Origin of the sequence: Mesorhizobium sp. M0052 (assembly GCF_040323255.1) — a bacterium.
In the GTDB taxonomy this organism is placed as follows: Bacteria; Pseudomonadota; Alphaproteobacteria; order Rhizobiales; family Rhizobiaceae; genus Mesorhizobium.
The window spans coordinates 1-112,709 of sequence record NZ_JAMYUS010000014.1 but is presented as its reverse complement, the minus strand read 5'-3'; the positions used below and the strand labels follow the sequence as shown (position 1 = coordinate 112,709).

Annotated in this window: 107 protein-coding genes (1 of these 107 running past the window's edge); 65 read left to right on the top strand and 42 right to left on the bottom strand. The window is 62.4% G+C overall.

The window, feature by feature from the left end; translation table 11 throughout:
* Positions 1 to 301: the 3' portion of an ABC transporter permease gene (locus NKJ77_RS19865; RefSeq protein ID WP_502882089.1), read on the top strand. 233 nt of this gene lie to the left of the window's left edge; the window shows 301 of its 534 coding nt (coding positions 234–534); the start codon falls outside the window, past its left edge; the stop codon is at positions 299 to 301.
* A gap of 204 nt (positions 302 to 505) precedes the next feature.
* Here the strand turns inward: NKJ77_RS19865 and NKJ77_RS19860 are convergent, their stop codons facing one another.
* From NKJ77_RS19860 to NKJ77_RS19835, 6 genes are all read right to left on the bottom strand, one after another.
* Entirely contained in the window at positions 506 to 1,357 is an 852-nt protein-coding gene (locus tag NKJ77_RS19860) for a sugar phosphate isomerase/epimerase family protein (protein WP_023704358.1), read from the bottom strand.
* A complete protein-coding gene (locus NKJ77_RS19855) occupies positions 1,354 to 2,379 on the bottom strand; it encodes an ABC transporter permease (RefSeq protein WP_023667740.1) in 1,026 nt (341 codons plus the stop codon). Before NKJ77_RS19855 ends, NKJ77_RS19860 begins: the two co-directional genes overlap by 4 nt.
* On the bottom strand, positions 2,376 to 3,383 hold the full coding sequence (locus tag NKJ77_RS19850) for an ABC transporter permease (RefSeq protein WP_023681803.1): 1,008 nt from the start codon (positions 3,381 to 3,383) through the stop codon (positions 2,376 to 2,378). The genes NKJ77_RS19855 and NKJ77_RS19850 overlap by 4 nt, the downstream gene beginning before the upstream one ends.
* A complete protein-coding gene (locus NKJ77_RS19845) occupies positions 3,376 to 4,890 on the bottom strand; it encodes a sugar ABC transporter ATP-binding protein (protein WP_023704356.1) in 1,515 nt (504 codons plus the stop codon). Before NKJ77_RS19845 ends, NKJ77_RS19850 begins: the two co-directional genes overlap by 8 nt.
* Positions 4,891 to 4,970: 80 nt before the next feature.
* A complete protein-coding gene (locus tag NKJ77_RS19840; protein WP_023704355.1) occupies positions 4,971 to 5,963 on the bottom strand; it encodes a substrate-binding domain-containing protein in 993 nt (330 codons plus the stop codon).
* Positions 5,964 to 6,326: 363 nt separating this feature from the next.
* Positions 6,327 to 7,406: a substrate-binding domain-containing protein gene (locus NKJ77_RS19835; RefSeq protein ID WP_023692318.1), complete on the bottom strand. Its 1,080-nt coding sequence runs from the start codon at positions 7,404 to 7,406 to the stop codon at positions 6,327 to 6,329.
* Positions 7,407 to 8,417: 1,011 nt separating this feature from the next.
* On the opposite strand from NKJ77_RS19835, the gene NKJ77_RS19830 reads away from it, so the two are divergent.
* The 8 genes from NKJ77_RS19830 to NKJ77_RS19795 all read left to right on the top strand — a co-directional run bounded on the left by NKJ77_RS19830 (position 8,418) and on the right by NKJ77_RS19795 (position 16,957).
* The gene (locus NKJ77_RS19830) at positions 8,418 to 9,440 is read left to right on the top strand and encodes a LacI family DNA-binding transcriptional regulator (RefSeq protein ID WP_023686868.1); all 1,023 of its coding nucleotides are present in this window, start codon (positions 8,418 to 8,420) and stop codon (positions 9,438 to 9,440) included.
* Positions 9,441 to 9,613: 173 nt separating this feature from the next.
* Entirely contained in the window at positions 9,614 to 10,627 is a 1,014-nt protein-coding gene (locus NKJ77_RS19825) for an SIS domain-containing protein (RefSeq protein ID WP_352535620.1), read from the top strand.
* A 28-nt stretch (positions 10,628 to 10,655) separates the two neighbouring features.
* The gene (locus NKJ77_RS19820) at positions 10,656 to 11,978 is read left to right on the top strand and encodes an ABC transporter substrate-binding protein (RefSeq protein ID WP_352535619.1); all 1,323 of its coding nucleotides are present in this window, start codon (positions 10,656 to 10,658) and stop codon (positions 11,976 to 11,978) included.
* An 11-nt stretch (positions 11,979 to 11,989) separates the two neighbouring features.
* The gene (locus NKJ77_RS19815) at positions 11,990 to 12,949 is read left to right on the top strand and encodes a carbohydrate ABC transporter permease (protein WP_352535618.1); all 960 of its coding nucleotides are present in this window, start codon (positions 11,990 to 11,992) and stop codon (positions 12,947 to 12,949) included.
* On the top strand, positions 12,946 to 13,806 hold the full coding sequence (locus NKJ77_RS19810) for a carbohydrate ABC transporter permease (protein ID WP_352535617.1): 861 nt from the start codon (positions 12,946 to 12,948) through the stop codon (positions 13,804 to 13,806). Before NKJ77_RS19815 ends, NKJ77_RS19810 begins: the two co-directional genes overlap by 4 nt.
* Positions 13,807 to 13,827: 21 nt before the next feature.
* Positions 13,828 to 14,682, top strand: a complete 855-nt coding sequence (locus NKJ77_RS19805) for a sugar phosphate isomerase/epimerase family protein (RefSeq protein ID WP_352535616.1) — start codon at positions 13,828 to 13,830, stop codon at positions 14,680 to 14,682.
* On the top strand, positions 14,679 to 15,542 hold the full coding sequence (locus NKJ77_RS19800; protein ID WP_352535615.1) for a PfkB family carbohydrate kinase: 864 nt from the start codon (positions 14,679 to 14,681) through the stop codon (positions 15,540 to 15,542). The genes NKJ77_RS19805 and NKJ77_RS19800 overlap by 4 nt, the downstream gene beginning before the upstream one ends.
* Entirely contained in the window at positions 15,539 to 16,957 is a 1,419-nt protein-coding gene (locus NKJ77_RS19795; protein ID WP_352535614.1) for an NAD(P)/FAD-dependent oxidoreductase, read from the top strand. The genes NKJ77_RS19800 and NKJ77_RS19795 overlap by 4 nt, the downstream gene beginning before the upstream one ends.
* A 177-nt stretch (positions 16,958 to 17,134) precedes the next feature.
* Here NKJ77_RS19795 and NKJ77_RS19790 read toward each other — a convergent pair whose 3' ends face one another.
* Positions 17,135 to 18,229: a LacI family DNA-binding transcriptional regulator gene (locus NKJ77_RS19790; protein ID WP_023830433.1), complete on the bottom strand. Its 1,095-nt coding sequence runs from the start codon at positions 18,227 to 18,229 to the stop codon at positions 17,135 to 17,137.
* 213 nt (positions 18,230 to 18,442) lie between these two features.
* On the opposite strand from NKJ77_RS19790, the gene NKJ77_RS19785 reads away from it, so the two are divergent.
* The 10 genes from NKJ77_RS19785 to NKJ77_RS19740 all read left to right on the top strand — a co-directional run bounded on the left by NKJ77_RS19785 (position 18,443) and on the right by NKJ77_RS19740 (position 26,244).
* Entirely contained in the window at positions 18,443 to 19,285 is an 843-nt protein-coding gene (locus NKJ77_RS19785) for an ABC transporter substrate-binding protein (protein ID WP_023692311.1), read from the top strand.
* A 94-nt stretch (positions 19,286 to 19,379) separates the two neighbouring features.
* Positions 19,380 to 20,921 (top strand): amino acid ABC transporter permease/ATP-binding protein, encoded by a 1,542-nt coding sequence (locus NKJ77_RS19780; protein WP_023830432.1) that lies wholly within the window; start codon positions 19,380 to 19,382, stop codon positions 20,919 to 20,921.
* A 60-nt stretch (positions 20,922 to 20,981) separates the two neighbouring features.
* Positions 20,982 to 22,109: an NAD(P)/FAD-dependent oxidoreductase gene (locus NKJ77_RS19775; RefSeq protein ID WP_023830431.1), complete on the top strand. Its 1,128-nt coding sequence runs from the start codon at positions 20,982 to 20,984 to the stop codon at positions 22,107 to 22,109.
* A 187-nt stretch (positions 22,110 to 22,296) separates the two neighbouring features.
* On the top strand, positions 22,297 to 22,512 hold the full coding sequence (locus NKJ77_RS19770) for a hypothetical protein (protein ID WP_023830430.1): 216 nt from the start codon (positions 22,297 to 22,299) through the stop codon (positions 22,510 to 22,512).
* Positions 22,513 to 22,525: 13 nt separating this feature from the next.
* Positions 22,526 to 22,771, top strand: coding sequence for a hypothetical protein (locus NKJ77_RS19765; RefSeq protein ID WP_023830429.1), 246 nt, complete (start codon positions 22,526 to 22,528; stop codon positions 22,769 to 22,771).
* A gap of 173 nt (positions 22,772 to 22,944) precedes the next feature.
* Complete coding sequence (locus NKJ77_RS19760) at positions 22,945 to 23,133, top strand: hypothetical protein (protein WP_023707234.1); 189 nt, start codon at positions 22,945 to 22,947, stop codon at positions 23,131 to 23,133.
* 132 nt (positions 23,134 to 23,265) lie between these two features.
* The gene (locus tag NKJ77_RS19755) at positions 23,266 to 23,409 is read left to right on the top strand and encodes a hypothetical protein (protein ID WP_023738314.1); all 144 of its coding nucleotides are present in this window, start codon (positions 23,266 to 23,268) and stop codon (positions 23,407 to 23,409) included.
* 9 nt (positions 23,410 to 23,418) lie between these two features.
* Positions 23,419 to 25,185 (top strand): thiamine pyrophosphate-dependent enzyme, encoded by a 1,767-nt coding sequence (locus tag NKJ77_RS19750; protein ID WP_352535613.1) that lies wholly within the window; start codon positions 23,419 to 23,421, stop codon positions 25,183 to 25,185.
* 23 nt (positions 25,186 to 25,208) lie between these two features.
* Positions 25,209 to 25,373 carry a hypothetical protein gene (locus NKJ77_RS19745; protein ID WP_023815135.1) on the top strand — a complete coding sequence of 55 codons (165 nt, stop codon included), beginning with the start codon at positions 25,209 to 25,211 and terminating at the stop codon, positions 25,371 to 25,373.
* 1 nt (position 25,374) lies between these two features.
* Positions 25,375 to 26,244 (top strand): SDR family oxidoreductase, encoded by an 870-nt coding sequence (locus tag NKJ77_RS19740; protein WP_023815136.1) that lies wholly within the window; start codon positions 25,375 to 25,377, stop codon positions 26,242 to 26,244.
* A gap of 302 nt (positions 26,245 to 26,546) precedes the next feature.
* Here NKJ77_RS19740 and NKJ77_RS19735 read toward each other — a convergent pair whose 3' ends face one another.
* Both NKJ77_RS19735 and NKJ77_RS19730 read right to left on the bottom strand, forming a co-directional pair.
* Entirely contained in the window at positions 26,547 to 27,059 is a 513-nt protein-coding gene (locus NKJ77_RS19735; RefSeq protein ID WP_023686887.1) for an OmpA family protein, read from the bottom strand.
* A gap of 10 nt (positions 27,060 to 27,069) precedes the next feature.
* Positions 27,070 to 27,729 carry a L,D-transpeptidase gene (locus NKJ77_RS19730; protein WP_352535612.1) on the bottom strand — a complete coding sequence of 220 codons (660 nt, stop codon included), beginning with the start codon at positions 27,727 to 27,729 and terminating at the stop codon, positions 27,070 to 27,072.
* Positions 27,730 to 28,738: 1,009 nt separating this feature from the next.
* Here NKJ77_RS19730 and NKJ77_RS19725 point away from each other — a divergent pair.
* Positions 28,739 to 29,017 carry a hypothetical protein gene (locus tag NKJ77_RS19725; RefSeq protein ID WP_348625619.1) on the top strand — a complete coding sequence of 93 codons (279 nt, stop codon included), beginning with the start codon at positions 28,739 to 28,741 and terminating at the stop codon, positions 29,015 to 29,017.
* Positions 29,018 to 29,107: 90 nt separating this feature from the next.
* Here the strand turns inward: NKJ77_RS19725 and NKJ77_RS19720 are convergent, their stop codons facing one another.
* On the bottom strand, positions 29,108 to 29,707 hold the full coding sequence (locus NKJ77_RS19720; RefSeq protein ID WP_031194629.1) for an EF-hand domain-containing protein: 600 nt from the start codon (positions 29,705 to 29,707) through the stop codon (positions 29,108 to 29,110).
* A gap of 464 nt (positions 29,708 to 30,171) precedes the next feature.
* Between NKJ77_RS19720 and NKJ77_RS19715 the strand changes: the two genes are divergently transcribed.
* Complete coding sequence (locus NKJ77_RS19715; protein WP_245266057.1) at positions 30,172 to 30,591, top strand: hypothetical protein; 420 nt, start codon at positions 30,172 to 30,174, stop codon at positions 30,589 to 30,591.
* A 284-nt stretch (positions 30,592 to 30,875) separates the two neighbouring features.
* Here NKJ77_RS19715 and NKJ77_RS19710 read toward each other — a convergent pair whose 3' ends face one another.
* Positions 30,876 to 31,133, bottom strand: a complete 258-nt coding sequence (locus tag NKJ77_RS19710) for a hypothetical protein (RefSeq protein WP_245260390.1) — start codon at positions 31,131 to 31,133, stop codon at positions 30,876 to 30,878.
* Between the two features lie 1,134 nt (positions 31,134 to 32,267).
* On the opposite strand from NKJ77_RS19710, the gene NKJ77_RS19705 reads away from it, so the two are divergent.
* A complete protein-coding gene (locus tag NKJ77_RS19705) occupies positions 32,268 to 32,492 on the top strand; it encodes a hypothetical protein (protein WP_352535611.1) in 225 nt (74 codons plus the stop codon).
* Between the two features lie 255 nt (positions 32,493 to 32,747).
* Here the strand turns inward: NKJ77_RS19705 and NKJ77_RS19700 are convergent, their stop codons facing one another.
* The 3 genes from NKJ77_RS19700 to NKJ77_RS19690 form a co-directional block, all read right to left on the bottom strand.
* On the bottom strand, positions 32,748 to 33,296 hold the full coding sequence (locus NKJ77_RS19700) for a hypothetical protein (protein ID WP_352535610.1): 549 nt from the start codon (positions 33,294 to 33,296) through the stop codon (positions 32,748 to 32,750).
* A 10-nt stretch (positions 33,297 to 33,306) separates the two neighbouring features.
* Positions 33,307 to 34,482, bottom strand: coding sequence for a zinc-dependent alcohol dehydrogenase (locus tag NKJ77_RS19695; RefSeq protein ID WP_352535609.1), 1,176 nt, complete (start codon positions 34,480 to 34,482; stop codon positions 33,307 to 33,309).
* Positions 34,483 to 35,019: 537 nt separating this feature from the next.
* On the bottom strand, positions 35,020 to 35,649 hold the full coding sequence (locus NKJ77_RS19690; protein ID WP_352535608.1) for a TetR/AcrR family transcriptional regulator: 630 nt from the start codon (positions 35,647 to 35,649) through the stop codon (positions 35,020 to 35,022).
* 129 nt (positions 35,650 to 35,778) lie between these two features.
* Here NKJ77_RS19690 and NKJ77_RS19685 point away from each other — a divergent pair, with 129 nt between their 5' ends.
* Entirely contained in the window at positions 35,779 to 36,675 is an 897-nt protein-coding gene (locus NKJ77_RS19685) for an NAD(P)/FAD-dependent oxidoreductase (RefSeq protein WP_023738324.1), read from the top strand.
* A 323-nt stretch (positions 36,676 to 36,998) separates the two neighbouring features.
* Here NKJ77_RS19685 and NKJ77_RS19680 read toward each other — a convergent pair whose 3' ends face one another.
* Genes NKJ77_RS19680 through NKJ77_RS19670 form a run of 3 tightly spaced genes read right to left on the bottom strand, consistent with a single transcriptional unit; the run spans position 36,999 to position 40,556 of the window.
* Positions 36,999 to 37,826 carry an alpha/beta hydrolase gene (locus NKJ77_RS19680; RefSeq protein ID WP_352535607.1) on the bottom strand — a complete coding sequence of 276 codons (828 nt, stop codon included), beginning with the start codon at positions 37,824 to 37,826 and terminating at the stop codon, positions 36,999 to 37,001.
* Complete coding sequence (locus NKJ77_RS19675; RefSeq protein WP_352535639.1) at positions 37,823 to 39,271, bottom strand: NAD-dependent succinate-semialdehyde dehydrogenase; 1,449 nt, start codon at positions 39,269 to 39,271, stop codon at positions 37,823 to 37,825. Before NKJ77_RS19675 ends, NKJ77_RS19680 begins: the two co-directional genes overlap by 4 nt.
* Positions 39,272 to 39,329: 58 nt before the next feature.
* Positions 39,330 to 40,556 carry an iron-containing alcohol dehydrogenase gene (locus tag NKJ77_RS19670; RefSeq protein ID WP_352535606.1) on the bottom strand — a complete coding sequence of 409 codons (1,227 nt, stop codon included), beginning with the start codon at positions 40,554 to 40,556 and terminating at the stop codon, positions 39,330 to 39,332.
* 174 nt (positions 40,557 to 40,730) lie between these two features.
* Between NKJ77_RS19670 and NKJ77_RS19665 the strand changes: the two genes are divergently transcribed.
* Together NKJ77_RS19665 and NKJ77_RS19660 are read left to right on the top strand one after the other, a co-directional pair.
* Positions 40,731 to 41,429 (top strand): GntR family transcriptional regulator, encoded by a 699-nt coding sequence (locus tag NKJ77_RS19665; RefSeq protein ID WP_023710074.1) that lies wholly within the window; start codon positions 40,731 to 40,733, stop codon positions 41,427 to 41,429.
* Between the two features lie 160 nt (positions 41,430 to 41,589).
* Positions 41,590 to 42,183, top strand: coding sequence for a DJ-1/PfpI family protein (locus tag NKJ77_RS19660; RefSeq protein ID WP_023667783.1), 594 nt, complete (start codon positions 41,590 to 41,592; stop codon positions 42,181 to 42,183).
* 269 nt (positions 42,184 to 42,452) lie between these two features.
* On the opposite strand, the gene NKJ77_RS19655 is transcribed toward NKJ77_RS19660, so the two are convergent.
* From NKJ77_RS19655 to NKJ77_RS19640, 4 genes are all read right to left on the bottom strand, one after another.
* The gene (locus NKJ77_RS19655) at positions 42,453 to 43,085 is read right to left on the bottom strand and encodes a class I SAM-dependent methyltransferase (RefSeq protein ID WP_352535605.1); all 633 of its coding nucleotides are present in this window, start codon (positions 43,083 to 43,085) and stop codon (positions 42,453 to 42,455) included.
* A gap of 132 nt (positions 43,086 to 43,217) precedes the next feature.
* Entirely contained in the window at positions 43,218 to 43,817 is a 600-nt protein-coding gene (locus NKJ77_RS19650; protein ID WP_352535604.1) for an NADPH-dependent F420 reductase, read from the bottom strand.
* Positions 43,818 to 43,849: 32 nt separating this feature from the next.
* Positions 43,850 to 44,602, bottom strand: coding sequence for an SDR family NAD(P)-dependent oxidoreductase (locus tag NKJ77_RS19645; RefSeq protein WP_352535603.1), 753 nt, complete (start codon positions 44,600 to 44,602; stop codon positions 43,850 to 43,852).
* 50 nt (positions 44,603 to 44,652) lie between these two features.
* Positions 44,653 to 45,387: an SDR family NAD(P)-dependent oxidoreductase gene (locus NKJ77_RS19640; protein ID WP_352535602.1), complete on the bottom strand. Its 735-nt coding sequence runs from the start codon at positions 45,385 to 45,387 to the stop codon at positions 44,653 to 44,655.
* 228 nt (positions 45,388 to 45,615) lie between these two features.
* On the opposite strand from NKJ77_RS19640, the gene NKJ77_RS19635 reads away from it, so the two are divergent.
* Positions 45,616 to 46,512, top strand: coding sequence for a LysR family transcriptional regulator (locus NKJ77_RS19635; RefSeq protein ID WP_023830419.1), 897 nt, complete (start codon positions 45,616 to 45,618; stop codon positions 46,510 to 46,512).
* Between the two features lie 133 nt (positions 46,513 to 46,645).
* Here the strand turns inward: NKJ77_RS19635 and NKJ77_RS19630 are convergent, their stop codons facing one another.
* From NKJ77_RS19630 to NKJ77_RS19610, 5 genes are read right to left on the bottom strand one after another with little or no spacing between them, the layout of a single operon-like run.
* Positions 46,646 to 48,238 (bottom strand): indolepyruvate oxidoreductase subunit beta family protein, encoded by a 1,593-nt coding sequence (locus tag NKJ77_RS19630; protein ID WP_023830418.1) that lies wholly within the window; start codon positions 48,236 to 48,238, stop codon positions 46,646 to 46,648.
* On the bottom strand, positions 48,231 to 50,384 hold the full coding sequence (locus NKJ77_RS19625) for a thiamine pyrophosphate-dependent enzyme (RefSeq protein WP_352535601.1): 2,154 nt from the start codon (positions 50,382 to 50,384) through the stop codon (positions 48,231 to 48,233). Before NKJ77_RS19625 ends, NKJ77_RS19630 begins: the two co-directional genes overlap by 8 nt.
* Before the next feature lie 44 nt (positions 50,385 to 50,428).
* Positions 50,429 to 50,911, bottom strand: coding sequence for a MarR family winged helix-turn-helix transcriptional regulator (locus NKJ77_RS19620; RefSeq protein WP_023667791.1), 483 nt, complete (start codon positions 50,909 to 50,911; stop codon positions 50,429 to 50,431).
* A complete protein-coding gene (locus NKJ77_RS19615; RefSeq protein WP_023699870.1) occupies positions 50,911 to 52,482 on the bottom strand; it encodes a phytoene desaturase family protein in 1,572 nt (523 codons plus the stop codon). Before NKJ77_RS19615 ends, NKJ77_RS19620 begins: the two co-directional genes overlap by 1 nt.
* Before the next feature lie 16 nt (positions 52,483 to 52,498).
* A complete protein-coding gene (locus tag NKJ77_RS19610) occupies positions 52,499 to 53,290 on the bottom strand; it encodes a cyclase family protein (protein WP_023708108.1) in 792 nt (263 codons plus the stop codon).
* Between the two features lie 119 nt (positions 53,291 to 53,409).
* On the opposite strand from NKJ77_RS19610, the gene NKJ77_RS19605 reads away from it, so the two are divergent.
* The 13 genes from NKJ77_RS19605 to NKJ77_RS19545 all read left to right on the top strand — a co-directional run bounded on the left by NKJ77_RS19605 (position 53,410) and on the right by NKJ77_RS19545 (position 67,110).
* Positions 53,410 to 54,984, top strand: coding sequence for a phytoene desaturase family protein (locus NKJ77_RS19605; protein WP_023748013.1), 1,575 nt, complete (start codon positions 53,410 to 53,412; stop codon positions 54,982 to 54,984).
* A 112-nt stretch (positions 54,985 to 55,096) separates the two neighbouring features.
* Complete coding sequence (locus NKJ77_RS19600) at positions 55,097 to 56,626, top strand: ABC transporter substrate-binding protein (protein WP_023686913.1); 1,530 nt, start codon at positions 55,097 to 55,099, stop codon at positions 56,624 to 56,626.
* 188 nt (positions 56,627 to 56,814) lie between these two features.
* Positions 56,815 to 57,822 (top strand): ABC transporter permease, encoded by a 1,008-nt coding sequence (locus tag NKJ77_RS19595; RefSeq protein WP_023815147.1) that lies wholly within the window; start codon positions 56,815 to 56,817, stop codon positions 57,820 to 57,822.
* Entirely contained in the window at positions 57,815 to 58,663 is an 849-nt protein-coding gene (locus NKJ77_RS19590; RefSeq protein ID WP_023815148.1) for an ABC transporter permease, read from the top strand. The genes NKJ77_RS19595 and NKJ77_RS19590 overlap by 8 nt, the downstream gene beginning before the upstream one ends.
* Complete coding sequence (locus tag NKJ77_RS19585) at positions 58,660 to 59,538, top strand: ABC transporter ATP-binding protein (RefSeq protein ID WP_023695186.1); 879 nt, start codon at positions 58,660 to 58,662, stop codon at positions 59,536 to 59,538. The genes NKJ77_RS19590 and NKJ77_RS19585 overlap by 4 nt, the downstream gene beginning before the upstream one ends.
* On the top strand, positions 59,531 to 60,361 hold the full coding sequence (locus tag NKJ77_RS19580) for an ATP-binding cassette domain-containing protein (RefSeq protein ID WP_352535600.1): 831 nt from the start codon (positions 59,531 to 59,533) through the stop codon (positions 60,359 to 60,361). Before NKJ77_RS19585 ends, NKJ77_RS19580 begins: the two co-directional genes overlap by 8 nt.
* A gap of 77 nt (positions 60,362 to 60,438) precedes the next feature.
* Positions 60,439 to 61,038, top strand: a complete 600-nt coding sequence (locus NKJ77_RS19575) for a VOC family protein (RefSeq protein ID WP_023823586.1) — start codon at positions 60,439 to 60,441, stop codon at positions 61,036 to 61,038.
* 136 nt (positions 61,039 to 61,174) lie between these two features.
* The gene (locus NKJ77_RS19570; protein ID WP_352535599.1) at positions 61,175 to 63,469 is read left to right on the top strand and encodes a bifunctional salicylyl-CoA 5-hydroxylase/oxidoreductase; all 2,295 of its coding nucleotides are present in this window, start codon (positions 61,175 to 61,177) and stop codon (positions 63,467 to 63,469) included.
* Positions 63,466 to 64,239, top strand: coding sequence for an SDR family NAD(P)-dependent oxidoreductase (locus NKJ77_RS19565; RefSeq protein ID WP_352535598.1), 774 nt, complete (start codon positions 63,466 to 63,468; stop codon positions 64,237 to 64,239). Before NKJ77_RS19570 ends, NKJ77_RS19565 begins: the two co-directional genes overlap by 4 nt.
* Complete coding sequence (locus NKJ77_RS19560) at positions 64,233 to 64,703, top strand: MarR family winged helix-turn-helix transcriptional regulator (protein WP_023667803.1); 471 nt, start codon at positions 64,233 to 64,235, stop codon at positions 64,701 to 64,703. The genes NKJ77_RS19565 and NKJ77_RS19560 overlap by 7 nt, the downstream gene beginning before the upstream one ends.
* The gene (locus NKJ77_RS19555; RefSeq protein ID WP_352511446.1) at positions 64,700 to 65,512 is read left to right on the top strand and encodes an enoyl-CoA hydratase family protein; all 813 of its coding nucleotides are present in this window, start codon (positions 64,700 to 64,702) and stop codon (positions 65,510 to 65,512) included. The genes NKJ77_RS19560 and NKJ77_RS19555 overlap by 4 nt, the downstream gene beginning before the upstream one ends.
* A complete protein-coding gene (locus NKJ77_RS19550) occupies positions 65,512 to 66,660 on the top strand; it encodes an acyl-CoA dehydrogenase family protein (RefSeq protein WP_352535597.1) in 1,149 nt (382 codons plus the stop codon). The genes NKJ77_RS19555 and NKJ77_RS19550 overlap by 1 nt, the downstream gene beginning before the upstream one ends.
* A 54-nt stretch (positions 66,661 to 66,714) precedes the next feature.
* Positions 66,715 to 67,110: a RidA family protein gene (locus tag NKJ77_RS19545; RefSeq protein WP_023667806.1), complete on the top strand. Its 396-nt coding sequence runs from the start codon at positions 66,715 to 66,717 to the stop codon at positions 67,108 to 67,110.
* 23 nt (positions 67,111 to 67,133) lie between these two features.
* Here NKJ77_RS19545 and NKJ77_RS19540 read toward each other — a convergent pair whose 3' ends face one another.
* Complete coding sequence (locus NKJ77_RS19540; protein ID WP_352535638.1) at positions 67,134 to 68,225, bottom strand: LLM class flavin-dependent oxidoreductase; 1,092 nt, start codon at positions 68,223 to 68,225, stop codon at positions 67,134 to 67,136.
* Positions 68,226 to 68,345: 120 nt separating this feature from the next.
* Here NKJ77_RS19540 and NKJ77_RS19535 point away from each other — a divergent pair, with 120 nt between their 5' ends.
* The 5 genes from NKJ77_RS19535 to NKJ77_RS19515 all read left to right on the top strand — a co-directional run bounded on the left by NKJ77_RS19535 (position 68,346) and on the right by NKJ77_RS19515 (position 73,478).
* Positions 68,346 to 69,107, top strand: coding sequence for an HpcH/HpaI aldolase family protein (locus tag NKJ77_RS19535; protein ID WP_023830408.1), 762 nt, complete (start codon positions 68,346 to 68,348; stop codon positions 69,105 to 69,107).
* Positions 69,108 to 69,262: 155 nt separating this feature from the next.
* Entirely contained in the window at positions 69,263 to 70,462 is a 1,200-nt protein-coding gene (locus tag NKJ77_RS19530) for a pyridoxal phosphate-dependent aminotransferase (protein WP_023830407.1), read from the top strand.
* A 76-nt stretch (positions 70,463 to 70,538) separates the two neighbouring features.
* Positions 70,539 to 71,336 carry an ABC transporter substrate-binding protein gene (locus NKJ77_RS19525; protein ID WP_023682726.1) on the top strand — a complete coding sequence of 266 codons (798 nt, stop codon included), beginning with the start codon at positions 70,539 to 70,541 and terminating at the stop codon, positions 71,334 to 71,336.
* A gap of 150 nt (positions 71,337 to 71,486) precedes the next feature.
* The gene (locus NKJ77_RS19520) at positions 71,487 to 72,161 is read left to right on the top strand and encodes an amino acid ABC transporter permease (protein ID WP_023667812.1); all 675 of its coding nucleotides are present in this window, start codon (positions 71,487 to 71,489) and stop codon (positions 72,159 to 72,161) included.
* Between the two features lie 45 nt (positions 72,162 to 72,206).
* Positions 72,207 to 73,478, top strand: coding sequence for a cysteine desulfurase-like protein (locus tag NKJ77_RS19515; protein ID WP_023830406.1), 1,272 nt, complete (start codon positions 72,207 to 72,209; stop codon positions 73,476 to 73,478).
* 8 nt (positions 73,479 to 73,486) lie between these two features.
* On the opposite strand, the gene NKJ77_RS19510 is transcribed toward NKJ77_RS19515, so the two are convergent.
* From NKJ77_RS19510 to NKJ77_RS19500, 3 genes are all read right to left on the bottom strand, one after another.
* Positions 73,487 to 75,448, bottom strand: coding sequence for a 3-hydroxyacyl-CoA dehydrogenase NAD-binding domain-containing protein (locus tag NKJ77_RS19510; RefSeq protein ID WP_023830405.1), 1,962 nt, complete (start codon positions 75,446 to 75,448; stop codon positions 73,487 to 73,489).
* A 224-nt stretch (positions 75,449 to 75,672) separates the two neighbouring features.
* The gene (locus tag NKJ77_RS19505; protein WP_023667815.1) at positions 75,673 to 76,650 is read right to left on the bottom strand and encodes a UDP-glucuronic acid decarboxylase family protein; all 978 of its coding nucleotides are present in this window, start codon (positions 76,648 to 76,650) and stop codon (positions 75,673 to 75,675) included.
* 179 nt (positions 76,651 to 76,829) lie between these two features.
* The gene (locus tag NKJ77_RS19500) at positions 76,830 to 77,012 is read right to left on the bottom strand and encodes a hypothetical protein (protein WP_023667816.1); all 183 of its coding nucleotides are present in this window, start codon (positions 77,010 to 77,012) and stop codon (positions 76,830 to 76,832) included.
* A gap of 102 nt (positions 77,013 to 77,114) precedes the next feature.
* Here NKJ77_RS19500 and NKJ77_RS19495 point away from each other — a divergent pair, with 102 nt between their 5' ends.
* Both NKJ77_RS19495 and NKJ77_RS19490 read left to right on the top strand, forming a co-directional pair.
* The gene (locus tag NKJ77_RS19495; RefSeq protein ID WP_023830404.1) at positions 77,115 to 78,395 is read left to right on the top strand and encodes a nucleotide sugar dehydrogenase; all 1,281 of its coding nucleotides are present in this window, start codon (positions 77,115 to 77,117) and stop codon (positions 78,393 to 78,395) included.
* A gap of 31 nt (positions 78,396 to 78,426) precedes the next feature.
* On the top strand, positions 78,427 to 79,446 hold the full coding sequence (locus NKJ77_RS19490; RefSeq protein ID WP_023834918.1) for an NAD-dependent epimerase: 1,020 nt from the start codon (positions 78,427 to 78,429) through the stop codon (positions 79,444 to 79,446).
* A 70-nt stretch (positions 79,447 to 79,516) separates the two neighbouring features.
* Here NKJ77_RS19490 and NKJ77_RS19485 read toward each other — a convergent pair whose 3' ends face one another.
* Positions 79,517 to 80,413 (bottom strand): AraC family transcriptional regulator, encoded by an 897-nt coding sequence (locus NKJ77_RS19485; RefSeq protein ID WP_023686927.1) that lies wholly within the window; start codon positions 80,411 to 80,413, stop codon positions 79,517 to 79,519.
* 147 nt (positions 80,414 to 80,560) lie between these two features.
* Between NKJ77_RS19485 and NKJ77_RS19480 the strand changes: the two genes are divergently transcribed.
* On the top strand, positions 80,561 to 81,286 hold the full coding sequence (locus NKJ77_RS19480) for an SDR family oxidoreductase (protein WP_023682721.1): 726 nt from the start codon (positions 80,561 to 80,563) through the stop codon (positions 81,284 to 81,286).
* A gap of 84 nt (positions 81,287 to 81,370) precedes the next feature.
* On the opposite strand, the gene NKJ77_RS19475 is transcribed toward NKJ77_RS19480, so the two are convergent.
* The 3 genes from NKJ77_RS19475 to NKJ77_RS19465 all read right to left on the bottom strand — a co-directional run bounded on the left by NKJ77_RS19475 (position 81,371) and on the right by NKJ77_RS19465 (position 83,506).
* On the bottom strand, positions 81,371 to 81,601 hold the full coding sequence (locus tag NKJ77_RS19475; RefSeq protein ID WP_081726195.1) for a helix-turn-helix domain-containing protein: 231 nt from the start codon (positions 81,599 to 81,601) through the stop codon (positions 81,371 to 81,373).
* 22 nt (positions 81,602 to 81,623) lie between these two features.
* Entirely contained in the window at positions 81,624 to 82,370 is a 747-nt protein-coding gene (locus NKJ77_RS19470; protein WP_023748001.1) for an IclR family transcriptional regulator, read from the bottom strand.
* Positions 82,371 to 82,636: 266 nt separating this feature from the next.
* Complete coding sequence (locus NKJ77_RS19465) at positions 82,637 to 83,506, bottom strand: helix-turn-helix domain-containing protein (RefSeq protein ID WP_023834916.1); 870 nt, start codon at positions 83,504 to 83,506, stop codon at positions 82,637 to 82,639.
* Positions 83,507 to 83,598: 92 nt separating this feature from the next.
* On the opposite strand from NKJ77_RS19465, the gene NKJ77_RS19460 reads away from it, so the two are divergent.
* Both NKJ77_RS19460 and NKJ77_RS19455 read left to right on the top strand, forming a co-directional pair.
* Positions 83,599 to 85,143 carry a 4-hydroxyphenylacetate 3-hydroxylase N-terminal domain-containing protein gene (locus tag NKJ77_RS19460; RefSeq protein WP_352535596.1) on the top strand — a complete coding sequence of 515 codons (1,545 nt, stop codon included), beginning with the start codon at positions 83,599 to 83,601 and terminating at the stop codon, positions 85,141 to 85,143.
* Between the two features lie 6 nt (positions 85,144 to 85,149).
* Complete coding sequence (locus NKJ77_RS19455; protein WP_023692271.1) at positions 85,150 to 85,659, top strand: flavin reductase; 510 nt, start codon at positions 85,150 to 85,152, stop codon at positions 85,657 to 85,659.
* Between the two features lie 10 nt (positions 85,660 to 85,669).
* Here NKJ77_RS19455 and hpaR read toward each other — a convergent pair whose 3' ends face one another.
* Positions 85,670 to 86,065 (bottom strand): homoprotocatechuate degradation operon regulator HpaR, encoded by a 396-nt coding sequence (gene hpaR, locus NKJ77_RS19450; RefSeq protein WP_245266059.1) that lies wholly within the window; start codon positions 86,063 to 86,065, stop codon positions 85,670 to 85,672.
* A gap of 201 nt (positions 86,066 to 86,266) precedes the next feature.
* On the opposite strand from hpaR, the gene NKJ77_RS19445 reads away from it, so the two are divergent.
* From NKJ77_RS19445 to hpaH, 5 genes are read left to right on the top strand one after another with little or no spacing between them, the layout of a single operon-like run.
* Positions 86,267 to 86,653, top strand: a complete 387-nt coding sequence (locus NKJ77_RS19445) for a 5-carboxymethyl-2-hydroxymuconate Delta-isomerase (protein WP_352535637.1) — start codon at positions 86,267 to 86,269, stop codon at positions 86,651 to 86,653.
* An 11-nt stretch (positions 86,654 to 86,664) separates the two neighbouring features.
* Entirely contained in the window at positions 86,665 to 88,182 is a 1,518-nt protein-coding gene (gene hpaE / locus NKJ77_RS19440; RefSeq protein ID WP_023692269.1) for a 5-carboxymethyl-2-hydroxymuconate semialdehyde dehydrogenase, read from the top strand.
* 14 nt (positions 88,183 to 88,196) lie between these two features.
* Complete coding sequence (hpaD, locus tag NKJ77_RS19435) at positions 88,197 to 89,177, top strand: 3,4-dihydroxyphenylacetate 2,3-dioxygenase (RefSeq protein ID WP_352535595.1); 981 nt, start codon at positions 88,197 to 88,199, stop codon at positions 89,175 to 89,177.
* A gap of 29 nt (positions 89,178 to 89,206) precedes the next feature.
* Positions 89,207 to 90,082: a fumarylacetoacetate hydrolase family protein gene (locus NKJ77_RS19430; RefSeq protein WP_023735687.1), complete on the top strand. Its 876-nt coding sequence runs from the start codon at positions 89,207 to 89,209 to the stop codon at positions 90,080 to 90,082.
* A complete protein-coding gene (gene hpaH, locus NKJ77_RS19425; RefSeq protein WP_023818591.1) occupies positions 90,076 to 90,885 on the top strand; it encodes a 2-oxo-hept-4-ene-1,7-dioate hydratase in 810 nt (269 codons plus the stop codon). Before NKJ77_RS19430 ends, hpaH begins: the two co-directional genes overlap by 7 nt.
* A gap of 17 nt (positions 90,886 to 90,902) precedes the next feature.
* On the opposite strand, the gene NKJ77_RS19420 is transcribed toward hpaH, so the two are convergent.
* From NKJ77_RS19420 to NKJ77_RS19395, 6 genes are read right to left on the bottom strand one after another with little or no spacing between them, the layout of a single operon-like run.
* Positions 90,903 to 91,934: a phosphotransferase enzyme family protein gene (locus NKJ77_RS19420; protein ID WP_352521178.1), complete on the bottom strand. Its 1,032-nt coding sequence runs from the start codon at positions 91,932 to 91,934 to the stop codon at positions 90,903 to 90,905.
* The gene (locus tag NKJ77_RS19415; RefSeq protein ID WP_023686940.1) at positions 91,931 to 93,238 is read right to left on the bottom strand and encodes an aminotransferase class III-fold pyridoxal phosphate-dependent enzyme; all 1,308 of its coding nucleotides are present in this window, start codon (positions 93,236 to 93,238) and stop codon (positions 91,931 to 91,933) included. Before NKJ77_RS19415 ends, NKJ77_RS19420 begins: the two co-directional genes overlap by 4 nt.
* A 33-nt stretch (positions 93,239 to 93,271) precedes the next feature.
* Entirely contained in the window at positions 93,272 to 94,621 is a 1,350-nt protein-coding gene (locus NKJ77_RS19410) for an aminotransferase class III-fold pyridoxal phosphate-dependent enzyme (protein ID WP_023708115.1), read from the bottom strand.
* Positions 94,622 to 94,641: 20 nt separating this feature from the next.
* Positions 94,642 to 95,304: an HAD family hydrolase gene (locus NKJ77_RS19405; protein ID WP_023699840.1), complete on the bottom strand. Its 663-nt coding sequence runs from the start codon at positions 95,302 to 95,304 to the stop codon at positions 94,642 to 94,644.
* Positions 95,301 to 96,584, bottom strand: coding sequence for a Tm-1-like ATP-binding domain-containing protein (locus NKJ77_RS19400; RefSeq protein ID WP_023830397.1), 1,284 nt, complete (start codon positions 96,582 to 96,584; stop codon positions 95,301 to 95,303). Before NKJ77_RS19400 ends, NKJ77_RS19405 begins: the two co-directional genes overlap by 4 nt.
* Entirely contained in the window at positions 96,584 to 97,354 is a 771-nt protein-coding gene (locus NKJ77_RS19395; RefSeq protein ID WP_023699838.1) for an IclR family transcriptional regulator, read from the bottom strand. The genes NKJ77_RS19400 and NKJ77_RS19395 overlap by 1 nt, the downstream gene beginning before the upstream one ends.
* Before the next feature lie 166 nt (positions 97,355 to 97,520).
* On the opposite strand from NKJ77_RS19395, the gene NKJ77_RS19390 reads away from it, so the two are divergent.
* The 3 genes from NKJ77_RS19390 (at position 97,521) to NKJ77_RS19380 (ending at position 101,710) form a co-directional block, all read left to right on the top strand.
* Complete coding sequence (locus tag NKJ77_RS19390) at positions 97,521 to 98,969, top strand: APC family permease (protein ID WP_023699837.1); 1,449 nt, start codon at positions 97,521 to 97,523, stop codon at positions 98,967 to 98,969.
* A 63-nt stretch (positions 98,970 to 99,032) separates the two neighbouring features.
* Entirely contained in the window at positions 99,033 to 100,226 is a 1,194-nt protein-coding gene (locus NKJ77_RS19385; protein WP_023699836.1) for a cytochrome P450, read from the top strand.
* Positions 100,223 to 101,710, top strand: coding sequence for an aldehyde dehydrogenase (locus NKJ77_RS19380; protein WP_023699835.1), 1,488 nt, complete (start codon positions 100,223 to 100,225; stop codon positions 101,708 to 101,710). Before NKJ77_RS19385 ends, NKJ77_RS19380 begins: the two co-directional genes overlap by 4 nt.
* Positions 101,711 to 101,887: 177 nt before the next feature.
* Here NKJ77_RS19380 and NKJ77_RS19375 read toward each other — a convergent pair whose 3' ends face one another.
* Positions 101,888 to 104,176 (bottom strand): mechanosensitive ion channel family protein, encoded by a 2,289-nt coding sequence (locus NKJ77_RS19375; RefSeq protein WP_352535594.1) that lies wholly within the window; start codon positions 104,174 to 104,176, stop codon positions 101,888 to 101,890.
* Between the two features lie 282 nt (positions 104,177 to 104,458).
* Here NKJ77_RS19375 and NKJ77_RS19370 point away from each other — a divergent pair, with 282 nt between their 5' ends.
* From NKJ77_RS19370 to NKJ77_RS19335, 8 genes are all read left to right on the top strand, one after another.
* A complete protein-coding gene (locus NKJ77_RS19370; RefSeq protein ID WP_023667842.1) occupies positions 104,459 to 105,061 on the top strand; it encodes an ANTAR domain-containing response regulator in 603 nt (200 codons plus the stop codon).
* Between the two features lie 2 nt (positions 105,062 to 105,063).
* Positions 105,064 to 106,302, top strand: coding sequence for a CmpA/NrtA family ABC transporter substrate-binding protein (locus tag NKJ77_RS19365; protein ID WP_352535636.1), 1,239 nt, complete (start codon positions 105,064 to 105,066; stop codon positions 106,300 to 106,302).
* A gap of 338 nt (positions 106,303 to 106,640) precedes the next feature.
* Positions 106,641 to 107,969, top strand: a complete 1,329-nt coding sequence (locus tag NKJ77_RS19360) for a CmpA/NrtA family ABC transporter substrate-binding protein (protein WP_023667844.1) — start codon at positions 106,641 to 106,643, stop codon at positions 107,967 to 107,969.
* Positions 107,970 to 108,063: 94 nt separating this feature from the next.
* Positions 108,064 to 108,954, top strand: a complete 891-nt coding sequence (gene ntrB, locus NKJ77_RS19355) for a nitrate ABC transporter permease (RefSeq protein WP_023682697.1) — start codon at positions 108,064 to 108,066, stop codon at positions 108,952 to 108,954.
* 10 nt (positions 108,955 to 108,964) lie between these two features.
* Positions 108,965 to 109,762, top strand: a complete 798-nt coding sequence (locus NKJ77_RS19350; RefSeq protein ID WP_023682696.1) for an ABC transporter ATP-binding protein — start codon at positions 108,965 to 108,967, stop codon at positions 109,760 to 109,762.
* Positions 109,763 to 109,766: 4 nt separating this feature from the next.
* A complete protein-coding gene (gene nirB, locus NKJ77_RS19345) occupies positions 109,767 to 112,217 on the top strand; it encodes a nitrite reductase large subunit NirB (RefSeq protein WP_023708118.1) in 2,451 nt (816 codons plus the stop codon).
* 5 nt (positions 112,218 to 112,222) lie between these two features.
* Entirely contained in the window at positions 112,223 to 112,552 is a 330-nt protein-coding gene (gene nirD, locus NKJ77_RS19340) for a nitrite reductase small subunit NirD (protein WP_023686954.1), read from the top strand.
* 3 nt (positions 112,553 to 112,555) lie between these two features.
* The coding region (locus tag NKJ77_RS19335) for a hypothetical protein (RefSeq protein ID WP_352535635.1) at positions 112,556 to 112,709 on the top strand (154 nt) is incomplete at its 3' end.

The following is a 112,709-nucleotide window of genomic DNA, read 5'->3' as shown; positions in this document are numbered from 1 at the left end:
CTCGATCCTGCCAAGCTCGCACGGCAATTTCTACGAGCTCTACGCCATCGCCGCCGCCGTCCTTGGAGGGTTCTCGTTGCGGGGCGGGGAAGGCTCAATCATTGGTGTGGTGCTTGGAACGATCTTGCTGCAGGTGCTTCAGAACCTTGTCAATCTTCTAGGCATTCCCTCCTCACTCAACTTTGCCGTGAGTGGATCGGTGATCCTGATCGGGGTACTGGCCGACCAGGAATACACAGAGTTTCGAAAGCGCCGCGAATTGATGCGGGGCCGGCTCGCAACCGCCGAAGGCAGGCTGTGATGCCCGAGCCGGTGAAATAGATTGTTCACGGCAGTTGCGATCGCCGACCGGTTGGCTGCTTGCGCCCGGGGGGCAGCCGAAGGCCGGGATCTAAAACGCCGCAATATTGCCTCTCAAGCGGCTCCTGCTTCGAAGGCAGTCGCCGCAATGTCGATGCAGTCGGCTCATGATGTGCCGAGTTTCGATCTCGCATGGCGATGTAACTTATGCGATCAGCCCGTACTGCCGTGCCTTGTTGCGCAAGAACGGCAGACCGTTGCCCATTACAACCGCTTCACTCTCGGCCACCGGACGCCACACGCTGAGGCCAAACGCCAGACGCGGATCCATGTTGATGAAGCTCTCCATCGCGAGCCCGCCCTTGAAGCCGATCGCGGCCAGCGTTGCGAACGTCTCATCCCAATTGCAATTGCCCTCGCCTGGGGTGCCGCGATCAGACTCGGAGAGGTGGATATATTTGAGGTAATCGCGGGCGACGATAATACCGTTGCCCATACCTTTCTCCTCTATGTTCATGTGATAGGTATCAAGGTGCACGAACATATTGTCGGCGCCGACTCTCTCGATTAGTGCCACCGCCTGAGCCGCGGTGTTGATGATGTGGTTCTCGTAGCGGTTCACGGCTTCAACACCGAGTTCGATGCCGCGAGACTTGGCTTGCGCGGCGGCGGACGTCATCACTTTCGCAATGTTATCAAGTTCGTCCTGCGTAGGTGGCACGCCAGTACGCTCGCCGATGCCGCCATAGATTACGCCGCATAGCGCCTGGGCTCCGATGTCGGCCGTCTTGTCGATAGCCACCTTGAGAAAGTCAATCGCCTCCTGTGGGTGGCGCGATGCCCACGCATATTCGGGCAACCCTAGCGAGCACACCGCCTGCATGCCATTTGCCGCCAGCAGCTTGCGGGTGTGATCGGCATCGCAAGAAAATGGATCGGCCAGCGAAATTTCAATGAAATCGAGATCGTATTTTTTCACCGCCGCTACAGTGTGCTCGGCGCCCTCTACGGACCAACCACTCGTCCACATGCTCGTATGAACGCCAAAACCCTTCATCGTGTTATCCTCATGAAATTGAGCTGCCCGGCAGCCCACCGCAAGATCATGACGCCGATCAGCATGATGCCCCAAATGGCTGTGGCCAGGTGCTGGCTGGCGCCCAAGAGATTCAGTCCCGAAGAAAGCAACTGCAAAACGATGAGGGCTAGGAAGACCGAAACGACCTTGCCGAAGCCGCCAAACGGATTCACCCCGCCCAAAAAGCAGGCAAGCACCGTAATCAGCACATAGGACTCGCCATGGCCGACACGGACGGAATTGAATCGTGCCATCATGATAATGCCGGCCAACGCACACATGGCGCCAGACAGCGCGTAGATCAGAATGATCACGCGTCGCGTCGAGATGCCGGAATAGCGCGTCGCCTCGATGTTGGAGCCGACCATATAGTTTGAAAAGCCAAGCCTGGTTCGGGTCATCAAAACATGCCAGACGATGACTGCGCCGAGCAGTATCAGCAGCGGGACAGGAATGCCGACGATGCTGCCGTGGCCCAGGGGCTGGATGAATTCGGGAAAGCCCGAAATATCGGCGCCGCGGGTCAGAAACTCGCCAAGGCCGCGCAGGAAAATCATCACCGAGAGCGAAACGAGGATGGGGTGCGCGCCGGTATAGGCTATCACCGGGCCCATGACCAAGCCGCTTGCCGTGCCAACGCCGACCGCAAGAACGGAACCGAGTAGAAAGGCATAGATGCTTGCGTCCGGTCCTCCGTTGGCCTGAAGAACCCAGGCGAGCGTGAGGCCACAGAGATTGGCCGTGAACGTCACGGCGAGATTGATGCCGCCCGAGATGATCGGCATCAACATCGCGAGCGTAAGCAGTCCAAGTTCAGGCAACTGGAAGGCCACCGATTCAAAGGTAGCTTTGGACAGGAATCGCGGCGAGAGAGATCCGAAGAATGCAATCACCAAAATCAATGCCAGCAAAAGTCCGATATTCTCGGCGCCCAACGTGCCGGCAAGACGGCGCAAGAATCCGTGCCGTAGCGCTCCAGTTTCGAGCACGCGCTGCGTCATGTACCCATCCTCTGCCGCAAGCCCGCGAGGATATGCCCGAGCGGCGCGTTGGACAGCGTGATGGCAATCAAGATGATCGCCCCGACGATCATCTTGAAAGCATAGGGAGAGATGCCGAGGAGGTTCAGCCCGTTTTGCGTCACCGACACAAGAAACACGCCAAGGATGCAACCGAGCACGGTGCCGCGCCCGCCACCCAGCCTGGCACCGCCAAGGACAACAGCTGCCAGCACGTCCAGCTCGCGCCCCACCAATGCGTTGGGCACGATTTCCTGGGAATAGTGCACCTGCACAAGTCCCGCGATCCCGGCCATCAAACCAAGCCAGCCGAAGGCAATGAAGTGCATCGCCGCGATGTTGATACCGAGGCGACGGGCGCCCTCCGGGTTATCGCCAAAAGCGTATAGCTGCCGTCCCGTGGTGGTATACCGGATAAGCCCCCAGGTGGCGGCGACGCAGACCGCCATGATCGCAACCGGCAGTGTTAGCTCGGCCCAATTGCCATTCGCCTGTTGGAACTCGAAAAGCACAGTGCGATGCGTCCACCATGCAGGCAGATTGTAGATCGATACACCGTGCGTGAAGAACATCAGAAGGCCGAAAAAAATATTGAAGGTGGCGATGGTGACAACGATTGAAATGATCTGGAAATAGTAGATGAGGCCGGCGTTCACCGCACCCAGGGCGATCCCGACAATTGCCGCCAAGGTGAGGCCGATGAACCAATCACCACCTCCCATTTGGGCTAGAGCCAGCGCCACAACGTATTGAACCACTGACGCGGCCACAGCGAAGGAGATGTCGATGCCCCCAGCGATCAACACCACCAGCAGCCCAACCGCGAAGATCAGATTTGTCGAGCTTGTGTTGAGCAGATTGAAGAGATTGGCAATGGTGAAGAATTTGTCGCTCGCAACGGAGAGACCTGCGCTCATGATGAGAAGAACCACAACGAGCCATGTCTCGGTGGGATGAGCCCGGAAGAGCTTGCCGCGGTTACGCATAGACGGCAGCTTCCAGGTCGCCGAGCGGGATGGCGTGCGGATCGTATTCGGCGACTATCTTGCCCGCAGCCATATGAAGGATACGATCGGCGTTGAAATAGACCTCCGGCACTTCATCGGATATCAGCAGAATCGCCAGGCCTTCGGCAGCGAGCTTGGCGACAATCTCGAAGATGCCGGCCCGCGCGCCAACGTCCACCCCCACGGTTGGCGAATCAAGAATGATCAGTTTCAGGCCGACCGCCAGCCATTTGGCGATGGCCACCCTTTGCTGGTTGCCGCCCGAGAGCGTGGAAATCGCATCGGTCTGCCGCCCGACTTTTATCGCCAATTCCTCGATCCAATGATTGACGAGCGCGTCCTTCTTCTCCGAGGAGATCAGCCCTCGATCAAGGATCTTGTCGAGCACCGGGATAACGGCGTTGTCGGCGATGGACTGAGCTTGTATGAGACCAAGGGACAAGCGGTCTTCGGAGAGATATCCAATACCCGCGCGGATTGCGTCGCGGTTGGAGTTCAGATGAAGAACCGTCCCGTTGAGTGCGATGCTGCCGCGGTCTGGGCGCAGCATGCCGAAAATAGAAAGCGCGAGTTCTGTGCGACCGGCGCCGAGTAGCCCGGTCAGGCCAAGCGTTTCACCTCGCCGTATTGTCAGCGAAACGTCGTCATAGTCGCCTGCGCGGGTCAATCGATCGATCTTCAACACGACGGGTGATCCACTAAGGTTTCTCGTGCTCACGGTTTGGTCGAACGTCTTGCCGGTCATCAGTTCGGTGAGGCGTGATTGGGTCATTCCGGCGGTCGGGAACACCCCAACGACCTTACCGTCGCGCAGAACGGTGACGCGACTTGAGATCTCCAGAACTTCCGCAAGGCGATGGCTGACGAAGACGATGGCCATGCCTTCATTCGAGAGTGTTCGAACGATCGCGAGCAACCGGTCTGTTTCCGATTGAGTAAGCGACGATGTGGGCTCGTCCATGAAAATAACCTTCGCATCGCCGGCGAGCGCCCGGGCGATGGCGACGATCTGACGTTGGGCGATTGCAAAGCTACGCAGAGGCGCGTCGACATCGAGGTCGGCGCCAAGCCGCGCCAACAGCCCTCGCGCCACCTCGCGAATGCGCGAATGATCGACGAGCCGAGGCATGTTGCCGAGGACAGTTCTGATCCCGATATTTTCCGCGACTGTCATTTCAGGAAACAGTGCGAGGTCCTGCCAGATGACTTCCACCCCGGCGCTGCGCGCCGCAGCCGGCGACATGATGTCGACAGACTTTCCGGCGATCGACATGTTTGCGCCGGCTAGCGGCTGACAAACGCCGGTGATTACCTTGATCAGGGTGCTCTTGCCGCTGCCGTTCTCACCGGCGATGCATTGCACTTCACCCGGGAGAACCTCGAAGGCGACATCCTGGAGGGCTCTAACGCCACCAAATGTGACGCTTATGTTGCTAAACGACAGAACCGATGGGAGGTCCTGCGTCGTAGACGCGACGAGGTTCACGGCGGGCCCTTCTGAAATGACAAGGATGGGGCGTGCCGGGATTGATTTGCCACCCCGGCACGCCAGCCATGGTCCGCCATCTAAAGCCCTAGGGCTGCAAGACCATCGACCGTTTCGACCGTGATAGGCTGCACAGCGTCCACGATGATGGTGCCGGTTTTGAAGTCAGGGTGAACGACACCCAGACCTTCGATCGTCATGCCGTCGGTAATTTCACCGCCGCCCGCCAGAAAATCAGCCATCGTTACGAATACTTTGCCCGCTTCCAGAGGATTCCACATATAGCCGCCGTCAATAATGCCGGATTTGAGCATTGCGCTGCCTTGGCTAGGCGAGAATGAACCGACAAGAACCACCTTGTCACCAAGCTTCTGCTCCTCGATCGCGCGTCCGGCGCCGATCGGTCCCTGACTGCCGAACGTCAGGAAGCCGCCGAGGTCAGGATTGGCGGCAAGCACATCCAGAGCCGTCTTTCGGCTGTCATCGGCGCTCTCGGCGACGCCATATCTGTCGCCAACCATCTGCATGTCGGGAAAGTTCTTCTTCAGGTAGGCGATTGCAGCATCGGCCCAGGCATTGTGTGCGGGCACAGTAAGAGAACCTACGTACACAACGTACTTGCCTTTGCCGCCCATTTTCTCGGCAAATAGCTTGGCATGGGCCTCACCGAAACCAACGGCCGAGACCATTTCGAAGTCCCAATCAGCGTTCACCTGGTCTGGCGATTCATGGGTTATGACCTTGATGCCCGTGTCGCGCGCCTTTTTTAGAACCGGCTCGAGAACGTTTGCATCATTCGGCACGACGCCAATTACGCTGACGCCCTGAGCTATCAGGTCTTCGATCGCGCGGACCTGAAGTGCCGGGTCGGCGCTGGTCGGCCCGACCATGAAGCCGTCGTCGCCAAGCTCTTTCGACTTTTCCTTTATTCCCGTTTCCATGGCATTGAACCAGGGAATGCCGCCGATCTTCACGACAACTCCAACCTTGACGTCCTTTGCCAGCGCAGCATTCATTGTGGCGACCGAAAGGGCTGCGCCGAACGCTGCCGCGAGTATAGTTTTTGCTAACATTTAATTCCTCCCTGATTGACGAGTTTTTCAGTTGCCTATTGCCCATGTCGGCTTTGTTTGGCCCACCCCTTTGTGCCCGACGGCATTGACGCACTCGGCGCCGCATTCCTCCCAGAACGCGCCATAAAAGACTTTGAATGCCGGCCGGTCAAGGTGCTAAATAGATTTAGCAAGGCGGTCACGCCACCAGCGTCTAAAAACATTTCTCGATTGATGTAAACGATCCGCCCTTCGCACTCAGGCTGCACCCGAAGAACGACATGCGATCGCCCGCGAGCCTTGGGTGGAGGCGGTGCTACCCAGATCCGAGGTGCTGATGAACGGAGTTGAACTTCTGCAACGATGTCTCGTGACAAAGAATTGCTAGTGGTCGATGCTCGATTTGGATGCCGAATCCCAATCTTCTTGGGCGCCGTCATGCTCTCCGGTTCGCCCAAAGCTGGTCGGTACGGTCACCAGCGGAAAGTGGTCTATCGAATAATTCTCGAGAAGCGAAAATCCTTCAGCAATCATCACCTCGACATTCTGTCGGACCATGGTCACATCGAAGGGCAAATGCGCCGCGAATGGATCCCAGTCGAAGCTTCCGACAACAACCCGTCCAAGCTCACTTGAGGCTAGTGTCGAAGTGAACCGCAATGTTCCTTCAAGAGCGGTCACGCCGTTGACGAACATACCTGAGGGCAGATGCCCAAGCTGAGCGTATCGTGCAGCGAGAGACCGAGCAGCGTTGGTCGGTGCGTATCCGCAGCAGTCAATCGTGCCCGGGCCCGTAACAATCCCATGCGCTGCCAGCGCATCGTGAAAACCCAGCAAACGGCTACGTGTTGCGTCATCATCGCTGACCCCGCCAAAGAAGAAGAGATCTTCGGTGGAGCCCCCTCGTTCTTTCAATTTCTGAACAATGATCTCTGTGAGCGCCTTGGCGCCCCCGTAGTTGTCAGAAACAACTGAGGGAGCCCGGCGGCCTGGCAGATCGATGTTGATGCACCGGACGCCCGCTGCCCGGCACAGATCATTCAGCGGATCGGGGTCACGAACGCCCGCAAGGAAGAGAAATTCCACCTGCTGAGCCAGCAGGGTTTCCGTCACACTCAACTCGTTATCAGGATTGCGATGGGTGCTGACGACGATCGGGCACAAGCGGTGGACGCGGGATTCCGCTTCAAAGGCTTCGGCCAATCCGGCGAAGAAGCGATTGCGGTAATGTGGCAAGATCATTCCAGCGAGTCCGGATCGGGAAAGCCGCAATCCTCGTGCCTTGAGGTTGACAGCATAGCCAAGCCGCTCAGCCCAATCGAGGATGGTCGCTGCGGTTTCCGCCTTGATCCGGTGCTGTTGCCACGAGCCATTGAGGACGAGACTGACGGCGGTCGGGGACGACTTTGCCGCCACCGCGATATCATAAATCGTTGACTTGCGTCGGACAGACTTTCTCGCCATTGGTGACGCTCCCGCTGGGAGATGCAGTAGACGCTAGTGCGGGGTCAAGGCAACATCTCTAAATTGCGTCAAACGGTTTGGAGGAGCGACCCCACGGAAGGACGCGGCGTCTCGTGCCTCCGGTCCGGTCTCCCTGATTGTCTCGATCGTTGCAATGACAGCGCCAGGGAAATCGGCAGATTTGGGATTTTCCCTGAAGCTTCGTTCAGCGTCACTGGAGACACCAACCCCAGTGTTTCGGCTTTGGTCTCCCCGATGATCAATCACCTTGCAAAGGTCGACGAGAAGTTTCGATCAGTTTGGAGCCCACCGTTGGCGATGGTCGGGCGCACGCGTCACGATCGAGTCCTCCGTTTCAATAGCGGGAAGATGAAAGCTTTGGGTTTCTGAGTCTCTATCTGGCCCCAAAAGGGTGCTGCCGGATGCGCCTCGTCTCCGGGCGTTGTTTGCGTACTTGGCCGAGGTGCCCTTGCTTGGCAAGTTCCTTCCGCGACAAGGGTCTGCTCGACAGCATTTTCGTCGCTATTGCCAATGCGGAGCCCCGAAGGATCAAAACCGGTTAGCAGCATGATGCCGACGGTTCAGAGCAAGCGACTCAGATTCCCGATTTGCTCAGAGTCTCCCAGCCTGTGGCTCTCCGTGCAGCGGGCCTTGAGCGTCTGGCTCGGCCTTTTTGAAAGCTCGCCTCCAATCGCTGGACGAGTTTGGCGGCAAGGCTAGTCGTCTCCATCGGTGTTATGATCGATGCCAGGGAGGCCGCCTGGACCATGGCGTGAACTCATGCCGCATGCTGGCAGTGCAAGGCAATGAACTGACTGCACAACATGTAGGTGCATTCGTGGATCAAATTTCCAGATAGCCAAACAGCGCGCGTATCTCGATTAGGTGGCAAGGAGTTGCGAAAGCTATGTTCGCAGTTTGAGAATCGTCCGATATGCCGCACAACGATGCCGGCAAGACGAGCCGAGAATGATCTGACGCAATGTTCAGATCCAAGAAGGACGGTTACCTGTGGCCCAGAAAGGAATCACACTAAAGGACGTTGCCGCAGCGGCTAAGGTGTCGCGCGCCACGGCCGCCCGGGCGCTCAACAGCTATGGTTACGTTGGCGACGAGACGGCGCTCCGCGTGGTTGAGGCAGCCGAAAGGCTGGGCTATCGGGCCAACCTCGTCGCGCAGGCGCTGCGCAGCGGACAATTGCCGATCATAGGCTTCGTGCCCGGCGATATCCAGAATCCGTTCTTCGCCCGAATCGCGCACGACATAGAGGTGGAACTGCGCAAGCACCGCCACAATCTTCTGATTGCCAGCAGCGAGGAGAATGTAGAACAGGAGAAAGAACTGCTTGAGAGCCTTCGCTCGCTCAGCATTCGCGGCTTCATCCTTGCCCCAACGTCTGCAACCGACAGCCAGCATATTGTGCAACTGGCCCGCGAAGGCGCACCGATCGTGCTCATCGACCGCGTGGTAAAGGACCTGCAATGCGACAGCGTCGTCGTCGACAACGAGGGCGGGGCACGCGAGGCAGTGGACTATCTAGTTGGCAACGGTCACCACCGGATCGGTCTTTTGCGCGACGAGTCACGCATCTTTACGGCACAGGAACGCTTGGCTGGCTACCAAAACTCGCTCCACTCGCATGGGATCGCAATCGATGAAGCGCTCATCGGCGTATCGCGCTCGACCGTCGAGCACGCCATCGAAGCCACGATCCGCCTGTTCAGCCGGCGCAATCGCCCGACCGCACTGTTCACGGTGGACAGCCTCATGACGCAAGGCGCGCTTCTTGGCCTGCGTTCAATGGGGCTCTCGATTCCGCATGATGTGTCGGTGGTTGGCTTCGATGACTTCAACCTCGCCACGTTCACCGATCCGCAGATAACGGTCGTGGCGCAACCCATCTCCGAGATCGGACCGCTCGCCGCCAGATATCTGCTGGAGCGGCTTGCCGGCAAAAAGGTTGCACCGCGCCGTACCCGATTTCAGACCCGCTTGATCGTACGCGGATCGGTTGCCCGGCGCGCTGTGCGCTAAAGAGCAAACCCCTCGATTTCGGAGAATTTCGTCTAAAGGACTTGCCATTGGCGAAATTGCGTGCCCATTATTGCTTGTGAGATCGATCTCACATCGGAAAAACGAGCTAGACGGCCCACCGACGCCTAAGGCGGGCTAGAGGCCTGTCACATGCGAAATACAAGGAAAACGTCATGCTGAACTTCGATAGGGACCGCTTCGTGAAGATCCAAAGCGGGGCCGTCGCCGTCGCAGGTGAGGTTCGCTCACTCATGCGCACACTGCTGGCAGATGGCGTCGAGCGGCTGTTTTTCATGGGCACCGGCGGCGTGCAGCTTCTAACCTTGCCCGCGATCGAGTTGGCGCAGCGCTGTTCTACCTTCCCGGTGAGCGGTGCCTATCCGGCGCAGGTCGTGATCGATCCGCCCGCCGGTCTCGACAGCAAGGCCGTGGTGGTCATCCCGTCCTTGTCGGGCACGACCAAGGAAGGCGTCGAGCTCATGGCCTTTCTGAAAAAACGTGGTGTGCGCACGATTTCGCTCACCGGCCATTCGGATACGCCAATCGCACGGGAGGCTGGCCACAATTTCACGAACTTCGCCGAAGACGACACCTCGTCGGAATCCTTCTACCTGCAGACGCTGCTGATCGTCCTGGCCCTGCTGGAAGAGCGCGGCGAATATGATGATTTTGATGGCACTGTCGCCGAACTCAAACTGCTGCCGGATCTGCTTGCCGACGCCAAGGCTGCCTTTGAGGACAGGGCGGCCGAACTGGCCCAGACAATCAAGGACGATACCTATCACATCTTCACCGGCGCCGGCTCGGTGTGGCCAGAGGCACACTATTACGGCATGTGCATCCTCGAAGAGATGCAGTGGATTCGCACCCGCCCGGTGCACGCCGCCGACTTCTTCCACGGTACGCTCGAGTTGGTCGAGCCGGGCGTCAGCGTTTTCGTGTTCAAGGGCGAAGATGCCCTTCGGCCCCTGGCCGACCGGGTCGAGAACTTCGCCAAGCGCTACACGGACCGCGTTCGCACGCTGGACGCGGCCTCGGTCAAGTTGCCGGGCATCTCCGCAAAGGTCCGCGGCATGATCTCGCCGGTTCTGCTCGCCACCTTGCTCGAGCGGCTGAGCGCCCATCTCGAGGTGCTGCGCAACCACCCGCTGACCACCCGTCGCTACTACAAACGCGTGGAATATTGATCCCCTCTCACCTCTGAAGGAGCTATCCATGAAACGTTCGCTGCAAATCGTGGCGGTCACGGTGGCCGCGGTATCATCATTGGGGTTGTCGATAAGCGGCAGTTCCGCCGCTTCGCCGGCTGTCACGGCCGACCCAAACGCCAAGGTGGAATACACCGGCACGCTTTCGGTCCTGACGAAGTTCGGGCTGCAACAGCTGTCGCCCTATTTCGTCAACCTGGCACAGGCCTATGAGAAGCTCCATCCGGATGTGAAGGTCGAACTTATCCAGGAGAGCGACGACAGCGTGAAGGGCAAGACCAAGACGCTGGTCGCTTCCAACTCGCTGCCCGATATCTATTTCTCCTGGACAGGCAGCTGGGGTGGCAATTTCGTGCGCGGCAATCGCGCCGTTGATCTCACGCCCGTCATTGCTGCCGATACCGAGTGGGGCAAGTCGCTGTCTCCAGCCGCCGTCAAGGCGTTCCAATACAACGGCAAGTTCTATGGCATTCCGCTTTACCAGGATGCCAAGTTCATGGGCTACAACAAGCAGATCTTCGCCAAGCTCAGCCTCAAGGCACCCGGCACTTTCGAGGAATTGCTGACCAGCTGCGACGCCATCCGCAAATCCGGCGTGACACCGATCTCCTTCGGCAACAAGGAGGCCTGGCCGGCAATCCACTTTGCAGGCCAGCTGCTCGCCTACAACGTGCCGCAGGGAACGCTGGAACGCGACTTCGATCCGGCCACCGCCCAATACACCGACCCAGGCTATATCGCAGCACTCAAGCAGTTCAGCCAGCTTGTCGAGCGCTGCACCGATGGCGCCGGCGTCAACGGCACATCCTATGCCTCGGCTCTCCAGGCCTTCACCAACGCGCAGTCGGCCATGTACTACCAGGAGATCATCGAGTTCGATCAGGCCGCCACGCCGGAGTCGGCGTTAAAGCCCGCCGATTTCGGATTCTTCCGGCTGCCGGTGCCCGCCGGCGCCAAGGGTGACGCCAGGTCGATCGAGGGCGCGCCGGAGGGCTACATGATCAATGCGGCATCGAAGAACATCCCGCTGGCGATCGATTTCATGAAGTTCGTGACTTCGAAGGAAAATGCGCAGGTGCTGTCTGCGCCACCCTATGGCCAGCCGAGCGCCACCATCGGCGGCGCCTCGGAATCGAACATGAGCGCGGCTGTGGTCGGTGGCCTCAAGGATATCAACGCCGCCTCATACCTCATGCCCTGGCTGGATACGGCCAACCCACCGCGCGTCGCCGCCGTCTGGCTGTCCAGCCTGCAGGCGCTGGCGGGCGGCTCGATGACGCCCGAGCAAGTGATGGACGAGGTGCGCAAAGCCGCATCCGCGGCCAAATAAAGCAGGTGAGAATGGCAAGGGCCTCGGACACAGTGGACAGCGGCGCCGACATCGGCGTCGCCAGGCCGCAACGGCCAAAGAGCCGGCGGGCCTGCTTCGCCAACCTGTTGTCGTTGCGATGGGCGGCGATCGCGCTCATCCTCATCGGCTGGTTCGTCTATTATCCGATCGTCGACAATTTCATCGTCAGCACCACCGACCAGGACATCTACACCGGCGAGGTCACCAATGTCGGCCTCGCCAATTACGACCGGCTGCTACACGACCCGGTCGTGCTGCTGGCGCTGTGGAACAACTGCCTCTACGCTCTCATCTCCGTCATCTTCCAGGTCTTCGGCGCGTTCCTGCTGGCGGCCATTATCGAGGACCTGAAAAGCGAAAGCTGGCGCCGGCTGTGGCGCGCCGTCTATTTCGTGCCGTCGGCAATCTCGATCACGGTGACCGGCCTGCTGTTTTATTTCATCTACCAGCCGCAGATCGGCTTGCTGGATGCCGCCCTCAGCCGTGTTGGACTGAGCCAGCTCGTCATGCCTTGGCTCGGCAATGAGCACACCGCCATCTATGGCATCATCGCCATGAGCCAATGGCAGGGTTTTGGCTATTCGACGCTGCTGTTCGCCATTGCCATCCAGAAGATCCCGCGCGACCTCTACGATGCCGCAACGATCGACGGCGCGGGTCCGCTTCGCCGCCTGTGGAGCATCACCTTTCCGCTCACCCGAGAAATGACGGGGTTGATGATCATCGTCACCATCACGGGCGCGTTCCAGGTGTTCAACGAGGTTATGGTGATGACCGCAGGCGGGCCCAACAACAGCAGCCAGGTGCTGGGCACGTGGCTCTACCAGAAGGCCTTCATCGAGGACAATTTCGGCTATGGCGCGGCGATCGCCGCCGTCATCTTCATGTTGACCATGCTCACAGGTGCGGCACAGCTCTGGTACACCAAGCGCCGCCGGGTGCAGCTATGAGTGCGATGGTCGCAGCCGGTCGCAGCCGGCACGTCAATGTGTGGTCGGTCATCGCCAGGACGTTGCTCTATTCATTCCTGGTCTGCCTTGGTGTCGTCGTCATCTATCCGCTGATCTGGATGGCGCTGAGCGGCTTCAAGGACAATGCGCAGATCTTCGGCGATCCCTTCGCCCTGCCCACCCATTGGTCGTGGAACAATTACGTGCAGGCATGGAACCAGGGCGTGCGTGGCTACGTGACAGTCTCGGTGCTGGTGACCATCGCTTCGGCCATATGCACCGTGCTGATCAGCGCCTGGACGGCCTTCGGCCTGACCCGCACGAAGATGCCGGCAAAGCCGCTGGTTATCGCCATCGTTCTGGGCGGCTTGATGCTGAGCCCCACGGTGGCGATCATTCCACTGGTGAAGATGTTGCAGGCGCTCGGTCTCTACAACACCTACTGGGCGCTGATCATTCTCTACACGGCGTTCCGGGTGCCGTTCACCACTTTCCTCATCCGCGCCTACATGCTGGATCTGCCTGAAGACATCGACGAGGCGGCGACGATGGATGGCGCCAGCGAGGGTCAGATCTTCTGGCGCATCACCTTGCCGCTGTGCCGGCCGATCATCATTTCCTGCGTCATCCTGCACGTCCTGTTCGCCTGGAACGAATATCTCTTCGCCATGATCTTCACGAGCGGCTCGGATGTGCAGACGCTGCCGGTCGGACTGACGTCGATCATGGCAACCCACGGGACCAACTATGCCGTGGTGTTCGCGGCCATGACGATCTCGGCGCTGCCTATCGTGATCGTGTTCTTTGGCGCGCAACGCTACTTCATCCGTGGCTTGGCCGAAGGCATCGGCAAATAACAATTCCCGAAAGGAGCCTTCATGCCGCAGATCGCTGCTCATCAGCTGATCGGAGCCAATTTCAGCTTCCAGCACTTCCCCTTCGATGAGGTCGCCAGGACGATCCGAGGCTTTGGCCTGCGCGAGATCGAACTGTGGGGGATTGCCCAGCATCTGGACCTGTTCCACGCCACGGACGCGCGTGTCGAATCCGTTCGCCGGGTACTCGCCGACAACGAGCTGTCGGCTTGGTGCTTTACGCCTGAGCAGGTGTTGTATCCAATCAACATCGCCTCCGGCGACGCCGCACTGCGCCAGGACAGCATCGAGCGGTTTTGCCGTGCAGCCGACATCTGCGCGGCGCTTGGCGCCCGCTATCTCTTCCTGACGCCCGGCCGGGGCTACGAGAGCGAACCCCGGCAACCGGCATGGGACCGCGCGGTCGGTTCGATCGGCGAGATCGCCCGGCGCGCCGCCGCAAACGGGGTGCGCTGCCTGCTCGAGCCGTTGCAGCGGTTCGAGAGCAACCTCGTCAATGATGCGGCAGGCCTGCGCCAAATGCTGGATGAGGTGGGCGCCGGCAACGTCGATGTCGTGCTCGACACTGTCGCCATGGCCACGGCCGGCGACACCGTGGCCGGCTATGTCGACCTGTTCGGCTCGCGGCTGGCGCATGTCCATCTGGTCGACGGCACGCCAGGCGGGCATCTGGTGTGGGGGGAGGGCACGCTGCCGCTCGGCCACTATATCAGCGAGCTTGCGCGCCTGGGCTATGCCGGAAAGTTCACCTTCGAGCCGTTCGGCAACGGCTCCTACGCGCTCGATCCGGTAAAAGCCTGGACACGCTGCCTTAGCGCCATCGCGCCATACCTCAATCGCGCAACGGTGCCGGCATGAGGTCGAAGAAGCTTATCGCGGTCGGGGACAATTGCATTGATGCCTATTTGACCAACAACTTGATGACGGTGGGCGGCAATGCCTTGAATGTCGCGGCGCAATGGCGGCGCAACGGCTGGTCCGCGCGCTATTTCGGCGCCGTCGGGAACGATCCCGAAGGCGACGTGGTGCTTGCCGAGCTGGTAGGTGCCGGCCTATCCCCCGACGACGTCGAACGGCGTCCCGGCGATACGGCCGTCACCTTGCTGCGCGATGAATCCGGCGACCGGAAGTTCCTGCACGAATCCTTCGGTGTGGGCGAAAACTTCATGCCGCTGCCCGCGCATTATGCGGTCATCGCCGGGGCCGACTGGGTGCATCTCGGCACCAACGCCAACAAGCACCTTGTCCAACGATTGGTGGCGGACCATGTGCCGTTCAGCATCGATCTATCGACCGCCCACATGGCGCTGCCGCTCGACGGTGTCCCGCTTTTGTTTGCGTCCGGACCGGACGATGTCGATGTTCCCATCGAGCCATCGCTGGGCGGGCTCAGGGCGGCCGGCGCAAGGCAGGTGGTTTTGACCTGTGGTCGACGCGGCTCCTACTTCGACGATGGCACGAATGTCGTGCATGCGCCGGCGACGCTTGTCGATGTCGTGGATACGTGTGGCGCCGGCGACAGTTTCATTGCCACTTTCCTCGCCGGCTTCCATTTCGGCGGCCTCGGCGCCCTGGAGGCATTGCACAGGGCTTCGATCGCGGCGGCGCAGACCTGCACCCATCTCGGCGGGTTTCCCCAGAGACCGCGTCCGATACCCGATTGGCTGCCAGCCAAATATGCCAGCTTCATTGTCGATGCGCAGGGAGCCCAAGCGTGAGTACACTTCGTTTGCGGCAGCCTGCGGTCGCGCTTGCATCTGACCGGTCGTTTTGGCTGCAGGACATTGCCGCCGCCCCTGCGACCGAGCCATTGCGAGGCGACGAGCGCGCCGACGTGGTGATCGTCGGTGGCGGCTATACCGGTCTGTGGACGGCGCTGCGGATCCTTGAACTGGCGCCGCAAACGCGGGTGGTGATCCTTGAAGCCGATCTGTGCGGATCGGGGGCCTCGGGGCGCAACGGCGGTCAGGTCCATTCATGGTTCGCCGAAATCGACCAGATCAGTGCGGTCGTCGGTCTCGAGGAAGCGCGCCTGCTGTGCGCCGACACGGTGGCATCGATCGCGGAGCTGAAGGCGCTGCAGCAAAACGGCACCATAGACATGGACCTGAGGCTGGACGGATGGTTGTGGACCGCAAGCTCCATTGCGCAGGAAGGCGCCTGGGAGACCGCCGTGGCCTTGACGGCGGCTGTTGGAGAAAACCGTTTCAGCCCGCTGACAGCCGAGGACATTCAACGCCGCACCGGTTCATCGGCCTCCTATGTCGGCGTCGTCGAGACCACTGCCGGCACGGTCCATCCCGCCAAACTTGCCATCGGATTGCGCAAGCTGGCACTGGCACGCGGCGTCATCATCCACGAGCGCAGCCCGGTCCTCGCCATCGAACCCGGCATGACATGCACGGTGCGCACGGCGCATGGCGCGGTACAGGCCGACAAAATCGTGCTTGCCGCCAACGCCTGGCTTTCGGCGCTGCCGGAACTGCGGCGACATCTTTATGTCGTCGGCAGCGAGGTGATTGCCACTGCCGCCGTCCCCGAACTGCTCGACAGCATCGGCTGGCGCGACGGTGCCTCGATCTGCGATTCCCAGGCCCAGGTGCTCTACTACCAGCGCACCATCGGGGGCAGGGTGGTCTTCGGTCGTGGCAGCGGCAACGTCGCCTTCAGTGGAAATTTCGGCGCCAGCTTCAACCGCAGCCCGGAGCACGGCCGCGACAATATGCGAGAGCTGCACCGGGTCTACCCCTCGCTGCGCGGTGTGGCGATCGAATATGACTGGTCGGGGCCGATCGACTGTGTGCCTGAACACGTTCCTGTCTTCGACCACCTGCGCGATCAGCCCAATATCTTCTACGGCATGGGATTTAACGGCACCGGCATCGCGCAGACGCCGATAGCCGGACGCATTCTGGCGAGCCTGGTGCTCGAGCGAAAGGATCGCTGGAGCGAAAGTGGTCTGGTCGGCATCGAGCGGCGCATGTCGCTGCCGCCCGAGCCTTTGCGTTATCTCGGCGCCAGGCTTGTCCGCGCCGCGGTGCGCCGCAAGAACGAGGCCGAGATCCGCAACCGCAAGGCCGGCAGGATCAGCAGTCTTCTGGCGGCCCTGAAGCCAGGCAGGCGCAAGAAGTAGCCGGGCATTTGGCTCATCGTCATGCTCTTCAAACCATGAGCCAGCACGTGCCGTCCCAATGACGGTGGACGCGGCATTGCGATCAGGGTGCTTGCTGGGTTGATCGACGTACATTCTTAAAGCGGAGTGCGTCGACCTTGTCCTAACGTATTCATGTGGGCCGTACCGCCGTCACGCCTATGCTTGGCGCACTTGCGGCTTTCCATTTGAGGGCGGGCCAACGGATCCGCGTGCAATGATGGCGGTCGGCAAAACGAGCCTTTCCGCCGGGCGGGAATCTCCCTTCAATCGTCGGATGAGCAATTCCGCGACGCTCTTGCCAAGCGCGTAGACGGGCTGGTCGATAACAGTGATGGGCGGCGTGGTGACGCTCGTCCAGTCCGCATCATGGAAAGTGATGAGCGAAATGTCGTCGGGAACCCGCAGGCCGCGCTCGCGGGTCACCTTGAAGATCTCCAGCGCAATGACGCTGTCGGAGGCGAGGATCGCCGTCGGCCGATCCGGCGCCGACAGCATCTCGCCGGCAACCCTGCGCGTTTCGGTGGGGCTTGTGGCGCCAAGGCGGACATAGCGTTCTGGCCGATCAAGTCCGGCCTCTCGGCACACGGTGAGGAAACCGTCGATGCGCTCACGGACCGACGAGGTGTAGATCTGCCCGAGATCCCGGTACTCGTGCCCTTCGGCGTCGACCGCGGTTACATAGGCGATGTTGCGGTGGCCGGCATCCGCTAGAAAGCGGGTCGCCAGCATGGCGATGCCGCGATCGTCGGTCGTGACCGTATCGACATCCAGATCTGCCAGCGCCCTATCCAGCAGGGCAAGCGGTCGGCCCGAGCGGTGGATATCGCGCAGGTGCGCGATGTCGCGCGATTCCGACGGCGTGACGATCAGCCCGTCGACGCGCTTGCCGATGAGCAGTTTCACGGCCGCCTTTTCCGCCTCGATCTTCTCGCCGGAATTGGCCAGGATGACGTTGAACCCGGCTGCCTTTGCCGCGTCGCTGATGCCGCGTACCGCGAGGCTGAAGAACGGGTTCTCGATGTCGCCGACAACCACGCCGATGATGCCGGAGCGGCCGGTCGTCATGCTGCGGGCCAACTCGTTCGCACGATAGTCCAAGGCCTTGGCCGCAGCCGTGACTTCCGCGCGGATCATGTCGCTGACGACGCCGTATCCGCCGAGCACGCGCGCGGCTGTCGCTTTCGAAACATTGGCCGCGCGGGCGACGTCGCTGACCGTTATCGACGGGGTCTTGGGGGCGGTTCTTTTCATCGGATGACGACTACAAGAGTTGTTGACGGGAGGTCAACGTGGCGATAACGATTAACAAAGAGACCGGTCTCACGCAATATGAGACCGGTCTCTTTAAAAGGAGTGGAGCCGAGAGGCGTGACGGACCGTGATTTCGGCAAGGGCATGTCGGCGCGCCAGATGGCGGCTCGACGCAAATACCAAGAAGAACAGACCTTCAGAGTGGAGAAAGACATGAGCAGGAAAGAAATTCTCAAGTCGTTGATGTGCCCGGTCAGAACCGGCGCAATGGCTCTTATGGCGATGTGCGTCGGCGCTGGGCTGGTTTCAGGAGCGGCCGCCGCGGATGACAATCCCTATGGCCTCATTGATGCGAAGGTCATCAGCGTCGGGACCATGGGCGATGCCAAACCCTACGCTTTCACCCAGGCCGATGGGTCGTTCACCGGCTTCGACATCGAATTGTTCCGCAACGTCGCGAGCCGCCTTGGATTCAAGCCCGACCAGGTGATCTTCACCGGCCAGGAATTCTCGGCGCTGATGCCTTCCGTTGCAAACGAGCGCTTCGATGTCGCGGTCGCGGCAATCGGCACGACGGAAGCACGCAAAAAGACCGTCGACTTTTCCGACGGGTATATCGCAGGCTATCTGTCCGTGCTTACTGCCGACAAGGCGATCACGTCGGCGGACGGGCTCAAGGGCAAACGTCTCGGCGTCGTGCAAGGCACGCTCCAAGAAATCTACGCGGCGAAGAATTTTGTCGGAACCGATCTCGTCAAATTCCCCGACAACAACTCCGCCGTTTCGGCGCTTAACAACGGAACCGTGGATGCCCACTTCCTCGATTACGAGGCTGCCAAGGACTATGGCGTTCGCTATCCGAACCTGAAGATCGCGGTCAATATTCCTTCCTTTGACGCGCCGGCCGGCTTCGTCCTGCGCAAGGGCAACGACAAGCTCCGCAATGCGCTGAACACCGCCCTTCACGCGGCCATGCAGGACGGCACCTGGAAAACGCTTTATGAAAAGTGGTTCCCCGGCTCGCCGATGCCCGACCAGTATCTTCCCAAGAAGTAGACCGTACCCGGCCGCTGGCTCTCATGCCGGCGGCCGGATTACGCCGCCGTCCTTGATGCGGACGATGTGAATAGCGCAACCGAAAGGGGGGCGAATGAACTGGCTCGAAAACCTGCGGCGCAGTTTCCTCGACTGGCAGGCCATGGCGGACGTGCTGCCCAGCATGATCACCATCGGATTGAAGAACACGTTGATCCTCGCCGCCGCGTCGACGGTGCTGGGTGTCATTCTTGGCATGATCCTGGCGGTCATGGGCATCTCGCAATCGCGCTGGCTGCGCATTCCGGCGCGGGTCTACACGGATATATTCCGTGGGCTGCCGGCGATCGTCACCATCCTGCTGATAGGCCAGGGCTTTGCCCGCATCGGCCGTGAAATCTTCGGCCCTTCGCCCTTTCCGCTCGGCATTCTTGCGCTGAGCCTGATCGCCGGCGCCTATATCGGCGAAATCTTCCGCTCGGGCATCCAGAGCGTCGAGCGCGGGCAGATGGAGGCCTGCAGGGCGCTCAGCATGAGCTACGGCCAAGGCATGCGCCTGATCGTGATCCCGCAAGGCATCCGCCGCGTCTTGCCGGCCCTCGTCAACCAGTTCATCGGCAACGTCAAGGATTCAAGCCTTGTCTACTTCCTCGGTCTGCTCGCCTCGGAGCGCGAGATCTTCCGTGTCGGTCAGGACCAGGCAGTGGTCACCGGAAACCTCTCGCCATTGCTTCTGGCCGGCGTGTTCTATCTCGTCATCACCGTGCCGTTGACCCATGTGGTCAACTACATCGACAACTCGCTGCGGGTCGGAAAGCAAAAGGCCGGCCTCGTCATCAGCGGCCTGGCCGAAGTGAGCGAACTGGAGGGCGCCACCGGCAGTGCACCTTCGGAGGCCGGCTCTGATGCCGGCTCAGCGCTGCCCCGCTTCAAGGGCGGCAGTCTCGCCATCACCGGTCTCGACATGGCCTATGGCGACCTCGATGTTCTCAAAGGCGTCAGCCTGGCAGTCAAGCCTGGCACGGTCACATGCGTGATTGGCCCATCAGGTTCGGGCAAGTCGACCCTGCTGCGCTGCCTCAACCGCCTGGTCGAGCCCAAGGGCGGTGAGGTGTTGCTCGATGGTGCGAGCATCCTGGCGATGAAGCCTGAAAAACTGCGCCGGCGTGTCGGCATGGTTTTCCAGCAGTTCAATCTGTTTCCCGACCACACCGCGCTCGAAAACGTCATGCTGTCGCTGACCAAGGTAAAGGGGCTCCCTGTACAGGAAGCTGAGCGCATCGCCGAGGCGCGCCTTGCCGACGTCGGGCTTGCGACCCGCAAACACCATCGTCCAGGGAGCCTTTCCGGTGGCCAGCAGCAGCGTGTGGCAATCGCTCGTGCATTGGCGATGGACCCGGAGGTCATCTTGTTCGATGAGGTAACAAGCGCACTCGATCCCGAACTGGTGAAGGGCGTGCTCAACCTCATGGCGGATCTCGGCCGGCGCGGCATGACAATGGTCGTGGTGACACATGAAATGGGCTTCGCCCGCAAGGTCGCCGATCAGGTCGTCTTCATGGATGAAGGCCGCATCATCGAGGCCGGCACGCCTGCCGCTATTTTCGACTCGCCGAAAAGCCCACGTCTGAAGCACTTCCTTGCCGAAGTGCTTTGATCACGCATGAGCCCTTCAAGACGGCCGCCCAAACCAACCTCCACCAGTGAAAGATATCTCATGGCTGCATCACATCAGGTTTCCAAGGTCGTTGTTGTCGGCGGCGGCATTTTTGGCGTCTCCTCGGCCGTTCATCTTGCAAGGCTCGGCATCGAGACCGTGCTGGTCAATGATGGACCGCTCGCCAAGGGAGCTTCCGGCCGCTCGCTCGCCTGGATCAATTCGGCGCGCAGGCGCTCGGCTGAATATCATCGCCTGCGCATGATCGGTATCGACCGCTACCGCAGTTTGTCGGCGCGATGCCCGGATGCCGCCTGGCTGCGTTTCGACGGTGGCCTGACGTGGGATGCGGACGATGCCTCAAACGAGATCGCCGATGTCTTCGCTCACGAAAAACGTCTCGGCTATGATGCGCAGCATCTGTCCGCGGACGCCACAAGGTTGGTCACGCCGGGTGTCTGCGCAAGCGCTGTCACGCCTCAAGGCGCGATCTTCAACCCGGGCGAGGGCTGGGTCGACCTGCCGTCGCTGATCGAGATATTGATCGCGGAATTCGTGGAGCGGGGCGGCCAGGTGCTCACCGAGGCCGGAAGGGCTACCGTCACCGTCGCCAACGGCCGCGCCACCGGCGTCACCACCACCAGCGGGGTCAGCTTCGCCGCCAACGCGGTGCTTCTGGCGACCGGTGCGGATGTGCCGCGAATGGTTGCCGTGGCCGGTCAGCGTATTGCCGATGGGACACCAATCGCGCTGCTGGTCAGGACCAAGCCAGTCGACTTGCCTCTACGCGCCGTGCTCAACACGCCGCGCGTCGCCATCCGGCCGACGCCTGATGGCGCCCTCGCGCTCGATTCTGCCTGGTCGGAAAAAGAGGTGGTAGTCAATCCGGACGGGACTTATCGCGTAAAAGCATCGACCATCCAGGGGCTTCTCGACGAAGCGTCGAATGTTCTCGACGGTCATCCGAAATTGGAATTGGAGAGCTACGGTGTCGGGCCCAAGCCGATCCCCGGAGACGGCGAGCCGGTCTTCGGCCAGTTGCGGGAGATCGAGGGGTATTACGTCGCCTTCAGCCACAGCGGCGCAACACTTGGCTTGATTGCCGGCGAACTGCTTGCAACCGAGATCGCCACCGGAACAGAGCACCCACTCCTTGCAAGCTTTCGACCGTCTCGATTTTCACTTTAGCCTGCCAATTCGCCTCGGAATGGGATGTAATGTGGCATGCCTGGAGTTTCGCTAGCCGAGACGGCGGCCGCCTGGCCGCTTACGCGCACCTGACAAGCGAATATGTTCCGGAACATTTTCTCCACGTTGAAGTTGGACAGCGCCAGGACCGTCGTTCGTCCAAGCTCAACCAGCGCTGAGAAATTCCATGACCAACCAACACCCCAAGACTAAACAGCCCACGGACAAGGATCTGCGAGACAACCCGGGAATCGGCACCTCGAAGGGCGCGGCCAAGGGCGGCGATATGCTCGACGAGAACGATGCTCTCGATGGGGACAATACGTTCGAAGGCGATGTCGAGAACGATGTCACGCCTCAGGGCGGCATCAATCCTGACCAGACCGGACGCACGAACAAGTAGGAGGCGCCTTGCCATGGCCGGCCGGAAGACCCACGAGCAGCAGCTGCGCATCATCGAAAAGCGCGAGAACACCAGCAATGCCGGCGACGATTTCAATGCCGAGGATGAGCTGAAGAGAACCAAGCAGGAGCGCGAGGCGCGGCAAGACGGCGCCAAGCTACGCGACGAGGGCGTGGAATTGACCGACAAGGATGATCGCCAGATGATCCGCGGCGAAAACCAGGAGAGCGAGCACCACAAGCGCAGGCAGGACGGCTAAGCCTGTCGTCTTTAAGGCTATCGAGGAGCCATGCCAGACTACCGGCACGCCAGGCACCGCACGGTCGAGGCGCACATCGCCCGCCGCGGTGTGCGCGACGAACGAGTCCTTTCGCCACTGAGGCGGAATCCCGCGCGAGAAATCGTCGACGAGGGGGTGCGAGGAGTTCGCCTATGGGGACGGTCCGGGCGGCGTTGCGCTCTGGCTATAGGGACCTGCGAAGACGCGACCTGAACATCGGCCAGCTCTGCCGCGAGAGCTTTTGGCGATCAGACAGCCTCGGCCACTACATGCAATCCTCGGCCTCGCAGCAGTTCGATGCCTTCGTCTGTTCGATCGCACCTCGCCTGTTCAGCCGCTGACTGCCGAACAGCGCCTCATCGGGTGGTACTGAGACCTTTGCCTTCGGCACCTGAATAGGCGGCCTTGCCTTCGGGCACGGAACATCTCACCGACTTTCTGGTTAGGCAGGCCGGATGAAGGGAGCTTTGCGCATGGCCACTAATTTGGAAGACGGCAAGACCGCTCAATCTTCCGACGACTTGCATGGCGGCAATCGCGGCGGCGACAAGGACCAGCGTAAGACTGACAAGACCGCGAACAAGAGCAGCCAGGCGGCGGGATCCGCATCGCGGTAGGACTGAGACATGCCGACCGCCGCGGACATCCTCATCGAGACGCTGATCGACTGGAACGTCGATATCATCTTTGGCCTGCCGGGCGACGGCATCAATGGCATCATGGAGGCGCTGCGCAGGCGGCAGGACCGCATCCGCTTCATTCAGGTGCGACACGAGGAATCCGCGGCGTTCATGGCGTGCGCCTACTCAAAATGGACAGGCAAGCTCGGTGTCTGCCTCGCAACTTCCGGCCCTGGCGGCACACACCTCCTGACGGGCCTCTACGATGCCAAGCTCGACCAAGCGCCGGTGCTCGCCATTACCGGCATGCAGTTCCACGACCTCATCGAGACCTTCACCCAGCAGGATGTCGACTTGACGCGCGTCTTCAGCGATGTCGCCGTCTTCAACGCGCAGGTCTCCGACGCGGCGCATATGGAAAGCCTGGCCGGTCTCGCCTGCAGGTCGGCGCTGGCAAGTCGCGGCGTTGCGCATCTGTCGATCGCCAGCGATGTGCAGGAGCACACGCTCGACCAAGCCAAGCGCTCGAAGCGCAACAAACCGTCGCATACGCCGGATCGTTGGTTCGAAGGAAGCAGGCTTCCCGACGAAGAACAACTTGCGAAAGCCGCCGAGATCCTGAACGGGGCGACAAAGGTCGCGATCCTCGCCGGTCGGGGCGCGCTTGGTGCCAGGCACGAGTTGGAAGAGACGGCGGAGCTGCTTGGTGCCCCCGTCGCAAAGGCCTTGCTCGGTAAGGCTGCCTTGCCCGACGATCACCCGCTGACGACTGGCGGCATCGGGATTCTCGGCACGCTGCCGTCGCAGGAAATCATGGAGGAATGTGACGCGCTGCTCGTCGTCGGCTCGACCTTTCCCTACATCGAATACTACCCGAAGCCGGGACAGGCGCGCGGGGTGCAGATCGAGCGCGAGCCGCAGCGCATCGGCCTGCGCTATCCCATTGAGGCCGGCCTTGCCGGCGATGCCGCCGTGACGCTGCGATTGCTGAACAAGCGCCTGAAGCGCAAGGATGATCGCAGCTTCCTCGAGAAGGCGCAGGCGGGCATGCGACGCTGGCGCGAGATGATGGCGCAGTCGGAGCAAAAGGCCGCCACTTCGCTCAAGCCCCAGGTGGTCACACGCGCATTTGGGAAACGATTGCCCGATGAGGCGATCCTGGTTGCCGATTCCGGCCAGAACACCGAGATGGCGGCCCGCCATATCGAACTGCGTGACGGGCAGGCCTTCGGCGTCTCGGGCGCGCTGGCCTCGATGGCATGCGGACTGCCCTACGCGATCGCCGCGGGCCTGGCCTTTCCCGGCCGGCCGGTCTTCGCGGTCGTCGGCGACGGCGGTCTCGCGATGCAGCTCGGAGAGTTCTCGACGGCAGTTCGGCACCGGATCCCACTCAAGGTGCTCGTGCTCAAGAACGGCATGCTCAATCAGATCGCCTGGGAGCAGATGATGTTTCTCGGCAACCCGCAATTCGCCTGCGAACTCCAGCCCATCGACTTCGCCATGGCCGCCGAAGCCATGGGCGGCATCGGCTACAGCGTCTCTCTCGCCGAGGAGGTGGAAGGTGTTCTCGACGCTGCCCTAGCTGCTGAGGGTCCGGTGGTCATCGAGGCCGTGGTCGATCCGTTCGAACCGATGATGCCACCGAAGATGCCACCGGATTATGCCAGAAATTTCCGCAAGGCGCTACCGGATACCCCCGGACGAGTGGAAATCGAGGCGAATGTGGCGCAAGAGCCGCTGAGGTCGATGATTACCGCCGGCGAGAAAGACTGACGACACGCAAGAAGGAGCACGAGTTGAACAAGACCGACAGCGGCACCGCAAATCGCGGTTCGCCGGACCTCATGGGCGGCGACCAAGCGTGCAAGGCCGAGGAATGGGGCGGTGGCTCGAAAGCCGCCAAGGGACCGATCACGGAACCGGATCGACACAACCGCAACTCCAGCCAAAAAAGGAGCTGACATGCAGGATGCCCAGCAGAAATATCCTCAGCCGCCGCTTCCCGAACAGCAGCAGGACATGCCCGGCTATACCGACGAGATGGATCCACGGCCCGACCACGGAGAGGAGAGCTATCGCGGCAGCGGTAAGCTGACGGACCGCGTCGCGCTGATCACCGGCGCGGACTCGGGCATCGGCCGGGCGGTGGCTATCGCGTTTGCACGCGAAGGCGCCGACGTCATGATCTCCTATCTTGAAGAGGACGAAGATGCGCAGGAGACGGCGCGCTTGGTCGAGGAAGCGGGGCGCAAGGCGGTGCTCGCACCCGGCGACATCTCGGACGAAATCTTCGCGCGGTCGCTTGTGCAGCGAGCTATCGATGAATGCGGGCGCCTGGACATCCTCGTCAACAATGCAGCCCACCAGGCGTCGTTCGAGAAGCTGGAGGACATCAGCGCGGAGGAATGGGATCTCACCTTTCGCACCAATGTCTATGCGATGTTCTATCTGTCCCAGGAAGCAGTGAAGCACATGGAACCCGGCTCGACCATCATCAACACATCCTCAATCAACGCGACCAGTCCCTCGCCGGCACTGCTTGCCTACGCCACTACCAAAGGAGCGATCGCCAACTTCACCGCCGGACTTGCAGGACTGGTAGCTGAACGCGGCATTCGGGTAAACGCGGTCGCTCCCGGGCCGATTTGGACGCCGCTGATCCCGTCGACAATGCCCTCTGAGAAGGTCAAGGAGTTCGGGAAGAACACACCGCTCAAGCGTCCCGGGCAACCGGCAGAGCTTGCAGCGACCTATGTGCTGCTTGCCTCGGAAGGATCGAGCTACACCACCGGCGCACTCTACGAGGTCACCGGTGGACGGCCGATGCTTTGAGCGAGCGTACCTGCCAGCTCCACGGCGCCCACTCCCCGTAGCACACCGACATGTGGCGAGGTTCATGCCGATCAGGATCGCGGACAACCGCCACGTCCGCAAACTGGTCGAGGCGCATGCCGAAGCCTCCCACCAGGCCCTGAGCCGGAGGTTGGTAGACGGGAAGCTGACTTCATTCCGGGTTCACCGGAGCGTCAGGTTTCGGGGGGGCAAACGCTGGGTGAATGTCCCTGATAGGCGCATTGCAGCCATGCCGCCGTCGCGTTGTGAGACTGATTTGGCGGCCAGCAAAACAGCAGCCTCTACGACTCGTCCCTCTCATCGCGCAAATTAGACACAACGCGGCGGTTCTGCGACCTGCAGGCGGAGTCGGGGCAGTCGCGGACGAGCCTGTCCTTGCCGTAGCCCTTGGCCCACATGCGGTTCCGGTCTATGCCGCCGGCGGCGAGGTAGTCCATCACCGCATCGGCGCGCTGCTGCGACAGCGCCGTTTCACTTGCGCCGGGATCGTCGGCGAAACCCTGCAGCTTGAGCAGCCAGCGCGGATGCTTTGTCAACCAGGCGATCTGGGTGTCGAGGGTGGCCTTGGCGACAGAATCGAGCGCGGCCGAACCTTTCGTGAAATAGGTGCGGCGGCCGACATTGAGGATAAAATCCTCCTCGCTTCCCGGCTGCACGTTCTGGAAGCCGGCAATCTCGGCGTTGGTGACGTCAGGCGTGGACGGGGCCAGCGTGTTGCTGGTCGAGCAGGATGCGGCCACAACCAGCAGGCCGGCTGCGAGCAGCCGGCACGTGTTTTCAATCATGCGGTTCATGATGCGCCAATCATTCGACAGTGGTGGAAGCGGGCGCCTGGTCGGCGATGTGCGGCAGGACCTCCACCGCGGTGCCGATCGGGCACCGCTGGTAGAGGTCGATGATGTCTTCGGGGAACATGCGGATGCAGCCGCTGGAAGCGTCGGTGCCGATGCTCCATGGCTCCAGCGTGCCATGCAGGCGGTAGCCGATGTCGGCGCCGTCGCGGTACAGATAGAGCGCGCGCGGCCCGAGCGGATTGTTGGACGCGCCGCCTGCGATCATGGGCGGTAAGTCCGGTTTGCGCTCACGCATTTCGGGGGGCGGGACCCATTGCGGCCACAGCGCGCGGCGATCGATCGTCGCGCGGCCGTACCATTTGAAGCCTTCCTTGCCTACGCCGACGCCGTAGCGGATGGCAGTCTTGTTTTCCATGATGAGGTAGAGGAAGTGGTGGTGGGTATCGACCACGACGGTGCCGACCGGCTCGCTGCTGAAATACTTGACGATCTGGCGATGCCATCTCTTGTCGATCTTGGCGAAGTTGGTCTTGCGATAGACGAAATCGTTATCGCTTGCGGTACCGGCGAAAAAGGATTTTGCCGCCGCGGCTTGAACAATATTGCCGGTTCCACCGACCGCGACCAGCGCCAGACCGCCGAGCACGACACCCCTGCGTGATAAAACCATCGGCAATCCCCCATGCCTTAAGCCTGGCGAACCATAGTTGAGAATGATTTCGGCTCAAAGTGGAAAAATGCTGCAGTGGGTGGGCCGCAAGCGGTCTGTCCTCTTGACGGCAAAATAGCGGCTGCCCGCCGGCTCACGCCGGCGGGTTTTTTTGCGCGGACGGGAACATCCTCGCTCCAAGGGTGTTCTGTGACACCCGGCTCGTTCTTCATCGGTCGTGCCGGTGACCAAGATGTCCCCTCATTCATCATGGTCGGCCCGCGCAGCCTTGACCGCACGCGCGGGCCATCCCATCACAAGGCCCGCTGGCTCAAGCTGGCGGGTTTTTCCGCGTCCATGCGCCGACACTCATCTTCGCATGCCTGTCACAACGAGCCAGGCGGATTCCAGTATCCGCACGCGGCGAGGAGGACTTGCGACATGCCTCGCTGCGGGATTTTCGCGATGAGTCTACCTGGCTCCCGCTGAACGCCATGGCCTGACCACCGGGCGCGTTGGACGACCTTCAAGTCGAAAAAGCCCGCGGCAATCGCACCTTAGGCGAAGAGGCTTTGCTTTGTTGATGCAGTTGTCATCGCATCAATCGTGGGTAGCAACGCGGTTGTTGCGTGTTGTTGGAGAGATGGGGTTTCCCGAAAAGAATGAACATGCGCAGACAAAAGAAGCGAGCAGGATGGCCGTGAGTACATCTGCCAAATATCTATTACCTCATATGCGTCGCTCCTCGGAAGGCGATCCCGCCACCCTCTCGACAGTGAAGATGGCGGGATCTCAACCGGCGACAAGGGACTTCGATCGACGGTGGGTTTCCAATTCGGCGTCCGGCTGCGTGTTCCGCCGTTCGGGCTTCTTCCAACCGCAATCAGACGCAAGTCCTATCCCATAAGACTGATGGCCAAATTCGGAACATCCGCTGAAGCATTGCGTTCGGCAGCGTGAAACCCCAAGGCAAAGGATGACTAATATGTCGAATTGCGAGACTGCAAAATCACATTCGTTAGGAAATCGCGTGGCTGATCTCACAGCCAAGATGCGTGAAGCGCAGATTGACGCGGGTGAAATGATGGCCTTCCACAAGGTTGCAACTATGTTGGAGGACAGCCAAGGACGTATCAATGGCGACGACTTGATCGCCGCATCCTTCGTTCTGCTGGGAGGACCGGGCGCCCGAGTGACCCTGCGTGGTCGGCTTCGATCGTTCCTCGATCAGCAATGCGAAGCCTTTTTTGTCATGGCTGGCGTCTCACGGGACTGCGGGAATAGCTCAAGCCTAGAGGGTGCTGACTAGGGCCGCCGGGCGCCTAACAGCCAAGAGTCACCGCTTCGGGATCGGCCGCCACGCGCCCGCTTTGTCCGAGGGAGGGCCCTTTGAAGACAGCTACGGCGTGTCCTCGCTATCAGTGCCATGCATGCTGGAGCCATGCATGAAGGACTGGATCTCGTTCACATCGATCTTGCCATCACCATTCTCGTCAATGCTACTGAACATCCTGCCCACCGCGCGTTTAACCTCGTCCTCGGACACCGATCCGTCGCCATCGGTGTCCAACAGACCGAACATCAGTCGCATGCCGGCACCGCGCATCATCTGATGATGCCAGCGTCCAGCCATTCTGTGTCCACGATCGCGGCCACCGTGGTTCTGCCAACGGTCGCCATCTTCATCGTGGCGGTCAGCATCCTCGTTGCGATCGCCTTGATAGTTGCGACTATCTTCCTCGCGGAAACCCTCTTCGGAACCGCGATCCTGCTGCAGTCGCTCACGGACAGCTTGCTCAACCATCTGGCGGATCATTTCGCGTGTTGGTCCATCCGCTTGTCCGGTCGCATCCGGCAACTGTCCGGCGGCCGGCGGTTCGGTTGCCGGAGCGGGTGCAGGTGTCGAGGGTGATGGTGTTCCGCTTGTCTGGGCGAGCGCGGGGGAGGTCAGGGCAATGAAAACGGCGGCCGCGGCCGTCGTGCTGTGTGGAAATCTCATGGCATGCTCCATCAGTGCCTTCGCTTGGAAGGCCAAACTGGAGCTCGATCTGATTGTTCCCCGAAGGGGATCAGGTCACGGCGAAGTTACAGGGCATGCCCCCCGTCTGAGGTAGATCAGGGTCTTCGTCAGGGAATAATTTCGGCTCTTCTTCCCTAGGCACAAGAGGAAGCCGGCGCCCATTTTTGCGGGCAATGAACGTTGGACATTCGGCCTCGCCAATTTTCTGCCAGTCGATCATACCGACGCACCAATTCCCTCTGCGTCCTCTCCTTTCGTGGGACGGAAGCCGTTTCGACCGCAAGCCGTCAATAGCGAATCCCGCGTCCATATGCTGCGCGGCCATAATGCATATTTTTTATGTCACGGACCTCTGTCCGTCTGGACACCATGTTAGCCAGCGCTAAATCAGAGCAATGCGACGCCTACTGCTGGGACTTACAGTTTTTCTCTTTTGGACCACGTTGCTTCAGGCCGAGGCGTGGCAGCCCTTCGGCGTCCGACAGCTTGGCTTTAGTTTCGATATTCCTCCGAATTTCGTCCTGACCCAGAATTCGGAGCAGGGCGCGGCTTTTCAGGGCCCAAGAGACGCGTTTCTGGTCGTTTGGGGCGCGCGACTGGGCAAAGCAAGTTTTCGCGCCGAGATTGAACATCGCATGATCGAGGACGAAAAGGCCGGTTGGCGACTGACCTATCGGCGCATAGCCCCGAAATGGGCCAGCTACTCCGGGGTCAAGAATGGTGAGATTCGCTATGTCCGTGCAATTATGGTCTGCAACGAGCGTGCCGCGCTTTTCACAATGAATTATCGGAAATCCGAAAAGAAACCGTATGATTCTGTTGTTGTGCGCATGGTCCGGTCCCTGAGAGCGGAAGGATGTTAGCCAGCAAAGAGCGAGGTTGCCGTACTTTGCTTCCCTCGGCTAAGGGCCCAGTGGTCAACCCGGCTCCCCGATAGCCCCGCCCAGTCACATGAAAGCAGGCACCGGCAGATATGCGGCCGAACGTTCTCACGCTGGCTCAGCCGCTCAAAGCCCATCACCGAAAAGCTGCTTAGTGCGGTCGCCAAGCTAGAGCTACCACTGAGCCATTCCCGCTGCGGCTGGGTAGCGCCTCAGTTCCGTACGCGTTCATACCAAGAATGGGCGGGGCGAACGTCCTGATAGAGCTACGGCTGTAGAAGCGCGCCGCCAAACTGCGCCCACAAGCGCTCGCACTCTCTCGCCCTTAGGCTCGGGGTACCGGGCGCGCCATAGAAGACCATGGCGCCGCGAATGTCGTATCCAAGCACCGAGGCGTTGGCCACGAACTGGATGGCTCTTCCCAAGCTGGTGATGCCGATGTCGACCTCAGCTTTGTTGGTGAGGTCGACCACGCCTACTATTTCCGCATTGGCGCTCCTGCCCGCCAAAACGGCCGTCGACATCGCATCATGCACGGCAAGAAGCATTTCGGTGAGTTGCCCGGTGGAAGGGCTCTACAAACGCTTAAACGTCAGGTTTGTTCCCAACTGGCCTTGGCGGCTTTCCGACGACCAAGAATGCGACTGCGATTACGCTCAATAGAATCACTGCGAACAGGATTGCCATGATTTCCGCGCACTGTATCGGATCACTCCGCGGCGAAGAAAACCCCGCAACATATCTCAGATAGCGGCGGGTGTTCGGCTGTAAGAACCAAACTGGGTCCCGCGGCCTCTCATGTGCGCGTAGTTGACATCGTCTGCTGGACCGAACGGTCAAGCCGAAGAGCCCAGTTCCTCTCGGCATCGAGCAGTTCATTCTGCCCAATCAAGCCGTTCATAAACAGCTTGAGTATGTGCGCGGCTATGCGCTCTCCGTTCTGCGAAGCAAGAGGTAGGGCGCGCTCTTTGCAGACCGTGTGACAAACCTGGGCGAGCATCTCAATGTCGCTTGGCCCCAAAAACCGACCCGGATACAACATACCGTTTTCCTGTTGGAGAGTTGGAATGGCTATCCATTACGCAGGGTCACCGGCAGCCACAATCAACTATGATAGTGAGATGTCGAGCCCGGTGGAAAAAACAGTGAGGTCCCAAAAGCGGTCGCGCTTTTCTCCGATTGACGGATGCGTCGACGCTACACCGACCAGCGCTACCGCACCCGCTTCATCGACGCGGCTTGCAAAGGCCTATGACCAGTTCGCTACCAGCTGCCGGACCGCCCAGACGAGCATGCCGCCGGCCATTACCGAAAGCGCGATGTCGTGGATGAGGCAGCCTTTTCCGTATACATCCAGCTGTTAGGCTGCGCATCTGCTTCGGTTCGAAAACTCGCCGCGAGCCTGGCGTGCTCGCGTGTCCGGCCGAAAACGCCTTCACAGCCCACATGTGGTAACGACATCGATGAGGCTGCCGCCGACCTCGTTGGCATAGGATGCTTCCCGGCAAGGGCATCGACCAATGCCCCGGGGCCGACCAGCACGAACCTGCGGGGGCTTTCCCGGAACAAAGCGTCGACGATCCGGTTCGGCAGGAAGCGGCCAAAATTCATGCCATCGGAGATGCCGAGGCAGATGACAGATGAAAGGGAAGCTGAAGATGACGAAGTCTCGCTACCGCACCGTTCCCGGCGACGGCAAGATCGAAACCGGCCCGAACACATCTCCGCAACAGGATCCGGCAGAGGGGTCGCGCGAGACAATCGATCGCGAACTCGAGCGGACAGACGACGATAATAATTCCGACGAAGCGGAACGCTTGCGCCGAGACCTGCGGAAAGGGGTGGCGGAAGAGACCGAGCTTCCCGAACGCGGCTCGGCCTGAGGATCGCCGGAACCTGGCCAAGGTACGAGACATGGAAGGCTAGACGCCTGGTCGCATCGCTGCTTGCTTCCTGCCTTTAACGCACCGGCCACACAACCATCCGCGGCCGTGATCCAGGGGACGGCGAGAACGGCCACTCGACGGTCCACTCTGTTCCAGCAAACTCGGCTCGCCGAGAGCAACCACCTCTGGCGTTAGGGCCTGACGAGATGCCACCTGTCCAGGTCGCATGCCGCCAGGGTTCGGAAATCTCTATCAGGCTGCGCCGGCTTCCTGGCTGCGCTGCGAGCGGGCGCGGTCGCGGGCTGCGGCAGTGCCTCCGGGAAAGCCGCTTCGATCGCTGTAATCGCGTGGCTTGGTCCCGCTCCGAGAGTGGCGCGCGGTCACGCTTTTCGCACCGATGATGTCGAGCAATGTGATGCCGGCGACCATCGCAAGCGCAAGGCCTACATTATCGCGCTTTGGGTTGCCAGGCCGATACGCTGTCAGCAATGTCGCGATATCCAGGCCGTCGCCGGCCACCCGGCTCCACAGCCCCGCTTGCTTGTCCACTGAAAGCGAGAGTATGCCGCTGCTTATTTCCCGCGCCCCATAAGCGCGGATCAGATCTTCCTTGCCGCGCATGCCGAGCGCGCCGGCAATCCGCTCGGCGCCAACCAGCTCGGCGACGCCAAGCGCGATGCTGAACCAGCCGAGCTTGCGGGCAAGGCCATCGGAGGCCGCGACCGCACTCTGCCCAGTCTTCAGCACTTTGGGATCGCCAGGCGATCGGGTGATGTTGGTAAGTTTGGCAATCACGTTCATGACGATTTCCCTACGGTTTCAGCACAACCTTGATGCAGCTGTCCTGCTTGTCGCGAAACACCTTGTACATCTCGGGTCCCTGCTCGAGCCCCACGGTATGTGTGATGACGAAGGATGGGTCGATCTGGCCATCTTCGATGCGGCGCAACAGATCCTCGGTCCAACGGTTGACATGGGTCTGCCCCATTCGGAAGGTGAGCCCCTTGTTCATTGCCTGTCCCATCGGAATCTTGTCGACCAGCCCGCTGTAGACGCCGGGGATCGAGATCACGCCGGCCGGCCGGCAGACATAGATCATCTCACGCAAAACGTGCGGTCGATCATTTTCCATCAGCATCAACTGCTTTGCGCGATCGTAGACGGTATCGGGCTGGCCCAGCGAGACGTGGCTTTCCATTCCGACGCAATCGATGCACTTCTCCGGGCCCTTTCCGCCGGTGAGTTCCCGCAGTCGTTCGACGACACTTTCCTCGGCGAAATTGATGGCGATGGCGCCGCCGGCCGCGGCCATGGAAAGCCGCTCCGGCAGGCAATCGATCGCCACCACCTGTTTCGCGCCGAGCAGCAGGGCGCTGCGTATGGCCATCTGCCCGACTGGGCCACAGCCCCACACCGCAACCGTATCGGTGGGCTCAATGTCGCACTGTGCCGCCGCCTGCCATCCGGTAGGAAAAATATCGCCGAGGAAGAGAACCTGCTCGTCGGTAAGGCTGTCAGGCACCTTTACGTGCGTGGCATCGGCGAACGGCACACGCATGTATTCCGCCTGTCCCCCAGGATAGCCGCCGGTCAAATGAGTGTAGCCGAACAGACCCGCGGTGGTGTGCCCGAACACCTTGTCACCGAGATTCTTCTTGCGGTTTGTGCGTTCGCAAACCGAAAAGTTCTGTCGCTTGCACTGGTCGCACTCACCGCAGATTATGGTGAACGGCACGACGATGCGGTCTCCCTTCTTCAGAGCGCCGTTGACGCCCTTGCCGACCTCAACGACCTCTCCCATCATCTCGTGGCCCATGATGTCGCCGGGCAGCATGGCTGGCACATAGTTGTGGTAGAGGTGAAGGTCGGAGCCGCATATGGCACAACTCGTCACCTTGATGATCGCGTCACGTTCATCCTCAATTTCCGGGTCCGAAACCTGATCGCAGCGTATGTCTTCCTTGCCGTGCCAGACCAACGCTCGCATAGCTTGCTCCTATTTTCGCAAGATCTGTGGGTAGGGACCTCGCGCCTGTCCTAAGCGGGCCGATGCCTGGTTGGATCGACTGTGCCGCTGCTTGTCGAACCACAGGGGCGGACCGATGTTCCGGGAGCTCGAGAGAATTTTTGGGCCATTCCAGACCCGCACCTTGGAAGGATCTGTCGCGGGCACCAGCGGCCTTCGCGGGCGCGTCGGGGCACGAACCGCTGGAGCCCGAGCCACGAATGGACGTACTCAAGTGTACCAAAGAAGGTCCGTCCGCAGGTGTCCCTTCGCGGCGATCGACACCTCATCTGCTCGATTCTCGCGGCCATAACCGGCATTCTCTTCCTCGCCCTCACAGGTCGGCCGAGGCGCTCAAGGGTCAGCGCTGTGTGACCGGAGCAGGTAGGAGATGCCGCTCACCGGCGGGCGCGCAGCCCGACCCGACGCGATCGACACGAGGTGGATGGGCGCCATCGCGACAGCGGCTCTAGCGGAGTATTTCGCAGAAATACAATGATTAGCGGGCAGGGCGGAGTGCTAGCCGTGCGCAGCGATGAACATGGCGACGGCCGACCGGCAATAGGATTCGATTTCGTTGTCGTCCGCTGCTCTCGCCTGATCGAAGCGTGCGATAATCAGGAGATCGGATCCTTTGAAAAGCGCGGCAAACAAGCGGGCGGACCGGAGAGGATCGGGCACGTTCAGAACCGCCTTCGCGTGCAACTGACGCAACAGGGCCTCGATTTGGGCGATGACATGGGCGGGGCCGGCTTCGTAATGGAGCTTGCTTAAGGACCTTGGATTCGTCTGGTCGGCCATTACCATGGCTTCGACACTGCGGACATCTGATCTCAACAGCGTGCGAAGCAGGGATGATCCCACCGCCATGAGATGATCCTCGACCGAACCGTCGATGCCTTCAAGAAGGGCCTGTGGTGCAAACAATTGATGGCAGCCGGACGCGATGGCCGCGCTGAACAGCGCCTCCTTGTTCTCGAAGTGCCGATAGATGCTGAGCTTGGATATCTTCGCCCGCTGGGCGACCTTGTCCAATGTCGTCGCTTGAAACCCCAATTCGACAAAGAGTTCGGACGCAGCGTCGAGTATCGTTTGGCCAAGCGCCTCGTTGGCGGGCCGGCCGCGCCGGCCCTGGCTATTTTCGGTCACGACAATTCCAGTCCTTGACAGTATCCTAATTCTTGGATTACGATACCATGTAGTTTCTGAAATGCGCAAGCCGATGGGTAGGTTTCAACCAGGTCCAACCGGCCCCTCATCCACAACACGGAGCCCATCATGGATGACGTCATTATCATCGGCGGCAGCTTTGCCGGTCTCGCCGGCGCCCTGCAACTCGGCCGTGCCCGCCGCAAGGTCACCGTTCTTGATACCGGCCTGCCGCGCAACCGCTTCGCCGGCCACTCGCATGGCCTGCTCGGCCACGATCACAAGCCGCCGCTGGACATCCTGGCCGAGGCGCGGCGGCAGCTGGCGCGCTATCCCACGATCAAGCTGGTCAATGCCCGGGCCGACAGCCTGTCCGGGGCCATCGACGATTTCTCCGTGCTCACTGGCGATGGCGGAAGCCTGGGCGCGCGCCGGCTGATCCTGAGCTATGGCGTCGTCGACCAGATGCCTGATGTTCCGGGCTTTGCCGAAAGCTGGGGCACGTCCATCGTGCCCTGCCCCTATTGCGACGGCTTTGAAGTCGCCGGCCAGCATTGGGGCCTCGTCTGGTCCGGCCCACAGTCGATGAATCAGGTCAGGCTGTTCCACGATTGGACCGACAGGTTGACGGTCTTTGCCGATGGTCACGACATTCCGCCCGATATCCGGGCCGGTCTGGCGCGCCGCAACATACCTGTCGTCGACGGCCGGATCATCGAGATCGCCCATCACGGGGGGCATAACGCCACCGTCAAGCTCGATACCGGCCCCAATGTCGCGGTCGACATCCTGTTCGCGCATCCGCGCAACAAGCCATCCGCAGGCCTGCATGAATCACTGGGCCTCGCCACGGTCGATACGCCCCTCGGCGTAATCCTCAAGGTCGACGAGCGCCGCGAAACCAGCATGCCCGGCATCTACGCCGCGGGCGACCTCGCCAACCCCCTCACGCCGCCATCGGTCACCCTGGCAATATCGCACGGCGCGACGGCGGGCATCTTCGCCCAGCAGTCGATGCTGGTTTGAGAGCGCAGATTCCCTTCTCCGGGTGCCGCGGGCTATCATATTCTGAAGGCGAGGTTACGGAACGCCGGCCCGCTCTCCCCTGAGGGGCATCTTTGGCCGGTTGGCTTTGGGAACTCAACTGCGCTGCCGGCATGACGGCGATCGCCGACATCGGTTATCAAGCTCAATCACGCTGGAAAGCATGAACCACGTCGACGTCGACATCGACGGCGGGCTTACGGTATGGGGAGCGGTGGCGGGAGATTCGCCACCGCTGTCGGTACCCGATGCTGCGACGCTACTTTGCAGAACGGTCGCGTCCAGCAGCGCTTCTGGCGGAAGTCTCAGGCGGCCACGACGCGGGCCAGCAGTGACGCGGCCTCGGTACCAGCCAAGCCAAGGTCACGGACGCTGCTCATGTGATTGGCCCCACCAAGGGTGGTGCGCGAAACAGTCAGTCCCTGCTTGTCAAGGTGGTCCGTGAAGAGTGCGGCCTGGCTGTGGAACGGCGGCGTTTCATCGGCGCCGACCAAGATATCTACGTCCACGGATGGATCGAAACTGTGATTGATGGGCGAGAATCGGCGGGCCTCCTCGTCGGTGATCGCGATCTCCGCGGCAAGGAACGACATCTGCAGTGGCTTCAGGTCGTAAAGGCCGCCAAGCAGCAGCGCAGCTTTGATGCCGGAAGGCCGCTTGTCCCCGTCGAAAAGCATTGTTGCCAGATGCGCGCCGGCGGAATGACCGCTAACGGTCAACAGGTCGGGATCGCCGCCATGGTGTACGACATTGTCAAATACCCATCGCTTGGCGCGGCGCACCTGGTCGACGATCCTGGCCATCCTGACGGTCGGCATCAGCGCGTAGTCGACAATGACCGCGATCGCACCTGCGTTCGTAACGGTCTGGGCGACGTAGGAATAGTCGCGCTTGGAGAACATGCGCCAATAGCCCCCGTGGATGAACATGTGCACCGGCAGGCGGTCCTGTTTGCCCTCGGGAAAGAACAGATCCACGGTTTCGGTGGCGTCAGCCCCGTAGGCGACATCGGCGACCATGGGAACGTTCGCCCTGGTCTCCTCGCTTCTGCGAACGATCTCGGCGACGATGTCATCGAACTCGACCACATGATCGCGAATGCGAAACGGATCTTTGGCGTGATGTCCGCTCACAGGGTCACGGCGATGTACTTGGCCTCCATGAACTCGGCAACGCCGTGCTTCTGACCGCCTTCGCGGCCTAGCCCGCTCTGCTTGACACCTCCGAAAGGCGCCGCCGGATCCGACATCAGGCCGCGGTTGAGCGCGATCATGCCGGACTCGATCTTCGATGCCACGCGCATCCCCCGGCCCAGGTCGCGCGTATAGATGTAGGCAGCGAGACCGTATTCGGTGTCATTGGCTTTGGAGATGACATCCGCCTCGCTTTCGAAGCGACTGATCGGCGCCACGGGACCGAAGATCTCCTCGTGAGCCATGGCAACGTCGGCCGGCACGTCCTTGAGCACCGTTGGCGGATAGAAAAAGCCTCTGCCTTCAGATACGCCGCCACCACACAGGATTTTGGCGCCGCGGGCAACGGCGTCCTGCACAAGCCGGTCGATCTTGTGCACAGCCTTCCTGGTGATCATCGGCCCGCATTCTGTGTCTGAGTCTGTGCCCGGGCCCACGTTGAGTGCCGCCATGCGTTTGCTCAAGCCTTCCGCGAAAGCATCATGGATGCCGGCCTGGACGTAAAGCCGGTTGGCGGCCGTGCAGGCTTCGCCGGCGTTGCGCATCTTGGCAACCATCGCACCGTCGAGGGCGGCTTCCAGGTCGGCGTCGTCGAAGACGATGAAGGGTGCGTTGCCGCCAAGCTCCATGGAACAGGAGATGACGTGTTTCGCGGCTTCGGCCAGCAGCACGCGCCCGACGCCGGTCGAGCCGGTGAAGGACAGCTTTCGCACGCGCGGATCGGCCAGCATGGCCGCCGTCACCGGTCCGGGGGTCGAGGTCGTCAGGACGTTGACGACGCCGGGCGGCACGCCGGCCTCCTCGTAGAGCGCCGCAAGCGCATAGGCCGTCAGCGGCGTCTCGCTGGCGGGCTTCAGGATCACCGTACAGCCGGCCGCCAGCGCCGGAGCGATTTTACGTGTCGCCATGGCGGCTGGGAAATTCCATGGCGTGATGAGCACGCAAATGCCGATGGGCTGGTAGTCGACAATGATCCGGTTCGCGCCCGAGGGTGCAAGGCCGAACTCGCCGCTGATGCGGACCGCCTCCTCGGCGTTCCAGCGGAAAAACTCAGCGGCGTAGGCGACTTCACCGCGCGCATCGCGCAGCGCCTTGCCGTTCTCCAGCGAGATCAGCGCAGCCAACGTCTCCATCCGTTCGGTCATCAGTTCGAAGCAGCGCCGCAGGATTTCCGATCGCCTGCGTGGCGGGGTCTCGCGCCAGCCGGCCGCCGCCTTCGCGGCAGCGTCGACGGCGGCGGCGGCATCAGTGAGCGTTGCATCGGGAACCGCAGCGATTACGGCTTCGGTCGAGGGATCGACCACTTCGATCACGCGGCCCTCCGATGAGGGGCGCCAGCGTCCGCCAATGTAGAGACCGTGCGAGACCGTGGCGTAGTCGAACATATCTTGATCCTCGTCGGATATGCCTGCGGCAATGTTCATTGGATGAACTCCTGGTCGATCACATCATGGTGGCGGACATGTCGCCGTCATAGGCAGCCCTGACCAGCCGTCGCATCGCGGCGCGGTCGAACGGACGCGGATTGTTCTTGATCAATCGGTCGATGCCGAGCGCCTGCTCGGCCGTCCAGTCGATCTTGTCTTCGGGAAGACCCAGTTCGGCCAATGTCGGCGTGATGCCGATGGCGCCAAACAGCCGGCTCACCTCCCGGATGGTGGCGTGCGCCAAGGCATCGGCGCCGCCGCCCTGAAGGGAAAGGCCAAGAGCAGTGCCGACTTCCGCAATCTCCGCGGCTGCTGCGGCCAGGTTGTAGGCCATCACATAGGGCAGCATGGTGGCGACCCCCAGACCATGCGGGGTGTGGGTAAGCGCACCGACGGGATACTGCACCGCATGGGCGGCGGCCGTTCCCGCCGTGCCGAAAGCGCAACCGGCGGCCAGCGCTCCCATCATCACGTCGGCGCGCGCATCCTCGTCCGATCCGTCGCGATATGCCTTTTCCAGACTGCGGCCGAGCAGCCTGATGGCCAAAAGCGCGAAATGATCGGTCAGAGCGCTCTTGCCGATGAACACGTGCTGTTGCGGCAAATGAGGGTCGGCGCCGCGTTTGGCCGCTGTGAAGGCCTCGATTGCGTGCGTCAGCGCGTCGGCGCCGGCGATCGCCGTCAAGGAAGGTGGACAGGTCACCGTCAGATCCGGATCGCAAAGCGCCACTGCTGCGATGAGATGCGGACTGGCGATACCCACTTTCAGCGTCCGATCCGGGTCGGAGATCACGGCAACGGGGGTCACCTCGGAGCCTGTTCCAGCCGTCGTCGGCACTGCGATCACCGGAAGGGTAGGGCCGGGTACCTTGAACTCGCCATAGTAGTCCTCGAGCTTGCCGCCGTGGCTGAGCAGAAGTGCAGCGCATTTGGCCATGTCGAGGCAACTGCCGCCCCCGATGCCGATCACCATGTCCGGCTTGAAATCTTTCGCTTGCGCAATGCAGGCGGCGACGCTGTCGCGCGGCACATCCGGCAGCGTTCGGTCGAAGACCAACGTCTCGATCGCCGCGTTGTGCAAGCCAGCGAGAATCTCGGCGAACTGCGACGTCGCCGCGAAGCGCTCATCGGTACAGACGAACGCGCGGCGCCCATATTTGGCGGCGATGGCAGGCAGGACATGGCGCTGGCCTTTGCCGAACAGAATCTCGCTCGGCAGGCGCGCCGCTGCAAACAAGCTCATGCACAAGATCCTGCGAAGACCGGTTGGAAGCCGACAGGCTTGGCTTCGTGCCAGAGGCCGACCTCGGCGCTGCAGGTCATGATCATGCGATGCCCTCTAATAAAATCGTATAGGATATAGGATTGAGTTTCGCGGAGCATCGTGTTAGTGGGTGGTTCTGTCAAGAGGCAAACGATGCAGAACACGGACCTGACGGTTGACAATGAAGCCCGTGCGACCCGTCGTATTCAGCGCGCCAACAGCCTGGCTGGCGACGTTTACGAAGCAATATTCGCGCAGCTCATGTCTTTGAGGATTGCTCCGGGATCGCGCATCACCGTCGACAATCTCGTCAAGGAATTCAACGTCTCGCATACCCCCATTCGTGAAGCGCTTGGCAGGCTGGAGGGGGAAGGGCTGGTTCTGAAAACCCACCTGATCGGCTATCGCGCCGCCCCACAAATCACCCGCCGGCGCTTCGACGAGCTTTACGAGCTGCGTCTATTGCTTGAACCTGCCGCCGCGGCCAAAGCCACCGCAACAATGGACGGCGAGCGCCTTGCCGCGCTGCAGGAGGCGGCCGGCGTCATGGCTCGGCGGGTGGGGAAAGACGAACGCCTGCGCTATTCGAACTTCGCCCGTCAGGATGCCATCTTCCACGACAAGATCGTCGAGTTCGCCCAAAACGAACTCATTCGCGAGACACTGAATCACCAGCATACCCACTTCCATATCTTCCGGCTGATGTATCACTCCAGGGTGACCGAAGAGGCGCTCGACGAGCACGAGGCTATTCTCGCTGCCTTTGCCGCGGGCGATCCGGACGCCGCCGAAAAAGCCATGCGTGCGCACATCGAAAATTCGCGGGACAGGCTCCTGCCTGCGTTCGAGTAGCCTGGCGATGTTGCTTGCCCGAGGCACCCTCAAGCGCGGCGCGCCGCTGTTCGCCCAGCCTGCCGCCTACGAATTCTACTCCCCGTTCTGAGCCGATTTCGATACCGGGAAGGAGGCGCGCAGTGCACCTCGCCCCTGAAACAAGCCGAGAGGAAAAGACATGCCAGCCAAAAAAATCCTGATGCTGACCGGTGATTTCACCGAGGAGTATGAAATCTTCGTCTATCAGCAGGCGATGGAAGCGGTGGGACACACCGTTCATGTCGTGTGCCCCGACAAAAGCGCCGGAGACATGATCAAGACGTCGCTGCACGATTTCGAGGGCGATCAGACGTACACCGAAAAGCCCGGCCACAATGCGCTGATCAACAAGACCTTTGCCGACGCCGAGAAGCAGCTGAGCCAGTACGACGCTGTCTATTGCGCCGGCGGTCGTGGCCCCGAATACATCCGCACCGACAAGCGGATACAGGCAATGGTGCGCCATTTCCACGAGGCGAAAAAGCCGATCTTCACGATCTGCCATGGCGTCCAGATTCTGATCGCGGTCGACGGCGTCGTGCGCGGCAAGAAGGTGGCGGCGCTCGCCGCTTGCGAGCCGGAGGTGACGCTTGCCGGCGGCACTTATATCGATCTGTCTCCCACCGACGCCTATGTCGATGGGACCATGGTTTCAGCCAAAGGCTGGACCGCGCTTGCGGCGTTCATCCGTGAATGCCTGAAGGTGTTGGGAACGGAAATCCACCATTCTTGAACGGTTTGTCCCGGCGCATCCCTGAGGGGATGCGCCGGCTCCCTCAACGGCGCGGCGACTTCCGTCATTCATCAAGTTCAAATCAGGAACCTGCGGCAGGTGTGCTCCAGAACCTTGTGCCATCATCACCTCGGACGCCTTCAAGCGCTGCCGCATCGCGTGCGTGCACCAGCCCGCCATCCTCGTTGACCTTTCCCAGCTTGACGGGTCCGAACCCGAGTTGATGGACTCAATGGGGCGGTCGACATGAAGTCGGCGCCCAGGACCTGTCAGGGCTTCACGAACCGGAACGCGAAGCGATCGGTCTCGCCCTTGATCGCGGGATCGAACACCTTGATCGAGTGCGGGTCATCCTTGTTCGCGAGCACGGTGCTTTCCGCGTCCAGTACGAAGCCGGCCGCCTCCACCTCCTCGCGGACGAATGCAGGGTCGATCCGATGCAGCGACCGGGTGTCGCTCGTGCCCGACCCCGCGGCAGCGGCGTGGTCAACGATGACGTAGGACCCACCGGGTTTCAGCCGCTTGTAGACAGCTCGATTGAAGTCGGCGGCCGTCGCACCCTTCTTCTGGACCAGGGCGGTGTGAAGATCGTGGTAAAACAGGTGCAGCCATAGGACATCGGCTGCCTGCGTGACCTCCGGCATCGCGACGAGGTCCGCCGAGGCGGCTTCGACGTTCTCTCGGCCCGGCTCCTTCGCGAGCGTCCGCATGAGGCCGACCGGATCGTTCTTGAAGTGGGCGACCTCCGCCGGCACGAAGCTGTAGACCCGCCCCTCTGATCCGACGATGTCGGAGAAGAGGCGCGTCCAGTCTCCGTCGCCAGGGTAGACGTCGATCACGGTGGAGCCCGCCTCGATTCGTGCGAACCGGATCAATTCGGATACCTTGGATTGGTCGTACATCGAAGTCTCCTAGTGGATATTCTTCTCGGTGCTCATAGTGATTTCTCCATTTGCTCGGATCGGATCGGGCTTGATCCGATCCGAGTTCCGATCGCGTGCGTCGTCTCTTTTCGGGTGGGGACGTCGTGCTCGTCAGTCGAACTTGACCAGGTCCTCAAAGATCAGATGACCCCAGCTGTTTCCGCGCGCCTGGACCAGCAGGCCACCTTCCGACACCCCGCCAAGCTTGATCGGCGCGAAACCGAGATTTTCCGCAAGCTCCCCAATCTGTGTTGCGGCACCGTCATCGTCGCTTGCCAGGAACACGACCCTCCGGCCACCATGTACGGCCGGATCCTGATCAAGCACCGGGCCGACCAAATGGTTGAAGCCCTTGACCAGTTTTGCGCCAGAGAAGGCCTGCGCGATGAACTTGGAAGAAGGTTGTCCTCCCAGTTCCTCCGGGGGCACGCCATAGGCATTGGTCACATCGATGATCGTCTTCCCCTGCCAGGTAGGGAGCGCGTTCGCGACATTCGGGTGCGCCTCGAAGCGGACAGCCAAAAAGATGATGTCCGCCTTGATGGCTTCCGCCGGTTTTTTGGGGATGATCGTGGGTCCGATCGCGGCCGCATCGGCGGCAAAGCTTTCCGGGTCGCGTGTGGTTGCAACGGAAACTTCGATGCCGTTTCGGGCAAACGCCTTGGCAAGGGCCTGTCCGATATTGCCGAATCCTACGATTGCATAGTTCATAGTACTTCTCCGATCTGGTGCTAATGCCGGGGTCAGACTTGCGCCATGCCTCCGTCGACGGCGAGATCCACGCCGGTGACGAAAGAACTTTCATCGGAGGCGAGGAACGTTACGGCAGCCGCGATTTCCTCTGGTTTGCCCCTGCGACCCATTGGGATCTGTGACGCAAACTGGGCGGCCGCTTGCTCGGCTTGCTCAGGGGTAAGGCCAGTCGTTGTCTCCAAGACCGGCGTCTCGATTGGTCCCGGACTCATTGCATTGACGCGGATTTTGCGGTCTTTGAATTCCAGAGTCCAAGCGCGCGCGAAGTTGCGTACAGCCGCCTTGCTCGCGGCGTAGGTACTAAACCCTGGAAGCCCCAACACGTTCGACACTGAAGAATTCAGGATGATCGAACCGCCGTCTTTGAACAGGGGAAGGGCCTTCTGCACCGTAAAGAACAGACCCTTCACGTTCACATCGAAGGTCTGATCAAAATGTGCCTCGGTAGCGACGGCGAGCGGTGCGATCGTCCCCGCGCCGGCGTTGGCGAAGAGAATGTCGATATGACCATATTTCTCCTTCACGACGGCATAGAGGCGATCCAGATCCTCCAGGAGCGACACGTCACCCACGACCGTCGTAACGTTTTTCATGATGAAGGCTGCGGCCTCCTTCAACTCCTTCTCTCTTCGCCCGGTAATCACGACGTGTGCTCCTTCTTCTACGAAGCGCTTGGCTGTGGCCAATCCGATCCCGCTGCTTCCGCCCGTGATGACTGCGATCTTGCCTTCGAGTTTTTTCATAATTCTTTGTCTTTCGTTGCGCGCGGCCCAGGTACGGACCGCGCTGGGGGTCAGAGTTGAGCCAGGCCGCCGTCGACGGCGACTTCGCTGGCGGTCATGAAGCTGCTGTCCGGCGACGCGAGAAAGGCGGCCACGGCCCCGATCTCCGCCGGATTGGCTATGCGCTGGAGCGGAGTCATCGCGCCGTAGGCCTTCTGGCCTTCCTCGCCCAACGCCTCCTTCGCGAGTTCGGTCGCCGTCGCCCCGGGCGACAACACGTTTACCCGGATGCCGGTGCCCTTCAGGTCCTCCGCCCAGGTCCGCGCCAGGTTGCGCACTGCCGCCTTGCTCGCGCTATAGGCAGTGAACCCCGGAGCGCCCGTGGTGCCGGCGCTCGAGCCGGTCAGGATGATCGAACCGCCCTGGCTCATCAGCGGCAGCGCCTTCTGGACCGTGAAGATCGTACCCTTCACATTGGTGTCGAAGGTTTCGTCAATGTGCCTGGCGGTGATCTGCCCGAGCGGAAGCGGACTTCCCGCCCCGGCATTGGCGAAGACGATATCGAGGCTTCCGCGCTCGGCCTTCACCGCAGCGTAGAGTCGGTCGAGGTCGGCCTCATCCGAGACCGAGCCCTTAACCGCGCGGGCACTAGGCCCAAGGTCAGCCACGGCAGCGTCGAGCGCTTCCTGCCGGCGGCCGAAGATGAAGACGAAGGCGCCCTCCTCGATAAAGCGCTTGGCTGCGGCGCGGCCGATGCCCGTAGCGCCGCCGGTTATCACAGCGGTCTTTCCATTCAGTCTGTTCATGTCATGCATCCTTCGTTTCGCCGTCTCGTATCTTTGGCTGCACGGGAAAGTCCCGCGAGAGCCTCAAGATGGGTTCGCCGAAGTCGGGCGGTGAGTGCGCAATCGCGCACATCGCTGGTGCGAAAACGATCCAGCTAGATGATTGAACGCCGCGGCGACCGCACGAACTACGGCTGATCGTGTTAGTATGGGCTTTGCAAGCCGCACTTCGCTGCGCAGGAATGCACCATGATCGACTGGGATGACGTCCGCTACTTTCTTGCCGCCGCGCGCGGCGGCTCGGTGCGTGCTGCCGCCGCGCACCTCGGTGTGAACCACTCGACCGTGCTGCGACGCATCGCTCAGCTCGAGGAACGCCTCGGGGCGCAGATGTTCGGAAAGCTGCCTTCCGGCTACCGCCTGACGGCTGCGGGCGAAGAGGTCCTCGATCTCGCGACCCAGATGGAAGCGTCGTCGCACCAGTTGGAGACGCGAGTCTTCGGTCGTGACCAGAGCGCGCGCGGGCTTTTGCGGGTGACGCTTCCACCGTTCCTCGCCACACACCTGCTCATGCCGGATCTCGCCGACTTCGCGCGTCTACATCGCGACATCGAGATGGAAATCCTGTCGTCCGGCGAGCTGGCCAATCTGACCAACCGAGAGGCCGACGTCGCGATCCGCATTGTCGCCGACCGCAAGACCCTGCCGCTCAATCTTCACGGCCTGAAGGGACCGGAGCTGTTCAGCGGCGTCTACATGTCTCGCGATCGGCTAGCCGCGTGGCGTGCGGGCACGCCTGATCCCATCCGGTGGATAGGCATAGACAATCATGGAATTCCGGACTGGGCGCGCGAGGGAGAAGTTCACGTAACGGGAGTACCGTTCAGGACACCTGACGCCGAGACGCAGATCATCGCGGCGCACCAAGGGATTGGGATAACGAAACTGCCGTGCTTCGTCGGAGATGCCGACCCCCTGCTGGTAAGGGTGCCGGGGATCGACGTGCCCATGCATGGGACACTCTGGCTTCTCACGCTAGGCGAGACACGCAAGACGAAGCGGGTGCGGCTCTTCACCGAGTTCGTATCCCGCAGGCTCGCCGCGTACGCTCCGCTTCTCTCGGGGCTGTCCATATCGCGCGACTGACGCCCGGCAGGTCCGCCGGCAACGCTTCCCGCAATCCGGGTGGAAGCCGAGCTGCGATCGCCTGAAGCGGCGTGTTCAATCCGCGAATCCCGTGGGAGTAGGGAAACGGCGGCAGTAGCGTAGAGGTACCAGCCTAAGCTCGACCTCTTCCCACACCATGATCAGACAACGATGCCACCGTCTTCAGCGCGCCATCGAGCATGTCGCCTTTCTCGTCTTTCAGCGCAGCTTCGCGCAACCGCCTGATCCAGTCGGCAGCGTCATCGCGGCCCTTGACCAGATCGAGCGCCGACAGCACGCGATCGAATTTGGACTGGGCGCGGAGGTGGGTGTCGCTGTAGCCCTTGATCAGCCGGCGGCAGTTCAAGATTTCGACGGCGAGCGCGTAGTCCTGAGGCGCGTGGCTGAGCGCCAGCCCATACCAGCGCTCCAGATGCGCCGTCTCGACCTTGTGGCGCAACAGGCGCCGCCGCCAGCGGCGCAGGCCGCCGATGAACCAGAGGACCGCAAAGCCGGCAAAGCTGTCGGTGCGGATGCGCCGGCCGTGATTGATGCGCCGGTCGAGAAAGCCTGCAAGTTTCGATCGGTTCTCGATGTAGCTGCCCAATCCCGCCGGCAAAGTGCCGCAGAACTCCTCGATGCGCGGATGGAAATACTCGGTCACCTGCAGGATGGAGCCGTTCTTGACGCCCACCTCCTTGCGCACCCGCCGGTCACGCGTCGAACGTGTCTTGAGATCGGCGACGCGGATCATGTCGTCGTAGCACAGCGCGTTGGCCAGGTGCTTGGCGGCAGCGATGGACAATGCATGGGCATGGCCGGGATCATCAAGCGCAACGGCCTTGTCCAACCGGTCGAGATAGTCGCGGCCATAGGCGATGTCCTGGTAGTCGACGACCTTTCTCAGGCCTCGAAGCGCCATGGCGCGCACCGCCGCGGGCATCAGGTCGATGCGGGCGGCCAGCGCCTGCCAACCCTGCAGCAGGTTCTGCGGACCGCTCACGCGCCCTGCACCCGGAGCGGGTTCGACCGTGGCCGGTTCTGCCGGCTCTGGCGCGGGGACCGTCGTACCGCGCGCGCGGTCGTAGGCGACGGCGAAGGCAGCGAGGCTGGCTTTCGCGCCTCGGCCGCCGGCGCCGATCGCTTGCTCATAGCTTTCACGCGTGAACGGCAATGCGTCGGAGCCGGCCAGCGCGCCAAGCAGACTGGCCGAGATCATTGAGCCATTGTCCGCGGCGATCTTTTCCATGTCGAAGGCGATGAAGCGTTTCGATGCAGCTTCCGCCGTCGCGCGTACCTTGGAAGACGAGGCCCGGCCGTCACCCGGCTCGATCTTTTCCGACACCGCGGCGATACGGTGCGAGGAGGTGATCAGCGTGGTGCGATCGGGCGTGACGAAGCCCCTGATGATGGCGCGGCCGGCTTCCATCAGCTCGGCGGCGATCAATATGTCGACATCGCCTTGCGAAGGCGACAAGGCAAAGACCGGCAGCCGGCCGGTGTCGCGGGCCATCTCGACGTAATAGATCGTAGCGCCGGTGCGCTGGGCGACGCCGGCGACCGAGGTCGATTGCGCGACATAGGAATTGCGCTCGGCGACATCGGTGATCCAGTCGGCGAGCACGCCTCCGCCCTGGCCGCCGACCGCGAGCAAAGCGAGCTTGATCACCGGCTCGGTATCGGCGGCACCGGATTTCGGACGCAAGGGCGAAGCCTGGTCAAGCATCGGCGAACGTCAACCTGCGGCTCTCGCGGCGGCGCTGCATCAGGCCGATGGTGGCGCGACGTGCAGATTCGAGGAAGCGGTCCCAGCGGCTCGGATTGTGCACGACATCGGCGCGGTAGAAAGAAGGGCACAGAACGGCAGCGTCCGCCACCTCGCCGCAATTGCCGCAGCCGACGCAGCGCTGGTCGATCGATGCCACCGGATCGTCACGCAAGGGATCGTCGAGCGATTTCACCGACAGCGACGGGCAGCCGGACAGCCGCATGCAGGCGTGGTCGCCGGTGCAGATGTCCTCGTCGACGCCGAATTTCGGCTTGACGACACGGGTCCCTCCCTTGATCGCCTTGTCGACCAGCGGCTTTTCGCGACGCTGGCGGTTGAGCATGCATTCGGAAGAGGCGACGATGACCTTTGGTCCCTTTTCCTCCGTCGTCAGCGCCTCGCGCAGCGTGTCCTGCATCTTGCCGACATCGTAGGTGCGGTCGATGTGGCGCAGCCATTTGACGCCCATGCCCTTCACCGCTTCGGTGATCGGATGCTTGGTCGACTTGGTCTTGTTGCCCGCGCGCGACGACAGGATGTCCTGCCCACCGGTGGCGGCGGAGTAAAAATTGTCGACGATGACGATGACGCCGTCATTCTTGTTGAACACCGCGTTGCCGATCGAGGAGGTCAGGCCGTTGTGCCAGAAGCCGCCATCGCCGACGAAGGAGATCGACCTCCGTTTGGCGTCGGGCGAATTGAAGGCCGAAGCCGAGGCCGGCCCCAGCCCATAGCCCATGGTGGTGGCGCCAAGCTCGAAGGGCGGCATGATTGAGAACAGATGGCAGCCGATGTCGGAGGCGATGTGGTGCTTGCCGAGTTCCTGCTCGACCAGCTTGGTCGCGGCAAAGATCGGCCGCTCCGGGCAACCGATGCAGAAACCCGGCGGACGTCCCGGCACGATGTTGATCAGGTCGGCGGTGTTGACGCCGTCGCCGACCTTGTTCGGTGCTCGCACCTCGCTCGGCAAGAGATGCGCGGCCTCGGCGCGCAGGAAGGCGCCGATGCCGTCCAGCATGACCTGGCCGGTATATTCTCCGGCCATCGGCAGATATTCCTTGCCAACCAGCCTGGTGCCGCGCCCGGCCTTGTGCAGCATGGCGGCAAAGGCTTGCTCGATGTAGTTGGGCTGGCCCTCCTCGACCACGAGCACCGCCTGCTTGCCTTCGCAGAAAGACAGGAACTCATCGTCTATCAGGGGATAGACGGCGTTGAGAACGTAGAGCGGCACATCCGTCTCGCCATAGGTGTCGGCAAGGCCGAGCCGCTGTAAGGCGCGGATGACCGAATTGTACATGCCGCCCTGCATGACGATGCCGACCGAGCCATGGTCCGAACCGAAGAACTCGTTGATCTTGTTCCTGGCGATGAAATCGACCGCCGCCGGCCAGCGTTTTTGCACCTTCTCCTTCTCGTGCAGGAAGGAGGCGGGTGGCAGCACGATGCGGCCGGTGTCGCGGCGCGGCGCGTCGAGCGCATCGGCCACCGTCATCGGCGGGCGCTTGTTGTCCTTGGCTATGAAGTGGCCGTGGACGTGGCAGCAGCGGATGCGCACCTGCAGCATCACCGGAGTATTGGACGCTTCGGACAGCTCGAAACCATCCTCCACCGCCTTGACGATCGAAGGCAGGTTCGGGCGCGGGTCGAGCAGCCAGACCTGGCTTTTCATGGCGAAGGCATGGCTACGCTCCTGCATGATCGAGGAGCCCTCGCCATAATCCTCGCCGACGATGATCAGCGCGCCGCCGGTGACGCCGCCGGAGGCGAGATTGGCGAGCGCGTCGGAAGCGACATTGGTGCCGACAGTCGACTTGAAGGTCGCCGCGCCACGGATGGGGTAATGCACCGAGGCCGCCAGCATGGCGGTGGCGGTGGCTTCCGAGGCGCTCGCCTCGAAATGCACGCCGAGTTCGCCCAGAATGTCCTGCGCGTCGGCCAGCACGTCCATCAGATGGCTGATCGGCGCGCCCTGGTATCCGCCGACATAGCCGACGCCGCATTGCAGCAGCGCCTTGGTGATGGCGAGAATGCCTTCGCCCGCAAATTCCTCGCCGGCGCCGAGCCTGAGTTTTTCGACTTCCTTGGCAAAAGAGCGTTCGGCCATTTTTCCAACCTTCCGTTGCCGGCGGTGCGGCCGGCGCCTAACGTCTAGATGTCGTGCTTGCGAATGTTCTTCAGCATCTTCTGCAATGTGGCGATCAGCGCCGCGTATTCGGCGTCGTCGACATCGTCGAACATCGCCTCGAACGCGTCATGCATTGCCGGCCAGGCGCGCGCGAACTCGGCGCGGCCGTCATCGGTCAGGAAGACATGGCGGATGCGGCTGTCTGTGACGCCTTGCTCGCGCCGCACGAAGCCTTGCCCTTCCAGCGTGTCGAGCGTGCGGCTCAAGGTCGACTGCTCGATGACGGTGTAGACCGAGAGGTCGTTGACGGTGACACCGTCGGTGACCGACAGCACGGCGAGCGTGCGGACCTGCGGAATGGTCAGGCCCTGCTTGCGGAAATCGTCGCGCAAGGTGGCGTTGTAGCGCCCCATGATGCGGTTCATCAGATAGGGCGCGAATTGCTGCAGGCCGATCTGGCCAAGCGTCGAAATGCGCTGGCGTTTTTCTGCGACCTTCTGCTCCATCACAGCCTGCCCGCCAGAAGAAAGCCGGAGCCGCCGCCGAGCCCTGCACCCGGATGGGTGGAGGCGCCGATGTGATAGAGGTTTTTGATGCCGGTCTGATGGTTGCGGCTGGTCTTGAACGGCCGCCACAGGAACGACTGGTCGATGGTGGACGACCCGCCATACGGGTCGCCGCCGACCAGATTGATGTTCATCGCTTCGAGATCGGCCGGTGAATAGGCGCGGCGCGCAATCACGCTGCCCTTGAAGCCATCGATGTGGCTGGCGAGAATGGTTTCGACGCGGTCGGCGTAGGCTTCACGCAGCGCCTCGGTCCATTGTCCGTCAGCCGGTGCATGCAGCGTGCCTGCGGCGTCGCCCTTGATGTGCCTGGGCGCCTCGGGCAGTTGCAGCCACAGGATCGCCTTGCCCTCCGGGCAGCGCGACGGATCGAGCGCATGCGGCTGGCCGACGCAGATGGTCGGCACTTCGGGCAGCATGCCGCGCGCCGCCTCGTTGCAGGCTTTCGAGACGCCATCGAGCCCCGGCGTCAGGTGCAACAATGCCACCTGGTCCAGGCCAGCACCGCGCCATGCCGGCGGCTTGTTCAGCGCATAGTGAATCTGGAAATTGCCTTTGCCGTAGCGATATTTCTGTGTCGCTTCGACATCGGCCTTGGGAGCCTCGCTGCCGAGCAACCGGTGGTAAAGCTGCGTCGGCGTGACCGAACAGATGACGCTCTTGTTTGCTGTAATCGTTTCGCCCGAGGCGAGCCGTACGCCGGTCGCGCGGCCACCGCTCTGGACGATCGAGGCGACATCGGCGACGGTACGGATGTCGCCACCACGTTCCCTTATCAGAGCTTCGAAGGCGGTGAGCAGGGTCTTCGCTCCACCCTTGACGATCGGCGCCCCGGCCGCTTCCAGCGCGAAGGCAATGACCTTGGCGATCTGCCCTGAGAAGGCGTCTTCCGGTCCGAGCCCGGCGTGCAGCACCCAGGGCGCCCACAGCGCGCGGATTGTCTCGGACCGATAGGTGCTTTCCAGCCAGCTGCGCGCCGGCACCAGTGCTTCGCCGAGAAAGGCGGCAAGGCCGCGTGGGCTGCGCCGCCAGGCATCGCCGGCCAGCAGTTTCGCCGTCGGATAGGACCACAGGCTGCCGCCGAGCAGGCCGAACAACAGGCCGGCATTGCGCTCGATGCCGCTGACATCGTCCGCATGCCGGTCGCCATCGTCGGCGGCAATCGCATTGATTGCCGCGACATTGGCGGCGCGGTTGGTGGTGAGCACTGCATGACTGCCGTCCGGCCGCAGCACGCCAGTTGGCGTGCCGGTGTGGCAGAATTCCAGCCCGTGCCTGGCGAGATCGCCGCCCAACGCCGCAAAAGCCGGCGAGGTGATGAACAGCACGAAGGTGGTTGCCATCACGTCATGGATAAAGCCGGGAGCGGTGATCTCCTCGGTACGCACGCAGCCGCCGATGCGGTCATTGCGCTCGAGGACGAGCACACGCGCCCCTTTGCCGCCGAGCATCGCCGCGCAGACCAGCGCGTTGATGCCGCTGCCAACGATGATGTGATCCGGCTGGCTCACCTTGGCGTGCTTTCACCTAGCCGTTGGATACAAGCGCCAGCGCGCGGATAGGGCTGCCGGTGCCATGCTCGATCTTGAGCGGTGCGGCGATCAGGATGGCGCCCTTTGGAGGCAACTGGTCGAGGTTGCAGAGGCTGGCGAGGCCATAACGGTTCGCCTTGTGCATCAGCGTGTGGGCTGGAAATGGCGGCTCCATCCCGCCTGCCTTGCCGGCATCGGTGCCGATCGTCTCTGAGCCCCAGCCCTTGATATCCTTGCTGATCAGGAACTGGATGGCTTCGGCTGTCGGACCTGGCGTATGTGGGCCGGTTTCGTTGGCGTTGAGGAATTCGGCTTCCGAGCCATTGCGCTTATACCAGTCGGTGCGCATCACCACCCACTCCCCGGCGTTGATGGCGCCATGCTTGGCTTCCCACGCCTTGATGTGGTCGACGGTGAGCAGGAAGTCGTGGTCAGCGGCGGCTTCCTTCGAGCAGTCGATGACATTGACCGGACCAATGAAATTCTGCGCCGGAATGGTGTCGGTGGCGCCGTCCGGATAGTCCTTGCCGCTGATCCAATGCTGCGGCGCATCGAAATGCGTGCCCGAATGCTCCCCAAGCTTCAGCCAGTTCCATGCCCACCACGGGCCGTTCTTGTCATAACGGGAGATGTTATGGATCTCGACCTTTGGCGTGTCGACGGCAAGCTCCGGCGGCAGCTTGATAAGAGGCGTGTCGGGTCCGAGTTGCGCAGAGAGGTCGACCACCCTGATGGCGCCTGAAAGCAGCTGGCCGGCGACTTCGCCGAGGAGTTTTTGCGTGTCCATGGTCTGAAGTTCCCTCTTTCTGGTGAAGATCAAGGCTCGTCTCGGCCCTTAATATCCTACTAGACGAAAACATATGCATCTGCAATTATCTTTAAGCATAAAGGAAATGGGAACGGGGCGTGAGCGAGTTCGACGCCATCTTTGTCGGGGCGGGCCACAACAGTCTGGCATGCGCCGCGCATCTGGCGCTGAAAGGCTGGAAAACCGGGATTTTCGAGCGCAGCGCAGCAATCGGCGGTGCCGTCCAGACCCACGAATACACCCTCCCAGGGTTCCGGCACGATTTCGGTGCAATGAATCTGAGCCTGTTTGCCGGCTCCGCCTTCCACCGGAAATATGCAAATGAATTGAAAGCGCAGGGTCTTGAGTTCGCGCCGGTCGCCGACTGTTTCGCCAGCGCCTTTCCGGACGGACGCTGGTTCGGCGTCAGCAATGACTTGGAAAGGACTGCCACGCGGCTGGCCGCGTTCTCCGCCGCCGATGCCGCGACGTGGCGCAAGCTCGTTGCCGCCTTTCCTGCTGAGGCCGAGCATCTGTTCCGGCTGCTGGGATCGCCGATGAGTGCCCGCGCGCTTGCCGGCACCGCCTGGAACCTGTGGCGCAAGAAGGGCATGTCAGGCGCGCTCGATACCGGCCGGCTTTTGCTGTCGTCACCTCGCGCCTGGCTGGAGGAGACCTTCGAGTCGCCTTATGTGCGGGCAACGCTTGCCACCTGGGGCATGCATCTCGATTTCGCACCCGACATCGCCGGCGGCGCCGTGTTCCCCTATCTGGAATCGATCGCCAACCAGAGCTTTGGCATGGTGCTAGGCAAGGGCGGCGCCGACACGATCATCCGGGCGCTGGCAGGTATGGTCACCTCGGCGGGCGGCACGATCGTCACCGGGGCGGAAGTTGCCGAGATCACCGTTGCCGGCGGCAAGGCATCGGGCGTGCGACTCGCTTCAGGTGAGACACATACGGCCACCAAGGCAGTGATTGCCGGCGTCGCGCCCAGGGCGCTGACCGGCAAGTTGCTGCCCAACGGTTCCGGCGACGCCGGCTTCGACACGGCGATGCAGAAATTCCGGCACGCGCCGGGCACGATGATGATCCATCTGGCGCTCGACGACCTGCCCGATTGGCGCGCCGGCGCGGAGCTTCGGCAGTTCGCTTATGTGCATCTGTCGCCGTCGCTCGACGCGATGTCGCGCACCTATCAGCAGGCGATGGCGGGCATGCTGCCGGACGAACCGGTGCTGGTCGTCGGCCAGCCGACCGCGATCGATCCGTCGCGCGCGCCTCAGGGCAAGCATGTGCTGTGGGTGCAGGTGCGCATGCTGCCTGCCGAAATCCTGGGCGATGCGGCAGGCAGGATCGCGCCCGCGCATTGGGATCAGGTCAAGGATGCCTACGCCGAGCGCGTGCTCGACATCATCGAGATATACGCACCCGGACTGCGCCCGAAAATCCTCGGCCGTGCAGTGTTCTCGCCAATCGACCTCGAGCGTGAGAACCCCAATCTCGGCGGTGGCGACCAGGTCTGCGGCAGCCACCATCTGGCACAGAATTTCCTGTTCCGCCCGGCGCGCGGTTATGCCGGCTGGAACACGCCGGTCGGCAATCTGCATCTCATAGGCGCCGCGACATGGCCCGGCGCCGGCACCGGCGCGGCCTCCGGCTTCATGCTCGCGCAACAGCTTGGCGGGAGGTAGCTCGCAAGATTTCATGAAGGCGACGAGAGGCAAGGCGCTGCTGCCCACGAAGCCCGGATCGATAAACTGATAGTGCCGCGCAAAGACAACAAAACCAACAAGGGGAACGACCATGACAATCAACAGACGAGAATTGCTGGGATACAGTGCCGCGGCACTTGGGGTGGCGGCGATCGGCCTGCCTGAGATCGCCAAGGCGGCAGCGGGCGAGCTGACCATCGCCTATAACGTCAACCTGCCGTCCTGGGATCCGACCACCGGACCCTCGGCCGTCAACCCGACGATCCAGGGCCTCTACCAGTCAGTGTTCGACCAGTTCATTCCGCAAAAGCCGGACCTGTCCTTTGCGCCTGGCCTGCTCACCGAATGGGGCTGGAACGAGGATCGCACCAAGGTGACGATGACGGTGCGCGAAGGCGTGACCTGGCATGACGGCTCGCCCTTCACGCCCGAGGACGTGGTCTGGTCGCTGCAGCGGGCGGGCGACGAAAAGACCGGCAATCCGATCCAGTTCGTCTGGAAGAACGTCAACAATTTCAAGATCGACGGCAACAAGATCACCGGCGACGTCGTGCAGTTCGATCCGGTCTATTTCAAATGGATGTCGTTCCTGACCGGCTACATCCTGCCGAAGGCCTACTACGAGAAGGTTGGCGCGGAAGGTTTCGAGAAGGCGCCGATCGGCACCGGCCCGTACATGGTGGAAAAATTCGAGCGAAATGCTTTCCTCCGACTGAAGGCCAACCCGCACTATTGGGGCGACAAGCCGGCCTTCGAGAATGTGACGATCAAGTTCGTCACCGACGCGGCGAGCCGCGTTGCCGAGATCGAATCTGGTTCCTCGCAGGTGACGCTGGAGGTCCCCTATGAAGAGTATGACCGGCTGATCGCCAAGGACGGGCTTGCCGGCTCGTGCAAGCCTGTTTCCGACATCGGCATGATCTTCTTCAATGACATTGAAGCGATGCTGGACAAGAACGTCCGCCAGGCCGCTGTCATGGCTGTGGACAAGGAGCTTCTGGTCAAACGGCTGCTGCGCGGCTATGGCCAGCCGATCGCTACGCTGGAGACCCCGGAGTACACGGCCTTCGACGCCTCGATCAAGGTCGAGCACAATCCGGAAAAGGCCAAGGAGCTGCTCGCGGCTTCCGGCTATTCGCCGGAAAAACCGGTCAAGTTCACCATCCAAACGACCAAGGGCTTCAAGCCCAAGGATTATGAGATGATCCAGGCGATCGTCGGCATGTGGCGCAAGGTCGGCATCGAGGCGACGATCGAGGTCTACGAGATCGCCAAGCACTATGAACTGCGCGCCGCCGACAAGCTGGCGCCGGCCGCCTTCTACAATTGGGGCAACGCCATCGGCGACCCTACGACGTCGACGGGTTTTGCCATGTATGGGCCGAGCCCGCACTCGGTGTGGGACAGCCAGGACCTGATCGACATGATCAATCCGCTCTGGGGCGAGAAGGACGAGGCCAAGCGCATCGCCGGCTGGAAGGCTGTCGACAAGTATATCGCCGAGCAGGCCTATGTGCTGCCGCTGATTCAGTATGCGCAACCTATCGTGCATGCCAAGGGCGTCAACGTGGTGCAGCATGTGTCCGGCGCGCTGCTGCCGGCGCTGATGACCCCGGCCTGATATCGGCTTGTGGGCGCCACTCTTCGCTGAGCGGCCCCCTCATCCGGCCCCTTCGGGCCACCTTCTCCCCCTGGGGAGAAGAGACCAGCTCAGCCGTCCGTGACCTCTTCTCCCCTCGGGGAGAAGGTGGCCGCGAAGCGGACGGATGAGGGGGCTCTTCGTTAGAAACGCACTGGGCCTACACCAGAATGCTCCTGCAACGATTCCTGATCCGTCTGCTGACGATGCTGATTACGCTGTTCGGCGTGGCCGTCGTCGTCTTCGTCGTGATCCGCGTTGCGCCCGGTGACCCGATCGCCATGATGCTGCCGCCCGGTGCGACGAATGCCGACATCGACCGGCTGCGTGCACTTTACGGGCTCGACAAGACCATCGTGCAGCAATTCTTCATCTGGCTGTCCGGTGTTGTCAGGGGCGATTTCGGTACCTCGATTTCGCTCCGGCAAGATGTGCTCAGCCTTGTCTTCAATCGTTTGCCGGCAACGCTGGAACTCGCCATCATCGCGCTCGTCATGGCGGTTGGGCTCGGCGGCACGACGGCGGTCCTCGGCGCGCGCGAACGCGGCACCGCGGTCGAAGCCGGCATCGATATCGCCAGCGGCGCCGTCCTTTCCATTCCCGATTTCCTGTGGGGCCTCGTGCTGATCCTTTTGTTCGGCGTGCTGGTGCCGATCTTCGACATTTCCGGCCGGGTGTCGCCGCAGCTCGATCTGCCCTTCCTCACCCAGTTCTATTTCTTCGAGAGCTTGCTTCGGCTGCGCTTCGACCTGACCTGGGATCTGCTGAAACACATGCTGATGCCGGCAGTAGCCTTGGCATTGCCGCTGGCCGCAATCATCGCGCAGTTACTGAAACAGTCGCTGAAGGAAGTGCTTGACCTCGACTATGTCGTGCTGGCGCGGGTGAAGGGGTTTTCGGAAACGCAGGTTATCCTGCGCGAGGCGATGAAGAACGCAGCGCTGCCGACGCTGACCCTGGTCGGCGTCCAGTTCACCTTCCTTGTCGGCGGCACGGTCATCGTCGAGCGGCTGTTTTCCTACGAAGGGCTCGGCAACATGGCGATCGATGCCGTCATCAACCGCGACCTGCCGCTGATCCAAGGCATCGTGCTGGTGTTCGCGCTGCTGTTCGTGCTGATCAATCTTGGCGTCGACATGATGTACGCGCTGCTCAATCCGAGGCTGCGCCATGGATGAGGCACGCATCGCCCGGCGCGGACTGGGCCCGAGGCTGTGGCTGGCCGGCGGCTGGCTGCTGCTGGCGCTGCTGGCCGCGATCTTTGCGCCGCTGGTCGCACCGCAGGACCCGCTGGCGCAAGACCTGATGCTGGAACGGCTGCCGCCATTCTGGATGAGTGGTGCGGAATCCGGCTATTGGCTGGGCACCGACAGCCTCGGCCGCGATCTCCTCTCCCGGCTGATCTTCGGTGGCCGTATCGCCTTCGTCGTCGCTTTCGCGGCGGCGATCGCCGCCTGCCTTGTCGGCTCGACGCTCGGACTGGTCGCCGGCTATTTCGGCGGCTGGGCCGACCGCATCATTTCACGCATCGTCGACGTCTGGATGGCATTCCCGCCGGTGCTGTTCGCCATCCTGCTGGTCGCGGTGCTCGGCACCGGCCTCAGTTCCGTCATCCTCGCCATCGTCATAATCGACTGGACGCGCTTTTTCCGGGTGATCCGCGCCGAAGCGATGGGCCAGTCGCGCATGGACTATGTCGAGAACGCCCGCATCGCCGGCTATGGCCGCATCGGCATCATGCTGCGCGAGGTGCTGCCCAATGTGGTGCCGTCGATCGTGGCACTGCTGTCGCTGGAGATGGGCATCGCCGTCATCGTCGAGGCCATCCTGTCCTTCGTCAATCTGTCGATCTCGACCGACGATCCGACCTGGGGCGGCATCATCGCCGAGGGCCGGCTGTCGATCCATCAGGCCTGGTGGGTGCTGGTGTTTCCGCTTGTCACGCTGATCCTCACCGTGCTGTCGTTCAGCCAGTTCGGTGAGGCGCTGAAGACACGCTTCGATCCGGTGCTGCGATGAGCGCTTGCCTGGATATTGCCAATCTGAGCGCCGTGCTGCCGAACGGCCAGCGCGTGCTGCGGTCGGTGTCGCTCTCCGTGCAGCCGGGTGAGGTGCGTGCTCTTGTCGGCGAGAGCGGCGCCGGCAAGACGATGATCGGCAAGGCGGTGCTCGGTGTGCTGCCGTCAAGCGTGCGCATCGTCGAAGGCGCCATGCAGCTCGAAGGCGAAGACCTCGGCAGGCTGCAGCCCAAGGCAAGGCGCACGCTGATCGGCGCTCGCACGGCGCTGATCCCGCAAGATCCGTTGACTGCGCTCAACCCGTCGCGCCGCATCGGTCCGCAGATGACTGACCGGCTGGTGCGCATTCTCGGCTGGAACGGTGACAAGGCGGACAAGCGTATCCGGCAATTGTTGGATGAGGTGCAGATCCGCGATCCCGACCGGGTGCTGAAATGCTATCCGCACGAGCTGTCCGGCGGCATGCGCCAGCGTGTGCTGATCGCCGCCGCCTTCGCCGCCGAGCCACGGCTGATCGTTGCCGACGAGCCAACAACCGCGCTCGACGTGACCGTGCAAAAGCAGATCCTGCGCCTGATCGCCGAGCTGCAGCGCGAGCATGGCACCGCGATCCTGTTCGTCACCCACGATCTCGGCGTCGTTGCAAAGATCAGCCAGCAAGTGTCTGTGCTCTACGCCGGCAAGGTGGTGGAAGAGGCTGATACAGCCGCTCTCTTCGCCGCGCCTGAGCATCCCTATACGCGGGCATTGATAGCCGCCACGCCACGCTACACCCATCCCTTGGCCTCGCTGAAGCCGGTGGACGAGACCGTGCTGGCCGGGCTTGCCGCCGAGATCGGCGCGGCAGACCAGGCGTGGAGGCGGCCGCATGGTTGAGCCGCTGTTTTCCGTGCGCGGGCTGAAGGTGGCGCTGCCCGACATGACCCGCAAGCCGCTGATCGGCCGCGCGCCGCTGGCCGAGATTTTGAAAGGCCTAGACTTCGATCTGCCGAGAGGTTCGGTGACCGGCATCGTCGGTGAATCCGGGTCCGGAAAATCGACGCTCGGCCGCACGCTTGTCAGACTTCTGGAGCCGAGCGTCGGCAGCATCCATTTCGAGGGCCGCGATATCGCCCATCTGCCGGATGCGGAGCTGCGACCTCTGCGCCGCGACCTGCAGATGATCTTCCAGGACCCGATGTCGTCGCTCAACCCGCGTCGCACCATCGCCGGCATCATTGCTGCGCCGCTCAAGCAGAATGGGCTTGGCGACAGGCTTAGGGAACGCGTCGCCGAGGCATTGCATCGCGTCGGCCTGCCGCAAAGCTTCGCTAGTCGCTATCGTCATGAACTGTCGGGCGGGCAGCGCCAGCGCGTCGGAATTGCGCGCGCGTTGGCGCTTTCGCCGAAATTCGTGCTGGCCGACGAGATCGTCTCCGGCCTCGACGTATCGACGCAGGCGCAGATCCTCACCCTTTTGGAGAGACTGGCCGCGGAGATGGGGCTGACGGTCGCCTTCATCAGCCACGACCTGTCGGTCATCCGGCGGCTGTGCCAACAAGTGATCGTCATGCGCGAGGGCAGGATCGTCGAGGCGAGCGCCACCGATGCGCTGTTCGACAATCCCAGGGAGACCTACACGCGCGACCTGCTTGCCGCCATCCCACTGCCTGAGATCGACGCGGACTGGTTGCGGCCAGCAACGAAAGCGCGGGCATAGGACTGTTCACCCACCACGCCGAACAGCGGGCTTCGGACGTGCATGAGGGCAAAATCAGCCCGCGAACGGAGGGTAATATGAATTACGCAGCCCGCGGCACGATGCTTGCCGCGATCCTGTTCTGCTCGATGGGAACGGCTTCGGCCGATGCGATCCCCGGCATGCGCGGCCACGACCACACCGGCATCACGGTGCCCGACATGAAGCAGGCAGTCGACTTCTTCACCGAAGTCGTCGGCTGCAAGAAGGCGATGTCGTTCGGTCCGTTCGCCGATGACAAGGGCACCTTCATGCAGGATCTTCTGGGCGTCGATCCGAAGGCTGTCATCGAGCAGGTCACCATGGTGCGTTGCGGTTATGGATCGAACATCGAGCTGTTCAAGTACACCGCGCCTGACCAGAAGGATTTGACTCCGAAGAACAGCGATATCGGCGGCTTCCACATTGCCATGTATGTCGATGATGTCGCCGCGGCGAAAGCCTATCTCGATGGCAAGGGGGTGAAGACGCGGATGGGGCCGCTGCCGGTCAAGGAAGGTCCGGCGGCCGGCCAGACCATCCTCTATTTCCAGGCGCCATGGGGATTGCAACTGGAGGCGATCAGCTATCCCGATGGGATGGCCTATGAGAAGGGTGCCGAGACTGTGCTGTGGAGCCCGAAGAACCCAGAGAAGTGATTTCCAGAGCGCGCTTGTGGGGCCAACCTGCAGGCGCGCCAGTCCTGCAATCGTTCCAACATGAAACTTTAAGCTTGAAATATTTTATCTCCGGCGCGATACTTGAGATGCAGCAAGCGAAGAGGAGATCGCACGGATGAAGGTTGCGGTTCTCGGTGGCGGACCAGCCGGCCTCTACTTTGCCATTTCAATGAAGCTGCGGGACGCCGCCCACGAGGTCACGGTGTTCGAGCGCAATCGCGCCGACGATACGTTCGGCTGGGGCGTCGTGCTGTCGGCCGAAACACTCGACAACCTTGCCAAAAACGACCCGGTCAGCGCTGTCTGGATCAAGAAGCATTTCGCCTATTGGGACGACATCGCCGTCATCCATGACGGCGTGCGCACGGTCTCGTCGGGCCACGGTTTCTGTGGCATCGGCCGCAAGCGGCTTCTGGTCCTGCTGCAGCGACGCGCGCGCGAACTTGGCGTGAGGCTGATGTTCGAGAGCGATATCGCCGACCCTCAGCCCTATATGGAGACGCATGATCTGGTCGTCGCCGCCGATGGGCTGAACTCAAGGGCGCGCAACACCTTCGTCGAAGTCTTCAAGCCCGACATCGACACCCGCAAATGCAAATTCGTCTGGCTCGGCACCAACCAGAAATTCGACGACGCCTTCACCTTCATCTTCGAGAAGACCGAGCATGGCTGGGTGTGGGCGCACGCCTATCAATTCGACAGCGAGACAGCGACCTTCATTGTCGAGTGCAGCGAACAGACCTGGGCTGCCTTCGGCTTCGGCGCCATGTCGCAGCAGGAATCCATCGCCGTCTGCGAGCGCATTTTTGACAAACATCTCGGCGGCCACGCGCTGATGACCAATGCCAATCACATCAGAGGTTCGGCCTGGATCAATTTCCCGCGCGTGCTGTGCGAACGCTGGTCCTACAAGAACCTGGCTCTGATGGGCGACGCGGCGGCCTCGGCACATTTCTCGATCGGCTCCGGGACCAAGCTCGCATTGGAAAGCGCGGTGGCGCTGGCCGAATATGTCAAAACCGAACCGGACCTCGACGCCGCCTTCCGCAAGTATGAGGATGCGCGCCGCACCGAGGTGCTGAAGCTGCAGTCGGCGGCGCGCAATTCGCTGGAGTGGTTCGAGGAGGTCGAGCGCTATCTCGGCCTCGATCCGGTACAGTTCAATTATTCGCTGCTGACCCGCTCGCAGCGCATCAGCCACGAGAATTTGCGGCTGCGCGATGCCAAATGGCTTGAAAGCGCCGAGCAATGGTTCCAGCGCCAGGCGGGGGCAGGCGGCAACAGGCAACGCCGGGCACCGATGTTCGCGCCGTTCAAACTGCGCGACATGCAGCTCAACAACCGCATCGTCGTTTCGCCGATGGCGCAGTACAAGGCAGTCGATGGCTGCCCGACCGACTGGCATTTCGCCCACTATGCCGAGCGTGCCAAGGGCGGCGCCGGGCTTGTCTATATCGAGATGACCTGCGTCAGCCCGGAAGGACGCATCACGCCCGGTTGTCCCGGCTTCTATGCGTCCGAACATGAGGTGGCGTGGAAGCGGCTGGTCGATTTCGTCCACACCGAGACCGAGGCTAAAATCTGCGCCCAGATCGGGCATTCCGGGGCCAAGGGCTCGACCCGTGTCGGCTGGGAGGGCACCAACGTGCCGCTCTCCTCGGGCAATTGGCCGGTCATGGCGGCCTCGGCGATTGCATGGTCGCCGCAAAACCAGGTGCCGAAAGCCATGGACCGCGCCGATATGGATTTGGTGCGCGACCAGTTCGTGTCCTCCGCAGAGATGGCGGATCGCTGCGGCTTCGACATGCTGGAGATCCATGCCGCGCATGGCTATTTGCTGTCGTCCTTCATCACGCCGGTCACCAACCAGCGCACGGATGAGTATGGCGGTTCGCGGGAAAATCGCATGCGCTATCCCCTGGAAATCTTCCATGCGGTGCGCGCCGCCTGGCCGACGCGAAAGCCGATCTCGGTGCGCATTTCGGCCAATGACTGGGTCGGCATCGAGGGTGTGACGCCGGCCGATGCGGTGGAGATCGCGCGGATGCTGCACGAAGCCGGCGTCGACATATGCGACGTCTCGGCAGGCCAGACCTCGATTGCCGCCAAGCCTGTCTATGGCCGAATGTTCCAGACGCCGTTCTCGGACCGCATCCGCAACGAGGTCGGCATGGCGACGATGGCGGTCGGCAACATTTACGAGCCGGACCATGTCAATTCGATCCTGATGGCCGGCCGCGCCGACCTGGTGGCCTTGGCACGGCCGCATCTCGCCGATCCCTACTGGACGCTGCATGCGGCCGTGACGCTCGGCGACCGTGGTGTCAAATGGCCGGATCCCTATCTGCCCGGACGCGACCAGATCTACCGGCTGGCCGAGCGCGATGCGGCGGCGGGGCTGAAAGTATGACGACGGCCTTGGCGATTTCAGGCAAACATGCGCTGGTCACTGGCGGCGGCTCCGGCGTCGGCCGGGTCATCGCACTCGTGCTGGCCGAAGCCGGTATCGAGGTGACCATATGCGGGCGGCGCGAGGCCGAGCTTGCCAAGGTGGCTGGAGAGAACGACCGCATCCACGCCATGTCAGCCGATGTTACAAATGAGGCGGCGATAATTTCGCTCTACTCGCAGGCGGAAGCCATGCGAGGCCCGTTCGACATCGTCGTCGCCAATGCCGGCATGGCCAGCAGCACGCCGGCGTACAAGACCTCGCTTGCCGACTGGCAGCGGACGCTCGACGTCAATTTGACCGGCGCCTTCCTGACGGTGAAGCCGGCGCTGGTCGGCATGGCCGCGCGCAAGGCGGGCCGGATCGTCTTCGTCGCGTCGACGGCAGGACTGAAAGGCTACGCCTATGTCGCACCCTATGTGGCGGCCAAGCATGGGGTGGTCGGGCTGATGCGGGCACTGGCGGCCGAGACGGCGAAATCCGGCGTGACCGTCAACGCCGTTTGCCCGGGCTTCGTAGAGACCGACATGCTGGCGGACTCCATTCAGCGCGTCGTCGAAAAGACCGGCCGCTCAGTCGAGCAGGCGCGGGCGAGCCTTGCCTCGACCAACCCGCAAGGCCGTTTCATCCAGCCGCAGGAAGTTGCCGCGGCGGTGCTCTGGCTGTGCGGCGATGCGGCTGCGTCGATTACCGGACAAGCGATTTCGATCTCAGGAGGCGAAACATGGTAGCCGGCCCATTGCCCGCGCCGTCGGGACCCGGCAAGGACCGGCTGCGTCTCTGGATCAGGCTGCTGCGCGCCTCGCGCACGATCGAGGCCGAGCTGCGCGAGCGCCTGAAGAAGGAATTCGATACGACACTGCCGCGTTTCGACGTCATGGCCGCCCTCTACCGCGCGCCGGAAGGCATGCTGATGAGCGATCTGTCGCGCTTCCTGCTGGTATCCAACGGCAATGTCACCGGCATTGTCGACCGGCTGGTTTCGGAAGGGGTGGTCGCGCGCGCGCGCCGCAATGGCGATCGCCGCACATCCATGGTGCGACTGACCGACGAGGGTTCCAAATCTTTTGCCGCAATGGCCGCGGCGCATGAGGGTTGGATCGGAGAATTGCTGGCCAAGGTCAGCGAGGAGGATGCGCGCCGGCTGACCGGCATGCTGACCTCGTTCCGCAGCAACTGGGAGGGACGCGAATGAGTTCGATGGCCGGCCTCAAGCCGAAGCACTTCCTTTGGGAAGTCGAAGGCAGGATCGCCAGGGTGCGGCTCGACCGGCCGGAGCGCAAGAATCCGCTGACCTTCGACAGCTATGCGGAACTGCGCGACACGTTCCGCGATCTCGTCTATGCCGACGACGTCGACGCCGTGGTGTTCCTGCCCAATGGCGGCAATTTCTGCTCGGGCGGCGATGTCCACGACATTATCGGCCCATTGGTCAAGATGGACATGAAGGAATTGCTCGCCTTCACCCGCATGACCGGCGATTTCGTCAAGGCGATGCTCAACTGCGGCAAGCCGATCATCGCGGCGGTCGACGGTGTCGCGGTCGGCGCCGGCGCCATCATCGCCATGAGCGCCGACATCCGCATCGCCACGCCGGAGGCCAAGACCGCTTTCCTGTTCACCCGCGTCGGGCTTGCCGGCTGCGACATGGGCGCGTGCGCGATCCTGCCGCGCATCATCGGCCAGGGCCGTGCCGCCGAATTGCTCTACACCGGCCGCACGATGACGGCGGCGGAAGGCGAGCGCTGGGGCTTCTACAACAGGCTGGTCGATGCCGCAGTGCTCGAGGCCGACGCGCTCGAGATGGCGGCGCGCATCGTCTCCGGCCCGACCTTCGCGCACGGCATCACCAAGACGCAGCTCAACCAGGAATGGTCGATGGGCCTCGACCAGGCAATCGAAGCGGAAGCGCAGGCGCAGGCGATCTGCATGCAGACGGGTGACTTCGAGCGCGCCTACAAGGCCTTCGTGGCCAAGGAAAAACCGGTGTTCGAGGGGAATTGATGGCAGACAGGAGCTTCCTCAGCTGGCCGTTCTTTGAAGATCGCCACCGCGAACTGGCCGAAAGGCTGGAAGCATGGTGCGCGATAAACCTTCCCGTCGATCACCGCGACGTCGATGCCGCCTGCCGCGAACTGGTGGCGAAACTTGGCCGCGACGGCTGGCTGAAGCCGACGGCGCTCGATACCAACAATCCGGGACCGCTCGATGTCCGCACCTTGTGCATCACGCGCGAGACGCTGGCGCGCCATGACGGGCTGGCCGACTTCGCCTTCGCCATGCAGGGGCTCGGCACCGGCGCGCTCAGCCTGTTCGGCACGCCCGACCAGCAGCAATGGCTGGCAAAGACCAGGGCCGGCAAGACGATCTCGGCTTTCGCGCTGTCGGAGCCACGCTCGGGGTCGGATGTCGCCAACACCGAAATGACGGCGAGCCGCGATGGCGACTTCTATATCCTCAGCGGCGAGAAGACCTGGATTTCCAATGGCGGCATTGCCGATCTCTACGTCGTCTTTGCCCGCACCGCCGAGGCACCGGGTGCCAAGGGACTTTCCGCCTTTCTCGTACCCGCTGATACCAAGGGGCTTGGCATCGCCGAGCGCCTTGAAGTGATCGCGCCGCATCCGCTGGCGCGGCTTTCCTTCGATCAGGTCCGGGTGTCGGCCTCGGCGCTGATCGGCAAACCGGGAGACGGCTTCCGCATCGCCATGTCGGTGCTTGACGTGTTCCGCTCGACGGTCGGCGCGGCGGCACTCGGCTTTGCCCGCCGGGCGCTGGACGAAAGCATCAGCAGGGTGGCCGAGCGCAAACTCTTCGGCGCTCCGATGGCAGAGCTGCAGATGGTGCAAGGCCATATCGCCGACATGGCGCTGGACGTCGATGCCGCGGCGCTGCTGGTCTACCGCGCTGCCTGGACCAAGGACATGGGCGCGGCGCGTGTCACCCGCGAGGCGGCGATGGCTAAGCTGTTCGCCACCGACAAGGCGCAAGAGGTGATCGACAAGGCTGTGCAGCTGCATGGGGGGGACGGCGTCCGCAAGGGCCATATCGTCGAGAGCCTCTATCGCGAGATCCGCGCGCTACGCATCTACGAGGGCGCATCCGATGTGCAGAAGGTGGTGATCGCACGGCAGGTGATGGGCGCGGCCTGACGGCGATGTATTTGATTTGAGATTGATCTTTAAGAATACCGGGGAGGCTTGAAAATGCACGAGATCCTGCAGCCGGAGGGCTGGGCGAAACCGGTCGGCTACGCCAACGGCATTGCTGCGCGCGGCAGGCTCGTCTTCGTGGGCGGACAGGTCGGCTGGAACGGGCAGTGCCAGTTCGAGACCGACGATTTCGCCGGCCAGGTGCGGCAGACGCTGCAAAACATCGTCGCCGTGCTGGCGGAAGCCGGCGCGGAGCCACGGCACATCACCGCGATGACCTGGTATTTCACCGACAAGGCCGAATATCTCGGCAATCTCAAGGGTATAGGCGAGGCCTATCGCGAGGTGATCGGCCGGCATTTCCCAGCGATGGCCGCCATGCAGGTGGTGGCGCTGGTGGAAGATCGCGCCAAGATCGAGATTCAGGCAACCGCCGTCATTCCGGATTAACGAATTCGCTATTCCCGGATTGATCAGCAGCGCAGCCCCGCCCGCTTCAGCAGCGGCAATACGTGGTCGCAGAAATAGGGCAGTTCCTGGGTGTAGTTGACGAACGACAGCGCGATGCCCTGGTAGCCATGCCCGGCTATTGCCGCCATCTCGGCGGCAATCGTTTCCGGCGTTCCAACCAGCGGGTAGGTGCCGGCGCCGCCGGCGAAACGCTGCCGGTAGCGGTCATAGGCATGCGGGTCATGCGACTGCGAGAACTCCTTCTTGCCTGCCATATGAGCATCGACCGCATTGTGGTCGACCAGATCGACGGCATAGCGCGTGTAGTAGGCCTGCGCCTCTTCCATGGTTGGACGGCAGACGACATGCGCCACCGTGTAGACGCCGACGTTGCGGCCAACCTTGTCGGCCCGCTCGCTGATGTCGGCGACATGCTTGCCGGCATCGCTCATTTCCGAAAAGGTCGTGAACAGATAATCGCATCGGGCGGCGGCGAAATCCCGGCCCGGGCCACCGAAAGCAGCGTTCATGGTCACCGGGCGTGGAACCTGCAGGCTCGCCGGCCGGCTCACTGCCTCCTTGAGGCGATAGTAGGTGCCTTCATAGTCCAGAGGCTGGTCCGAGGCGTAGAGCTTTTCCAGGATTTCGATCCATTCGGCGGCCTGGTCGTAGCCCTTCTCGACCAAAGGCGTGCCGAACATGCCGAATTCCTTCGGGTTCCAGCCGCAGACGATGTTCAAGCCGGCGCGGCCCTGGCTGATATGGTCGACAGTTGCCAGCGCCTTGGCGGCATAGAGCGGATGCACCAGCGGCACATGCACGGTCATGAACAGGCCGATCTGCTCGGTGGCCACCGCCAGAGCTGCTGCCCAGGTGAAGGTCTCGAACGACCATTCGCGCACCTTGTTGCGGCCGCCAAAGCCACGCCAGCGCGCGATCGGAAGCATAAATTCCAGCCCGGCGCGGTCGGCGATCTGCGCCGCCGTCAGATTGTCCTGCCAGCTTGCCGTCCAGCGTTCCGGCACATCGGTGATGGCCAGACCGCCATCGGCATTGGTCGAAAAGACGCCGAGCTTCAGTTTGTTCAAGCCGTGCAGGGGATGCGTTTTGATCATCATGGGAACTCGTGGCGGGAGACCGACACGCTAGGCCCGCGCAAAAATATTTCAAGCCTGAAATAGCTTCGCCGCGCCGCCGATTGCGGATATGAATTTGGAGGGGAAAAGGGGATGGATATGAGCGCGTTCCGTCAGAAGTGCATCGGCAAGACCAATCTCGTCGGCTCCTTCGCCGCTATTCCCCATCCCGTCGCCGTCGAAGTGATGGCGCTCACCGGCCTCGACTTCGTCTGCATCGACTGGGAACATGCCCAGATCGCGCGCGACACGATCGAAACCATGGTGCGGGCGGCCGACGTGCATCGCGTGCCGGCCATGGTGCGTGTTCCCGGTCATGCGCCGGAAGCTATCCAGGCGGCGCTCGACAGCGGCGCACAAGGCGTGCTCGTGCCGCGCGTCTCGACCGCTGCTCAGGCCGAGGCGGCGGTGAAAGCCTCGCGCTATCCGCCGCTGGGCGAGCGCGGCGTCGGGCCTGGCCGCGCGGCCGGCTATGGCTATCGCATTCCCGAATATCTGGCCGCGGCCAATGACAGGGTGGTCGTCGCGGTCCAGGTCGAGACATCGGAGGGGCTGGCCAACATCGAGGCGATCGCGGCCATGGACGGCATCGATGTGGTCTTCGTCGGCCCCGGCGATCTCTCCGTGTCGATCGATGCGATCGGGCCGAAAGGCGTGGACAAGCTCGATGAGGCGATCACAAGGATCATCCGCGCGACCGTCGCGCATGGCAGGACATCGGGCATATTTTGCGCCAGCCCACAGACGATCAGCCAGTGGGCCGCTATCGGCGCGAGCTTCTTCGTGCTGGCCAGCGATACGATGTTTCTTGGCGCCGGCGCTGCGGCCAACTGCACCGCTGCGCGCGCCGAGCTGCGGTAGACGGGCGGGATCGGGCAAAAACTTTTTAAGCTTAAAACTTTTTCCTTGAAAAGCGCAGCACATTGGATAGCATCCAAACTCGATGGCGACTGTCGTGCCGGTGGGGCTTGCCGGGCAGTCCGTCGCGGTGCTCCGGGTGGGAGGGGTTTCAGTCCTTGTCGTTCATACTGCCCCAGTCATCGTCCAGCGCGCGTTATGCTTTCGACGGCGTACGTGCCCAGATCCGTGACCTGCACACCGAAAACATTGCCAACCTTGCCGTGCGCGCCCGAGAACTGGGCGACGTGATCGCGCTCTGGTACGGCGAAGGCGACATGGTGACGCCGGCCTTCATCCGCGATGCCGCGAAGGCCGCCTTCGATGAAGGCCAGACGTTCTACGTCCCTAACATGCGTGGCCATGGGCCACTGAACGAAGCCCTGGCCGAATATCAGACGCGCATTCACGGCCGGTCGATCCCGATTGCGCGCACCACCGTCACGCCCGGCGGCATGCAGGCGCTGTACCTGGCGCTGGAACTGCTGGTCGATACCGGCAGCAACGTCGTCTATGTCGCGCCGCAATGGCCCAACATCCACAACGCCATCCATCTGATCGGCGGCGAGCCAAGGCCGTTTTCGCTCGACTTCAAGGGCGACTGGCATCTCGATCTCGACCGGCTGTTCGCCACTTGCGATGCGCGCACACGCGCGATCTTCCTGTCGACGCCTTCCAATCCGACCGGCTGGACCGCTTCGCGCGATGAGATGCAGGCGCTGCTCGACTTCAGCCGGCGCACCGGCATCTGGATCATTTCCGACGAGGTCTATGGCCGGCTCTATTTCGACGGCAATGTTGCGCCTTCCATCCTGCAGATCGCCGAGGATGGCGACCGGGTGCTGTCGGTCAACAGTTTTTCGAAAGCGTGGGCGATGACCGGCTGGCGCATCGGCTGGCTGACGCATCCGTCGGGGGTAGCCGACCAGCTTGGCGCCATGACGCAGTATATCAACAGCGGCACCGCCGCGCCGATCCAGGCCGGCGCTGTCGCCGCCATTCGCCAAGGCGAGCCGCTGGTCGAGGAGATCAGACAGCGGATCAAAACCGGCCTCGACCTTGCCTATGACAGGCTGGCCCAGATTCCCGGCATCATCCTGCCGACGAAACCGCGCGGAGGCATGTATGCCTTCTTTGCCATGGACGGCGAAAGCGACGCCCGGCAGGCCTGCGCCAGGATACTGGAGACGGCGCGCGTCGGGCTGGCTCCCGGCCACCTCTTTGGAAATTCGGCAGCGGCCTTCCTGCGGATGTGCGTGTGCCGTGAACGCGACCAGATAGCGACCGCGCTCGAGCGCATGGTCGCCGCCATGAATTGACGCCCCGCTGGGAGGTGGGACGGCAACAAACCGTGCGGGAGCTAACCCGCCCGATCACAACCAGAGGGAACACAAAATGAGCTTCACTCGTCGCAACCTGCTTCTTCTCGCCGCCACGATCGGCATCGCTGCCGGCCCGGCCACCGCCTTTGCCGCCGATGTGCTCAATGTCGGCGCCTACCCGACCAATCCGCCCTTCGAATACAAGAACGAGAGCGGCACGTTCGAGGGCTTTGAAGTCGACATCGTCAACGAAGCGGCCAAGCGTGCCGGCATGACCACCGACATTGCCGACCTCGGCTTCCAGGCGCTGTTCGCGGCTGTCAGTTCCAACCGCATCGATGTCGCGATCTCCTCCATCACCATCACGCCGGAGCGACTGAAAACGCTGTCCTTCACCCAGCCCTATTATGACTCCGACATGGGCATTGCGACGAAGACCGATAGCGCTGTTAACACCGAGGCCGACCTCAAGGGCAAGATCGTCGGTGTGCTTTCAGGCTCGACCGGCGAGACCTGGGTCAAGGCGCATCAGGAGGCTGACGGCTACAGCGACGTGAAGGGCTATGACACGCAGCAGAATCTTCTGCTCGACCTCAGCGCGGGCCGCGTGGACGCCGCCGTCAGCGACATTCCGGGCATGGAATACTCCTTCACCAAGATGAAGGACCTGAAGGTCAAGCAGCGCATCAAGACCGGCGAACAGTACGGCCTGATGATGAGCAAGGACCATCCGCTGCTCGGTAAGCTGAACGACGCGCTGACCGCGATGAAGAAGGACGGAACGCTGGCCGCGATCCACAAGAAGTGGTTCGGCAGCGACGCGCCAGCCGATTCCTCGACGGTCAAGGAAATGCCGCTGCCCAAGGCCTGACCGGCAATGCACTTAAATCGTGCCGGCTCCCAGGCCGGCACGATTCATTTCACGCTCCGGCGCCTGCTGCCACACGGATAGCCTCATCGGAGGCAAGGTCGATTGGTTTTAACTTGAGCATCCTTTGCTCTGGGGTTCGGGAACGCTCCCATGTCGCTGATCGACACCTTCTTCAATCCTGACGTGATCATGTCCAGCCTGCCGGCGCTGTTGCGTGGCTTCCTGAACACGCTGCTGCTCGGCATTTTGAGTATCGGCATCGGCATTCCCATTGGCCTGGGGATCAGCCTGTTGCGGCTCTATGCGCCGAAGCCGCTGCGCTGGCTGGCGGTCGGCTACACCGACATCTTCCGCGCCCTGCCGGTGCTGGTGGTGCTGATCCTGATCTACTATGCGCTGCCCTTCCTCGGCATCCGTCTGTCGTCCTGGGCCTCCGCCGTGACGGCGTTCGCCATCATCATGTCGGCCTATTCAGCAGAAGTGTTCCGCTCCGGCATTGAGAGCATTCCGAAAGGCCAATTCGAGGCAGCACAGGCGCTCGGCCTGCCTTTCCTTTTGACCTTGCGCAAGGTGGTGCTGCCGCAGGCGATCCGCGTCGTCATCCCGCCGATGACCAGCAATTGCGTCTCGATGTTCAAGGACACGTCGCTCGCTTCCACCGTTGCGCTGCCGGAACTGTTGAAGGAAGCGACCAACGCGCAATCGCTCTATGCCAATCCCTCGCCGCTGATCGGCGCCGCTTTGGTCTATCTCATCTTCCTCTGGCCCATGGTCCGCCTCGTCAGCCTGCTCGAAGACCGCTTCAAGACCGAGAAGACGCGCTGACCTCATCAACCGTCCCGCTTCCCAAGCCATTCGCAGGAGATACAGTTGAGCAATTCCCAAGCCGCCGGCGGCTTTCCGGTCGACACCATCCGCGCCATGTTTCCGGCCTTGCAGCGCGCCGGTGATTTCATCTTCATGGACAACGCCGCCGGCGCGCAGATCCCGCAGAGCGTGCTCGACGCGGTGACCAATCACCTGGTCTCGCACAATGTGCAGCGTGGTGGTCGCTATGGGCGCTCGGTCACGGTCGACCAATCGGTTGCGGATGCTCGGACGAGCGTGGCCTTGCTGATCAACGCCTACAGTCCGTCGGAAATCTGCTTCGGCATGAACGCCACCTCGTTCATTCGCCTGGTCAGCCTCGGCATCGGCCAAATGCTGACCAAGGACACAGAGCGCGACGAGATCGTCATCACCGATATGGACCACGACGCCAACATCGCCACGTGGCTGGCGCTGGAGCCCGCCGGAGCCAAGTTCAAATGGTGGCGCATGCGCGAGGACGGCAACCTGCATGTCGACGACCTCAAGCCGCTGGTTTCCGATCGCACCCGTCTCGTCGCCTGCACGGTGACCGCGCATTCGATCGGCTCGATCGTCGACGTCGCTTCGGTGGCCGCGATCGCGCATGCGGCCGGCGCCGAAGTGTTCCTTGACTGCGTGCACTACGGACCGCACGGGCTGATCGACGTGCAGGCCTGGGACTGTGATTATCTCGTCTGCTCCGGCTACAAGAATTTCTCGCCCCATATGGGCTTTCTGTGGGGCCGCTTCGAAACGCTGAAGCGGCTGCCGACCTTCCGCGAGGATTTCATCCCCGACGAGCCGCCTTACAAGGTCGAGGCAGGCACCTTCATCTACGAGAACGTCTCAGGCATGGATGCCGCAGTGCAGTACCTGGAACTGATCGGCCGCAATCTGGCGCCCTCCAACAACCGCTCGCGGCGCGACAACATCGTTGCCGGCATGGGCGCCATCCGCGATTACGAAGTGCTCCTGGCGCGTGAGATGCTCGCCGTGCTCAAGGGATGCAATGCCACGATCTACGGCGTCGCCGAGGAAGCCCGCATCAACGAACGCGTGCCGACATTCTGCTTCAACATCGGCAAGCTGTCGCCGCAGCGGATCGTCGAGGAAATGGCTGACATGCAGATCGGCATCCGCGACGGCCATATGTATGCGCCCCGGCTGATGAAGCGTCTCAACCTGTCGATGGACAGCGGCGCCATCCGCGCCTCGCTGGTTCATTACAACACGGTCGACGAGGTCAGGCGTTTCGGCGAAGCCCTGCGCGCCGTCATCGCCAAGCTGTCTTAGCTCGATCGTCAGATGTCTCCGGCGCGGAACATCGGCCCGCCCTTGTGGGCCGGGAAGCCATAGCCGTTGATCATCACCAGATCGATGTCGGAGGCACGCGCCGCGATGCCTTCGGCGAGTAATGCCTTGCCCTCGTCGGCCATTGCCGCCAGCAAGCGCGTGACGATCTCATCGGGCGAAAAGCGGCGCGGCACGATGCCCTTGGCCGCTCGCACGGCCTCGATCAGCGCCGTTACTTGCGGGTCGCTCCGGCGTTCGCCGTCCGAATAATCGTACCAGCCGCGCCCGGTCTTGCGGCCGAAGTGGCCGGCCTCGCACAGCCGGTCGGCGATTTCGACATAACGTGCTTGCGGATCGCGCATCGCCGCCTGTCGCTTGCGCCGCGCCCAGGCTATCTCCAGCCCAGCCATATCGTTGACCGCGAAGATCCCCATCGGGAAGCCCCAGGCCTCCAGCGCGGCATCCACCTCATCGGGTGCTGCGCCATCCTCCACCATGAACTCCGCCTCGCGGCGGTAGGCCGAATAGATGCGGTTGCCGATAAAACCCTCGGTAACGCCGCACACGACAGGCAGCTTGCCAAGCTTCCTGACGAAGGCGATCGCCGAGGCGAGCACATCGGGCGCCGTCGCCGCGCAATCCACCACTTCGGTTAGCCGCATGACGTTGGCCGGGGAGAAAAAATGCAGGCCGACGATCCGTTCGGGCCGGGCGGTTGCAGAGGCGATCTCGTCGGGGTTGAGGTAGCTGGTGTTGGTCGCAAGGATGGCGTCCGGGCGGACGATACGTTCGAGCTTCCGGAAGAGTTCGGTTTTTACCGCGAGATCGTCGAACACTGCCTCGATGACCAGATCGGCCTGCACCAGCCTGCCGGCGTCGCTGGCCGCTTCAAACCGGCTCAGCGCCTCCCTGCGCGCATGATCGGTGAGACGGCCGGATTGGACCGACTTGTCGAGAAGCCCGGCGATACGCTCGTATCCTTTTGCCGCGGCGTCGTCGTTCTGCTCGATGCCGATTACGCGATAGCCGGCATTCAAGGCCGAGACCGCGATGCCTGCACCCATCAGGCCGGTTCCGACGATACCGACGGTCTCGACCTTGCGAGGCGTGACACCCTCCAGCCTGTCGACTTTGCTGGCTTGCCTCTCGGCAAAGAAGACGTGGCGCAACGCTGCCGCTTCGCGAGTATCCCGGAGGCGCAGGAAGGTCGCGCGTTCGTCCGCAAGACCGTCCTCAAGTTTGGCCGTGGACGCGGCCTGGACCAATCTCACGGCTTCTGCAGGCGCGATCTGTCCACGGCTGCGGGAAAGCACCTTTCTTGCGGCTGCCGCTTCGGCTTCGGGTTGCGAGCGTGGGACGGAAAGCGCGCCCGTGCGCCGCAACGGTTGGCCAACGAGACGGCGGGCGACATCGAGCGCGCCTTCGGGAAGATCGTCTGCAATGGCATCGATCAGACCGAGAGTGAGCGCTTCGTCGGCTTTCGCGGGCCGACCCGTGCCGATCAGGTCGATTGCGGCGACCGTGCCGATGAGGCGGGGCAGGCGTTGGGTTCCGCCGGCCCCAGGCACTAACCCGAGCTTGACCTCGGGCAGGCCGAAGCTGGCCGCCTTGCTGGCCACCCGGTAGTGGCAGGCCAGCGCAATCTCGCAGCCGCCGCCGAGCGCCGCGCCGCCAACTGTCGCGACGAACGGTTTCGCGAAGCTCTCGATCGCTTCGATCACTTCAGGCAGTGTGGGCTCGATAGCGGGCTTGCCGAATTCCTTGATATCGGCGCCACCGATGAAGGTGCGCCCAATGGCGGTCAGCACCACGGCAGACACTTCATCCGACGCCGCACGCCCAAGCGCAGCCATCAGTCCGGCCCTGACATGGAAGGACAGCGCGTTGGCCGGCGGATTTTCGATCGTGACGACGAGAACGCCATCGACGATCTTGCCTGTGACACTCTCGGAAAATCGTGCTGTGTTCATGGAGTTTTATTCCGGAACAACGGCAAATCTTCCTCCTCCTTCTGCTCTCCGCCAAATGCCGGTGTCCCGGCTCGGACGGATGAAGCGCCATGGATCTTCAAAATAATTTCAAGCTTAAAATAATTAGAATTCGAAAAACTTCAAGCCTACCGGAGTCGACTGCAAAAGGCGTCGCTACCACGACGGTGATCGGTCAGACTTGACGGTTGCACTGCGGTGCCGGGTCAAGGCGAGTTTGTGGAAACCTTCGGCAGCAGGGCTTTGAAATAGTCGATCGTCTGTTGCAGCCCGGCTTCTAAAGTCACCGTCGGCTCCCAGCCGACAAGCCTTTTGGCAAGGGTGATATCGGGCTGGCGGTGCCGCGGATCGTCTTGCGGAAGATCGCGGTAAATTATATCCGAACCTGATCCGGTCATCTGCGTCGTCAGTTCGGCCAAGCGCCTGATCGTTACTTCCCTTGGATTGCCGATGTTTACTGGACCGGTCACCTCCGGCCCCGTATCCATGAGGCGCAGCATGCCGCTCACCAGGTCGTCGACGTAGCAAAACGACCTTGTCTGTGAGCCGTCGCCGAAAATGGTTATCGGTTCACCACGAAGCGCCTGCACGATGAAATTTGAGACAACCCTGCCGTCTGCCGGGTGCATGCGCGGCCCGAACGTATTGAAAATCCGCGCGACCTTGACCCACAAGCCATGTTGTCGGTGATAGTCGAAGAACAGCGTTTCGGCGCAGCGTTTGCCTTCATCGTAGCATGAGCGCGGCCCGATCGGGTTTACATTGCCCCAGTAACTCTCGGGCTGCGGATGCACAGACGCGTCACCATAGACCTCACTGGTGGAGGCCTGAAAGACTTTGCATTTCAGCCGCTTTGCCAATCCAAGAACATTGATGGCGCCGTGCACGGCGGTCTTGATCGTCTGAACCGGGTCGTACTGGTAGTGAACAGGCGAGGCCGGACACGCCAGGTTGTAAATCTCATCGACTTCGACGTAGAGCGGAAAGGTCACGTCATGGCGCATGAATTCGAAGCGGGGATGCTTGGCCAAATGGTCGATATTGCGCTTTGATCCGGTGAAAAGGTTGTCGACACACAAGATTTCGTCGCCTCGTTCCAACAGGCGGTCAATAAGATGCGAGCCGATAAACCCTGCGCCCCCGGTAACGAGAATGCGTCTGCGGCTGTCATAGAGTCTGGCCAATTTCTGCTCCCAGGCAAATGCTGATCGACCAGATATCGGTCGCCACACGCAGGATACGACGTGTCCGCAGCCAATGCACAAGGACCAAACTGAAATTTCGCAGATCCGCTCGGTGCCGATGCGAATTCCGATCCGGGCATTTGGTTTGATCAGAAGGCACGATTGAGGCCGATAGTGGCCTATGGATTGGCAGCAGAGAATATCAGCCCTGTCGTCAGGGCCGCCGCTGCGTAGATGGCCGGCAGAACCTGACGGTTCACCCCAATCCGCAGCAGAGAGTGGCTCGAAACCCGGTCCTGCTGGATTTTATCCACAACATCGATGGCATCGGCGGATGGCAACATGAAAATGGCAACGACCATTTTTCGTGAGACATTCCTCTTCGCGATAGAGCATCGTTGAATTGGCCAACAGCCTGCCATACAAGCACGTCGGCTCAACAGGTGGCTCGAGGAACCCCACGGATGTCCGAACGCATTGCAGTTATCGGCCTGGGTTATGTCGGCCTGCCGGTAGCCATTGCCTTTGGGAAGGTTTTCCCCGGCACCATAGCTTTTGACATCAGCGAGCGTCGGATCGGGGAATTGCGTGGCGGCGTCGATCGTACGGGGGAAGTTGACGCAACGGCGCTCAAGGAGACCTCGATAGGGCTGACCACCGACCGGGAGATGTTGAAAGGCGCTACTTTCTTCATCGTCGCCGTGCCAACCCCTATCGACGCAAATCGCGCTCCCGATCTAGCTTCTTTGAAACTGGCGTCCGAACTCGCCGGCGAGGCGGTGAGCAAAGGCGCCGTCGTCGTTTTTGAGTCGACAGTCTATCCAGGTGTGACCGAAGATTTCTGTGGGCCGATCATCGAGCAGGTTTCCGGCCTGCGACATCCCCGCGACTTTGCCCTCGGCTATTCGCCCGAACGCGCCAACCCCGGCGATCGAGAACACTCGCTGCAAAAGATCGTCAAAGTCGTCTCCGGCGAGAATAACGAGACGCTGGAGCGCGTCGCGAACGTTTATGGCCGTATCATCGATGCCGGCGTCTACCGCGCCCCGTCGATCAAGGTGGCCGAGGCAGCGAAGGTTATCGAGAACACCCAGCGCGATCTGAACATCGCGCTGATGAACGAACTGGCAATGATCTTCGAGCGGCTCGATATCCGGACGCAGGATGTTCTTGATGCTGCGTCGACGAAATGGAACTTCCTTCCCTTCAAACCGGGGTTCGTCGGCGGCCACTGCATCAGCGTCGATCCATATTATTTGACCGCCAAGGCCGAGGCCGAAGGTTACCATCCGCAGATCATCCTCGCCGGACGTCGCATCAATGACGGCATGGGGGCCTTCGTCGCCCAGCAGGTTGTCAAACGGCTGATTGGTTCTGACACGCCCGTCAAAGGGGCTTCTGTCGGCATTCTCGGGCTGACATTCAAGGAGGACGTGCCGGATTTGCGCAACAGCCGCGTTTTCGACATGGTCAAGGAACTAAGGCAGTTCGGAATTGTCCCCAAAGTCCATGATCCCCTTGCCGATGTCGAAACCGCTCGGCGTGATCACGGCGAAACAATCCTGCCGCTCGATGAGATAAACGATTTGCAGGCGCTTGTTCTGGCGGTGCCTCACAGGCAATATCTCACCAACGAAAGAGCGCGTCTTTTTCAAATGATCAGGCCGGGGGGGACACTGTTCGATGTCAAGTCGGCCATCAAGCCCAATGAAGTTCCCGACAACATAAAATACTGGAGCTTGTAAAGCTCGCCTGAAATTAACGCTAGGATATGCAGTGACATCAAGCAGGCCGATACTGATCACCGGCGCAGCCGGGTTCATAGGGTTTCATCTTTGCCTGAGGCTGCTTGCCGAAGGACGCCAGGTTATCGGCCTCGACTCCATGAACGAGTATTATGACGTCAGCCTGAAGCAGGCTCGTCTCGAGCGGCTGAAAGCGTTTTCGAATTTTTGTTTCGAGCATGCCGATCTCACGGAGCGGGACCGTATTTCGGAGCTCTTCCTCTCGGCCGCGCCGGAGGTTGTCGTCAATCTCGCGGCGCAAGCCGGCGTACGCTATTCGATCAGCAATCCGCACGCCTATGTGGAAAGCAACCTCAGCGGCTTTGTCAACATCCTGGAAGGATGCCGGCAGGCCTCCGTCGGCCATCTGGTCTATGCATCGTCGAGTTCGATTTATGGCGGCAGCACCCGCATGCCGTTTTCCGTGCACGATCCGGCGGACCATCCGCTCAGCCTTTACGCCGCAAGCAAGAAGGCGAACGAGCTGATGGCGCACACATACAGCCATCTGTTTCGACTGCCGACCACCGGGCTGCGTTTTTTCACCGTCTATGGTCCGTGGGGGCGGCCGGACATGGCGCTGTTCATCTTCGCCAAGGCTATCCTCGCCGGCGAGCCGATCGAGGTCTTCAACTATGGCAACATGCAGCGGGATTTCACCTATATCGACGACATTGTCGAAGGTATTATCCGCGTCATGCAGCAACCCGCGACACCCAATCCTGAGTGGAAAAGTGTCGCGCCAGACCCAGCGACCAGCAACGCCCCGTTCAGGATTCACAACATCGGCGGCAATTCGCCCGTTCAACTGAACCGATTGATCGAGGTGCTCGAAGACGCGCTGGGACGCAAGGCAAACCGCAACCTCAGGCCACTTCAGCCAGGCGACGTTCCAGCAACTTTCGCCAATGTCAGCTCGCTCGAGGAGGCGACCGGCTTCAAGCCCAAAATCCCGATCGAAATAGGGGTTCCGCGCTTTGTCGAATGGTACCGGGAGTTCTACCGAGCATGATCGGACGCTTCGCCACCTGGAGGCGGCTGGCTCCTGACCAGCCATGGCTGGCGCATGCCGCTCGGAAAACTCAATAAGCCGCAGCCGAACTGGGTGTCGCCTGAAGGCGGTCAATATCTTTCCGGGGCGGCGCACCGAACAGGCGACGATATTCTCGGCTGAACTGCGAAGGGCTGTCATAGCCCACCGCGAACCCGGCCGTGCCTGCGTTTGCGCCGCCGGCAAGCATAATCCTTCGCGCCTCCTGCAGGCGCAGCTGCTTCTGGTATTCGAGCGGGGTCATGCGCGTAATCGCCTTGAAATGGGCATGAAGGGACGACGCGCTCATGCCTGATGCCGCCGCAATCTCTTCGATGCGCAGTTGTGCCTGGAAATGATTGCGGATCGTGGCGATGGCGCGGCTGACCTGGTTCAGGTGGCTGTCCACCGACGCCATCTGGCGAAGCGTGTCACCGTGCGGTCCGGTGAGGAGCCGGTAAAGGATTTCGCGTTCGATCAGCGGCGCCAGCACGGTGATGCTCTCGGGGCGATCGAGCAGCCTGACAAGCCGACAGGCGGCATCAATCAGGTCGGGGTCACTTGGATAGGCAGCTAACACCGGCAGATCCCTGCTGGGGGATGCACGTCCTTCTTTCACAAGCAGTTCGGCCAGCGCGGTGGAATCAAAATCTATCTTGCAACAGAGGTAGGGCGCCGCCGGGCTCGCCTCCAACACATGCCCGACCAGCGGCAGGTCGACCGAGACGAGCAGGTAGCTCGATGCGTCATAGACCACGCTCTGGTCGGCCAGCGAGACGCGCTTCGATCCTTGGGCGATTATGCAAAGCGACGCCTCGTAGACCGCAGGCACGGGTGCACTGGGCTGGTTGGCGCGAATGAGCGACAGCCGCGGCACCGCAGTGCCGGCCATGCCAGATTTCGGCGCAAAGCGGGTGATCAGCTCGGCGAGTTCATTGATTTTCTCCATGCCGCATAAATCTTCATGGCGCGAAATGTTGCAAGGCATTTCGAGTTCATTTGGAGGATCGTGCAAACTCTCTGGACGATCACGCTACCGGCCTTTGCCGGTTCGCGCCATCTATCTCCCCGTCACCGCAGCGAAAAAGGAACGATCATGACGGGACTTAAAGACAAGGTTGTACTCATCACCGGCGCCTCCAGCGGCATCGGCGAAGCGACGGTTCGGGAACTTGCCGGTGCCGGCGCCAGACTGTTCATCGGGGCCCGCCGCACCGAGCGGCTCAAGGCGCTGGCCGCAGAAATAGGCAAAGGCGTCGCGTGGCGCGAACTCGACGTGACTGACGCGGCGAATTTCGACGCCTTTGCCGATGCCGCCCATGCCGAATTCGGGCAGATCGATGTGCTGGTCAACAATGCCGGCGTCATGCCGCTGTCGCCGCTTGCCGCGCTGAAGCGCGATGAGTGGTCTCGCATGATCAATGTCAACATCGGCGGCGTGCTGAACGGGATCGCCGCGGTGCTGCCGCGCTTCGTCGCCCAGAAGAATGGGCATATCGTCAATGTCGCCTCGGTCGGTGCGCATATCGTGCTGCCCACCGCGGCGGTCTATTGCGGCACGAAATATGCCGTCTGGGCAATCACCGAGGGGCTGCGGCAGGAGCATGACGACATCCGCGCCACGATCATCTCCCCCGGAGTGACCGCAACCGAACTGGGCGACGATATCAGCGATCCTCAGGTCGCCACGGCTCTGAAAGAATGGCGGCAGAAGTCGCTCACACCGGACGCCATTGCACGGGCGATCCGTTTTGCGCTTGATCAACCCGATGGCGTCGACGTCAACGAAGTGATCGTGCGGCCAACCGCTGCCAATATGTAGAACTTGCTGCCGGATGCCGGCTTTCGGCGAGCTAGGGCGCTCTCCGAGATCCGGCAAACGGCCCACCCCTTAATGCACCCGCCCTCAGCCTCTGGCGCAACTCCCGCGGGCCACATCGTACCGGCTCTCGAACGCGCGCGAAAAATGCGCACTCGAATTGAACCCGCAAGCAAAGGCGATTTCCGAGATCGTGGGCGACACTCGGGCGGGCGACAACAATTCTTCCTTGCTGCGCTCCAGCCGCCTGTCCCAGACGAAGCGTTTCGGTCTCGCGGCAAGGCCGGTGCGCCGCTGGGAACTTAACCCGCTAATCATCTCCCCTGCGACGGTAGAGATGTCAGGCTTCGCCGGCCAGGCGCGCTGAAATCAGCCGCGCCGCCTTGATCACCGCTTCGCCCTGGCTGGCCGCCATGCTGTCATCGGCGCGTGACACAGGCGAGGCCACCGCCAGAGTGCCTAAAGGACGGCCATCGGAGCCGAGGATTGCCGCGGCTATGCTGTGGACGCCTTCTTCATAGCCTTGGGAGCTCGAGGAATAGCCGCGCTTGGCGGCAAGCCGGATCGCCTTCATCAGCCTGTCGGGCTGCGTCACCGTGTGTGGCGTGAAGGTCGGCAACGGCTTGTCGACATAGGCCTCGGCCGCTTCCTGAGGCGAAGCGGCGAGAAAGGCGATGCCGGAGGCGGTGCCGTGCAAGGGCAGCACCTGGCCGACATCGACATTGACCCGGTTGGCCTTTGCCGAGAGTTCGACGTGGACGGTCAGCAGTGCGCCGGCGCTGAATTCCGACAGATGCACCGTTTCGCCTGTTTCCAGCGCCAGCTCGCGAACCACAGGTGCTGCCACGCGCACGAAGGGAAAATGCGCGTCGCGAAAGCGGGCCAGCCGCGACAGGCCGGCGCCGAGCCGGTAGCGGCGGCTTGCCGGCTCTTGTTCGATCAGGCGGTGGTCGGCCAGCGCCATCAGCAGGCGCCGCGCCGTCGCCTTGTCGAGGCCGGTTTTGCGGGCGAGCTCGGACAGGCCGATCTCCGGTTCGCCGAGCGTGAACTGCTCCAGCAGCGATATCGCTTTGCCGACTGTGCTCATCGTGCATCCTCAAGATACTTCGCATGGGACGAAAGCCAATCCACCTTGCAGTCCGCTCATAGCACATCAAACGGTGGTTCAAATAACGAACCGTTTGGAAGCGACAAAAAACACCAGCAAGTTTCGCGGCGACATCAATCTCGATGCGCCGCGCCGTGCGCGGGGTAATGCTGCGCGGCAACACCTATCAAGGTGGATCAACTCGGCGGCGCCGTGCCTGGCCGGCGTGTCGGCCCAAACGCCTGATCCTGGCCGGCGCGGAAGCTTCAACTCTGCCCCAGCTGCGCGCGGCGCCAGGCGGCGGGCGCCTGGCCAACCCGCTCCCGGAAGAAGCGTGAGAAATAGGCCGGATCTTCGAAGCCGATTTCGTAGGCGATGTCCTCGACGGTGCGCACGGTGAACAGCAGCAAGCGCTTGGCCTCCAGCAACCGTCGCTCCCCCATGAGTCGCTTGACGCCGCTGCCAAGCACCGTATGGGCGGCCTTGTCGAGAAGATGCGGTGTCGTGGCCAGCGCCCCGACGTAGCGGTCGACGGGCCAGTTGTCGCGGAAATGCGCATCGACCAGGCGGCGCAAGCCGCGCGCCAATGCAGCATCGGAAGAGCCAGTGGGATCCATTACCTCGGGACCAAGACGCGCGATGTGCGAGAGCGCGACGGCAATCAGCGCCGGCAGGGTCTTGTCACTCCCGGCCTGCGCCTCGGCATATTCGGTGGCGATCATCTCCAGCACCGCCGCAAGCCTTTTCCACGCGACGTGCTGAGGAAGGCTATCGGCAAAGACCGGCCGGTCCAATGGCAGCAGGCTGTGAGCGGCTATTGCCGCAAGCGCATCATCGGCGACCGAAACGACGATGGCGTCGGTGCCGGGCCCGATCGAGAAGCCATGCACGATGGTGCTCGGCACGAAGCTGACGGCCGGTGCCGAAAAGTCCCAGGATTGGTCTTCGATGCGGTAGGTGCCGGAGCCGCTGGTCCAGTAGGTGATCTGGCCCATTTGCGGATGCTTGTGCGCGGCAACCTGGCCGAGATGAATATTGCTGCGCGCAAGCACCGTCTCGACATGCAGGAAGCCGACATCGAGCGGCCGCACCGGCTCGCCATAGACAAAGAAATCAGGAATGGAATTGAGGCTCATAGCGCCGGAAAAAGTCCAATCGGTTTTGCCGTTACGTCCTAACCGATCCTTGCCAGGAGCGCTAGAGTTGATGCCATAAGTGGAGGAACATCATGCGATCGGAAGACTTTCGTGCCGACAATGGGCGCCCGTTCACCGGGGCCGAGTATCTGGAGAGCCTGAGCGACGGCCGCGAGGTCTACATCAACGGCGAGCGCATTGCCGATGTCACCACCCATCCGGCGATGCGCAATTCGGCGCGGTCGCTGGCGCGCCTCTATGATGCGCTGCACGATCCCAAGCGGCAGGGCACGCTGACCTCGCCGACTGATACCGGTTCGGGCGGCTACACCCACAAATATTTCCGCGTCGCCAAATCCTCCGGCGAACTCGCGGCCCAGCAGACCGCGATCGCCGAGTGGTCACGCATGTCCTATGGCTGGATGGGCCGCACGCCCGATTACAAGGCGGCACTGATGAACACGCTCGGCGCCAATGCCGACTGGTACGGCCCGTTCAAGGACAATGCGCTCGCCTGGCACAAGCGTGCGCAGGAAGCCGTGCTGTTCATGAACCACGCCATCGTCAACCCGCCGATCGACCGCCACAAGCCGGCCGAACAGGTGAAGGATGTCTTCGTCCACATCACCAAGGAGACCGACGCCGGCATCTATGTCTCCGGCGCCAAGGTGGTGGCGACGTCCTCGGCGCTGACCCACTACAATTTCCTGGCGCAGAGTTCGGCGACGGTCACCGAAGATCCGTCGCTGTCGGTCATGTTCATCGTGCCGATGAATGCGCCGGGGGTAAAGATGTTCTGCCGCGTCTCCTATGAGCAGACGGCCAACACGGCGGCGGCTCCGTTCGACTATCCGTTGTCGTCGCGCTTCGACGAGAACGATGCCATCCTGGTGCTCGACAATGTCTTCATCCCCTGGGAGGACGTGCTGGTGCTGCGCGACGCGCAGAAAATCCTGTCCTTCCATCCGGCTTCGGGCTTCATGCATGGCTATTGCTTCCAGGGCTGCACACGCTTTGCCGTCAAGCTCGACTTCCTCGCCGGCCTGCTGGCCAAGGCGCTGCGCGCCACTGGCGGCGATGCCTTCCGCGGCAACCAGGCGGCGCTGGGCGAGGTGATCGCGCTCAGGCACATGTTCTGGAGCTTTTCCAACGCCATGGCCTACAATCCGATCCCCTGGGCGAATGGCGCTGTCCTGCCCAACCTGGAAGCAGCCCTTGCCTACCGGACTTTCATGTCGGAAGCCTATCCGCGCGTCATCGACACGGTGCGCCGGGTGATCGCCTCCGGCTTGATCTACCTGCCGTCATCGGTGCGCGACTTCAACAATCCCGAGATCGACAAATACCTCGCGCAATATGTGCGCGGTTCCAACGACATGGGCCATGTCGAGCGCATCAAGATCATGAAACTGTTGTGGGACGCGACCGGCACCGAGTTCGGCGGCCGCCACGCGCTCTACGAACTCAACTATGCCGGTGCGCCGGAAGAGGTGCGGCTGCAGGTGCTGAAGGGCGCCGAACGCGGCGGCCGGCTGAAGGCCATGGAAGAACTGGTCGATACCTGCATGGCCGACTATGACGAGAATGGCTGGACGGGAGATACCTGGCTCAATCCGCTCGCTTCATCGGCCGGGTGATGTCAGATGGCCACGCAGATTTCGAAGGCCGATTTCCGCGACGCCATGGCAAGGGTCTGCGCGCCGGTCAACATCGTCACGACAGATGGCCCGGCCGGGCGCGGCGGCTTCACCGCCACCGCCATGTGCAGTGTGTCGGACGAACCGCCGACACTGCTGGTGTGCATGAACGGCCGCTCGACGCAGGCGGCCATGTTTCTCGCCAACCGGCGCTTCTGCGTCAACGTGCTGACGCATGACCATATGCACCTGGCCGGCAAGTTCGCCGGCGCGACCAGGGACATGGAGGCACGCTATTCGGCGGCGCGCTGGCAAACGCTGGCCTCAGGCACGCCGGCGCTGTCCGATGCGATCGTCAATTTCGATTGCGAGATCGAGGATGTGCACATAGTCGGCACGCATAATGTCATGATCGGCCGCGTTATCGACGTCAGGCACGGCAGCGGCGGCTCGGCGCTGCTTTATGTCGACCGCAATTACACGCAGCCGACGCGGCTTGGCAGTTTTGGCGGCTGAGCGGGAGCAGTCAGTTCTCGCCGGCGATCAGGCTCTCCAGCAGATCGAGCAATTGCTCGAGCCTCTCATGTCCGAAGCGCTGTTCGATGTCGCGGTAGATGACGAGGCGTTCCGGCGACAAGGCATCGATAAGGGTGGAGCCCGCCGGGGCGATCGTCAGCACGACACGGCGGCCATCGCCTTCCGCCTTGTTGCGGGTGATGAATTTTCGGCCCTCGAGCGTCTTGATGATGCGTGTCAGGCTGGGCGGCAGCACCGAAGCGCGATCGGCAAGTTCCGTCGCCTCGACAGGGCCGGCCTCGCTCAGAACGCGCAGCACACGCCATTGCTGTTCGGTCACGTCATGCGCCGCCAGCATAGGGCGAAACCGCGCCATCACCACTTCGCGGGCATGGAGCAGCGCCATCGGCAGAGAACGACGGGTGTTTTCAGGCAGCAAGAAGCAGCGTCCCCAATGATGCGGGCGGTCGGCGGGACCGCACGCCAAAACCTGACCTTTCCATCCCGTATCGTCGCCTCAACTTGGATGCAAGGCTTGACTTCAGTGATGCTGCATGTAATTAACGCGTTAACTACAACAGTGGAACAATCCGGGGAACGAGACGCGGTGCCTCACTTTTCCATCGAGTATTCGGCCAACCTCGATGCCAAGGTCGACATGAGCGAATTGTGCGCGCTGGTGTTGCGCACCGTGCTCGGCACCGGGCTGTTCGAAACCGGCGCGGTGCGGGTGCGGGCCTTCCGCGCGGAAGCCTATGCCGTCGCCGACAGCCTGCCGGAAAACGCTTTCCTCGACATGTCGTTTCGCATTGGAACCGGGCGCGGCGCCCAGGACAAGAAACGAACCGGGGAGGCGGTCTTCGCCGCGGTGAGCGAATACCTTGGCCCCCTGTTCGAGACCCCGCATTTCGCTCTTTCCCTGGAGATCAGGGAGATCGACCCGGTACTGAGCTGGAAGAAAAACGCAATCCATCCGCGACTGCGCGGCAAGTGACGGAAGCTGATATGTCCGACCTCGAAGGCAATCTGAAAAAGGCCGAGGCCTATCTGGCCCGTTTCAAGCGCGACGGCGTGCTGAACCAGATCGGCGGCGAAGCGGTGCCGGCGGTGGATGGCTCGACCTTCGAGAGCATGTCGCCGGTCGATCTCAAGCCGCTGGCCAAGGTCGCGCGTGGCAGTGCCGCCGATATCGACCGCGCCGCCAAGGCGGCAAAGGCGGCGTTCCCGGCCTGGGCCGCCATGCCGGGCGACGGGCGCAAGAAGCTGCTGCACAAGATAGCCGATGCGATCGAAGCGCGCGCCGAGGAGATCGCCTTCGTCGAGTGCATGGACACCGGCCAGGCGCTGAAATTCATGGCCAAGGCCGCGCTGCGCGGCGCCGAGAATTTCCGCTTCTTCGCCGACCGCGCGCCGGAAGCGCGCGACGGCGAGACGCTGCGCACGACAGGCCAGGTCAACATCACCACGCGCGTGCCGATCGGCCCGGTCGGCATCATCACGCCGTGGAACACGCCGTTCATGCTGTCGACATGGAAGATCGCGCCGGCGCTGGCGGCAGGCTGCACCGTCGTCCACAAGCCGGCCGAATTTTCGCCGCTGACCGCTCGCCTGCTGGTCGAGATCGCGGAGGAGGCCGGCCTGCCGAAAGGCGTGTGGAACCTGGTCAACGGCCTCGGCGAGCACGCCGGCAAGGCGCTGACCGAGCACCCTGACATCAAGGCGATCGGTTTTGTCGGTGAGAGCCGCACCGGCTCGATGATCATGAAACAAGGCGCCGATACGCTGAAGCGCGTGCATTTCGAACTGGGCGGGAAGAACCCGGTGATCGTCTTCGCCGACGCCGATCTCGAACGTGCGGCGGATGCGGCCGTGTTCATGATCTACTCGCTCAACGGCGAACGCTGCACCTCATCGTCGCGGCTTCTGGTCGAAGCCTCGGTCTACGACACATTCACGGATCTGGTTGCGGAGAAGGCAAAGCGCATCAAGGTTGGCCATCCGCTCGATCCCAAAACGGTGGTTGGTCCGCTGATCCATCCGGTGCACGAGGAAAAGGTGCTTTCCTATATCGAGATCGGCAAATCGGAAGGCGCGGTGGTAGCCGCCGGCGGCGGCAAGTTCGCCGGTCCGGGCGGTGGCTGCTATGTCAGCCCGACGCTGTTTACCGGCGCCACCAACAGGATGCGCATTGCCCAGGAAGAGATTTTCGGGCCGGTGCTGACCGCCATTTCCTTCAAGGACGAGGCCGAAGCGCTGGCGCTGGCCAACGACACCCAATACGGCCTGACCGGCTATCTCTGGACGTCGGATGTTACCCGCGCCTTCCGCTTCACCGATGCGCTGGACGCCGGCATGATCTGGGTCAATTCGGAGAATGTGCGGCATTTGCCGACGCCGTTCGGCGGCGTCAAGAATTCCGGCATCGGCCGCGACGGCGGCGACCATTCCTTCGATTTCTACATGGAGACGAAGAACATCGCCTTCGCCACTTCAGCGCACACGATCCAGAAGCTCGGCGGCTGACCGGAGGACATCGCATGCCACTGCCCAAACCAAACCTCTATCCCGCCTTCAACATCGTGCGCCTCAGCCATGTCGAACTGGCGGTCACCGACTTTGCGAAATCCCGCGCCTTCTATGTCGACACGCTTGGCCTGCAGGTTACCGACGAGACATCGGACGCCATCTATCTAAGGGCCCTGGAAGAGCGCGGACACCACTGCATCGTGCTGAAGAAGGCCGGCAGCGCTGAAGCCCGCGATCTCGGCTTCAAGGTTTTTTCGGATGAGGATCTCGACAAGGCCGAGCATTTCTTCAAGGCAAAAGGCCTGCCGGTCGAGTGGGTCGAGCGACCGTACCAGTCGCGCACCTTCCGCACCCGCGACCCGCACGGCATTCCGCTCGAGTTCTTTGCCCAAATGGAAAGGCTGCCGCCGATTCATCAGAAATATGCGCTCTACAAGGGCGTGAAGCCGCTGCGCATCGACCACTTCAACTGCTTCTCGCCCAATGTCGACGAGTCCGTCGCCTTCTACAACGAGCTTGGCTTCCGCGTCACCGAATACACCGAGGATGCCAGTAGCGGAAAGCTGTGGGCGGCCTGGACGCACCGCAAGGGCGGCGTCCACGACATCGCCTTCACCAACGGTGTGGGTCCGCGCCTGCATCACGTCGCCTTCTGGGTGCCGACACCGCTCAACATCATCGACCTGCTCGACCTGATGGCGACGACCGGTTACCTCGCAAACATCGAGCGCGGCCCAGGCCGGCACGGCATTTCCAACGCCTTCTTCCTCTATGTTCGCGATCCTGACAATCACCGCATCGAGATCTACTGCTCGGACTACCAGACGGTCGATCCGGATCTGGAGCCGATCAAGTGGGACCTCAAGGACCCGCAGCGCCAGACGCTATGGGGCGCGCCGGCGCCGAAAAGCTGGTTCGAGGAGGGCAGCACCTTTGCCGGCGCGGCCGCACGCCAACCGGATTTGGCGGCGTCGCCGATCATCGCACCGTGACCACAGACGCGAACCTGACGGAGACCGGGATGACTGCACATGGGCGGCTCGCCACCTTCACCGTCGGCGGCAAGACGCGCTATGGCGTGGTCACAGATAAGGGCGTCGTCGACCTGTCGGCGCGGCACAGCCAGTGGCCGACGCTGCGCGAAGTGATCGAGGCCGGCGTGCTACGGCGGCTGGCGGAAGAGGCCGAAGCCTACGCCGTCGATTTTCCAGTCGGCGCCATCGCTTATGAAATCCCTGTGCCGTCGCCGGAAAAGATCATCTGCGTCGGCGTCAACTACCCGGACCGCAACGAAGAGTACAAGGACGGCCAGGCCGCGCCTTCCAACCCGTCGCTGTTCATCCGCTTCCCCCGCTCCTTCGTCGGCCACGACGCGCCGCTGGTGCGGCCGCCGGAATCGCCGCAGCTGGACTATGAGGGCGAGATCGTCATCGTCATCGGCAAGGGTGGACGACGCATCGCCGAGAGGGATGCGCTTGACCATATCGCGGCACTATCCCTGTGCAACGAAGGCACCATTCGCGATTGGGTACGGCACGCCAAGTTCAACGTCACGCAGGGCAAGAATTTCGACCGCACCGGCTCGCTCGGTCCGTGGCTGGTGCCGTTCACCGACGAGGCGCAGATTGCCGACATCGCGCTGACCACCCGCGTCAATGGCGAATTGCGCCAGCAGGACCGCACCAGCCGGATGATCTTCTCGTTCCGCAAGATCATCGCCTATGTCTCCACCTTCACCACGCTGGTGCCAGGCGATATCATCGTCACCGGTACGCCGACCGGCGCCGGCGCCCGCTTCGACCCGCCGATCTGGCTGAAGCCGGGCGACGTGATCGAAGTCGAAGCCGACGGCATCGGCGTGCTCCGCAACGGCGTCGTCGACGAGGCAGCATCGTGACCCCCGAGCAAGTTGAAGATGCCGCGGCAAGGCTGTTCGAAGCCGAGCGTTCGCGCCGCCAGATCCGTCTGTTCAGCCTCGACTTTCCCGACGCGACGATGGAGGATGCCTATCGCGTCCAGGCAGCGCTGGTGAAACGCAAGACCGATGCCGGGCTGACCCCGAAGGGCTGGAAGATCGGCCTGACATCGAAGGCGATGCAATATGCGCTCGCCATCGACACGCCGGATTCGGGCGTGCTGTTCGACGACATGTTCTTCAACGACGGCGCGACGATACCCGTCGGCCGCTTCATCCAGCCGCGCGTCGAGGCCGAGATAGCCTTCGTCATGAAGGCGCCGCTGAGGGGCCCAGGCGTGACCATCTTCGACGTGCTCAACGCCACCGATTATATCACGCCGGCGCTCGAAATCCTCGACACGCGCATCGAACGCGTCAATGCCGAGACAAAGAAGGCGCGCACTTTCTTCGATACGATTTCCGACAACGCCGCCAATGCCGGCATTGTCATCGGCGGCCGGCCGCAACGACCCGATGAAGCCGATATGCGCTGGATCGGCGCCATCGTCTCGCGCAATGCGGAGGTCGAGGAGACCGGGCTTGGCGCCGGCGTGCTCAACCATCCCGCGATGGGCATTGCCTGGCTGGCGGACAGGCTCGCCCGCTACGGCATGTCCATCGCGGCCGGCGAGGTGGTGCTGTCCGGATCGTTCGTGCGCCCGGTCGAGGCGCGGCCCGGCGATACGATCGTCGCCGACTTCGGCAGCTCGGGAACGGTCAGCATCCATTTCGCCAAGAGCTGACGGCTCTCATCGGCTCGTCAGTTGGGCTGTTCGCCGCGCAAGTAGTCAATCACCACATCGGCTGCGATGGTCGACATGCGCAAGCCGACATCCCTGGTGATGTCGCCTTCGACGCGGCTTTGCACCCAGCCAAGAAACGCGAAGGCACGCAAGGCGGCGAATAGAGGCAATGCGGCGATGTCCTGCGGGGTCAGCGCACGCTCTTGCTGGTAGCCGTCAAGCAAAGCGGTCTCGATCAGCGGGTAGATCGCCTCCTCGCGGTTCTGGTAGAGGGCGACGGCAAGGTCGTACATGTGCCAGCCATGGCCGCAATCGTCGAAATCGATGATGCGCACCGCGCTGTCATGGATGAGCACATTTTCGCGCACCAGATCGGCGTGGATGATGCCGAAATTGCGCGCGCTGCGCTCATGTTGCGACAGCGCCTTCACTGCCTTGTCGCGCGCCTGCAAGACCAGCGCGCGGCGAGGACCATCGAGAAAGGGCGAGGTCTCGAACCGGCCCCAGACCGGGTTCGCACCGAAGAAGCCGTCGAAGTCCCAGGCATGGCGGGCGAAGCCCGCGGGCGGCGTCCACGAGGCAGTGACATTGTGCATATGGGCGATGGTCCGCCCGATCGCCGTGAAGATCTGGATCGACTGGTCGGCCGTGTAGACCAGTGGCACGCCGCGTGCGCCCACGGCGCGGCCCTCCAGCCAGCTCAGGCAATCGGCCTGCCGGGGCTGCGCCGAGGTGGCCGTGCTGACAAGCACGAACGGATCGCCGGCCTGTGTTGCGACGCAAGACGGCGTGGCGACGCCGGCGGATTGCAGGAAGCCCATCCATTGCAGTTCCGAACGCAGCGCGGCGTCCGTGTGGTAGCCGAGCCGGTGGATGCGCATGGCTGCCGGCTGGCCATCCGGCAGCCGCACGCGGAAGACGGCGTTCTCGCGGTGCTTCAGAAGTTCCGGCTCAGAGTTGCGGACGCCCCAATGTTCGAGCGCACGCCTGGCGAGCTCCGTGACATCGGCTGCCGTTTCGGGCTCGCATTGGGTGGAAACAGAATTCACGCCGGCACTCCCCCGACTTCGCCCAGCACCTCGTCCAGCAGGCCGATCAGGAAGTCGGCATTGTCGCGCGAGAACGGCATGGGCGGGCGGATCTTGAGCACATTGCCGTGGATGCCGGTCTTGCCCATCAGCACGCCGCGATGGCGCATGCGATTGGCGACCTGCTCGGCAATGTCGGGCGCCGGTTCGCGCGTGTCGCGGTCGTGGACCAGCTCGGCGCCGAAGAACAGTCCGGCGCCCCTGACCTCGCCGATGCACTCATGCCGATCGGCCAGCGGGCGCAGCAGGCCAAGCGCATAAGCGCCGACGTCTTGCGCGTTGGCGACAAGGTTTTCCTGTTCGATGACGTCGAGGACGGCATTGGCGACCGCGCAGGAGACCGGGTTGCCGCCGAAGGTGTTGAAGTAGCGGAAAGCGTCGCGGAAGGTCGCCAGTATCTCCTTGGTGGTGACCACGGCCGCGATCGGATGGCCATTGCCCATCGGCTTGCCCATGGTGACGATGTCGGGGACGAAGCCGGCGCGCTGATGGCCCCAGAAATGGCTGCCGGTGCGGCCGAAGCCGGGCTGCACTTCGTCGGCGATGACCAGACCACCGGCTTCGCGCACGGCCCCCAAGGCGTCGTCGAAAAATCCGGTGGGCAGAGCCGGGAAACCTTCATTGGCGAGCAGCGGACACAAGATGATGCCAGACAGGCCAATGCCGTCCTGTGCCAGCGAAGCGATCGCTTGACGCACGGCGTCGCCGAAGGCCTTGCCATTGGCCATCGCATCGGGATGGCGATAGCTGTCGGGGGCCGGCACCAGCCTGACATGGGGGGCGCGGCCGCGGATCGGAGGCATGCGCGTGCTGAGCTGCGAAACCGCCGCCGTGTTGCCATGATAGGTGGCGTCGGTGGCGATGATGCCCATATTGCCGGAGGCGGCCTGCGCCATGCGCAGCGCTATGTCGTTGGCCTCGCTGCCGGTACAGGTCAGGATTGCGGTGGCGAGGCTTGCATCGAAGGTCGCCGTCAGCCGCTCGACATAGTCGAGAATTGCGGTGTGCAGATAGCGTGTGTGGGTGTTGAGCAGGCTTGCCTGACGGCACAAGGCCTCGACCACATGCGGGTGGCAATGGCCGACATGGGCGACGTTGTTGTAGGCATCGAGATACTTGCGGCCGTCGGCATCGTAGAGCCAGACGCCTTCGCCGCGCACCAGGTGCACGGGCTCGTCGTAGAACAATTGCGATTTCGCGCCGAGCAGGCGGGCACGCCGCTTGACGAGCGCTTCCTCGCTCGGGTTCTTCTCAGATTGGGTCATTGCGTACCAAACTCCATTGCGTCAGCGGGTCTATCAGGCCCTCGACAGACCTGCATCGATGGCCTCGCCGATCTTTGCCACGTCGGCGGCGCCGATGATCAGCGGCGGCGACAGGATGATGTTGTTGCCGGACACGCGCAGCATGACGCCGGCGTCATAAGTGGCTTCCGAAACCACGGCCATGGTCTTCTTGTCCACCGGCTTTTTCGTCGTGCGATCGGAGACCAGCTCTAGCGCAGCCATCAGGCCCTTGTACCTGATGTCGCCGACGATCGCGTGCTTGGCTTTTAGCCCCTCCAGCGTCGCCGCGAGCTCGATGCCGCGCGCGGCTGCGTTCTCGTCCAGGCGAAGCCGCTTGGTCTCGGCAAGTGCAGCCAGCCCTGCCGCGCAGCCGACAGGATGGCCGGAATAGGTATAGCCATGACCGATCGCCCCGAAGCTGGTCTTGTCGGCCTCGAAGACGTCGGCGACCTTGGCGCCGATCAAGGTGGCGCCGAGCGGGAAATAGCCCGAGGTGATCGCCTTGGCGATGGTCATGAAATCCGGCTTCACGCCGGATAGCCGCGAACCCGACCAGGCGCCGGTGCGACCGAAGCCCGTGACCACCTCGTCGGCGATCAGCAGGATTTCGTGGCGGTCGCATATCTCGCGGACCAGCGGCATGAAGCTGTCATGCGGAACGATGACGCCGCCGGCGCCGAGAACCGGCTCCATGATGAAGGCGGCAATGGTGTCGCCGCCCTGGAAGGCGATCTCGTCCTCCAGCGCTTTGGCGCACAGTTTGGCCAGCCGCGCCGGATCGGTCTCATCGAACGGATTGCGGAAGGTCCAGGGTGCGGGAATGTGGAAGACGCCGGGCATAAGCGGCTCATAGTTGCGGCGGAAATTGGCGTTGCCGTTGACTGACGCGCCACCGAAATGGGTGCCGTGATAGCCCTTCTTCAGCGCGAGGAATTTTGTCCGGTCGCCCTGGCCGCGGATCTTCCAGTATTGGCGGGCGAGCCGCAGTGCGGTTTCGACCGAATCCGAGCCGCCCGAGGTGAAGAAGGTCCGCACCATGCCTTCCGGTTCGAACCATTCGCTGAGTTCGTAAGCGAGCTCGATCGACGGGCCGGTCGACGTGCCGCGAAACCCGGAATAGTAGGGCAGGGCGCTGAGCTGGTCGGCGATGGCCTTCTTGATCGGGTCGCAGGAGTAGCCGAGATTGACGTTCCACAGTCCGCCAACCGCATCGAGCACGGTGTTGCCGTCGATGTCGGTGACCATCACGCCTTCGCCTTTCATGATCACCTTTGGCGGGTTGGCCCGCATCTCGGCCGGGTGTGCCATCGGATGCCAGATCGGCTTGGCGTTTTTCTCGGTGAGGAAATTGATGTCGCGCATCGCAAGGCTCCGCAAATGTCTCAGGGGATGAGGTCGAAATGGCCGAGGGCCTCGGCATAGGAAAGTGCCGGCCGCGCGACGTCGAAATGAACGGTGCGCATGCCGGCGGCACGGCCGCCATCGACATTGCGCTGCTGGTCGTCAACGAACACACAGGCGCCGGCAGGCAGGCCGAGCGCCTCGGTCACCAAGGCATAGGCGCGCGGATCGGGCTTGAGGATGCGGGTATAGGTGGCGTCGACGATGGTGTCGAACAGCTCGAGCAGCGGCAGCCGCTGACGGAAGCCGGCGCCATAGAACAGATCTAGCTCGTTGGACAGGATCGCCAGGCGAAATCCCGCCGCATGCACGGTCCGGATGGCGCGGACGGCTTCGGGCCGCACGATCTTTTCCGGCTCGGCTCCGCGTGCGCGCTGGACGAATGTCTCCATCGCCTGCCAGTCCTCGCCGACGAGCCGGCCGACTTCGCTGGTGCGGGTGCGCCAATAATCGCGCTCGCTGATCTCGTCGGCCTGCATGGAGCGCCACAGCGGATCTGAATCCGGGTCGAACGGCCCGTGCCATTGCAGCGTTCCCGGCGCGAGGCCGAGCGCCTGTTCGGTCAAGGCATGGGTCTCGAAAAGGGTCCGGGTGACGACGCCGCCGAAATCGAGGACGAGCGCCTGGGCAGGAACAGCGCTCACGCAGCCACTCCCTTGGCCGGCATGCCGCGCGGGATGATGCCTTCCTCGACCCAGCGGTCGAAGATTTCGAGCGCCTTGCCGACGAACTCGTCGCTGTTGATGTGGGCGTCGATCTCGTGGAACTCGACGCCGGCGGGAATGGCCTTGCGCATCTCATCGGTGAACGCCGCGAGGGCTTCGGGTTCGTACAGCGGCTCGCCCTGCGCATCCCATTCCTGGATGCCGCCGGAGGGCAGGATGAAAGCGGAGCGCCCCTTCGACGCACCGAGTTTGGCGGCGATGGTCCTGGCGACTTCACGGCGGTCGTCGGCATCGACGGTGATCGAGGCGATCAACCTGTTATGAGCATGGAATGGCCGCTGCGCGAACTTTGTCGGCAGCGCCTGCCAGGTCGGCAAATCGACCATGTCTACGGCGCCAGGGGCTGCGATCTGCGGAATGCCGCGGGCGCCGGCATTCTCGAGCCGGTCGGCGCCGGAGCTGACGACCGAGCCGGCAAGATGATTGGTGATCTCCTGCAGGCTGAAGTCGAACACCGCGCAGAAATGGTCCTGGCTGGCGATCGATTCGAAGGCCCGGCCGCCCATCCCGGTGGTGTGAAAGACCGCGACATCATAGCCGCGCTGCTCCAACGCCGGCTTCAGCGTCTTCATATAGCGCAGGCAACTGCTGCCCAGAGAAGTCATGCCGATGGTCGGCCCGACCGCCGTGGCGGAAGCACGGGATGCAAGCACGATCCTCGCCGCACCGACGACCGCGCCGCAGGCCTGGGAAAGGACCAGCTTGCAGATGGTGTTGAGGCCGTAGAGCCCGCCTGCCCACAGGATCATCATCAGGTCGGGCGCGACACGCTCGGGCGGAATGAGGTGCGAGTAGGCGATGGTCGAGACGACGAATTTCGGCACGCCGAGCGGCAGGCACAGCGCGACATCGAGCGCCAAATCGGTTCCCATCGAACCACCGATGGCGATGAAGGCGTCGATCTCGCCGCGCTGATGAAGCTGGCGCACGAGCTGAACGGCGCCGACTGCCATCAATGTCATGGCGGTGTTTTCATCGCCGCTCGAGACGATTTCGGCCATCGTCACGCCAGCGGCCCGCGCAACGGCATGCTTGTCGTGATCGGGACTATAGGCGGGGTCGCCCAGCACGCTGACATCCATCATCACGGCGCGGCCACCCGATGCCTCGATGCACGCTTTCATGAACAGCAGTTCGTCGGTCTTGGTGTCGCCCGTGCCGATGACCAGGATGCGGGGCGTTGCCATACTTACAGACATCAGGCCTGCCTCCTCAGGGTTTGCAGGTTTTCGCCATTGAGGCGCATCGAAATCTCCCGTGCCGCGGTCACAACCGCAAGCCCTCGTTCCACGATCGCAGCCGGTGTCGTCCTGGCCTTCGGGGCTGCCACCGCAATTGTCCCCAGCGCAAGTCCGTTGGCGGCGCGGATTGCAGCCGCGACGCCGATCACGCCGTCCTCATGGCCCTGGTCGCAGATCGAATAGCCGCGGTCGCGCGCCTCGCCGATCGACTTTGAAATGGCGGCCGGCTCGACGAGGGTATGATCGGTAAAGGCCTCAAGCGAACCTGTCAGGCATGCTTTCACGGTCGCGTTGTCGGCGAAGGCGAGATAGGCGATGCCGGAGGCGGTGGAATGCAGCGGCAGAAGCTGGCCGACATCGATGTTCACCCGGTTTGCCCAGCTTGAATGCTCGACATGGACGGTGATCAGCCTGTCGACGCCGAATTCCGACAGATGCACCGTCTCGGTTGTCGAACCCGCCAGATCCTGCGCCACGGGAATTGCCGTTTGCAGGAACGGGAAGCAGGCTTCGCGGATACGCGCCAGCCGCGACAGGCCGGCGCCGAGGCGATAGTGCCGCGTGCCGGCATCCTGCTCGACGAAGCCATGGCCGCCCAGCGCCATCAGCAGCCGCCGCGTCGTCGCCTTGTCGAAGGCGCACCGCCGCGCGAGATCGGAAAGTCCGAGCTCGGGCTCGTCCGCCGTGAACAGCTCCAGAAGTGAAATCGCCTTGCCGACCGTACCCATCCTGCCTCCCGCTCGGATAGAAACTTAATGTGTGAATTAACTTGACAGGCATCCGCATTCTTTGCAAGTCTATATTCAAAATAAGGGTTCAAATAATGAACCGATGGCATTCAGGCAACAGGCCGAGCGGCCGCGAACCCAGGGGTTCGTAAGACTGGAGGGACAAATGTCAGCAGTTTCGGAACAGGTGCCCGCCAACAGGCTGCGCAAGAACAGTCTTGGCGTCGGCGCTATCACCTTCATGGTGATTTCGGCGGCGGCGCCGCTCACCGCGGTCGCCGGCGGCACGCCGCTCGGCATGCTTATGGGCAATGGGGCGGGCTTTGCCGGCACCTATCTTATCGTGACCGTGTTGCTGCTGCTGTTTGCGGTCGGCTACGTCGCCATGTCGCGCCATGTCGGCAATGCCGGCGCCTTCTATGCCTATGCCGCGCGCGGGCTGGGCGGTTTTGCCGGCGGCGCAACCGCAATCATCGCGATCCTGTCCTACAACGCCATGCAGATCGGGGTCATGGGCCTGCTGGGGGCCGCGACCGCCGGCCTGTTCGCCGGCTGGGGCATCGACCTGCCCTGGTGGGTGTGGAGCTTCATCGCCGTTGCCATCGTCGCGGTGTTGGGCTACCGCCAGGTCGACCTGTCGGCCAAGATCCTGACGGTGCTGGTGCTGTGCGAATACATCGTTGTGCTGGTGCTAGACCTCGCCATCCTCAAGACCGGTGGCGACAGTGGTCTCTCTGCGGCGCCGTTCAGCTGGAGCCAGATCGTCAGCGGCTCGCCCGCCATCGCCATCCTGTTCTGTTTCGCCGCCTTCATCGGTTTCGAGGCGACGACGATCTACGCCGAGGAAGCCCGCGACCCCAAGGTGACCATTCCGCGCGCCACCTATTTCTCCGTGCTGCTGATCGGCGTCTTCTACATGGTCACGGCCTGGCTGATGGCGGTCGGCGCCGGCGTCGACAAATTGTTGCCGGCACTGCAGGCGCTTCAGGATCCGACGACTTTCCTGTTCGGCCTGTCCGACCGCTACGCCGGAACCATGCTGTCGCACGCCATGGGCATCCTGTTCGTGTCGAGCCTGTTTGCCGGCGTGCTGGCGTTCCACAACGCGGTTGCCCGCTACATCTACGTCTCGGGCCGCGAGAAGCTGTTGCCTGAAGCGATCGGCGTGACGCATTCAGTGCACCAGAGCCCGCATGTCGCTTCCGTCATCCAGAGCGTGTTGGCAGCGATCGTCATCGGACTGTTCGCGATACTCGGCCTCGATCCGGTTCTGGCGCTGTTTTCCTGGCTGACCAATGTCGCGACGCTGGGAGTCATCGTCATGATGGCGGTGGCCTCGCTCGCCGTGGTGATGTACTTCCGCGCCAACCCGTCGACGCAGGAGAATGCGCTGAAGACCACCATCCTGCCTGGGCTGGCCTTCATCGCTTTCGTCGTCATCATCTACCTGATCGTCATTAATTTCGGTGGCCTGTCGGGCGCCAGCGGCTTCCTCGGCGCGTTGCTGCCGGGGTTGGTGCTGATTGCCGCGGTGGTCGGCCTGCTGCTTGCCGGTGCGTTGAAGAGCCGGGATCCGGTTGCCTTCGAAAATCTCGGCGTGCCGCTGAAGGACTAGGACAAAGGACAAGGGGGTAGCGCGTTCGGCGCCGCCCCTTTCCATCGCAAGGGAGTAACGGCGTTGAGCTTTGCCGAGAGCATCACCGTTGAGGCGCTGGAAGCCGATCCGTATCCGATCTATGCGAAACTGCGGCGCAGCGCGCCTGTCGCTTTCGTGCCGGCGGTCAATCTCTGGTTCGTCACCCGCTGGAAGGACGTCGAGACCGTCGCAAAGTCACCCGACATCTTCTCCGCCGTCGTCGGTACGTCTCCGGTCGAACGCTCGTTCGGCAAGCCGACCATCCTGACCACCGACGGCGAAACGCATAGACAGCTGCGCCAAGGCGTCGATCCGAAATACCGGCCGCGCACCGTCGCCGCCTATGCCGGCGATCTCGTACGGTCGATTGCCGAACCTTTTCTCGACCGGATCGCCGAACAAGGCTCCGCCGAGCTGATGGCGGATTATTTCGAGCCGGTGTCGACGCTCAGCCTGGCGCGCTCGCTTGGCCTTGCCGACATCGACATGCCGACGCTGCGCCGCTGGTTCTATGGCCTTGCGCAGGGCGCCATCAATTTCGAGAACGACCCGAAGCGGCAAGAGATCGCCGACGCGATCAGCGCCGAGGTCGGCGCAGCCATCCGGCCGACTCTGGATAGATTTGCGCGCGCACCCGACGACTCGGCGCTATCGCATATGCTGCATGACGGCATGCCGGAAGGCACGACGCGGCCGATCGATTTCTTGATGCCAAGCATCAAGGTCATTCTGCTTGGCGGCATGCAGGAGCCCGGACATGGTGCCGGTTCGATCCTCGCCGGCCTGCTTGCGCATCCCGAACAATTGCGGCAGGTGCTCGCCGATCCCGAGACCTTTGTGCCCAGGGCTGTCGATGAAGGCTTGCGCTGGGTGGCGCCGATCGGCACCCAGACGCGGCAGACGACGCGGGCGGTCGAGCTTGGCGGCGTAACCATCCCTGCCGGCGCCGCGGTCGCTGCACTTGTCTCCTCGGCAAGCCGCGACGAGAGCCGCTTTGCCGATCCAGACCGCTTCGACATCAACCGCAGGGAAGGCAATCATGCCGCCTTCGGCTTTGGTCATCATTTCTGTTCGGGCCGGTTTTTCGCGCGCGAGCAGATGTGCCTTGCATTAAGGCTGCTGCTCCTGCGCTTCCCCGATCTCAGCCTGGTGCCGGGCAAGGTGCCGGTGTTTCGCGGCTGGGAATTCCGCGCGCCAACCACGTTGTATGTTTCCCTGGGAGTCCGCCACCAATGATCAGCCAGAATGCCATCGACGCGCTGCGCAAGACGGAGATCGGCGAGCGGGGCTTGTTTATCGACGGCGTACAGGCCGCAGCGACGAGCGGCGCGACGCTGGCGGTGATTTCGCCGATCGACGGCCGCCCTTTTGCCAGCATCGCCGACGGCAATGCCGCCGACATCGATCGCGCGGTCCGATCGGCGCGAAAAGCATTCGAGAAGGGTTCATGGTCGCGCGCCGCCCCTGCCTTTCGCAAGAAGGTGCTGACGAAATTTGCCGAACTGATCGAAAAACATGTCGATGAGCTGGCGGTGCTTGGCGTGCGCGACAACGGCACCGAGATCGGCATGGCCTACAAGGCCGAGCCGCTGTCGGCGGCCGGCACCATCCGCTACTACGCCGAGGCGATCGACAAGGTCTATGGCGAGATCGCGCCGACGGCCGACAATGTGCTCGGGCTGATCCACAGGGAGCCACTCGGTGTCGTCGGCGTCATCGTGCCGTGGAACTTCCCGCTGATGATCGGCGCCTGGAAGATTGCGCCCGCACTGGCCACCGGCAACAGCGTCGTCGTCAAGCCGCCGGAGATCGCCTCGCTGACCTTGCTGCGGCTGGCCGAACTCGCAAGCGAGGCTGGACTTCCCGAAGGCGTGTTCAACGTCGTTACCGGGCATGGTGCTGTCGCCGGCGAAGCGCTTGGCCTCCACATGGATGTCGACGCCATCGCCTTTACCGGATCGGGGCCGGTCGGCCGGCGGCTGCTCGAATACTCCGCCCGTTCCAATTTGAAGCGGGTCTTCCTCGAGCTTGGCGGCAAGTCGCCCAACATCGTCTTTGCCGACGCTCCGGACCTGAAGCAGGCGGCGGTCGTCTCGGCCAACGGAATCTTTCGCAATTCAGGCCAGGTCTGCGTTGCCGGCTCGCGTCTGCTCGTCCAGTCGTCGGTCTATGATCGTTTCATGGACGAACTTGTCTCGGCAACCACGCTGCTGAAGGTCGGCGACCCGCTCGATCTCGCCAGCGATGTCGGTGCGGTATCGAGCGCCGAACAGCTGGACAAGAATCTCGGCTTCGTCGCCATGGCGCAAGCCGAAGGCGCCCGTCTCGTCGCCGGCGGCAAACGGATACTGACCGAGACCGGCGGCAGCTACATGGCGCCGACGATCTTCGAGAACGTGACGCAAGAGATGCAGCTGGCGCGCGAGGAGGTGTTCGGACCTGTGCTCGGCGTGATGCGTTTCGAGACCGAGGAGGAGGCGGTGCATCTCGCCAACTCCACCGTCTACGGACTTGCCTCGGCGGTGTGGACCGCCAATCTTTCCACGGCCCATCGCATGGTGCGCGCCATCAACGCCGGTGTCGTCCACGTCAACACCTATGGCGGAGCCGATATCACCGTGCCGCTTGGCGGCGTCAAGCAGTCCGGCTTCGGTCGCGACAAGTCGCTGCATGCGCTGGAAAAATATATCGACCTCAAGACCGCCTGGATTGCGCTTTGAGCCTCGCGGAAAGGCCAACGTATCTGCCCTTTTCGTTAAGCCTGGCCTCAGGAACGCCACGCTGGTGCTGGTTGGCGGCGATCGCGTCACCGCTATCGGCAGTTCCGACTAGCGTGGTGTCGTGGGTCCACGCCTCGCGCGGAAAGCCGTGTTGCGACCGGCCGGTATCACAGCGTCCTACTCCGTTGTGCTCGCTTTTTTTCTGCGCCGATTGGTGTGCGACTGGGCGACGGCCATTCGTAATTCAGGTGTGATCTCCAAAGGCGCATTCTCTGTCCCATGCGGGTCTTGCAGCCCCTGGACGTGGACGGTCGGGAATGGGAGTTCGATGCCCTGCTCCTTGAAGGCCTGGCGGAGGCGCAAAAAGAACCTGCCTTTCATGCTGAAGGCGCCTCCAGGTCTGGTCGTGACCTTGACCCTCAAGACGATGCCGTACTCGCCGAACTCCTGCACCCCCTGCATCTTGATCGGTTCGATCACCCAGTGTTTGAACTCCGGATCATCCGCCAGTTCCAGGCCAATTCGCTTGATCAGTTTGCGGGCGAAGTCGATATCGGTGTCATAGCCAACGGTGATGTTGAATTTGTCGGTGACCCAGTCACGGCTCTGGTTCTGCACGGCGCCGAGTTCACCGAAAGGTATCGTGAACAGCGGACCACGATGGTGGCGCAGCTTCACCGAGCGCAGCGAAAAGCTCTCCACCGTACCCCTGTAGCTGCCCGATGAAATGTATTCGCCGACACGGAAAGCATCGTCGAGCAGATAAAACACGCCAGAGATCACGTCCTTGACGATGGTTTGCGCGCCAAAACCCACGGCGACGCCGACGACGCCGGCGCCGGCGATCAGCGGGCCGATCTGGATTCCGATCGAAGCGAGCATCATCAGCACCGCCATCACGATGATCACTGCTAGCAGAATGTTCTGGATGATCGGCAACAGCGTGTGCAGCCGCGCCTGATGCGGATCGAGGGTGAGGATGTCCTCCTCGCCCATCACCGCTTGCGGTATCGCGACGCCCAGCTTTCGTTCGATCAAGGCTTTGATGATCGACCAGCCGAAATCGGCAGCAAGGGCAATGACCACGACGTTGATCAAGCCGCGCAATATGAGCATGGTGGTCGTATCGCTGCCGCGCATGGATTGCATGTCCAGGCCCAGTACGCGTGCGAGAAGGTAAGCCGCCGCGAGGATGAAAATCATCCGGATACCGCGATCGATGACAGCGATCGTCACCGCCGGGATCGTCGGCCGGCCCGCATCTTCCGAACCGGGCCGCAGGACGAAATTAACCCCGCGCTCTGTCAGCACAATTGCCAAAGGCAGGAAGAATGCGGTGAAGGTAAACCAGAAGAATGTGTAGAGGCCGGCAATGCGTTCGAGGAACAGAACGACGAAATAAGCCGTCAACAACCATGTCACTGCCGTGTGACCGCTGTGGCGCGCGCCGTCTCGCTGCGTTCTTGGCCGACGCCAAATGGCCAGCAGGAAGAGCAACAGCAATATGAAATCGGCGCCGACGGACAGGACCATCATTCCGTCCTGGTCTATGCCGAGACCCGGCAAGAGGACAAACGCGGCGGCGAAGAAGGCGAAAACGCCGACGATCCGGGGCAGCCAATAAGCCCAATGGTCAGCAGCTCCGTTGGTGATCGGCAGGGCACGAACCTCGATGGCGTGCTCGACCTCCATGAAAGAAGGGACGAGTGTGGCCATCACGTATAGGCGCACAGCCCACGTAAAGACCGCAGCCATCAGAAATGTCAGCACAATCTCGCGGATGAGCGCTGGCCAGTCGAACAGCATGAACGCACCGGCGCTGCCCAGCGCGAACGAGCCGATCATCATGCTGGAATAAAGCGTGCGGCCGCCGATCTTCTTGGCCCGCCCGATGGGCGTATCTCTGGGTTGCGCGATGATCCAAAGACGAAATGGACGGGTGAGCTTGTATATTGCCCAGGTGAGCGCCAGGCCGGCAGCGATAAAGATCGCAATCAGCACCAATATGCTGACGGGGCCCTTGCTGGACATATCGTCCATGGTATTGGCCCGGACGCGCGCGAACTGGTCCGGCAGCGAAGGCAAGGTTCGCACGATCTTTTCGATGTGATGCTTGATCCGATCGAGCGTCGAGGACGCCATAGTATTCATCTGGCCCGGTGCGGCCACGGCGTCGGCCGGCGGAGCGCTAGTCTCGGCAGGCGCTTCCGTCGATCCTGCGCCCTGATTTCGTTGCTCGGCCACCCAGGCCTTCACCGACGGATCGTCGAGAAGCTCGAACAGCTGTTTGACCTTGTCGGGCGTGACGGCGGCCGGTGCCTGGGCCTGTGCCGGACCAGCCAACAGGAGGGCGATGCCAAGGACGAGTGGCCCGGCTATCAGGACCAACATCGCCGTCAGGTTCCCGGGACGCCGTGCTGGGCGCGCCGGCTCCCTGGCCCCCAATCGTCGTTTCATGAGCAGCATCGTGCGGTAACCTTCCGGTCAGATCGGCGAGCAAGGACAGCTATGTCCGTCGTTGCCCCCACCTTTAACAAGCCGATGTTGCGGTGCAAGTCTCATCGCACCTAGACCGTTGGGTAGGGCACCAGGCGACCGGCAAGGCTGTCATCACCAGTGCCAGCGTTGCGCTGCATTCCTTGTCCCGACCACCTAGACCGGGTCGTTGTCGGTCGTCGGTTGCTCCGCGGCGGGAGCCTGTGACCATGCCGCATTGCACAATTTTGCGACCTTGCCCACAATGCACGCATGGTCCGCAGCTCACTCGCCGTCCTGGTCATCGACGAAAACCGTATCCGCGCCGCGATCATCGAGGCAGGTTTGCGCGAGGCCGGCCACGAGCGGGTCACCGTCATCCACGACGTGACCGGCATTGCGCGGCGCATCGCCGAGATCGAGCCGGACGTCATCGTCATCGACCTGGAAAACCCGAACCGCGACATGCTGGAAAACATGTTCCAGCTGTCGCGTGCGGTGAAGCGGCCGATCGCCATGTTCGTCGACCGATCGGACCAGGCATCGATCGAAGCGGCGGTCGATGCCGGCGTTTCGGCCTATGTCGTCGACGGCCTCAGGCAAGAGCGCGTCAAGCCGATCCTGGACATGGCGGTCAGCCGCTTCAACGCTTTCTCGCGCATGGCGCGCGAGCTGGAAGAGGTTCGAGGGGAGCTTGAGAGCCGCAAGGTGATCGACCGTGCCAAGGGCATCCTGATGAAGTCGCGCGGCCTGACCGAAGAGGCCGCCTACACGCTGCTGCGCAAGACGGCGATGAACCAGAACCGCAAGATCGGCGACATTGCCCAGAGCCTGGTGACTGCCGCCGGGCTGCTCGGGCCGTCGGAGGACGAATGAGCATGAGCGCCGAGCACCAGATCACCGCCGGCTTCATGCCGCTCTTCGACAGTGCCGTGCTGGTTGCGGCGGGTGAGCTTGGATTTGCCGCGCGCGAGGGCATCGATCTCACACTGCACCGCGAGACCTCCTGGGCCAACATCCGCGACCGCATCGCCATCGGCCATTTCCACCTGGCGCACATGCTGGGGCCGATGCCGCTCGCCTGCAATCTCGGGCTGACGCCGCTTGCTTCCGAGACCATCGTGCCGTTTTCGCTCGGGCTTGGCGGCAATTGCGTCACCATCTCCAACGCCGTCTGGGAAGGCATGGCGGCACACGGCGCCATACCCGATCTCGAGCCCGCGCGCGCGGGCGCAGCCCTTCGTGCCTTCATTCGCGAGCGCGCCGGGGCTGGCGGCGATCCGCTGCGCTTTGCCGTGGTGCACCCGCATTCGGGGCATAATTACGAACTGCGCTACTGGCTTGCCGGATGCGGCATCGATCCGGAGCGCGAGATCGAGATCGTCATCGTGCCGCCGCCCTTCATGGCCGATGCGCTGGCCGCTGGGCGGATCGACGGCTACTGCGTCGGCGAGCCCTGGAACAGCGCCTCGGTCGCTGCCGGCACCGGCCATATCGTCACCGTCAAGGCGCTGCTGTGGCGCAACAGTCCGGAGAAGGTGATCGGCGTGCGCAAGGCCTGGTCGCAGGAGAACCCGGTCGCGCTGGCAGCATTGCTGCGCGCGCTGCATCATTCGGCGCGCTGGTGCCAGGATCGGGGCAACCACGCCGAACTGGCTGGTGTGATGGCTCAAGCTGGCTTCCTCGGCCTGCCACCAGCTGTCCAGATGCCGATCCTGACCGGCCATCTTGAACTGGGCGGCGGCGCCGAACTGGATGTCGACGACTTCTTCCTGCCCTTCGACAAGGCGGCGAACTTTCCGTGGAAGAGCCATGCGCTGTGGTTCTATACGCAGATGGTGCGCTGGGGGCATGTCGAGCACACGCCGGAAAACCTTGCTATCGCCCGTGACTGCTACCGTCCCGACCTCTACCGCTCGGCGCTAAAGCCGCTTGGCGTTGCACTTCCCGGCGCCAATGCGAAGGTCGAGGGCGCGCTTAAGGTCGCCACGGCTGTCGGTGCGACCGGGGCAGGCTTGGTGCTTGGGCCGGACGGCTTCTTCGACGGTCAGACCTTCGACCCCGACGAGATCGACGGCTATATAGCGCGCCAGAAAGTCGCTCGCGCGGAAGCCTGATCATTCTCGCGCCATTCTTGTGCATTGCACAAAAAATGTGCGTGCGATTGCTGTAATGAACAATCTTTGACCTGCTTGCGATGTCGCCTCACGTGCCGGCGTCTGGCGCGTAATGTTGATTTCATTTAGGTTTTTCGTTTCACTCAGAACTGGCACGGTTCCTGCTTTGAATTAGCCAGACCCTTCGCGGGTCACGGAACAGGCGTCCAATGGCGGGCGCCACAGGCAAAGCTGCCGCTCAGGTCAACGACGCGATCCCGGATGTACGGACGCGCGAGGCCTGGACGGCGGCTTTTTTGTTTTGGGCCACTCGACGAAGCGTTCAACCGGAGATCACGATGAAAGAAAAAATAGGAAAATGGATCGGGACGGGAACATCGCTCAAGGATGTGACGCGCCGCGATTTTCTTGTCAGCAGCGCCATGACGGCCGGCCTGTTCGTGGCGGCCCGCAAGCTCTTCCCCTCGGGCGCCTATGCCGCCACGACCGCTCCGGAGGTCACCGGCGCCAAGCTCGGCTTCATCGCGCTGACCGACGCGGCGCCGCTGATGATCGCCAAGGAGAAGGGGCTGTTCGCCAAGTTCGGCATGCCCGACGTCGAGGTGATCAAGCAGGCCTCCTGGGGCGCGACGCGCGACAATCTGATGCTCGGCGGCGAAGCCAACGGCATCGACGGCGCTCACATCCTGACGCCGCTGCCCTATCTCATGCACACCGGCAAGGTGACGCAGAACAACCAGCCGATGCCGATGGCTATCGTGGCGCGGCTCAACTACGACTGCCAGGGCATTTCGGTTGCGCAGGAATACGCCGGCACCGGTGTCGGGCTCGACGCCTCCAAGCTGAAGGACGCCTTCGCCGCCAAGAAGGCGGCCGGCAAGGAAATCAAGGCCGCCATGACGTTCCCGGGCGGGACCCATGATTTGTGGCTCCGTTACTGGCTTGCCGCCGGCGGCATCGATCCCGACAAGGACGTCTCGACCATTGTCGTGCCGCCGCCGCAGATGGTCGCCAACATGAAAGTCGGCAACATGGACGTGTTCTGCGTTGGCGAACCGTGGAACGAACAGCTCGTCCACCAGGGCGTTGGTTTCACCGCCGCCACCACCGGCGAACTGTGGAAGGGTCATCCCGAAAAGGCGCTCGGCCTCCGCGCCGAATTCATCGACAAATACCCGAACGCCACCAAGGCGATCGTGATGGCCGTCATGGAGGCCCAGCAATGGTGTGAGGCCACGGAGAACAAGGACGAGATGGCCGCCATCATCGGCAAGCGGCAATGGATGAACGTGCCTGTCGCCGACATTATCGGCCGCCTCAAGGGCGACATCAACTACGGCAATGGCCGCGTGGCCACCGGCACTGACCTCTACATGAAATTCTGGAAGGGTGGCGTCTCCTATCCCTACAAGAGCCACGACAGCTGGTTCCTCGCCGAAAACATCCGTTGGGGAAAATTCGCGCCGACCACCGACATCAAGACGCTGGTCGATCAGGTCAATCGCGAGGATATCTGGCGCGAGGCGGCGAAGGATCTCGGCGTTGCCGCAGCCGATATTCCGGCCTCGTCGTCGCGTGGCGTCGAGACATTCTTCGACGGCAAGATTTTCGACCCGGCCAACCCGTCGGCCTATCTCGACAGCCTGAAGATCAAGGCATCGGCTTGACCGGCGCAAACGGCGCGTTGCGCCGTTTGTCGCCCCCAGCGCAACGGCGCTTCGCCGCTTGTCGCCCGCATCGACCCCGGAGTTATACTCAGACATGTCCATCCAAGCCATTGAGGAAACCACGGTGAAGGCGTTCCCCGCGAAGCCTGCCGCGGTCATCGCTTTCACCGCCAAAGCGCGGCGCCGCTTCGACCCGATCGCGATCGCCGGCAGGCTGGCCACCGCCCTGGTGCCGCCGGTCATCGTTATCGCCTTCATGCTGGTCGTGTGGCAGATCGCCTGCTCGTCGCCGACCGCCAGCCTGCCGCCGCCCAGCCAGGTGTGGAACGAGGCCTATGACCTGATCGCGCATCCGTTCTTCAACAACGGCCCGCAGGATATCGGCCTTGCGTGGCGGGTGCTGATCTCTCTGCAGCGCGTCGCCATCGGCTTCGGCCTGGCGGCGATCGTCGGCGTCGCGCTCGGCGCCCTGGTCGGCCAGTCGATCTGGGCCATGCGTGGCCTCGATCCGGTGTTCCAGATACTGCGCACCGTGCCGCCGCTGGCCTGGTTGCCGCTGTCGCTGGCTGCTTTCCGCGATTCCAGCCCGTCGGCGCTGTTCGTTATCTTCATCACCTCGATCTGGCCGATCATCATCAACACCGCCGTCGGCGTGCGAAACATTCCGGAAGACTACCGCAACGTCTCACGCATCTTGCGGCTCAACCAGTTCGAATTCTTCGTCAAGATCATGGTTCCGGCCGCCGCACCCTACATCTTCACCGGCCTCAGAATCGGCATCGGCCTGTCCTGGCTCGCCATCGTCGCCGCCGAAATGCTGACCGGCGGCGTCGGCATCGGCTTCTTCATCTGGGACGCCTGGAACTCGTCGCGGCTGCCCGACATCATCGTCGCGCTCGCCTATATCGGCGTCACCGGTTTCTGCCTCGACCGCCTGGTCGCTGCGGTCGGCGCTTTCGTCACCCGCGGCACAACGGCAAAGTGAGGAGAGGGCGATGACGGCCTATCTGAAGCTCGACCATATCGACAAATCCTTTGCCCGCGGCGGTCAGGTCAGCGAGGTGCTCAAGGACATCAGGCTGACCATCGACAAGGGCGAATTCGTCTCCATCATCGGCCATTCCGGCTGTGGCAAGTCGACCTTGCTCAATCTGATCGCCGGGCTGACCAAGGTTTCCGCCGGCGCCGTGCTGCTTGAAAACAAGGAGGTCGACAGCCCCGGACCCGAGCGCGCCGTGGTGTTCCAGAACCACAGCCTGCTGCCATGGCTCACCGTCTACGAAAACATCAGCCTGGCGGTGTCGAAAGTCTTTGGTCGTTCCAAGAGCAGGACCGAACGGCATGACTGGATCATGCGCAATCTTGATCTCGTGCAGATGGCCCATGCCAAGGACAAGCGGCCGGCCGAAATATCGGGCGGCATGAAGCAGCGCGTCGGCATTGCCCGGGCGCTTGCCATGGAGCCGAAGATCCTGTTGCTCGACGAGCCGTTCGGTGCACTCGACGCGCTGACGCGCGCCCATCTTCAGGACGCGGTCATGGACATCCATTCCAGGCTCGGCTCGACGACGATCATGATCACCCACGATGTCGACGAGGCGGTATTGTTGTCCGATCGCATCGTCATGATGACCAACGGTCCGGCGGCGACCATCGGCGAGGTGCTTGCGGTGCCGCTGGCACGGCCGCGTCGCCGCGTCGAACTCTCTTCCGACCGCACCTTTTTGCGCTGCCGCGAAGCGGTGCTGAAGTTCCTCTATGAACGTCATCGCTTCGTCGAAGCCGCGGAGTAACGCCATGACCGAAAAGCTCGTCATCATCGGCAACGGCATGGCCCCTGGGCGCATGCTGGAGCATCTGCTCGAACAGGCGCCGGGCCGCTACACCGTGACCATCTTCAACGCCGAGCCGCGGGTGAACTACGACCGCATCATGCTGTCGCCGGTTCTCTCCGGCGAAAAGGCCTATGAGGAAATCATCATCCACGGCGACGGCTGGTACATCGCCAACAACATCACCCTCTACAAGGGTCACAAGATCGTCGCCATCGACCGGGCGGCCAAGACCGTCACCTCCGACCACGGCGTCACCGAGCCTTACGACAAGCTCGTCATCGCCACCGGATCAGTGCCTTTCATCATTCCGGTGCCCGGTCACGATCTGCCGGGCGTGCTGACCTATCGCGACCTCGACGATGTTCAGGCCATGATGCTTGCCGCCCAGTCGCGCGCCAAGGCCGTGGTCATCGGCGGCGGCCTGCTCGGGCTGGAGGCGGCAGCAGGTTTGAACGCCCAAGGCATGGACGTCACCGTGCTGCATGTCATGCCGACATTGATGGAGCGTCAGCTCGATCCAGCCGCCGGCTATCTCCTGCAGCGCGCGGTGGAACAGCGCGGCATCAAGGTCATCACCAAGGCCAACACCCAGGCGATCACCGGCAACGGCAAGGTCGGGCAGGTGGAGCTTGCCGACGGCACCATCATCCCGGCAACGCTGGTGGTGATGGCGGTCGGCATCCGGCCGAATGCGGCGCTGGCCAAGGAGGCCGGCATAGCCGTCAATCGTGGTATTGTCGTCGATGCCGGCATGCGCAGCAACGACCCCGACGTCTACGCGCTCGGCGAATGCGCCGAGGTCAACGGCCAGGTCTACGGGCTGGTCGCGCCGCTCTACGAGATGGCGCGCGTTGCCGCGAACCAGTTGGCCGGCAACGAGGCAGCGGCCTTCGTCCACATGGACACGCCGACCAAGCTCAAGGTCACCGGCATCGACCTGTTCTCGCTTGGCGACTTCGCCGAAGGCGAGGACCGCCAGGAGATCGTGCTGCGCGATGCCGCCGCCGGCGTCTACAAGCGCCTTGTGCTCAAGGACGACCGCATCATCGGCACCGTGCTTTATGGCGAGACGGCGGATGGGGCCTGGTTCAACGATCTCAAGAAGAAGCAGACCGACATATCGGAGATGCGCGACACGCTCATCTTCGGCCAGTCCTACCAGGGGGGTGCCCCGCTGGACCCTATGGCGGCCGTTGCAGCCTTGCCGGATGATGCGGAAATCTGCGGCTGCAACGGCGTTTGCAAGGGAAAGATCACCGGCGCGATCACGGCCAAGGGCCTGGCTTCGCTCGACGACGTGCGCGCCCACACCAAGGCATCGGCTTCCTGCGGTTCGTGCACCGGGCTGGTCGAGAAGCTGATGGTGCTGACCATCGGCGACAAATACAACCCGGCCGCCGTGCAACCGATGTGCGGCTGCACCACGCTCGGCCATGACGAGGTGCGCCGGCTGATCATCGCCAAGAGCCTGAAGACCATTCCCGCCGTCATGCAGGAGCTGGAATGGACGACCTCCTGCGGCTGCGCAAAATGTCGGCCGGCGCTCAACTACTACCTCGTCTGCGACTGGCCGAACGATTACGCCGACGACTATCAGTCGCGCTTCATCAACGAACGCGTCCACGCCAACATCCAGAAGGACGGCACCTATTCGGTGGTGCCGCGCATGTGGGGCGGCGTCACCAACGCCGCCGAACTGCGCGCCATCGCCGACGTCGTCGACAAGTTCGAGATACCGATGGTCAAGGTCACCGGCGGCCAGCGCATCGACATGCTGGGCATCCGCAAGGAGGATCTGCCGGCGGTGTGGGCCGATCTCGGCCAGGCCGGCTTCGTCTCAGGCCATGCTTACGCCAAGGGCCTGCGCACGGTGAAGACCTGTGTCGGCTCCGACTGGTGCCGCTTCGGCACGCAGGATTCGACCGGCCTCGGCATTCGCATCGAGAAATTCATGTGGGGCTCGTGGACCCCGGCCAAGGTCAAAATGGCGGTGTCGGGCTGTCCGCGCAACTGCGCCGAGGCGACCTGCAAGGATGTCGGCGTGATCTGTGTCGACAGTGGCTACGAGATCCATTTCGCCGGCGCCGCCGGCCTCGACATCAAGGGCACCGAAGTGCTTGGCCTGGTCAAGACCGAGGACGAGGCGCTGGAGCATATCGTGGCGCTGACGCAGATGTATCGCGAGCAGGGCCGCTATCTCGAGCGCATCTACAAATGGGCCAAGCGCATCGGCATCCCCGAGATCAAGCGCCAGATCATGGACGACGGTGCAAAGCGCAAGGCCTATTACGAGCGCTTCGTCTTCAGCCAGAAATTCGCCCAGGTCGACCCGTGGTCGGAACGCGTCTCCGGCAAGGACAAGCACGAGTTCCGGCCAATGGCTTCTGTCGGGTTTGCGCAGGCGGCGGAGTGATCAAAATGGACTGGATATCGATCGGCTCACTCTCCGACATCCCGCGGCGTGGCGCGCGCTGCGTCGACACACCCGAGGGCAAGATCGCCGTCTTCCGCACGCAGGACGATCAGGTCTATGCCATCGACGATCATTGCCCGCACAGAGGTGGGCCGCTGAGCCAAGGCATCGTCCACGGCACCGCCGTCACCTGTCCCTTGCACAATTGGGTCATCTCGCTGGAGACGGGCAAGGCGCTCGGCGCCGACGAGGGCGCCGTGCGCACCATTCCTGTGCGGATCGAGGGCGAGCTCCTGTTCATTGCGCTGAAAGCGCTGGCCAGCCGCGCGGCCTGAAGCATGGAACTGGGCGAAGCGCGCGAGGTGAGGACCACCTGCCCCTATTGCGGGGTGGGTTGCGGCGTGCTGGCGAAAGTCGCCCCGGGCGGGGGAGTACGCGTCCGCCGCGCCCCCCCCCCAACACCGCACATAGGCCGGCGCTGCTCCCACGGCG

What these genes read in the sequence shown, in the direction of transcription:
- NKJ77_RS19860 (WP_023704358.1), bottom strand. Translation starts at nt 1,357, where the DNA reads ATGAAGGGTTTTGGCGTTCATACGAGCATGTGGACGAGTGGTTGGTCC.
- NKJ77_RS19855 (WP_023667740.1), bottom strand. Translation starts at nt 2,379, where the DNA reads ATGACGCAGCGCGTGCTCGAAACTGGAGCGCTACGGCACGGATTCTTG.
- NKJ77_RS19850 (WP_023681803.1), bottom strand. Translation starts at nt 3,383, where the DNA reads ATGCGTAACCGCGGCAAGCTCTTCCGGGCTCATCCCACCGAGACATGG.
- NKJ77_RS19840 (WP_023704355.1), bottom strand. Translation starts at nt 5,963, where the DNA reads ATGTTAGCAAAAACTATACTCGCGGCAGCGTTCGGCGCAGCCCTTTCG.
- NKJ77_RS19835 (WP_023692318.1), bottom strand. Translation starts at nt 7,406, where the DNA reads ATGGCGAGAAAGTCTGTCCGACGCAAGTCAACGATTTATGATATCGCG.
- NKJ77_RS19825 (WP_352535620.1), top strand. Translation starts at nt 9,614, where the DNA reads ATGCTGAACTTCGATAGGGACCGCTTCGTGAAGATCCAAAGCGGGGCC.
- NKJ77_RS19820 (WP_352535619.1), top strand. Translation starts at nt 10,656, where the DNA reads ATGAAACGTTCGCTGCAAATCGTGGCGGTCACGGTGGCCGCGGTATCA.
- NKJ77_RS19815 (WP_352535618.1), top strand. Translation starts at nt 11,990, where the DNA reads ATGGCAAGGGCCTCGGACACAGTGGACAGCGGCGCCGACATCGGCGTC.
- NKJ77_RS19810 (WP_352535617.1), top strand. Translation starts at nt 12,946, where the DNA reads ATGAGTGCGATGGTCGCAGCCGGTCGCAGCCGGCACGTCAATGTGTGG.
- NKJ77_RS19805 (WP_352535616.1), top strand. Translation starts at nt 13,828, where the DNA reads ATGCCGCAGATCGCTGCTCATCAGCTGATCGGAGCCAATTTCAGCTTC.
- NKJ77_RS19800 (WP_352535615.1), top strand. Translation starts at nt 14,679, where the DNA reads ATGAGGTCGAAGAAGCTTATCGCGGTCGGGGACAATTGCATTGATGCC.
- NKJ77_RS19790 (WP_023830433.1), bottom strand. Translation starts at nt 18,229, where the DNA reads ATGAAAAGAACCGCCCCCAAGACCCCGTCGATAACGGTCAGCGACGTC.
- NKJ77_RS19785 (WP_023692311.1), top strand. Translation starts at nt 18,443, where the DNA reads ATGAGCAGGAAAGAAATTCTCAAGTCGTTGATGTGCCCGGTCAGAACC.
- NKJ77_RS19780 (WP_023830432.1), top strand. Translation starts at nt 19,380, where the DNA reads ATGAACTGGCTCGAAAACCTGCGGCGCAGTTTCCTCGACTGGCAGGCC.
- NKJ77_RS19775 (WP_023830431.1), top strand. Translation starts at nt 20,982, where the DNA reads ATGGCTGCATCACATCAGGTTTCCAAGGTCGTTGTTGTCGGCGGCGGC.
- NKJ77_RS19770 (WP_023830430.1), top strand. Translation starts at nt 22,297, where the DNA reads ATGACCAACCAACACCCCAAGACTAAACAGCCCACGGACAAGGATCTG.
- NKJ77_RS19765 (WP_023830429.1), top strand. Translation starts at nt 22,526, where the DNA reads ATGGCCGGCCGGAAGACCCACGAGCAGCAGCTGCGCATCATCGAAAAG.
- NKJ77_RS19760 (WP_023707234.1), top strand. Translation starts at nt 22,945, where the DNA reads ATGGGGACGGTCCGGGCGGCGTTGCGCTCTGGCTATAGGGACCTGCGA.
- NKJ77_RS19755 (WP_023738314.1), top strand. Translation starts at nt 23,266, where the DNA reads ATGGCCACTAATTTGGAAGACGGCAAGACCGCTCAATCTTCCGACGAC.
- NKJ77_RS19750 (WP_352535613.1), top strand. Translation starts at nt 23,419, where the DNA reads ATGCCGACCGCCGCGGACATCCTCATCGAGACGCTGATCGACTGGAAC.
- NKJ77_RS19740 (WP_023815136.1), top strand. Translation starts at nt 25,375, where the DNA reads ATGCAGGATGCCCAGCAGAAATATCCTCAGCCGCCGCTTCCCGAACAG.
- NKJ77_RS19735 (WP_023686887.1), bottom strand. Translation starts at nt 27,059, where the DNA reads ATGAACCGCATGATTGAAAACACGTGCCGGCTGCTCGCAGCCGGCCTG.
- NKJ77_RS19730 (WP_352535612.1), bottom strand. Translation starts at nt 27,729, where the DNA reads ATGGTTTTATCACGCAGGGGTGTCGTGCTCGGCGGTCTGGCGCTGGTC.
- NKJ77_RS19720 (WP_031194629.1), bottom strand. Translation starts at nt 29,707, where the DNA reads ATGAGATTTCCACACAGCACGACGGCCGCGGCCGCCGTTTTCATTGCC.
- NKJ77_RS19710 (WP_245260390.1), bottom strand. Translation starts at nt 31,133, where the DNA reads ATGTCGACGGCCGTTTTGGCGGGCAGGAGCGCCAATGCGGAAATAGTA.
- NKJ77_RS19705 (WP_352535611.1), top strand. Translation starts at nt 32,268, where the DNA reads ATGACGAAGTCTCGCTACCGCACCGTTCCCGGCGACGGCAAGATCGAA.
- NKJ77_RS19700 (WP_352535610.1), bottom strand. Translation starts at nt 33,296, where the DNA reads ATGAACGTGATTGCCAAACTTACCAACATCACCCGATCGCCTGGCGAT.
- NKJ77_RS19695 (WP_352535609.1), bottom strand. Translation starts at nt 34,482, where the DNA reads ATGCGAGCGTTGGTCTGGCACGGCAAGGAAGACATACGCTGCGATCAG.
- NKJ77_RS19685 (WP_023738324.1), top strand. Translation starts at nt 35,779, where the DNA reads ATGGATGACGTCATTATCATCGGCGGCAGCTTTGCCGGTCTCGCCGGC.
- NKJ77_RS19675 (WP_352535639.1), bottom strand. Translation starts at nt 39,271, where the DNA reads ATGTTCGACTACGCCACGGTCTCGCACGGTCTCTACATTGGCGGACGC.
- NKJ77_RS19670 (WP_352535606.1), bottom strand. Translation starts at nt 40,556, where the DNA reads ATGAGCTTGTTTGCAGCGGCGCGCCTGCCGAGCGAGATTCTGTTCGGC.
- NKJ77_RS19665 (WP_023710074.1), top strand. Translation starts at nt 40,731, where the DNA reads ATGCAGAACACGGACCTGACGGTTGACAATGAAGCCCGTGCGACCCGT.
- NKJ77_RS19660 (WP_023667783.1), top strand. Translation starts at nt 41,590, where the DNA reads ATGCCAGCCAAAAAAATCCTGATGCTGACCGGTGATTTCACCGAGGAG.
- NKJ77_RS19655 (WP_352535605.1), bottom strand. Translation starts at nt 43,085, where the DNA reads ATGTACGACCAATCCAAGGTATCCGAATTGATCCGGTTCGCACGAATC.
- NKJ77_RS19650 (WP_352535604.1), bottom strand. Translation starts at nt 43,817, where the DNA reads ATGAACTATGCAATCGTAGGATTCGGCAATATCGGACAGGCCCTTGCC.
- NKJ77_RS19645 (WP_352535603.1), bottom strand. Translation starts at nt 44,602, where the DNA reads ATGAAAAAACTCGAAGGCAAGATCGCAGTCATCACGGGCGGAAGCAGC.
- NKJ77_RS19640 (WP_352535602.1), bottom strand. Translation starts at nt 45,387, where the DNA reads ATGAACAGACTGAATGGAAAGACCGCTGTGATAACCGGCGGCGCTACG.
- NKJ77_RS19635 (WP_023830419.1), top strand. Translation starts at nt 45,616, where the DNA reads ATGATCGACTGGGATGACGTCCGCTACTTTCTTGCCGCCGCGCGCGGC.
- NKJ77_RS19630 (WP_023830418.1), bottom strand. Translation starts at nt 48,238, where the DNA reads ATGCTTGACCAGGCTTCGCCCTTGCGTCCGAAATCCGGTGCCGCCGAT.
- NKJ77_RS19625 (WP_352535601.1), bottom strand. Translation starts at nt 50,384, where the DNA reads ATGGCCGAACGCTCTTTTGCCAAGGAAGTCGAAAAACTCAGGCTCGGC.
- NKJ77_RS19620 (WP_023667791.1), bottom strand. Translation starts at nt 50,911, where the DNA reads ATGGAGCAGAAGGTCGCAGAAAAACGCCAGCGCATTTCGACGCTTGGC.
- NKJ77_RS19610 (WP_023708108.1), bottom strand. Translation starts at nt 53,290, where the DNA reads ATGGACACGCAAAAACTCCTCGGCGAAGTCGCCGGCCAGCTGCTTTCA.
- NKJ77_RS19600 (WP_023686913.1), top strand. Translation starts at nt 55,097, where the DNA reads ATGACAATCAACAGACGAGAATTGCTGGGATACAGTGCCGCGGCACTT.
- NKJ77_RS19595 (WP_023815147.1), top strand. Translation starts at nt 56,815, where the DNA reads ATGCTCCTGCAACGATTCCTGATCCGTCTGCTGACGATGCTGATTACG.
- NKJ77_RS19590 (WP_023815148.1), top strand. Translation starts at nt 57,815, where the DNA reads ATGGATGAGGCACGCATCGCCCGGCGCGGACTGGGCCCGAGGCTGTGG.
- NKJ77_RS19585 (WP_023695186.1), top strand. Translation starts at nt 58,660, where the DNA reads ATGAGCGCTTGCCTGGATATTGCCAATCTGAGCGCCGTGCTGCCGAAC.
- NKJ77_RS19580 (WP_352535600.1), top strand. Translation starts at nt 59,531, where the DNA reads ATGGTTGAGCCGCTGTTTTCCGTGCGCGGGCTGAAGGTGGCGCTGCCC.
- NKJ77_RS19575 (WP_023823586.1), top strand. Translation starts at nt 60,439, where the DNA reads ATGAATTACGCAGCCCGCGGCACGATGCTTGCCGCGATCCTGTTCTGC.
- NKJ77_RS19570 (WP_352535599.1), top strand. Translation starts at nt 61,175, where the DNA reads ATGAAGGTTGCGGTTCTCGGTGGCGGACCAGCCGGCCTCTACTTTGCC.
- NKJ77_RS19565 (WP_352535598.1), top strand. Translation starts at nt 63,466, where the DNA reads ATGACGACGGCCTTGGCGATTTCAGGCAAACATGCGCTGGTCACTGGC.
- NKJ77_RS19560 (WP_023667803.1), top strand. Translation starts at nt 64,233, where the DNA reads ATGGTAGCCGGCCCATTGCCCGCGCCGTCGGGACCCGGCAAGGACCGG.
- NKJ77_RS19555 (WP_352511446.1), top strand. Translation starts at nt 64,700, where the DNA reads ATGAGTTCGATGGCCGGCCTCAAGCCGAAGCACTTCCTTTGGGAAGTC.
- NKJ77_RS19550 (WP_352535597.1), top strand. Translation starts at nt 65,512, where the DNA reads ATGGCAGACAGGAGCTTCCTCAGCTGGCCGTTCTTTGAAGATCGCCAC.
- NKJ77_RS19545 (WP_023667806.1), top strand. Translation starts at nt 66,715, where the DNA reads ATGCACGAGATCCTGCAGCCGGAGGGCTGGGCGAAACCGGTCGGCTAC.
- NKJ77_RS19540 (WP_352535638.1), bottom strand. Translation starts at nt 68,225, where the DNA reads ATGATCAAAACGCATCCCCTGCACGGCTTGAACAAACTGAAGCTCGGC.
- NKJ77_RS19535 (WP_023830408.1), top strand. Translation starts at nt 68,346, where the DNA reads ATGAGCGCGTTCCGTCAGAAGTGCATCGGCAAGACCAATCTCGTCGGC.
- NKJ77_RS19525 (WP_023682726.1), top strand. Translation starts at nt 70,539, where the DNA reads ATGAGCTTCACTCGTCGCAACCTGCTTCTTCTCGCCGCCACGATCGGC.
- NKJ77_RS19520 (WP_023667812.1), top strand. Translation starts at nt 71,487, where the DNA reads ATGTCGCTGATCGACACCTTCTTCAATCCTGACGTGATCATGTCCAGC.
- NKJ77_RS19510 (WP_023830405.1), bottom strand. Translation starts at nt 75,448, where the DNA reads ATGAACACAGCACGATTTTCCGAGAGTGTCACAGGCAAGATCGTCGAT.
- NKJ77_RS19500 (WP_023667816.1), bottom strand. Translation starts at nt 77,012, where the DNA reads ATGGTCGTTGCCATTTTCATGTTGCCATCCGCCGATGCCATCGATGTT.
- NKJ77_RS19495 (WP_023830404.1), top strand. Translation starts at nt 77,115, where the DNA reads ATGTCCGAACGCATTGCAGTTATCGGCCTGGGTTATGTCGGCCTGCCG.
- NKJ77_RS19485 (WP_023686927.1), bottom strand. Translation starts at nt 80,413, where the DNA reads ATGGAGAAAATCAATGAACTCGCCGAGCTGATCACCCGCTTTGCGCCG.
- NKJ77_RS19480 (WP_023682721.1), top strand. Translation starts at nt 80,561, where the DNA reads ATGACGGGACTTAAAGACAAGGTTGTACTCATCACCGGCGCCTCCAGC.
- NKJ77_RS19475 (WP_081726195.1), bottom strand. Translation starts at nt 81,601, where the DNA reads ATGATTAGCGGGTTAAGTTCCCAGCGGCGCACCGGCCTTGCCGCGAGA.
- NKJ77_RS19470 (WP_023748001.1), bottom strand. Translation starts at nt 82,370, where the DNA reads ATGAGCACAGTCGGCAAAGCGATATCGCTGCTGGAGCAGTTCACGCTC.
- NKJ77_RS19465 (WP_023834916.1), bottom strand. Translation starts at nt 83,506, where the DNA reads ATGAGCCTCAATTCCATTCCTGATTTCTTTGTCTATGGCGAGCCGGTG.
- NKJ77_RS19460 (WP_352535596.1), top strand. Translation starts at nt 83,599, where the DNA reads ATGCGATCGGAAGACTTTCGTGCCGACAATGGGCGCCCGTTCACCGGG.
- NKJ77_RS19455 (WP_023692271.1), top strand. Translation starts at nt 85,150, where the DNA reads ATGGCCACGCAGATTTCGAAGGCCGATTTCCGCGACGCCATGGCAAGG.
- hpaR (WP_245266059.1), bottom strand. Translation starts at nt 86,065, where the DNA reads ATGGCGCTGCTCCATGCCCGCGAAGTGGTGATGGCGCGGTTTCGCCCT.
- hpaE (WP_023692269.1), top strand. Translation starts at nt 86,665, where the DNA reads ATGTCCGACCTCGAAGGCAATCTGAAAAAGGCCGAGGCCTATCTGGCC.
- hpaD (WP_352535595.1), top strand. Translation starts at nt 88,197, where the DNA reads ATGCCACTGCCCAAACCAAACCTCTATCCCGCCTTCAACATCGTGCGC.
- NKJ77_RS19430 (WP_023735687.1), top strand. Translation starts at nt 89,207, where the DNA reads ATGACTGCACATGGGCGGCTCGCCACCTTCACCGTCGGCGGCAAGACG.
- NKJ77_RS19415 (WP_023686940.1), bottom strand. Translation starts at nt 93,238, where the DNA reads ATGACCCAATCTGAGAAGAACCCGAGCGAGGAAGCGCTCGTCAAGCGG.
- NKJ77_RS19410 (WP_023708115.1), bottom strand. Translation starts at nt 94,621, where the DNA reads ATGCGCGACATCAATTTCCTCACCGAGAAAAACGCCAAGCCGATCTGG.
- NKJ77_RS19400 (WP_023830397.1), bottom strand. Translation starts at nt 96,584, where the DNA reads ATGTCTGTAAGTATGGCAACGCCCCGCATCCTGGTCATCGGCACGGGC.
- NKJ77_RS19395 (WP_023699838.1), bottom strand. Translation starts at nt 97,354, where the DNA reads ATGGGTACGGTCGGCAAGGCGATTTCACTTCTGGAGCTGTTCACGGCG.
- NKJ77_RS19390 (WP_023699837.1), top strand. Translation starts at nt 97,521, where the DNA reads ATGTCAGCAGTTTCGGAACAGGTGCCCGCCAACAGGCTGCGCAAGAAC.
- NKJ77_RS19380 (WP_023699835.1), top strand. Translation starts at nt 100,223, where the DNA reads ATGATCAGCCAGAATGCCATCGACGCGCTGCGCAAGACGGAGATCGGC.
- NKJ77_RS19375 (WP_352535594.1), bottom strand. Translation starts at nt 104,176, where the DNA reads ATGCTGCTCATGAAACGACGATTGGGGGCCAGGGAGCCGGCGCGCCCA.
- NKJ77_RS19370 (WP_023667842.1), top strand. Translation starts at nt 104,459, where the DNA reads ATGGTCCGCAGCTCACTCGCCGTCCTGGTCATCGACGAAAACCGTATC.
- NKJ77_RS19365 (WP_352535636.1), top strand. Translation starts at nt 105,064, where the DNA reads ATGAGCGCCGAGCACCAGATCACCGCCGGCTTCATGCCGCTCTTCGAC.
- NKJ77_RS19360 (WP_023667844.1), top strand. Translation starts at nt 106,641, where the DNA reads ATGAAAGAAAAAATAGGAAAATGGATCGGGACGGGAACATCGCTCAAG.
- ntrB (WP_023682697.1), top strand. Translation starts at nt 108,064, where the DNA reads ATGTCCATCCAAGCCATTGAGGAAACCACGGTGAAGGCGTTCCCCGCG.
- NKJ77_RS19350 (WP_023682696.1), top strand. Translation starts at nt 108,965, where the DNA reads ATGACGGCCTATCTGAAGCTCGACCATATCGACAAATCCTTTGCCCGC.
- nirB (WP_023708118.1), top strand. Translation starts at nt 109,767, where the DNA reads ATGACCGAAAAGCTCGTCATCATCGGCAACGGCATGGCCCCTGGGCGC.
- nirD (WP_023686954.1), top strand. Translation starts at nt 112,223, where the DNA reads ATGGACTGGATATCGATCGGCTCACTCTCCGACATCCCGCGGCGTGGC.